Source organism: Haloterrigena sp. H1 (assembly GCF_005938085.1).
Lineage (GTDB): Archaea > Halobacteriota > Halobacteria > Halobacteriales > Natrialbaceae > Natrinema.
Genome location: NZ_SMZK01000001.1, coordinates 891,553 through 1,003,317, shown reverse-complemented (window position 1 = coordinate 1,003,317; position 111,765 = coordinate 891,553). Strand labels below are relative to the sequence as shown.

116 protein-coding genes, 1 tRNA gene and 1 other RNA gene (2 of these 118 cut by a window edge) are annotated in these 111,765 nt (G+C 63.7%); 40 read left to right on the top strand and 78 right to left on the bottom strand.

The features are described from left to right. Positions 1-119, bottom strand: the beginning of a protein-coding gene (locus tag E2L06_RS05095) for a helix-turn-helix domain-containing protein (RefSeq protein WP_138779213.1). Its footprint begins 616 nt before the window's first position; only the first 119 of its 735 coding nucleotides appear in the window; it begins with the start codon at positions 117-119; the stop codon falls past the left edge of the window. A 189-nt stretch (positions 120-308) separates the two neighbouring features. Between E2L06_RS05095 and E2L06_RS05090 the strand changes: the two genes are divergently transcribed. Continuing rightward, positions 309-1,598: an MFS transporter gene (locus tag E2L06_RS05090; RefSeq protein WP_138779211.1), complete on the top strand. Its 1,290-nt coding sequence runs from the start codon at positions 309-311 to the stop codon at positions 1,596-1,598. A gap of 77 nt (positions 1,599-1,675) precedes the next feature. Here E2L06_RS05090 and E2L06_RS05085 read toward each other — a convergent pair. Beyond that, a tRNA-Arg gene (locus tag E2L06_RS05085) sits at positions 1,676-1,750 on the bottom strand. Positions 1,751-1,898: 148 nt separating this feature from the next. Here E2L06_RS05085 and E2L06_RS05080 point away from each other — a divergent pair. From E2L06_RS05080 to E2L06_RS05060, 5 genes are all read left to right on the top strand, one after another. Next, on the top strand, positions 1,899-2,081 hold the full coding sequence (locus tag E2L06_RS05080) for a hypothetical protein (RefSeq protein ID WP_138779209.1): 183 nt from the start codon (positions 1,899-1,901) through the stop codon (positions 2,079-2,081). A gap of 250 nt (positions 2,082-2,331) precedes the next feature. Beyond that, positions 2,332-3,192 (top strand): geranylgeranylglycerol-phosphate geranylgeranyltransferase, encoded by an 861-nt coding sequence (locus tag E2L06_RS05075; RefSeq protein ID WP_138779207.1) that lies wholly within the window; start codon positions 2,332-2,334, stop codon positions 3,190-3,192. Positions 3,193-3,368: 176 nt separating this feature from the next. Continuing rightward, the gene (locus E2L06_RS05070; protein WP_138779205.1) at positions 3,369-4,001 is read left to right on the top strand and encodes a recombinase RecA; all 633 of its coding nucleotides are present in this window, start codon (positions 3,369-3,371) and stop codon (positions 3,999-4,001) included. 179 nt (positions 4,002-4,180) lie between these two features. After that, complete coding sequence (locus E2L06_RS05065; RefSeq protein ID WP_138779203.1) at positions 4,181-5,236, top strand: M20/M25/M40 family metallo-hydrolase; 1,056 nt, start codon at positions 4,181-4,183, stop codon at positions 5,234-5,236. An 83-nt stretch (positions 5,237-5,319) separates the two neighbouring features. Continuing rightward, on the top strand, positions 5,320-5,730 hold the full coding sequence (locus tag E2L06_RS05060; protein ID WP_138779201.1) for a CoA-binding protein: 411 nt from the start codon (positions 5,320-5,322) through the stop codon (positions 5,728-5,730). Positions 5,731-5,864: 134 nt separating this feature from the next. Here E2L06_RS05060 and E2L06_RS05055 read toward each other — a convergent pair whose 3' ends face one another. After that, the gene (locus E2L06_RS05055; protein WP_138779199.1) at positions 5,865-6,200 is read right to left on the bottom strand and encodes a DUF5798 family protein; all 336 of its coding nucleotides are present in this window, start codon (positions 6,198-6,200) and stop codon (positions 5,865-5,867) included. A 184-nt stretch (positions 6,201-6,384) separates the two neighbouring features. Between E2L06_RS05055 and E2L06_RS05050 the strand changes: the two genes are divergently transcribed. After that, the gene (locus tag E2L06_RS05050; RefSeq protein ID WP_138779197.1) at positions 6,385-7,677 is read left to right on the top strand and encodes a PQQ-binding-like beta-propeller repeat protein; all 1,293 of its coding nucleotides are present in this window, start codon (positions 6,385-6,387) and stop codon (positions 7,675-7,677) included. A 59-nt stretch (positions 7,678-7,736) separates the two neighbouring features. Next, positions 7,737-8,049, top strand: an RNA gene (ffs, locus tag E2L06_RS05045) — signal recognition particle sRNA. A 308-nt stretch (positions 8,050-8,357) separates the two neighbouring features. Here the strand turns inward: ffs and E2L06_RS05040 are convergent. The 3 genes from E2L06_RS05040 to E2L06_RS05030 all read right to left on the bottom strand — a co-directional run bounded on the left by E2L06_RS05040 (position 8,358) and on the right by E2L06_RS05030 (position 9,907). Then, positions 8,358-9,290: a mechanosensitive ion channel family protein gene (locus E2L06_RS05040; protein ID WP_138779195.1), complete on the bottom strand. Its 933-nt coding sequence runs from the start codon at positions 9,288-9,290 to the stop codon at positions 8,358-8,360. Next, positions 9,287-9,535 carry a YhbY family RNA-binding protein gene (locus E2L06_RS05035; RefSeq protein ID WP_138779193.1) on the bottom strand — a complete coding sequence of 83 codons (249 nt, stop codon included), beginning with the start codon at positions 9,533-9,535 and terminating at the stop codon, positions 9,287-9,289. Before E2L06_RS05035 ends, E2L06_RS05040 begins: the two co-directional genes overlap by 4 nt. Positions 9,536-9,634: 99 nt before the next feature. Further along, positions 9,635-9,907, bottom strand: coding sequence for a ribonuclease P protein component 4 (locus E2L06_RS05030; RefSeq protein WP_138782505.1), 273 nt, complete (start codon positions 9,905-9,907; stop codon positions 9,635-9,637). A 301-nt stretch (positions 9,908-10,208) separates the two neighbouring features. On the opposite strand from E2L06_RS05030, the gene E2L06_RS05025 reads away from it, so the two are divergent. From E2L06_RS05025 to E2L06_RS05015, 3 genes are all read left to right on the top strand, one after another. After that, positions 10,209-12,038 carry an ABC transporter substrate-binding protein gene (locus E2L06_RS05025; RefSeq protein WP_138779191.1) on the top strand — a complete coding sequence of 610 codons (1,830 nt, stop codon included), beginning with the start codon at positions 10,209-10,211 and terminating at the stop codon, positions 12,036-12,038. A gap of 5 nt (positions 12,039-12,043) precedes the next feature. After that, a complete protein-coding gene (locus tag E2L06_RS05020; protein WP_138779189.1) occupies positions 12,044-12,895 on the top strand; it encodes a phosphatase PAP2 family protein in 852 nt (283 codons plus the stop codon). 124 nt (positions 12,896-13,019) lie between these two features. Beyond that, positions 13,020-14,798 carry an ABC transporter substrate-binding protein gene (locus tag E2L06_RS05015; protein WP_138779187.1) on the top strand — a complete coding sequence of 593 codons (1,779 nt, stop codon included), beginning with the start codon at positions 13,020-13,022 and terminating at the stop codon, positions 14,796-14,798. Positions 14,799-14,838: 40 nt separating this feature from the next. Here E2L06_RS05015 and E2L06_RS05010 read toward each other — a convergent pair whose 3' ends face one another. Further along, entirely contained in the window at positions 14,839-15,207 is a 369-nt protein-coding gene (locus E2L06_RS05010; RefSeq protein WP_138779185.1) for a hypothetical protein, read from the bottom strand. Between the two features lie 104 nt (positions 15,208-15,311). Next, on the bottom strand, positions 15,312-16,070 hold the full coding sequence (locus E2L06_RS05005; RefSeq protein ID WP_138779183.1) for a DUF2797 domain-containing protein: 759 nt from the start codon (positions 16,068-16,070) through the stop codon (positions 15,312-15,314). 127 nt (positions 16,071-16,197) lie between these two features. Between E2L06_RS05005 and E2L06_RS05000 the strand changes: the two genes are divergently transcribed. Both E2L06_RS05000 and E2L06_RS04995 read left to right on the top strand, forming a co-directional pair. Next, a complete protein-coding gene (locus E2L06_RS05000) occupies positions 16,198-17,103 on the top strand; it encodes a CbiX/SirB N-terminal domain-containing protein (RefSeq protein ID WP_138779181.1) in 906 nt (301 codons plus the stop codon). A gap of 3 nt (positions 17,104-17,106) precedes the next feature. Next, the gene (locus tag E2L06_RS04995; protein WP_138779179.1) at positions 17,107-18,225 is read left to right on the top strand and encodes a DR2241 family protein; all 1,119 of its coding nucleotides are present in this window, start codon (positions 17,107-17,109) and stop codon (positions 18,223-18,225) included. A gap of 22 nt (positions 18,226-18,247) precedes the next feature. Here E2L06_RS04995 and E2L06_RS04990 read toward each other — a convergent pair whose 3' ends face one another. From E2L06_RS04990 to E2L06_RS04980, 3 genes are all read right to left on the bottom strand, one after another. Next, positions 18,248-18,838, bottom strand: coding sequence for a hypothetical protein (locus E2L06_RS04990; protein ID WP_138779177.1), 591 nt, complete (start codon positions 18,836-18,838; stop codon positions 18,248-18,250). Positions 18,839-18,850: 12 nt separating this feature from the next. Further along, on the bottom strand, positions 18,851-19,045 hold the full coding sequence (locus E2L06_RS04985) for a methytransferase partner Trm112 (protein ID WP_138779176.1): 195 nt from the start codon (positions 19,043-19,045) through the stop codon (positions 18,851-18,853). A 79-nt stretch (positions 19,046-19,124) separates the two neighbouring features. Next, positions 19,125-20,489: an adenylosuccinate synthase gene (locus E2L06_RS04980; RefSeq protein ID WP_138779174.1), complete on the bottom strand. Its 1,365-nt coding sequence runs from the start codon at positions 20,487-20,489 to the stop codon at positions 19,125-19,127. Between the two features lie 377 nt (positions 20,490-20,866). Between E2L06_RS04980 and E2L06_RS04975 the strand changes: the two genes are divergently transcribed. Next, positions 20,867-21,172, top strand: a complete 306-nt coding sequence (locus tag E2L06_RS04975) for a hypothetical protein (protein WP_008009576.1) — start codon at positions 20,867-20,869, stop codon at positions 21,170-21,172. Positions 21,173-21,405: 233 nt separating this feature from the next. Here E2L06_RS04975 and E2L06_RS04970 read toward each other — a convergent pair whose 3' ends face one another. From E2L06_RS04970 to E2L06_RS04955, 4 genes are all read right to left on the bottom strand, one after another. After that, on the bottom strand, positions 21,406-24,063 hold the full coding sequence (locus tag E2L06_RS04970; RefSeq protein ID WP_138779172.1) for a transcriptional regulator: 2,658 nt from the start codon (positions 24,061-24,063) through the stop codon (positions 21,406-21,408). Positions 24,064-24,111: 48 nt separating this feature from the next. After that, positions 24,112-24,390: a UPF0058 family protein gene (locus E2L06_RS04965; protein ID WP_006181940.1), complete on the bottom strand. Its 279-nt coding sequence runs from the start codon at positions 24,388-24,390 to the stop codon at positions 24,112-24,114. An 82-nt stretch (positions 24,391-24,472) separates the two neighbouring features. Beyond that, positions 24,473-25,645 carry an ABC transporter ATP-binding protein gene (locus E2L06_RS04960; RefSeq protein ID WP_138779170.1) on the bottom strand — a complete coding sequence of 391 codons (1,173 nt, stop codon included), beginning with the start codon at positions 25,643-25,645 and terminating at the stop codon, positions 24,473-24,475. A 132-nt stretch (positions 25,646-25,777) separates the two neighbouring features. Further along, positions 25,778-26,245 (bottom strand): DUF5793 family protein, encoded by a 468-nt coding sequence (locus tag E2L06_RS04955; RefSeq protein WP_138779168.1) that lies wholly within the window; start codon positions 26,243-26,245, stop codon positions 25,778-25,780. A 155-nt stretch (positions 26,246-26,400) separates the two neighbouring features. Between E2L06_RS04955 and E2L06_RS04950 the strand changes: the two genes are divergently transcribed. The 5 genes from E2L06_RS04950 (at position 26,401) to E2L06_RS04930 (ending at position 31,098) form a co-directional block, all read left to right on the top strand. Next, entirely contained in the window at positions 26,401-28,086 is a 1,686-nt protein-coding gene (locus tag E2L06_RS04950) for a type II/IV secretion system ATPase subunit (RefSeq protein WP_138779166.1), read from the top strand. Positions 28,087-28,439: 353 nt separating this feature from the next. Next, positions 28,440-28,910, top strand: coding sequence for a 30S ribosomal protein S15 (locus tag E2L06_RS04945; RefSeq protein ID WP_138782504.1), 471 nt, complete (start codon positions 28,440-28,442; stop codon positions 28,908-28,910). A 6-nt stretch (positions 28,911-28,916) separates the two neighbouring features. Further along, positions 28,917-30,158 (top strand): exonuclease, encoded by a 1,242-nt coding sequence (locus tag E2L06_RS04940; RefSeq protein ID WP_138779164.1) that lies wholly within the window; start codon positions 28,917-28,919, stop codon positions 30,156-30,158. Then, positions 30,155-30,460 carry a KEOPS complex subunit Pcc1 gene (locus E2L06_RS04935; protein ID WP_138779162.1) on the top strand — a complete coding sequence of 102 codons (306 nt, stop codon included), beginning with the start codon at positions 30,155-30,157 and terminating at the stop codon, positions 30,458-30,460. Before E2L06_RS04940 ends, E2L06_RS04935 begins: the two co-directional genes overlap by 4 nt. Continuing rightward, positions 30,457-31,098, top strand: a complete 642-nt coding sequence (locus tag E2L06_RS04930; RefSeq protein WP_138779160.1) for a 30S ribosomal protein S3ae — start codon at positions 30,457-30,459, stop codon at positions 31,096-31,098. The genes E2L06_RS04935 and E2L06_RS04930 overlap by 4 nt, the downstream gene beginning before the upstream one ends. Positions 31,099-31,213: 115 nt before the next feature. On the opposite strand, the gene E2L06_RS04925 is transcribed toward E2L06_RS04930, so the two are convergent. Further along, the gene (locus tag E2L06_RS04925) at positions 31,214-31,651 is read right to left on the bottom strand and encodes a plastocyanin/azurin family copper-binding protein (RefSeq protein WP_138779158.1); all 438 of its coding nucleotides are present in this window, start codon (positions 31,649-31,651) and stop codon (positions 31,214-31,216) included. 106 nt (positions 31,652-31,757) lie between these two features. Between E2L06_RS04925 and E2L06_RS04920 the strand changes: the two genes are divergently transcribed. The 3 genes from E2L06_RS04920 (at position 31,758) to E2L06_RS04910 (ending at position 35,777) form a co-directional block, all read left to right on the top strand. Next, positions 31,758-32,489, top strand: coding sequence for a protein sorting system archaetidylserine synthase (locus tag E2L06_RS04920; protein WP_138779156.1), 732 nt, complete (start codon positions 31,758-31,760; stop codon positions 32,487-32,489). A 66-nt stretch (positions 32,490-32,555) separates the two neighbouring features. Beyond that, positions 32,556-33,899 carry a HEAT repeat domain-containing protein gene (locus E2L06_RS04915; RefSeq protein WP_138779154.1) on the top strand — a complete coding sequence of 448 codons (1,344 nt, stop codon included), beginning with the start codon at positions 32,556-32,558 and terminating at the stop codon, positions 33,897-33,899. Positions 33,900-33,998: 99 nt separating this feature from the next. Further along, a complete protein-coding gene (locus E2L06_RS04910; RefSeq protein WP_138779153.1) occupies positions 33,999-35,777 on the top strand; it encodes a phosphatidylserine/phosphatidylglycerophosphate/cardiolipin synthase family protein in 1,779 nt (592 codons plus the stop codon). A 27-nt stretch (positions 35,778-35,804) separates the two neighbouring features. On the opposite strand, the gene E2L06_RS04905 is transcribed toward E2L06_RS04910, so the two are convergent. The 8 genes from E2L06_RS04905 to E2L06_RS21740 all read right to left on the bottom strand — a co-directional run bounded on the left by E2L06_RS04905 (position 35,805) and on the right by E2L06_RS21740 (position 43,831). Beyond that, positions 35,805-36,233 (bottom strand): metal-dependent transcriptional regulator, encoded by a 429-nt coding sequence (locus E2L06_RS04905; RefSeq protein ID WP_138779151.1) that lies wholly within the window; start codon positions 36,231-36,233, stop codon positions 35,805-35,807. Continuing rightward, on the bottom strand, positions 36,230-36,364 hold the full coding sequence (locus E2L06_RS22730) for a hypothetical protein (protein WP_283241347.1): 135 nt from the start codon (positions 36,362-36,364) through the stop codon (positions 36,230-36,232). The genes E2L06_RS04905 and E2L06_RS22730 overlap by 4 nt, the downstream gene beginning before the upstream one ends. After that, positions 36,361-36,855: a ferritin-like domain-containing protein gene (locus tag E2L06_RS04900; RefSeq protein ID WP_138779149.1), complete on the bottom strand. Its 495-nt coding sequence runs from the start codon at positions 36,853-36,855 to the stop codon at positions 36,361-36,363. Before E2L06_RS04900 ends, E2L06_RS22730 begins: the two co-directional genes overlap by 4 nt. A gap of 145 nt (positions 36,856-37,000) precedes the next feature. Continuing rightward, positions 37,001-38,221 (bottom strand): Fe-S cluster assembly protein SufD, encoded by a 1,221-nt coding sequence (sufD, locus tag E2L06_RS04895; protein WP_138779147.1) that lies wholly within the window; start codon positions 38,219-38,221, stop codon positions 37,001-37,003. A gap of 1 nt (position 38,222) precedes the next feature. Continuing rightward, complete coding sequence (gene sufB, locus E2L06_RS04890; RefSeq protein ID WP_138779145.1) at positions 38,223-39,653, bottom strand: Fe-S cluster assembly protein SufB; 1,431 nt, start codon at positions 39,651-39,653, stop codon at positions 38,223-38,225. A gap of 61 nt (positions 39,654-39,714) precedes the next feature. Beyond that, positions 39,715-40,620 (bottom strand): ABC transporter ATP-binding protein, encoded by a 906-nt coding sequence (locus tag E2L06_RS04885; protein ID WP_138779143.1) that lies wholly within the window; start codon positions 40,618-40,620, stop codon positions 39,715-39,717. 303 nt (positions 40,621-40,923) lie between these two features. Continuing rightward, on the bottom strand, positions 40,924-43,653 hold the full coding sequence (locus E2L06_RS04880; RefSeq protein ID WP_138779141.1) for a DNA-directed DNA polymerase: 2,730 nt from the start codon (positions 43,651-43,653) through the stop codon (positions 40,924-40,926). Between the two features lie 40 nt (positions 43,654-43,693). Then, positions 43,694-43,831: a hypothetical protein gene (locus tag E2L06_RS21740; RefSeq protein WP_171052314.1), complete on the bottom strand. Its 138-nt coding sequence runs from the start codon at positions 43,829-43,831 to the stop codon at positions 43,694-43,696. Positions 43,832-43,922: 91 nt separating this feature from the next. Between E2L06_RS21740 and E2L06_RS21735 the strand changes: the two genes are divergently transcribed. The 3 genes from E2L06_RS21735 to E2L06_RS04870 all read left to right on the top strand — a co-directional run bounded on the left by E2L06_RS21735 (position 43,923) and on the right by E2L06_RS04870 (position 45,159). Next, positions 43,923-44,099 carry a hypothetical protein gene (locus E2L06_RS21735; protein WP_171052313.1) on the top strand — a complete coding sequence of 59 codons (177 nt, stop codon included), beginning with the start codon at positions 43,923-43,925 and terminating at the stop codon, positions 44,097-44,099. A 125-nt stretch (positions 44,100-44,224) separates the two neighbouring features. Then, complete coding sequence (locus tag E2L06_RS04875) at positions 44,225-44,677, top strand: hypothetical protein (protein ID WP_138779138.1); 453 nt, start codon at positions 44,225-44,227, stop codon at positions 44,675-44,677. A gap of 23 nt (positions 44,678-44,700) precedes the next feature. Further along, positions 44,701-45,159, top strand: coding sequence for a hypothetical protein (locus E2L06_RS04870; RefSeq protein WP_138779136.1), 459 nt, complete (start codon positions 44,701-44,703; stop codon positions 45,157-45,159). 30 nt (positions 45,160-45,189) lie between these two features. On the opposite strand, the gene rad50 is transcribed toward E2L06_RS04870, so the two are convergent. The 4 genes from rad50 to E2L06_RS04850 all read right to left on the bottom strand — a co-directional run bounded on the left by rad50 (position 45,190) and on the right by E2L06_RS04850 (position 50,372). Further along, positions 45,190-47,874 carry a DNA double-strand break repair ATPase Rad50 gene (rad50, locus tag E2L06_RS04865; RefSeq protein ID WP_138779134.1) on the bottom strand — a complete coding sequence of 895 codons (2,685 nt, stop codon included), beginning with the start codon at positions 47,872-47,874 and terminating at the stop codon, positions 45,190-45,192. Then, positions 47,871-49,208: a DNA double-strand break repair protein Mre11 gene (mre11, locus tag E2L06_RS04860; RefSeq protein ID WP_138779132.1), complete on the bottom strand. Its 1,338-nt coding sequence runs from the start codon at positions 49,206-49,208 to the stop codon at positions 47,871-47,873. The genes rad50 and mre11 overlap by 4 nt, the downstream gene beginning before the upstream one ends. A gap of 66 nt (positions 49,209-49,274) precedes the next feature. Continuing rightward, the gene (locus tag E2L06_RS04855; RefSeq protein WP_138779131.1) at positions 49,275-49,907 is read right to left on the bottom strand and encodes a zinc ribbon domain-containing protein; all 633 of its coding nucleotides are present in this window, start codon (positions 49,905-49,907) and stop codon (positions 49,275-49,277) included. A 195-nt stretch (positions 49,908-50,102) separates the two neighbouring features. Then, positions 50,103-50,372 carry a helix-turn-helix domain-containing protein gene (locus E2L06_RS04850; RefSeq protein WP_008009614.1) on the bottom strand — a complete coding sequence of 90 codons (270 nt, stop codon included), beginning with the start codon at positions 50,370-50,372 and terminating at the stop codon, positions 50,103-50,105. Between the two features lie 126 nt (positions 50,373-50,498). Between E2L06_RS04850 and E2L06_RS04845 the strand changes: the two genes are divergently transcribed. Then, positions 50,499-51,716 (top strand): proteasome-activating nucleotidase, encoded by a 1,218-nt coding sequence (locus E2L06_RS04845; RefSeq protein ID WP_092928852.1) that lies wholly within the window; start codon positions 50,499-50,501, stop codon positions 51,714-51,716. A gap of 105 nt (positions 51,717-51,821) precedes the next feature. Here E2L06_RS04845 and E2L06_RS21730 read toward each other — a convergent pair whose 3' ends face one another. The 5 genes from E2L06_RS21730 to E2L06_RS04825 all read right to left on the bottom strand — a co-directional run bounded on the left by E2L06_RS21730 (position 51,822) and on the right by E2L06_RS04825 (position 54,689). Beyond that, a complete protein-coding gene (locus E2L06_RS21730) occupies positions 51,822-51,959 on the bottom strand; it encodes a hypothetical protein (protein WP_171052312.1) in 138 nt (45 codons plus the stop codon). An 80-nt stretch (positions 51,960-52,039) separates the two neighbouring features. After that, complete coding sequence (locus E2L06_RS22340; RefSeq protein ID WP_138779129.1) at positions 52,040-52,261, bottom strand: hypothetical protein; 222 nt, start codon at positions 52,259-52,261, stop codon at positions 52,040-52,042. Positions 52,262-52,369: 108 nt separating this feature from the next. Beyond that, positions 52,370-52,633, bottom strand: a complete 264-nt coding sequence (locus tag E2L06_RS04835; protein WP_138779127.1) for a lipoyl domain-containing protein — start codon at positions 52,631-52,633, stop codon at positions 52,370-52,372. Then, positions 52,630-53,676, bottom strand: coding sequence for an alpha-ketoacid dehydrogenase subunit beta (locus E2L06_RS04830; RefSeq protein WP_138779125.1), 1,047 nt, complete (start codon positions 53,674-53,676; stop codon positions 52,630-52,632). The genes E2L06_RS04835 and E2L06_RS04830 overlap by 4 nt, the downstream gene beginning before the upstream one ends. Next, positions 53,676-54,689, bottom strand: coding sequence for a thiamine pyrophosphate-dependent dehydrogenase E1 component subunit alpha (locus E2L06_RS04825; protein WP_138782503.1), 1,014 nt, complete (start codon positions 54,687-54,689; stop codon positions 53,676-53,678). Before E2L06_RS04825 ends, E2L06_RS04830 begins: the two co-directional genes overlap by 1 nt. 140 nt (positions 54,690-54,829) lie before the next feature. On the opposite strand from E2L06_RS04825, the gene E2L06_RS04820 reads away from it, so the two are divergent. Beyond that, positions 54,830-55,384 carry a GMP synthase subunit A gene (locus E2L06_RS04820; protein WP_138779118.1) on the top strand — a complete coding sequence of 185 codons (555 nt, stop codon included), beginning with the start codon at positions 54,830-54,832 and terminating at the stop codon, positions 55,382-55,384. Positions 55,385-55,807: 423 nt separating this feature from the next. On the opposite strand, the gene E2L06_RS04815 is transcribed toward E2L06_RS04820, so the two are convergent. Both E2L06_RS04815 and E2L06_RS04810 read right to left on the bottom strand, forming a co-directional pair. Beyond that, positions 55,808-56,773, bottom strand: a complete 966-nt coding sequence (locus E2L06_RS04815) for an alpha/beta fold hydrolase (protein WP_138779116.1) — start codon at positions 56,771-56,773, stop codon at positions 55,808-55,810. Position 56,774: 1 nt separating this feature from the next. Continuing rightward, complete coding sequence (locus E2L06_RS04810; RefSeq protein WP_138779114.1) at positions 56,775-57,203, bottom strand: hypothetical protein; 429 nt, start codon at positions 57,201-57,203, stop codon at positions 56,775-56,777. A gap of 190 nt (positions 57,204-57,393) precedes the next feature. Here E2L06_RS04810 and E2L06_RS04805 point away from each other — a divergent pair, with 190 nt between their 5' ends. Beyond that, on the top strand, positions 57,394-57,900 hold the full coding sequence (locus E2L06_RS04805; RefSeq protein WP_138779112.1) for an LUD domain-containing protein: 507 nt from the start codon (positions 57,394-57,396) through the stop codon (positions 57,898-57,900). A gap of 1 nt (position 57,901) precedes the next feature. Continuing rightward, positions 57,902-60,178, top strand: coding sequence for an LUD domain-containing protein (locus E2L06_RS04800; RefSeq protein WP_138779110.1), 2,277 nt, complete (start codon positions 57,902-57,904; stop codon positions 60,176-60,178). A 172-nt stretch (positions 60,179-60,350) separates the two neighbouring features. On the opposite strand, the gene E2L06_RS04795 is transcribed toward E2L06_RS04800, so the two are convergent. The 7 genes from E2L06_RS04795 to E2L06_RS04765 form a co-directional block, all read right to left on the bottom strand. Beyond that, a complete protein-coding gene (locus tag E2L06_RS04795; protein WP_138779108.1) occupies positions 60,351-60,605 on the bottom strand; it encodes a DUF3194 domain-containing protein in 255 nt (84 codons plus the stop codon). Then, a complete protein-coding gene (locus tag E2L06_RS04790; RefSeq protein ID WP_138779106.1) occupies positions 60,606-61,001 on the bottom strand; it encodes a prefoldin subunit beta in 396 nt (131 codons plus the stop codon). 89 nt (positions 61,002-61,090) lie between these two features. Then, entirely contained in the window at positions 61,091-61,639 is a 549-nt protein-coding gene (locus E2L06_RS04785) for a DUF2243 domain-containing protein (RefSeq protein WP_138779104.1), read from the bottom strand. Between the two features lie 67 nt (positions 61,640-61,706). Next, the gene (locus E2L06_RS04780; RefSeq protein WP_138779102.1) at positions 61,707-61,976 is read right to left on the bottom strand and encodes a KEOPS complex subunit Pcc1; all 270 of its coding nucleotides are present in this window, start codon (positions 61,974-61,976) and stop codon (positions 61,707-61,709) included. 9 nt (positions 61,977-61,985) lie between these two features. Further along, the gene (locus tag E2L06_RS04775) at positions 61,986-62,120 is read right to left on the bottom strand and encodes a DNA-directed RNA polymerase subunit P (protein ID WP_006181151.1); all 135 of its coding nucleotides are present in this window, start codon (positions 62,118-62,120) and stop codon (positions 61,986-61,988) included. A 19-nt stretch (positions 62,121-62,139) separates the two neighbouring features. Further along, positions 62,140-62,403 (bottom strand): hypothetical protein, encoded by a 264-nt coding sequence (locus E2L06_RS04770; protein WP_008009665.1) that lies wholly within the window; start codon positions 62,401-62,403, stop codon positions 62,140-62,142. Positions 62,404-62,477: 74 nt separating this feature from the next. Continuing rightward, the gene (locus E2L06_RS04765) at positions 62,478-62,684 is read right to left on the bottom strand and encodes a hypothetical protein (RefSeq protein WP_138779100.1); all 207 of its coding nucleotides are present in this window, start codon (positions 62,682-62,684) and stop codon (positions 62,478-62,480) included. A gap of 233 nt (positions 62,685-62,917) precedes the next feature. On the opposite strand from E2L06_RS04765, the gene E2L06_RS04760 reads away from it, so the two are divergent. Next, a complete protein-coding gene (locus tag E2L06_RS04760; protein ID WP_138779098.1) occupies positions 62,918-66,655 on the top strand; it encodes a CARDB domain-containing protein in 3,738 nt (1,245 codons plus the stop codon). 72 nt (positions 66,656-66,727) lie between these two features. On the opposite strand, the gene E2L06_RS04755 is transcribed toward E2L06_RS04760, so the two are convergent. From E2L06_RS04755 to E2L06_RS04725, 7 genes are all read right to left on the bottom strand, one after another. Beyond that, the gene (locus E2L06_RS04755) at positions 66,728-67,486 is read right to left on the bottom strand and encodes a DUF2103 domain-containing protein (RefSeq protein WP_138779096.1); all 759 of its coding nucleotides are present in this window, start codon (positions 67,484-67,486) and stop codon (positions 66,728-66,730) included. A 61-nt stretch (positions 67,487-67,547) separates the two neighbouring features. After that, on the bottom strand, positions 67,548-68,384 hold the full coding sequence (gene surE / locus E2L06_RS04750) for a 5'/3'-nucleotidase SurE (protein WP_138779094.1): 837 nt from the start codon (positions 68,382-68,384) through the stop codon (positions 67,548-67,550). Positions 68,385-68,446: 62 nt separating this feature from the next. After that, on the bottom strand, positions 68,447-68,878 hold the full coding sequence (locus E2L06_RS04745; RefSeq protein ID WP_138779092.1) for a zinc ribbon domain-containing protein: 432 nt from the start codon (positions 68,876-68,878) through the stop codon (positions 68,447-68,449). A gap of 69 nt (positions 68,879-68,947) precedes the next feature. After that, positions 68,948-69,244, bottom strand: coding sequence for a hypothetical protein (locus E2L06_RS04740; RefSeq protein ID WP_138779090.1), 297 nt, complete (start codon positions 69,242-69,244; stop codon positions 68,948-68,950). Positions 69,245-69,320: 76 nt separating this feature from the next. Further along, positions 69,321-70,673 (bottom strand): tRNA pseudouridine(13) synthase TruD, encoded by a 1,353-nt coding sequence (gene truD, locus E2L06_RS04735; protein ID WP_138779088.1) that lies wholly within the window; start codon positions 70,671-70,673, stop codon positions 69,321-69,323. Positions 70,674-70,731: 58 nt separating this feature from the next. Continuing rightward, a complete protein-coding gene (locus tag E2L06_RS04730) occupies positions 70,732-71,505 on the bottom strand; it encodes an ABC transporter permease (protein WP_138779086.1) in 774 nt (257 codons plus the stop codon). Continuing rightward, positions 71,502-72,482, bottom strand: coding sequence for an ABC transporter ATP-binding protein (locus E2L06_RS04725; protein WP_138779084.1), 981 nt, complete (start codon positions 72,480-72,482; stop codon positions 71,502-71,504). The genes E2L06_RS04730 and E2L06_RS04725 overlap by 4 nt, the downstream gene beginning before the upstream one ends. A 141-nt stretch (positions 72,483-72,623) precedes the next feature. On the opposite strand from E2L06_RS04725, the gene E2L06_RS04720 reads away from it, so the two are divergent. Together E2L06_RS04720 and E2L06_RS04715 are read left to right on the top strand one after the other, a co-directional pair. After that, positions 72,624-73,577, top strand: coding sequence for a TIGR03557 family F420-dependent LLM class oxidoreductase (locus E2L06_RS04720; RefSeq protein ID WP_138779082.1), 954 nt, complete (start codon positions 72,624-72,626; stop codon positions 73,575-73,577). Between the two features lie 62 nt (positions 73,578-73,639). Then, positions 73,640-75,085, top strand: coding sequence for an IS701 family transposase (locus tag E2L06_RS04715; RefSeq protein WP_138779080.1), 1,446 nt, complete (start codon positions 73,640-73,642; stop codon positions 75,083-75,085). Between the two features lie 219 nt (positions 75,086-75,304). Here the strand turns inward: E2L06_RS04715 and E2L06_RS04710 are convergent, their stop codons facing one another. Next, positions 75,305-76,933 (bottom strand): TrkA family potassium uptake protein, encoded by a 1,629-nt coding sequence (locus E2L06_RS04710; protein WP_138779078.1) that lies wholly within the window; start codon positions 76,931-76,933, stop codon positions 75,305-75,307. A 127-nt stretch (positions 76,934-77,060) separates the two neighbouring features. Here E2L06_RS04710 and E2L06_RS04705 point away from each other — a divergent pair, with 127 nt between their 5' ends. Further along, the gene (locus tag E2L06_RS04705) at positions 77,061-78,071 is read left to right on the top strand and encodes an aldo/keto reductase (RefSeq protein WP_138779076.1); all 1,011 of its coding nucleotides are present in this window, start codon (positions 77,061-77,063) and stop codon (positions 78,069-78,071) included. 127 nt (positions 78,072-78,198) lie between these two features. Here E2L06_RS04705 and E2L06_RS04700 read toward each other — a convergent pair whose 3' ends face one another. Together E2L06_RS04700 and E2L06_RS04695 are read right to left on the bottom strand one after the other, a co-directional pair. Beyond that, positions 78,199-79,599, bottom strand: a complete 1,401-nt coding sequence (locus E2L06_RS04700) for an NAD(P)/FAD-dependent oxidoreductase (protein WP_138779074.1) — start codon at positions 79,597-79,599, stop codon at positions 78,199-78,201. A 107-nt stretch (positions 79,600-79,706) separates the two neighbouring features. Then, positions 79,707-80,903, bottom strand: coding sequence for a Xaa-Pro peptidase family protein (locus E2L06_RS04695; protein WP_138779072.1), 1,197 nt, complete (start codon positions 80,901-80,903; stop codon positions 79,707-79,709). 101 nt (positions 80,904-81,004) lie between these two features. On the opposite strand from E2L06_RS04695, the gene E2L06_RS04690 reads away from it, so the two are divergent. The 4 genes from E2L06_RS04690 (at position 81,005) to E2L06_RS04675 (ending at position 83,411) form a co-directional block, all read left to right on the top strand. Next, positions 81,005-82,147 carry an outer membrane lipoprotein carrier protein LolA gene (locus E2L06_RS04690; protein WP_138779070.1) on the top strand — a complete coding sequence of 381 codons (1,143 nt, stop codon included), beginning with the start codon at positions 81,005-81,007 and terminating at the stop codon, positions 82,145-82,147. A 58-nt stretch (positions 82,148-82,205) separates the two neighbouring features. Continuing rightward, positions 82,206-82,682 carry a cupin domain-containing protein gene (locus E2L06_RS04685; protein WP_138779068.1) on the top strand — a complete coding sequence of 159 codons (477 nt, stop codon included), beginning with the start codon at positions 82,206-82,208 and terminating at the stop codon, positions 82,680-82,682. Between the two features lie 53 nt (positions 82,683-82,735). Beyond that, on the top strand, positions 82,736-83,101 hold the full coding sequence (locus E2L06_RS04680) for a cupin domain-containing protein (RefSeq protein ID WP_138779066.1): 366 nt from the start codon (positions 82,736-82,738) through the stop codon (positions 83,099-83,101). A 91-nt stretch (positions 83,102-83,192) separates the two neighbouring features. Continuing rightward, complete coding sequence (locus E2L06_RS04675; protein WP_138779064.1) at positions 83,193-83,411, top strand: hypothetical protein; 219 nt, start codon at positions 83,193-83,195, stop codon at positions 83,409-83,411. A gap of 402 nt (positions 83,412-83,813) precedes the next feature. Here the strand turns inward: E2L06_RS04675 and E2L06_RS04670 are convergent, their stop codons facing one another. From E2L06_RS04670 to E2L06_RS04630, 9 genes are all read right to left on the bottom strand, one after another. Beyond that, positions 83,814-84,275, bottom strand: a complete 462-nt coding sequence (locus E2L06_RS04670) for a universal stress protein (RefSeq protein WP_138779062.1) — start codon at positions 84,273-84,275, stop codon at positions 83,814-83,816. Between the two features lie 4 nt (positions 84,276-84,279). Continuing rightward, positions 84,280-85,965, bottom strand: a complete 1,686-nt coding sequence (locus E2L06_RS04665) for a cation acetate symporter (protein ID WP_138779060.1) — start codon at positions 85,963-85,965, stop codon at positions 84,280-84,282. After that, entirely contained in the window at positions 85,962-86,408 is a 447-nt protein-coding gene (locus tag E2L06_RS04660; RefSeq protein WP_171052311.1) for a DUF4212 domain-containing protein, read from the bottom strand. Before E2L06_RS04660 ends, E2L06_RS04665 begins: the two co-directional genes overlap by 4 nt. 54 nt (positions 86,409-86,462) lie before the next feature. Next, a complete protein-coding gene (gene acs / locus E2L06_RS04655) occupies positions 86,463-88,439 on the bottom strand; it encodes an acetate--CoA ligase (RefSeq protein ID WP_138779058.1) in 1,977 nt (658 codons plus the stop codon). Positions 88,440-88,781: 342 nt separating this feature from the next. Continuing rightward, positions 88,782-90,998 (bottom strand): bacterio-opsin activator domain-containing protein, encoded by a 2,217-nt coding sequence (locus tag E2L06_RS04650; protein WP_138779056.1) that lies wholly within the window; start codon positions 90,996-90,998, stop codon positions 88,782-88,784. 125 nt (positions 90,999-91,123) lie between these two features. Continuing rightward, positions 91,124-93,115: an acetate--CoA ligase gene (gene acs / locus E2L06_RS04645; protein ID WP_138779054.1), complete on the bottom strand. Its 1,992-nt coding sequence runs from the start codon at positions 93,113-93,115 to the stop codon at positions 91,124-91,126. A 153-nt stretch (positions 93,116-93,268) separates the two neighbouring features. Next, a complete protein-coding gene (locus E2L06_RS04640) occupies positions 93,269-93,769 on the bottom strand; it encodes a universal stress protein (protein ID WP_138779052.1) in 501 nt (166 codons plus the stop codon). A gap of 50 nt (positions 93,770-93,819) precedes the next feature. Beyond that, entirely contained in the window at positions 93,820-94,269 is a 450-nt protein-coding gene (locus E2L06_RS04635; RefSeq protein ID WP_138779050.1) for a universal stress protein, read from the bottom strand. A gap of 70 nt (positions 94,270-94,339) precedes the next feature. Then, on the bottom strand, positions 94,340-95,077 hold the full coding sequence (locus E2L06_RS04630; protein WP_138782501.1) for a LysR family transcriptional regulator: 738 nt from the start codon (positions 95,075-95,077) through the stop codon (positions 94,340-94,342). A gap of 241 nt (positions 95,078-95,318) precedes the next feature. On the opposite strand from E2L06_RS04630, the gene E2L06_RS04625 reads away from it, so the two are divergent. From E2L06_RS04625 to E2L06_RS04615, 3 genes are all read left to right on the top strand, one after another. Beyond that, the gene (locus E2L06_RS04625) at positions 95,319-96,326 is read left to right on the top strand and encodes a substrate-binding domain-containing protein (protein WP_138779048.1); all 1,008 of its coding nucleotides are present in this window, start codon (positions 95,319-95,321) and stop codon (positions 96,324-96,326) included. A 62-nt stretch (positions 96,327-96,388) separates the two neighbouring features. Then, on the top strand, positions 96,389-97,369 hold the full coding sequence (locus tag E2L06_RS04620) for an ABC transporter permease (protein WP_138779046.1): 981 nt from the start codon (positions 96,389-96,391) through the stop codon (positions 97,367-97,369). Beyond that, positions 97,369-98,331 carry an ABC transporter ATP-binding protein gene (locus E2L06_RS04615; RefSeq protein ID WP_138779044.1) on the top strand — a complete coding sequence of 321 codons (963 nt, stop codon included), beginning with the start codon at positions 97,369-97,371 and terminating at the stop codon, positions 98,329-98,331. The genes E2L06_RS04620 and E2L06_RS04615 overlap by 1 nt, the downstream gene beginning before the upstream one ends. A gap of 21 nt (positions 98,332-98,352) precedes the next feature. Here E2L06_RS04615 and E2L06_RS04610 read toward each other — a convergent pair whose 3' ends face one another. From E2L06_RS04610 to E2L06_RS04530, 17 genes are all read right to left on the bottom strand, one after another. Beyond that, positions 98,353-98,754 carry a hypothetical protein gene (locus E2L06_RS04610; protein ID WP_249361369.1) on the bottom strand — a complete coding sequence of 134 codons (402 nt, stop codon included), beginning with the start codon at positions 98,752-98,754 and terminating at the stop codon, positions 98,353-98,355. Between the two features lie 141 nt (positions 98,755-98,895). Next, complete coding sequence (locus E2L06_RS04605; RefSeq protein WP_138779042.1) at positions 98,896-99,762, bottom strand: hypothetical protein; 867 nt, start codon at positions 99,760-99,762, stop codon at positions 98,896-98,898. A 79-nt stretch (positions 99,763-99,841) separates the two neighbouring features. Next, entirely contained in the window at positions 99,842-100,717 is an 876-nt protein-coding gene (locus tag E2L06_RS04600) for a hypothetical protein (RefSeq protein ID WP_171052310.1), read from the bottom strand. Between the two features lie 53 nt (positions 100,718-100,770). Next, complete coding sequence (locus tag E2L06_RS04595; RefSeq protein ID WP_138779038.1) at positions 100,771-101,247, bottom strand: hypothetical protein; 477 nt, start codon at positions 101,245-101,247, stop codon at positions 100,771-100,773. After that, entirely contained in the window at positions 101,244-102,158 is a 915-nt protein-coding gene (locus E2L06_RS04590) for a hypothetical protein (protein WP_249361368.1), read from the bottom strand. Before E2L06_RS04590 ends, E2L06_RS04595 begins: the two co-directional genes overlap by 4 nt. 105 nt (positions 102,159-102,263) lie before the next feature. Next, positions 102,264-103,544, bottom strand: coding sequence for a PQQ-binding-like beta-propeller repeat protein (locus tag E2L06_RS04585; RefSeq protein WP_138779036.1), 1,281 nt, complete (start codon positions 103,542-103,544; stop codon positions 102,264-102,266). 3 nt (positions 103,545-103,547) lie between these two features. Then, positions 103,548-103,919 carry a DUF3209 family protein gene (locus E2L06_RS04580; RefSeq protein ID WP_138779034.1) on the bottom strand — a complete coding sequence of 124 codons (372 nt, stop codon included), beginning with the start codon at positions 103,917-103,919 and terminating at the stop codon, positions 103,548-103,550. 54 nt (positions 103,920-103,973) lie between these two features. After that, positions 103,974-105,206, bottom strand: coding sequence for a CbiX/SirB N-terminal domain-containing protein (locus E2L06_RS04575; RefSeq protein WP_138779032.1), 1,233 nt, complete (start codon positions 105,204-105,206; stop codon positions 103,974-103,976). A gap of 13 nt (positions 105,207-105,219) precedes the next feature. After that, positions 105,220-105,939, bottom strand: coding sequence for a cobalamin biosynthesis protein (locus tag E2L06_RS04570; protein ID WP_138779030.1), 720 nt, complete (start codon positions 105,937-105,939; stop codon positions 105,220-105,222). Continuing rightward, the gene (locus E2L06_RS04565) at positions 105,936-106,202 is read right to left on the bottom strand and encodes a ferredoxin (RefSeq protein ID WP_138779028.1); all 267 of its coding nucleotides are present in this window, start codon (positions 106,200-106,202) and stop codon (positions 105,936-105,938) included. The genes E2L06_RS04570 and E2L06_RS04565 overlap by 4 nt, the downstream gene beginning before the upstream one ends. Position 106,203: 1 nt before the next feature. Further along, positions 106,204-107,178 carry a precorrin-3B C(17)-methyltransferase gene (cobJ, locus tag E2L06_RS04560; RefSeq protein WP_138779027.1) on the bottom strand — a complete coding sequence of 325 codons (975 nt, stop codon included), beginning with the start codon at positions 107,176-107,178 and terminating at the stop codon, positions 106,204-106,206. Between the two features lie 6 nt (positions 107,179-107,184). Then, positions 107,185-108,057 (bottom strand): precorrin-3B C(17)-methyltransferase, encoded by an 873-nt coding sequence (locus E2L06_RS04555; RefSeq protein WP_138779025.1) that lies wholly within the window; start codon positions 108,055-108,057, stop codon positions 107,185-107,187. Beyond that, complete coding sequence (gene cbiG / locus E2L06_RS04550; protein ID WP_138779023.1) at positions 108,054-109,046, bottom strand: cobalt-precorrin 5A hydrolase; 993 nt, start codon at positions 109,044-109,046, stop codon at positions 108,054-108,056. The genes E2L06_RS04555 and cbiG overlap by 4 nt, the downstream gene beginning before the upstream one ends. Positions 109,047-109,049: 3 nt before the next feature. Further along, complete coding sequence (locus tag E2L06_RS04545; RefSeq protein WP_138779021.1) at positions 109,050-109,955, bottom strand: cobalt-precorrin-4/precorrin-4 C(11)-methyltransferase; 906 nt, start codon at positions 109,953-109,955, stop codon at positions 109,050-109,052. Further along, positions 109,948-110,688 carry a cobalt-factor II C(20)-methyltransferase gene (locus E2L06_RS04540; protein WP_138779019.1) on the bottom strand — a complete coding sequence of 247 codons (741 nt, stop codon included), beginning with the start codon at positions 110,686-110,688 and terminating at the stop codon, positions 109,948-109,950. Before E2L06_RS04540 ends, E2L06_RS04545 begins: the two co-directional genes overlap by 8 nt. After that, positions 110,685-111,263, bottom strand: coding sequence for a precorrin-6Y C5,15-methyltransferase (decarboxylating) subunit CbiT (gene cbiT, locus E2L06_RS04535; protein ID WP_138779017.1), 579 nt, complete (start codon positions 111,261-111,263; stop codon positions 110,685-110,687). The genes E2L06_RS04540 and cbiT overlap by 4 nt, the downstream gene beginning before the upstream one ends. Before the next feature lie 216 nt (positions 111,264-111,479). Further along, positions 111,480-111,765, bottom strand: partial view of a beta-ketoacyl-ACP reductase gene (locus E2L06_RS04530; protein WP_138779015.1) — the 3' end only. The gene runs 497 nt beyond the window's last position; the window shows 286 of its 783 coding nt (coding positions 498-783); its start codon lies off the right edge, out of view; the stop codon is at positions 111,480-111,482.

Genomic DNA, 111,765 nt, shown 5'->3' with positions numbered 1-111,765 from the left:
TCCAGGACCTGACAGTCGCTCAGGTACCACTCGCGGATCGTGAGATCTGGGTGGCGTTCCGAAATCTCTCGGTAAGGACACTCGTGTTTGACCCGGAACGAGGCCTCGTACAGGCTCATACCGCGGTCTTCGGTCGGCAGCCAGGTAACAGTGCCGGTCATGACCGGCAGTGTCTATATTCGATGCTAGTCCGTACGAGTGAGCACGAATGACCGACGCGAACTCGAGCGAGAGGAACCGACGACTGCGAACGAACAGGACCTACTCCGAGCGCGTTCGACGACACCTGTTGTGTGGCCGCAGAATCCATGAGTGAGACCACCGAGCCGACCCAAGGTATCCGAGAACACCTCGGACAGTTCTCGCTACACGTTCTGCTGGTGTTCGCGACCGGGTTGACGATCGGGTCGGAGCGTACCGTTGTCCCCGTCCTGGGCGAGGACGTCCTCGGCGTCGAGTCGTTTTTCGTCATCGGCTCGTTCGTCGTCTCCTTTGGCTTCGTCAAGGCGCTGCTCAACCTCTACGCCGGCAAGTGGGGCGAGGAGTACGGGCGCAAGCCGGTGCTCGTCGCCGGCTGGCTCACCGCGCTGCCGATCCCGGTGATCCTCATCTTCGCCCCCAACTGGTGGTGGATCACCGCCGGGAACGTCTTACTGGGGATCAACCAGGCGCTGACCTGGAGCATGGCGATCAACGCCAAGATCGACCTCGCCAGCCCCGACCAGCGCGGCCTCGCCGTCGGCATCGACGAGGCCTTCGGCTACACCGGCGTTGCCGTCGGTGCGTGGCTCACTGGCGTTATCGCCGGTCAGACGAGTCTCCGCCCGGAGCCGTTCTACTTCATGGCCGCCGTCGTGGTGCTCGCATTCCTGATCGCGGTGTTTCTCATCACAGAGACGGTCCAGCTCGCACACCTCGAGGGTGACGAGGACCACCACGACGCGAACCTCCCGTTCGAGGAGGTCCTGAAGCGTGCGACCTACGGTGACAAGACGCTGTTCGCGGCGGCGCAGGCCGGCCACATCGAGAATTTCGTCGATACGCTGTTCTGGATCGCCGTCCCGCTCTATCTCACGAACCAGAACCTCGCGATCGAGGCCGTCGGCGTCGTCGTCGGCGTCCACAGCGCGATGTACTTTCTCCAGATCGGGACCGGCGGCCTCGCCGACCGTATCGGTCGCCGCCCACCGGTCGTTGCGGGGATGTTCCTCGCCGGAGCGGGGGTCCTCGGAATGGTGTTCGTCGATAGCTACCTCCCCTGGGCGGTCCTGGCCGCCGTTTCCGGGCTTGGCATGGCGCTGCTGTACCCGAACCTGATGACGGTCCCGAGCGACGCGGCCCACCCAACGTGGCGGTCGGCCGGCATGGGCGTCTATCGGATGTGGCGCGACGCCGGCTACGGCGTCGGTGCGATCCTGATCGGCCTCTCGATGGAGTTCGTGAACCTCGAGGCCGCCTTCTACATGACCGCCGTCCTGATGTTCGCCTCCGGCACAATCGTGTATGTGTGGATGGAAGAGACGCATCCGGAGTTCGGGACCCACGAACCGCCGGCGCCTGCACCGGATGCGCCGACACAGATTTCGTCCGAAGACTGACGGCTCTTCGCAGTCCACATTGAACATCCTTTCTGAGGAATTGTCGTCCGATAACTGTGGATCGTTCGGAAAACGAATGGGCGCTGCAGGATTTGAACCCGCGACAGCTTGGTCCGAAGCCAAGTACTCTGTCCAGACTGAGCTAAGCGCCCTCACCGATTTGTTTCCGATGGGTGCGTATAAGTCACTCGATTTTCACTGGTTCCGACAGGGAGAGACACACGTACTATCGGTGATTTTCAGCCAATGACAATCACCGACGGGGATCTTTGGGACGAGATTCCAAGAGCGGCATAGATCATGACGGAAGCCGAGGCCCCGATACCAGGCGAAGTGCAGTCCGACACGACGCCACTCGAGTTGCTGGCCGACGAGGAGGACGTCTGGACCGCTGTCCCCGCGGACGCAAGCGGCGACGAGCGGGTGAGCAAATGGCTCGCCGTCGAGGGGGAACTGCTCTGTGATCTCGAGGAGTGGCGCTGAGACGCTGTTCCCGGAGCGGATCGGCATTCAGTTCTACTGATATGACCGGACAGAACTATTTGAAGATCGATCGTTCGGACGCGTCCATCGCCATCGGAGACGGACGGCTTTCGCGATCGACATCGCACTGACTGCTGTCCGGTAGTATGACGATCGAATAGCGGTCTGTTCTAGAGAGGCAGCCAGAGTCGGCGCTGCCGCCGCGCGGTGGATCGCACCGTTTAACCAGTGTCCATGACCATCCTCGTGTATGACAGTCGGCGAGACGGGTCGTGGGTTGCTCGAGTTGACGCGGCCGGTAAACGTCATCGCAGCGAGCGTGTTGACGTTCATCGGATCGTTCGTCGCCGGCGGCGTGTCCGAGGAGCCGATGGCGGTCGTCACTGCGGTCGCGGCGACGGGGCTTGCAGTCGGTGCGGGAAACGCGATCAACGACTACTTCGATCGGGAAATCGATCGGATCAACCAGCCCGACAGGGCGATCCCCCGCGGGGCAGTGAGCCCACGCGGTGCGCTGGCCTTTAGCGTCGCTCTCTTTGCCGGCGCGATCGTCCTCGCACTGACACTGCCGCGATTGGCGATCGGGATCGCGACCGTCAATCTCCTCGCGTTGGTCGCGTACACCGAGTTTTTCAAGGGACTGCCCGGATTGGGCAACGCACTCGTCGCCTATCTGGTCGGCAGCACGTTTCTCTTTGGTGCTGCCGCGATCGACGGCGGCGAGGTCGGCCCGGCAATCGTGTTGTTCGTGCTCGCGGCGATCGCAACGCTGACCCGGGAGATCATCAAAGACGTCGAGGATATCGAAGGGGATCGCGAGGAGGGACTGCACACCCTTCCGATCGCGATCGGAGAACGGCGCGCACTCGCCACTGCAGCCGTGTTGCTCGTAGCGGCCGTCGTCGCCAGTCCGATTCCGTATCTGCGCGCGGAGTTCGGCGTCGCATATTTGCTCGTCGTCGCACCTGCTGATGCCATCATGCTAGTCGCCGCCTACGAGAGCTTCGAGAACCCGACCGCCGGCCAATCACATCTCAAATACGGGATGTTTCTCGCTGCACTGGCGTTTATCGTCGGACGCGTCGCCCTCGAGCTTTCGTTCTCGATATAGGACACAGCAGGCGCGGGAGCGGTCGATCGGGGAATCCATTCGGACCCGTGATCGATGGGTGAGGCTTCTAATCAAAAGTTCTATAAGCCGCTTCGCATATTTCCACATAACACGCTGGCTACTAGGTGGGCTGTGGTCCCAGCTCGTCGCCACGGCGATGGATGTGAGTATCCCGTATGTATGATCTTGCAGATGGCCTTCCGGACGTTGATCTCGATCCGGGGACGAACGTGCTCGTCGCAGGCCCGCCACTGACAGGCAAACGGCGGATCGCCTTCGACATCCTTGCAAGCGGTGCGAACCGCGGTAATGGGTCTATCATCGTTACCACGAAAGACAGCGCCGACAAGGTCCTCGAGAGTTTCGACAGCCGCGTCGACGACGGCGTCGAACCCGATGTCGGCGTTGTCGACTGCGTGACGAAACAGCGCGGGATCGGGACTATCGACGACGATCCGCGGATCAAATACGCTTCGTCGCCGGTCGACATGACCGGAATCGGAATCAAACTCTCCGAATTCCTTCAGGAGTTCTACGAGACGCGAGAGCACACCGAGAACCGCGTGCTCATGCACTCCGTTTCGACGCTACTGATGTACTCAGATCTTCAGACCGTGTTTCGATTCCTCCACGTATTCACGGGCCGCATTCAAAGTGCCGACGCACTGGGCCTCTACGTAATCGACTCGACGTCACACGACGACCAAATGATGAACACGCTCAAACAGCTGTTCGATGCCGTCATCGAACTCGAGGAGTCGGCCGACGGCGACGACCCAACGATTCGGACGGCTGGTCTCTCGCCATAAGGCGCGCAGCCTCACTGATACGGTCTGCTGTCCCGACGTCCCGGCGCACCCGCAGGACGGGTGGCGGGCCCACCGGCACCCATGAAAGGAGTCGTATGTCTCTATACTTCACCAGTCGTTACTCCTAACCCCGCTGAGTGACCGGTATTTTCACACGCAGGGGCCACGAAGGGCGCCGTATGGATCAACCACGACGAGCGTTCCTCGAGACGTTGCTCACCACTGCGACGCCGTCCGGCTTCGAGGCGGCCGGCCAGCGCCACTGGATCGAGTACGTCGAGGAGTTCGCCGACGAGGTACGGACTGACGCGTACGGAAACGCCGTTGCCGTCCTCGAGGGCGGCGAACCGACCGTCGCACTCGCCGGCCACGGCGACGAAATCGGCTATATGGTTCGGGATATCGAGGACAACGGCGCGATTCGCATGACGGCGATCGGTGGCGCCGATCGGACGGTTTCGAAGGGCCAGCACGTCCGTATTCACACCGATGACGGGCCGGTTCCCGGTGTGATCGGCCAGACAGCCATTCACATGCGCGATCAGGAAGACGAATCGCTCGACGACATCGACGAACAGCACATCGACATCGGTGTGAGCGATGCGGACGAGGCCGCGGAGTTGGTCGAGCGTGGTGACCCGATCACCGTCGAGCAGACGATCAACGACTTGGAAAACGACCGTATCACAGCGCGGGGACTGGACAACCGCATTGGGGTGTGGGCTGCGGCCGAAGGGCTTCGCCGTGCCGCTGGCTCGGACCCCGACGCGACGGTCTACGCCGTCTCGACGGTGCAAGAAGAGCTCGGCCTGCAGGGTGCGAAAATGGTCGGGTTCGACCTCGAGCCCGATGTCGTCATCGCGACGGACGTCACCCACGCGACGGATGCGCCGGGCACACCCTCGGGTGAGAAAAACGGGATCGAACTGGGCGACGGGCCGGTTATCACACGCGGCAGCGCGAACCATCCGCGGGTCGTCGAGGCTGCCCGTGAGGTCGCGTCCGACGCCGCCATCGAGGTGCAGTTACAGGCCGCAGGGAGCCGGACCGGGACGGACGCCGACGCCTTCTACACCGCACGTGGCGGAATTCCGTCGCTCAACCTCGGCGTTCCTAACCGCTACATGCACACGCCCGTCGAGGTACTCGATCTCAACGATCTCGACGCGGCGGCGACCCTTCTCGGGGAGTTCGCGGCGACTGCTCACGAATTCGAGTTCGCGGTCGACATCTAGCGGTGCCGGTGTGAGCAAGCGGCCGTGGTCCCCTCGTCGCTGCAACCCCGAGACGTTTCACGGTCGCGTCCCTACGCTGTGGTATGTCAGTCGACTCCACCGACGAACTCGAGGCCGTACTCGCACACGACACGATCGCCGTCGTCGGCTGCTCGAGCACGCCCGGGAAGGCAGCCCACAACGTGCCGAAGTACATGCTCGAGCACGGTTACGATATCGTTCCGGTCAATCCGTTCGCGGACGAGATCTTCGGCCGCGAGGCCGCCGACAGCCTCGCAGACGTCGTGGAGACGATCGACGTCGTCTGTGTGTTCCGCCCCAGTGAGGAGGTCAGCGACGTCGTCGATGCCGCGCTCGAGCGCGACGACGTGAACGCGATCTGGACCCAATCGGGCATTCGCGATGACGACGCCGCAGCTCGGGCGACAGCCGACGGTCGAACCGTCGTCCAGGATCGATGTCTGAAAGTCGAGCACCGACGGCTGATTGCCTGATACTGTCAGACAGCAGTCAATACGACGTCGGTCGCGAATTCGTGGCCGTCTCCACCGGTGACGGCCACAGCAGCGCGACCGATCGTCACGTCGTTCTGTCCGGCAATATGAGACGAGCTGCTCCCGTTGTGTCCCTATTCGGCAGTCGCGTCGCCGGAGTCTGCGTCGGACGCTGCATCCGCGTTCGCCGCCGAGTCGGCGGGATCGGTGTCGGCCTCGAGTTCGGCGTCGTCGATCGCCGCCTCTGCGAGGATTTCCTCGCCGTCGAGTCCCTGCTCTTCCGCGAGCGCGAGCAAGAGCGCGCGCTGTTCGGTGAGCTGGTGGTCCATGCGTGCGACCGTCTCGTGGGTTTCCTCTGCCTTCTCCTCGAGTCCCGTAATTCGCTGCTGGAGTTTCTGGACCTGTTTGTACATCGCCTCGGCCCGATCCGAGAGAGTCTGAATCTTCTTTGCAGTGCTGCCGAGTCCCATACCAGACCGATATATCGTGGCGCTAATGGGCCTTTTCCCTCTGTTCGTTCGCAGAGTAGGTAGAATAACAAATATCACTACTAGATAGATTTCTCATGAACCGTCGACAGTCACCAAACGAACCCGAGGGTTGGCTGATTGATATCACTCACCTATATATTTCATCGGTGTAGTGACACGAACGATGACGTTCACGAGAGGGACAAGGGCCGACGGCTCCGGTCGTCGGACACTGCTTTCCGCTACCGGTGTGGCGCTCGCGACCGGGTTGGCTGGCTGTCTCGGCGTCCTCGAGTCCGACGACGACGGAGAACCGGGATCCGAGGAAACCGGCTCGAAATCGACCGACGAAACGGCGGCGCTTCGGAAGCGACTGGCCGACGCCGAACCGTACCGAATGGACCAGTACGGCCCAGGCCACGTCGGTGCGACGGCCGACGAGGGGCCGACCGACGACATCGAGGCCGTCTGGACGTTCCGCGAGGGGGAACTCGGGCCGGCCTATGATATCGGATCTCCCGCGGTCGTCGACGGAACGGTCTACGTCGCGGAGGGGCGATCCGTCGGAGAGGACGACGCGGAGACGGTCGTCTACGCCCTCGATGGCGCGACGGGAGACGTCGAGTGGGACTGGACCTACCCCGGGACGAACTCGTTCGGTTCGACCACCGTCGTCGACGGCGCCGTCGTCCACGGCATCGGCGCGTCGGTCGTCGCCCTCGAGGCCGACTCGGGGACTGAACGCTGGCGACTCGATCGGGACTTCTCCGACGAAATCACGGTCGCCGACGGGACGGTGTACGCGATCAACACGACGTACGCCGATCCGCCGACGCTCGTCGCGATCGACCTCGAGACGGGCCGCGAACGCTGGAGCGCCCCGCTCACCGATGGCCGGCTATACTGGCCGACACCGCCGACAGTCGCCGACGGGACGGTCTACCAGGGCGGGGTCGACATCGTCGCGCTGTCGGCGGCCGACGGCGGACAGCAGTGGTCTCGGGACCTCGGGGAGACGGTCACCGGATCGCCGACGATCGTCGACGACGCACTGTACGTCCCCGTCGCCGACGGCACCGTCGCGGCGTTCGATCCGGACGGCACGGAGCGATGGCGACAACCGGTCGAAAGCGGCGGGCAGTGGTCGGGGAGGGAATCCGTCACGTCGCCGGCGGTCGCCGACGGATCGCTGTACGTCGTGAGTTCGTGGCAACTGACCGCTCTCGACGCCGAGACCGAGTCGGAACGCTGGACGACCGGGATCCGTGGGAACCATCCGCCGGTGGTCGCCGACGGCGCCGTCTACGTGAGCGGGCTGAACACGATGGAAGCGTACGACGCCGCCGACGGGACGCTCCTGTGGCGATACGGGTCCGAGGCGACGAGTGGCAGCGGCGATCCGATCGCGCCGGTCGTCGGCGGGACCGTCTTCTTCCCGAGCGCGGGACTCCACGCGCTCCGAAAGATGGGCGACTGACCCCGCGCCGTCTGTCGATCGTGGAGGCGAAAGGCCCTTAAGGTCCGCCCGTCTACGGATAGACGGATAGGTCGGGCAGTTAGGCCCTGCTCACTACCCGCGCTATGGTCTTTAGCGGGGACCGAACGCCGCAGGCGTCCGGTCAGACCGACCGGGGCCTCGGGAGCCAACATGGAAGCCTCGTCCGTCGGGGACAGCGGTCTGCGATGGCCGTCCGCAGGGACGTCCCATCGTAGTTAGTCGGCGACAGCCCATCAGGCGCGGAAGCGAGCAGTGGACCGCCGAACACCTGTCGCTCGACGGGTCGCGGGGTGGAGAAGGCAACCGAGATTCCCCCGGCCGGAACGCCGGGCAAGTGCGGTCTTCCGCCATTCATACACAACGACCTTTTACACTGCACTCAGCGACGGCGACGGCAGCGTTGCTGCCGCACGCCGTCGCGTCGCTCGGTAAAATCTCGAGAGAGCGGAGCTCTCTCGGACCTCGCGGGAGCTTCGCTCCCGCTTAGGGTCGATCAAAAGCATTCCTCCTTCCGTTCGTTACACTCACATCAGTCGTCAGCCCGCTCGCTCGGCCTGCGGCCTCGCTCGCGGTTCTATCGGTAACGGCCTGCGCTCCCGGCCATCGGATTTGAGACTCGAGAGACCCGTACTGTTTCAAAAAGGAGCGGTCGGACAGCGTTATTCGGCCGGTTGCACGACGCTCTGGCCGCTGGCGCTTTCGAACTCGAGGCCGCCCTCGAGCGTACGGACGGGATAGGGGATGTCGATCCCTTCTTCGTCAAAACGCTGTTTGACGGCGGTAACGTACTCGCCGCGAATGCGGACGAAGTCGGCACGGGACGGGTCCGTGATCCAGAACCGTGACTGGAGGCCGACGTCAGACGAGCCGAGTTCGGTCAGTCGGACCGACGGGGCAGGGTCGTCCATGATGTCGGGATGGCGTTCGGCTTCCTTGACGATGATATCGGTTGCCTGCTCGATGTCGTCGTCGTAGCCGATCCCGAAGACGAATTTTAGCCGGAGCTTGTCGGCCTCGACAGGATTTTTGAGAACGCTTTCGGTGAGCGCCGAATTGGGGACCGTCAGCAGTTCGTTGTCGAACGTGCGCACCCGGGTCACGCGAAGGCTAATATCCTCGACGACGCCCGAATACGTCCCGTCGTCCCACTCGATCCAGTCGCCGATGCGGAACGGCTTGTCCGTATAGATGAAGACGCCGGACACGAAGTTCGAGATCACGTTCTGCATCGCCAGCCCGATCGCGAGCGCGCCGGCCGCCGCGATGCCGGCCATCGAAACGAGGAGGTTGCCGAAGCCGGCGAAGCTAAACGCGATTGCGAGCGCGAGGAACCCGACACCAAAGCGCGTGAGCAACAACAGCGGGTTCTTGGCGTGCTCGTCGAGGTCACGCCTATCGAGGGCCCGCTCGATCAACGGGACGACCACCAGCCGACCGAGCACCCAAATCACGGCGAGTGCGGCGACGAATTTGATCGCACCCTCGGCTAACCCGGCCTGTGCCGCGGAAAGCCCAGCCCCCTCGAGCGCCTCGCCGATCAGGCCGAGATCCGCGTCCCCACTCTGAAGCGGGACCGCGGAACCGACGCTCATCGATGCAACACCGCAGTGTGTCCGCGCGTGTCGACGAGGTCCGCGTTGACACGCTCCGCGAGGTCGGCCGCTTTCTCGTCGGTCGAACTCCCAGCCCGGGCGGCCCGCAGGAATTTGACTTTCACGAGCTCTCTGTCGGTCAACTGATCGTCGAGTTCGTCGACGACGGCATCGACACCGCTTTTTCCGACCCAGACGGTGACGTCGAGATCGTGTACACGGCGCTTGCGTTCCTGATTGTCCATATCCCTGTATAAGAGAGCGGAGCGGTTTCAATCTTCTCGATGCGGCACGGCCGACGAATATGCGATGCAGTCACGAGATCGATTACCGACAATCCGCAGTCAGTCGTAGGGATATCTCGCATGGGCACCGCACTCGCAGGTAATAACGACGTGGCCGTCTTGCAACCTGACGCGAGCGTTGTCCCCCGGCCGGAGATACGCATCACACTCGTCGCACGTAAACCGGCGAAACGTCCGCGGAAGCGGAAGGCGATTTCGCTCCGCGACCCGCCGCGCGAGGCGGACGTAGGAGCGTGCTAACTCGTCGTCGTCCGCTGCCGCCGCTCGAGCGAGTTCGTGAAGGCGCTCGATCCGTTCGGCAGCGATGTCCATATCTTCCGTTTCGTGGGTGTGCCTATTGATGTTGCGCTCGAGACTGAGACGGGCTGCTGTCCCGATGTACTGGCGCACCTGCAGGATCGGTGGCGGATGTACCGGAACTGACTGACAGGAATCTGTCTGGCACGAGACGGAGTTCTCGAGAGTCACCACGAGTAGAGTTTGTTAACATCTCACAATAAGTGGCTCGAATAGAATGAACCCCCGATTGAAAAGATTCTTTAGTGTGACACGTATTGGTTTAGAGTACGCAGTATTGTTATATATCAAATGAGAGGAGGTGTTACACAACGAGATGAATTGGGACCCCACTCCCTCTAAGACCGGCGTTGGCCGTCGTTCGTTTCTGGCTGCCGGTGCAGCGGGGGCTACACTCGCCACAAGCGGCTGTGTCGGCCACGTGCGCAACGTGGTCGGGAAAGCCGTCAGTGGGCAGTTGTCGCTGTCAATCGCTACGATACCGGCGGACGCAGACAGACAGAGCGTCCAGATCGCCCGGCGGCTCGAAGCGAACCTCCAGCAGGTCGGGATCGATGTCTCGATCGACATGCGGTCGCCGTCGGAGTTGCTGAAAGCGGTGCTGATCGAGCGCGATTTCGATCTCTACGTCGGTCACCACCCCGCCGGATACGACCCCGATTTTCTCTACGAGATGCTTCACTCGTCGTTCGCAGCCGAAGCCGGTTGGCAGAACCCGTTCGGGTTTACCAACATGGTCTTCGACACGCTACTCGAGGACCAACGGCGAGCCGAGGGAGAGCAACGGAAACGGCTCGTTCAGTCGGTTCTGACGGCACTAGCGAAGTCCAAACCCTTCGACCCGATCTGTCTGCCCGACGAGTATCGCGTCGCCAGCACAGACCGCTTCGACGGCTGGAGCGAGGCAGACCTCACGACCCGCCACGGCTATCTCGAGCCCGAGCCAGCCGACGGCGTCGACGAGTTACTCGCGCTCAAAACGGATTCCCGTCCGACGAGTAACCTCAATCCACTGTCGGCAACGATGCGAGAGCGGGACACGATAATCCCGCTGCTCTTCGATTCGGTGGCAACCGTCCACGAGGGCGAGGTACAGCAATGGCTCGCCGAGGACATCACGTGGACGAACGTCGAGCCAGCCGACAGCGAGCAAGGGCCGGTCCTGACTGCGACGGTCACCCTTCGCGAAGGGTGTCGGTTCCATGCTGACGAACGGCTGGCCAGCGAGGACGAACAACTCTCCGACGAAGACAGACGACTGACCGCAGAAGACGTCGCCTTCACCTACCGGTTCCTCGAGGATACGTCGCTTGGACGAGCGCCAACCCCCTCGCCGGCACCGCGGTATCAGAGCCACGTCAGCGCGGTCGACCGCGTCACCGTCGACAGCGAGTACGAACTGACGTTCTCGATGAACGCGAGTCGACCGGTCGCCAAACGGGCGCTTACCGTGCCGATCCTCCCGAAGCGGTTCTGGCGTGAGCTGGTCGACGAGCGGGCGGCCGACGGCGAGTTCACCGCACCACAGGGACGGTGGATCGCCGCGACGGGCGATCACGTTCCGCCGATCGGCAGTGGACCGTTCCAGTTCGAAAGCCGGACCGAAGAGGATCAGCTCGTTCTCACACGCTTCGACGATCACTTCACGCTCCGAGAGGACGTCGAACTGCCCGGCCCGCCTGTCGACGAACTCCGCTTCGAGATCGATCCCAGCAGTGCGTCGGCAGTCAGGCGAATCGGTGACGGCAACGCGGACGTAACGGCCTCGATGCTCGACGCCGATGTGCTAGATGAGATTCCCGACATGTCGGATATCGAAACGTTGAGCCATCCTTCGCGAACCTTCTACCACATCGGATTCAACGTCCGCAATGCCCCCTTCAGCAACACTCATTTCCGTCACGCTGTCACACAGTTGATCCCCAAGCAAGCGATCGTCGACGACATCTTCTATGGACACGCGACACCCACCGCGACACCAGTACTGGACGAGTGGGTCCCCGAACGCCTCGCGTGGGACGGCGAGGACCCCGTGACGCCGTTCCTGGGCTCGAGCGGCCGCCTCAACGTGGAAGCGGCGAAAGCGGCGTTCGAGACCGCCGGCTTCCGGTATGATGATAACGGTCGCTTGCTTGGGGGCTACTAGAAGCGATGCTCGACGAGGTGTTGACGCAGCTCGCTCTCGTCATCTCGATCTTGGTGCCGGTGTCGGTCGTCGTTTTTATCGGCCGAGAGCGCCTCGCTCGGACGCGGTCGGAGTGGCGAAGTCGCCTCAGAACCGCTGGCCCGGTGATTGCCGTGTTGATCGGCGTGTTACTGATAAACCGCATCGCCAGACAGACCGCACCGGAGCTGTCGCGACAGATCGGGTTCCGTCTGTCCGGGGCGTTTTACGAACTCGAGGGGGAGTTCATCCTGATCTTCCAGTCGATCCAGACGCCGGAGACGACGGCATATTTCTCGACTATTTACGTCTACGGCTACACGTTTTTGCTGATATTCCCGGTCATCGCGTACTTTACGCTCTCCGATACCCGGATCTTTCGGCGGCTGTTGACGGCCTACGCGCTCAACTACGCGATCGGTCTGGTCCTCTATATCCTCGTGATCGCGTACGGTCCACGGAACCTGATGCCCGCCGAACTCATGGAGCGGATGCTGTACGACACCAACCCACAATACCAATATCTCACGCGCGAGATCAACACGAATACCAACGTGTTTCCATCGCTTCACACCTCGCTGTCAGCGACCGTTGCAGCGTTCGCATGGAAGACGCGGTCGGAGTTTCCGAAGTGGTTCCCCATCGCGGTCGTACTGGCGGCAAGCGTTGCGATTTCGACGATGTATCTCGGAATCCACTGGGGGATCGACGTCGTTGCAGGCACGATGCTCGCGGCGGCTTGTGTCGTCCTTTCAGATCGCCTTGTCGGCCGCTGGTCGGTCGCAGAGCTATCGGAGCAACTCGTCGATCGGCTCCCCTGGCCCCAGAAACAGGAGTGACATCGACGTTCCCGGTCAGGTGTATCGGTACGACCTGTAGCAAACGTCTCGGTCTCAATCGGCATCCGACCCTACGAGCATAATACTGTTATATCGTGGTGACGAATCATGCCGAACCAACAACATGAACGAGGGGCAGACCGCTCAAGAACCAGACCATACTGCCCGTGACGGCACGCGTCTCAGTCGCCGAGCCGCGCTGGCAGCGACGGCCGGTCTGACGGCCTCGATCAGCGGCTGTGCCGGTCGACTTCGTGATCTCTTTACGCAGCGCAACATCGGACAGCTCTCGCTGACGATTACCACCCTCCCTGCCGACAGCGACAGAGGAAGCATCCGAATCACGAACGAACTCGAGCAGGCCCTCACAACGGTCGGGGTCGACGTCTCGTTCGACGTCCGCTCGGGCATCGACTTTAACCGAGCGGTGTTGTACGATCACGAGTTCGACATCTGTATCGGCCGTCATCCGGGCGGGACCGACCCCGACTTTCTCTACGAGGCGTTGCACTCGAAGTATGTCGACGAATCCGGCTGGCAGAATCCCTTCGGATACGCCAATCTAGCCGTCGATGATCTCCTCGAGAAGCAACGCCACGCCGACGGGGCAAAACGGCGTGACGCCGTCACGAATGCACTCGAGACGATCGCAACCAAACAGCCGTTCGTTCCGATCTGTGTGCCCGAAGAACACCGTGTCGTCAGAACGGATCGATTTACGGGCTGGGCCGACGGTCATCCCGCGACCCGCAGCGGCTATCTCGGGCTCGAGCCCGTGACAGACGGTGAGACGCTGCGCGCCGTCCACACGGATAGTCGACCGACGACAAACCTCAATCCGCTCGCGGCCGACTATCGCGGTCGCGGAACGATTACCCAGTTACTCTACGACTCACTGGCGACCGACGACGCAACCGGGGAGATCCAGCCGTGGCTCGCGGAGTCGTGGGAGTGGCGCGGAGCGACGCTCGACGTTCGCCTCCGAAGCGACTGTGTGTTTCACGACGGCGAGCCGGTGACCGCCGCCGACGTCGAGTTTACCTACCAGTTCCTCGCGGACATGTCCGGCAACGATGACGACCGAGTCACTCCTACACCTCGCTTTCGCGGCCAGATCGACGCCGTCGAGGCGATCGATGTTCGGAGCCGAAATCGCCTCGAGCTGACGGTCGATGCGGGGCAAGCGGTCGGCGAACGCGCCCTCCTCGTCCCGATACTGCCTGCACACATCTGGCGTGAGCGGTCAGAGAGTCCGATGAGACTGGGCGGCAGTACGCTCTCGCAGGGCACCACGACGGCGGTCACCACGAACAACATTAAACCGGTTGGGAGCGGCCCCTATCAGTTCGCGAATCGAACCGAGGGCAACCGGCTCACCCTCGAGCGGTTCGACGACCACTTTACGCTCCGGCCCGGCGTCAAGCGGCCGGCGCCGACGGTCGATACGTTTTCGATCGATATCTCACCGAACTCGGAAACGGCGATTCAGGCGGTCGAAAACGACACTGCCGATATTACGAGCACAGCCCTCGATACGAATCACGTCGGGAGCGTCGACGAAGGTGGTGGACAGCAGTTGCTCGAGTCGCCGTCGTGGACGGTTTACTTCCTTGGGTTCAACACGCGGAAGGCACCGTTCGGGTACCCCCGGTTCAGACGGGTCATCGCACAGTTGATCGACAAGGAGTGGCTGGTCGAGAACGTGTTTTACGGGCATGCAAGACCCACCGCAACACCAGTCGTCGAGCAGTGGACTCCTGATAGCCTCACATGGAACGGGCAGGACCCCGAAACGCCGTTTCTGGGGACCGACGGCGAGGTGAACGTCCCCGCGGCTCGAGCGGCGTTCGAAGACGCCGGCTTTCGGTACGACGAACGGGACCGGCTCTTGGTCAGGCAGTGACCGGCGGAACGAACGATCGGCGAAAACGGGCCTAAAACCGTTACTGGTCTTCGAGCGCGTCGGCGATGCGCTTAAGAGCGCGGGTCTGATCGCGCATTTCGTCACGAAGCTGCCGGACTTCGCGGACGAGTTCCTCGTTGCTCTCGTCTTGTCCACCACGACCACCGGGACCACCGGGACCAGCGCCGGGGCCGCCACCCATCATGCCACCCATCATCTGGGCAAAGGGGTTGCCGCCGCCCATGCCGCCGGGACCGCCACCGCCGCCGAACGGGCTTTCGGGGGCCTCGCCCTCGCCTTCGCCCTCTTCGGCGCGTTTCTCGCGGATCTCTTCGACCCGCTCGCGGAAGGACTTTTCCTCGCTGTCGTCGCCTGCGTTTTCGTCGGGGGAGTCGTTTTCGTCCGTCATACCATCGGATTCTGCTGCGGCGGGGAAAAGGATTGCCATGTCTCGAATGCCTGCGATGCCGGGTGTCGACGGGAGAGGGGTAGAGCTACCAGCTGTGAACGAGACTATCCGAACAATCCCAGCGACGACTGCAGGTCACGACCCGTGGCACCGTTCTCGAGGTCGTAACCGACGAGATCGCGCATGTCCACGGCGTAGGTCGTCCCGCCGTTTTCGAGGACTAGCAGCCGGCCTTTGACGCCGACGACGGTCCCCGAGGCGAGCGTCTCACGGACCGGACGCGTCTCGAGGTCGAGCCCATAGTCGAAGTCGAACCGCTCGATGACGTCGAACTCGGTGAGGACGGCCTCCCAGGCGTCTTCGTCGAGGTCGGCGGCGAGTGCAGCCACTTTGGGACCGGTTCGGACGCGGTCGACCAGCCGCTGCGCGATTTCGGCCTCGAGCTCGCGGGCAATGCGACCGTTCGAGACGGTGTGGACGTGGGCCGCGCGGTCGGCTCCCTGTTCGCGCAGTCGGGTCTCGAGACGCCACAGCTTGGTGACGCCGACCTTGAACGTGGCAGGGGCGAACGCGGCGATGTAGACGGCGTGGTCCTCGTAACAGTCCATCTCGTCTTTCAGACAGGTACCCGTACAGCGGGCACAGACCCACGTACTCGTGTGATATTCGCAGTAGGGGGCTGACGGCCGGTCGCAGGCGACGTGCGTGCCGGTCTCGTCGATCGTCCCGGCACAGTGGCGCTCGCCGAGCGTGTACGCGAGGTCGTCACCGGGCTCGAGCGGGCGATGATCGACCGCGCCGTTGCCGTCGCTGACCAGCAGCGCCGAGCCCCGCCCGCTCGGTTCGTAGCCCACCAGTTGCACGCACGCGAGTTGACACTGGGCGCAAATAGACGTAGCGCTCTCCGGGCTCGAGCGTGCCGAGTTGCCGGACCCGGCGACGAGGGCCGGCAGCGAAGACCCTATACCGGTACTATCCTAAGCGCCGCCCATGCAAGCGCTGGTCATCGCGGCACACGGATCGCATCTGAATCCGGACGCTTCGGATCCGACCTACGCCCACGCGGATACGATCCGCGAGACGGGCGCATTCGACGAGGTCCGCGAGGCGTTCTGGAAGGAAGAACCCCACTTCCGCGAGGTGATCCGCACGCTCGAGGCAGACGAGGTGTTCGTCGTTCCCCTCTTTATCAGCGAGGGGTATTTCACCGAGCAGGTGATCCCGCGGGAACTGCGCCTCGATGACTGGGACCCCGGGAAGTGGGATTCCGACGGCACCAGCGCCTCGCAGGCCACGCTCGAGGCCGACGACGTCGGCAAGACCATTCACTACTGCGGGCCGGTCGGAACCCACGACGCGATGACGGACGTGATCGTCCAGCGGGCCGAGACCGCAATGGAGGACCCGGACGTGGGTGAGGGGGTCGGCCTGTCGGTAGTCGGCCACGGGACCGAGCGCAACGAAAACTCCGCGAAGGCCATCGAGTACCACAGCGAGCGCATCCGCGAGCGCGACCGCTTCGACGAGGTCAAGGCGCTGTTCATGGACGAAGAACCGGAGGTCGACGACGTCACGGACTACTTCGAGAGCGACGATGTCGTCGTCGTCCCGCTGTTTATCGCCGACGGCTACCACACCCAAGAGGACATTCCCGAAGACATGGGGCTGACCGAGGACTACCGGCTGGGCTGGGACGTGCCCGCCGAGGTCGACGGCCACCGGATCTGGTACACCGGTGCCGTCGGCACCGAGGACCTCATGGCTGACGTCGTCCTCGAGCGCGCGGCCGACGCCGGGGCCGACATCGGTGACGCTCGCGAGACGGTCCGCAACCTTTCCGGATCGGTCGCCGACGCCGACCACGAACCGAGCGCGGGAACGGGCGCGGGTGACTGACACGTGACGCTCGCGACTGCCGACCTCGAGACGCTGCTCGACCGCGCACCCGCTGGCGTCGCCGTCGACGGGTTCCGGATCGACGAAACTGACGGCGGCTACGCCCTCGAGACGCCCGACGACGAGTGGCACGACCTCGACGAGGACGCGCTTCGAGAGGCCCTCGAGACCTGCGAGGAGTACGTGACCAACTGGCGCTACTGGCAGGAGAGCGTCAGCGGAGAGGGCACTGGCCGGCGTGCGTTCCTCCGGTGGTGTGAGCATGCACCGATTCCGGACGCCCACGGGAAACCGACTGAGAGTCTCGCCGTCCCGGAACGGTACGACGCGCTCCGCGATGGCATCGACCGGCAATGGGGTCAGCTGTCGATCACAGCCCGCTTCGTCGACATCGACGAGCCCGACGGTGAGCGCGTCTACGACCTGTGGCACGTCGACGACGCCGACAGCGATCTCGCCGATCTCGAGGTCTACGACGACCCGCGCGACGCCCGCGAGATCGCGACCTACGACGATGACGGCCGCTACCGGCCGCTGAAAACCGCGCCCACGCTCGTCTCCGGCTGGGCATTTACCGGGCTCTCGGGTGCGGACCTCGTCGAGACGGTCGGCTTTCTCTATCCCGCGACGATCGCCAACTGGCACCGCGAACTGCGCGGCAACCTAGACGTCGACCACTGGACCGAAACCGCCGAGCGCCAGACCGGCATCTACGACGTGATCGATGAACTCCCGCGCGAGGCCGTCGACTGGATGGCCGAGGCCTGCTGTGTCGACTCGCAGTGTCTTCGGCGACGTGAGTGGGAGTACGACGAAGACGACGAGTTAGACGTCGACGGCGGCGATGGGCCGTTCCCCTGTCGGGAACCCTGCTCGCTCGTCGTCGCAGCCGCCCGCAAGTGGGCCGTCCTCGAGTCCGAGGACGAACACACCTACGAACTCGAGCTCACGACCAGCGAACTCAACCAGCTCGAGGAGCTGATCGACGCCGTCGCCGAAGGCCGTACTGATGAGATCCGCGAGGCCGACGTCTACGACGGTGCGAATCGCTATCGGGCGCGGTACCTCCGGGCCAAGCGAATCGGCGAGGACGGTCTCGAGGCGACGCAGGTCGACGAGTAGCCCGCTCGCGAGTTCTACGATTCTACTGGAGTAACAGAAACAGCGCCACGGCGACTCCGGCGACGACGATCCCCAGGCCGGCCGTTGCGACCGGACTCGCGATCGACGCCGTCGTCAGCGTCGCAATCGCGAGCGCGACCACGCCCAGCGCCAGCACTGCGAGCGTCCCCGAATCGAGCCCGCTGCCGTTCGTCATCCGATCGACGACCTGCTCGAGTGGCGTCGGTTCGGGTTCCGTGCGGGTCGGTTCGGCGAGCGATTCGTCGACGTCGACGTCCGGCGGACCGGGGACGACCGTGACGTCGATCGCGACCGACTCGGAGCCATAGCCCGTCAGGATCTCGAGGCGACCGTCGACGGGTCGATCGATCGCATCGGTGTCGATGGCGATCGGGACGGCCGTGACACTATCCGGTTCGACGTAGTAGTTCGTGCCGCCGAGCGACGCGATCCGCTCGAGGTCGCCGTCGAGCCGACAGTGGACGTGCGCGGGTGACTCGTGGCCCGTCAGCGAGAGGCGAAACGAGCCGTCGGTCTCGAGCGCGGTGCTGGCCGGCTCGAGTGTGTTTGTGGACCCGCGGTTGACGTGGACGGTAACCTCGGCTGGTGACACGGTTTGTGTCCGTCAGGCCGGCGTTTCGTCGCGCATATCCGGCGGCAGCAGGTTCGGAATCCCGTCCTCGATCGGGTAAGACTCGCCACATTCCGTGCAGACGAGTTCGCCGCCGACGACCTCGTCGCCGTCGTACTCGGCGTTCTCGAGTTCCAGATCGTATTTATCGAGCGGACAGCAGAGAATGTCCAGCAACGACTCCTTCATACTACGTAGGCTCGTCGCCTGCAGCAAAAGGTTTCGGGAACGTCCCGACCGCATCACACGCGCCGTGTGAGTGCGATGACTACTCGTAGGGGTTCTCGACGACGACGGTCTCCTCGCGGCCGGGGCCGACGCCGACTGCGTAGATCGGCGTGTCGAGTTCGTCGCTGATGTACTCGAGGTAGGTTCGTGCGTTCTCGGGGATCGCCTCGTAGCCCTCGGCGGCGACTTCGGCCCAGTCGACCTCCGGCCAGCCGTCGAAGGACTTGAACGTGGCCTCACAGCGGCCCCACTGCTCGGTCGTCGGTGGCATGGTGAAGATTTCTTCGCCGTTGAATTCGTAGCTGTGGCCGACTTTCACTTCGTCGAGACCGGCGAGCACGTCGACGTGGTTGATCGCCAGCCCCGTAAAGCCGTTCGCGCGGGTCGCGTGGCGCAGCATGGGCATGTCGAGCCACCCGACACGACGTGGACGGCCGGTGACAGTCCCGTACTCGCCACCCTCGTCGCGGATCTGAGTTGCGAGTGCCTCTTCGTCCTCGCCAGCACCCTCGTCAGCGTCGTAGTCGGGCGTCTGGTCCTCGACGCCGCCGAGTTCGGTCGGGAGCGGCCCCGTGCCGACCCGCGAGAGATAGGCTTTGACGATGCCAATGACGTCTCCCTGTCCGATGACGGTCGGGCCGAGGCCGGTGCCGACGGTCGCGCCACCCGAACTCGGATTCGAGGAGGTGACGTAGGGGTAGACGCCGTGGTCGATGTCGAGCGACGTTCCCTGTGCACCCTCGAGCATGACGTTGTCGCCGGCGTCGATCCGTTCCTGGAGGAACGTCCCGCAGTCGACGGTCATGTCTTCCTCCTCGAGTCGCTTGCCGTACTCGCGGTAGGTCTCGTAGAGGTGGTCGATGTCGAACTCCTCGCCGGTCTCCTTCTCGAAGACTTCCTCGGCGAGGGCCTTCTTCTGGGGAACGACGTACTCGAGGCGCTCGCGGAGCACATCGGGATCGAGCAGGTCGCCGATACGGACGCCGCGGCGGCCCGCTTTGTCCTCGTAGGTCGGGCCGATGCCGCGTTTGGTCGTGCCAGCGGCGAGGTCGTCCTTTTCTTCCTCTTCGATGCCGTCGAGCGCACGGTGATAGGGGAGGATGACGTGTGCGCGCTCGGCGACGCGGACATCCGGCTCGAGGCCGCGGTCGCGGAGCGTGTCGATCTCGTCGAACAGCGTCTCGGGATTGACGACACAGCCGTTCCCGAGGACGCCGACCTTTCCTCGGACGGCCCCCGACGGCACGAGCGACAGTTTGTACTTCTCACCGTCGTAAACGACGGTATGGCCAGCGTTGTCGCCGCCTTGATAGCGGGCAACGACGTCGGCAGCGTCGCCGTAGAGGTCGACGACGCCACCCTTGCCTTCGTCGCCGAGTTGCGACCCGACGATAGTGACGGTCATAACAGCGACGGGTTCTTGCCGGGCCGATAAACAGATTACGGTATACGGGTGCCGACACGGAAGTCCACACCGTGACCCTCGACCGACTGATGGTCCCTATCGACGCTGTACCGCCAACGTTCAGCCGGCAGAGACAGCGAGACCGCCATCCGGCTGTCGGCGTCCTATCTATGTCGTTTCAGCTGACAAACGCGAGACGCGATCGGTGTCCCGTCTCGTCCTATCATATAAACCAACCTGAGAGACACGTCCCGTAACAGGAATCCGGGGACACCGGAAGCGTTAACTACTGACAGGAACCAGCATTCAGTTGACAAGGGTCGTTTCACTTCTCGAGAGTAACTTTTAAAAGGCCCAAAGACAAGTTAACAAATGCCATGATAGACCGACTTGAGAAGGAAGTCGATATGTTGGAACGACATCTGCAGGTCCTGAAGATGGTCATCGAGAACGAACCCATCGGGATCGTCAAGATGTCGAACGAGACGGGCTACCCCCACCACAAGGTCCGCTACTCGCTTCGCGTCCTCGAGGAGGAGAACCTCATCGAGCCCTCGAGCCAGGGTGCGATCAAGACCGAGCGCACCGCCGAGTTCGTCGACGAACTCGACGACAAGCTCGACGACATCGTCGACAAGCTCGACGGCATGAAGATCGAAGACGTCGCAGAGATCGAAGGCTAGTCTCTCGTCCACGTCGGACGTCGTCGCCCGTCCCCGCGACCGACGCCAGTGCGACACGAACGGAGTACATTTTTCCATCGCGTTTCGGCCAGACGTGGCCGCTCGAGCAGCGAGTCATGTCTAATACGGACTCCTGTCAGTCATGTACCGGTACAGCAGACCGTATAAGTGACACTCGTCGGAGCGACTGCTAATAGCGATCACAACGACGGAACAAAAGCGATCGCGCCCAGCTACAGTTCGGGCACGTTCATGTGGAACCCTTCCGAGCGCGACTCGACGAGACAGAGGTGGTAGCCGGATTTTCGCGAGAGGTTGACGTAACTCAGCTTCGAGCTGCGGCTGAGGAAGCCGCTACTCGTCGCCTGTTCGGCCACCTCGAGCGCGCCGGGCTCGAAGTAACTCGAGGTGACGGCGATCGCGGCCGCCAGATCCGGATAGTTCGCCTTGACGGCGGAGGCTGCTTCCTCGAGTTCTGCGAGCAGGTCTTTCGTCGCGGGCTCGCGCGCGTCGTTGAGCGTGACCAGCAGTAACGGGTTGCCCATCTTGTCGAACGCGACGATGTCGAACGTCAACTCCTCGGGGACGTCTTCGGTGTCGTCGTCTGCAAGCGAGATGGTTGCGCCGAGTTCGGCCCGATCGATTCGCGGGATCGCATCGTAGAGATCGCCCAGTCCGTCTGCGTTCCCGGTGTCGCGGATCTCGTACAGGAGCATCTCGGTGAGCCAGTCGACGAACCGATACTCCATCGTCGTCTCGAGGAACTTGTCGTAGAGCTGGCCATCGACGGCAGCATCGTTCGAGTCGAACCCGGTGTGGTGTTCCAGTCGCAGGTTCGAGGCGACTTCGCTCCGGTCGGCGTCGCCGTCGTGAGCCGTCTCGAGGGTCGGCCGGCTTTTCGAGGCGTACCTGACGAAGAGGTTCGTCTGCGAGAGTGCCTGCTGCGGTGACAGCTGTGTGCTGGCACTGATACCGGCATTCGCGCCGCCGGCATCCGCGCCGCCGGCATCGCGCGTGCGGGCCTGTTCGAGTTCCGTCTCGAGATCGTCGATCCGGGACTGGAGCCGGTCGACTGTCGCAGAGAGGTCGTCGTTTTCCGCGCGCAGCCGATCGCGTTCGGCCTCGAGTTCCTCGGCTTTCGTCGCGAGTGACGCACGCTGTTCCTGCAGCGTCTCGACTTTCTCGGTGAGTGTCGCAACTCGGTCGCTCTGGGCGTTGGTCGCGGCAGTGGCGTCTTTCTGTGTGGTGTCCTGAGCCTGCGTCCGGTCGTGGTCCGTCCGTGGCCTGGACGTGCCTGCGCCTGTGGTCGACGTCGTGGTCGTCGCGGTCCGTTCCGTAGATTGGGCGTCAGATCGAGCAGTGGGAGAAGACGAGTCAGCCGCGTTCGCGTCGGCTGTCGCTGACGGCTGGTCCATCCGCAGTTCGCGGCCACCCGAACTCGAGTCGGCACTCGACTCGCTGTTGTCCGGATCGATCGAGGGGATGCGTCGCGTTTCGCGCCACGCCGCTTCGCGTTCGAACTCCTCCTCGAGTCCTTCGTCCCCAGTGGCAGGATCGTCACTGGCCGCACCGGTCGATGGCTCGTCATCGTCATCGTCATCGACCCAGGTGATGTCGTTGCGGTCGAGTTCCTCGGCTGCCGCTTCGATGTCGGCGAGTTCGGGATTCGGAGCGGACGCGGCGTCTGCCGCTGACGACGACTTTGGCGACTCGTCGCCGGCCGGCGCTTCCGGCGTCGACTCAAACTCGGGTTCGGTCGGTTCTGTCGAGTCCGCAGCGGCCTCGTTCTGTCCGGTCGAGCCAGGTTCCGTCGTGGCGTCTTGATCCGGAGTCCGGCGTGTCTCGTCGACAGCAGACGACGTAGAAGCGGACGCCGAGCCGTCGTCACTGGACGAGGCCGATTCGGTGATCCCGGTCGATTCGGGCTCCGTCGCGGTGTCTTGCTCCGACGTCTGGCGTGGCTCGTCGACAGCAGACGGCGCGGCAGTGGACGCCGAGTCGTCGTCACTGGACGGGACTGACTCGGTGATCCCGGCCGACGGTGGTTCAGTCTCGGTTTCGCCGCTGTCGGTCGCCGTGATGCCCGACGGGTCGTCTGTGACTTCGATGTCCGATGGCAGCATCGAGTCGTCGTCGCTGGTGGCATCGTTCGACTCGGCCCCGGCCGCAGGCGTGGAGTCGACTGCGCTGGTGCTCGAGACGTCGATCGGTTCGATCGACGATCCCATCGGATCGGACGCGGAATCGTCATCGGTCGTCGTGTCGGGCGCGCCGGCACCGACCGTGGTGTCGGCGGATGCGGACTCAGTTTCTGAGTCTGTCTCCGACGCCGCGTCGGGGTCCGTATCGGCCGTTCCCGGCACGTCGACGACGTCGATGTCGACGTCGATAACCTCGTAGATGCCGACCTCATCGGCCGCTCGGTCGAACGCCTCCTCGCCGGTGAGCAGCCGCTCGGCGTTCCCGATGTACGCCGCGGCCATGCGACGACCGCCATAATAGACGGCGTAGTAGTCGCCGCTGAGAACGTTCTCGCTCAGTTCGATGTACCCGGTAAACGACCCGCTCTGGAGCGTATCGTCGACTTCTCGAAGCGGCGTCTCGTTCGTATAGTACTTCGCCCGTGTCTCGCCGCCCTGTTCTTCCATCGCACAGAGTAAGGGCAGCGACGGATGTGGGGCTTCGTAACACGTTCCCGAGGCGGTTTCGAAGTCCTCGATATCGCCGTCGATGACGCCAACGACGCGGCCGTTGAGCATACACAGCCACGTGCCAGCCGCCGATACAGCACCGGAGAAATCAGCGTGGGCGAGATCGGAGAGACCGTCGAACCCCCCGTTAAACGGGCGGGAGTCCCACTCCTCGACGCGCTCTTGCGTGCGCGGATCCATACGTCAACAAGCGGGAACCGCACCAAATACGTTTCGCCTAGACAGTCACTAGATCTTGGATTCCGCGTCTTCGGCGAGTTCTTTCATCCGCTTGCCGATTCGGCCGGCGCTCGAAAACTCGTCTTCGCTCATCGCGCTCGCGAGCGCGTTGCCGAGGACGAAGACCGCGTGTTTGTGTTCGCTTTTCGACTTGTGGACGTGCGAGGGGTCGACGTCGAGCTGGCGGTAGGGGTCGAACAGCGTTTCATCGACCTCCTCGCGCTCGGAGAAGTACTCCATGATGACGACGAGTTCTTCGTGGAGCTCGAGGAGTTCGTCCTTATGCATACGCGCTTTTAGGAAGGGTTTCGATTTAAGCGTTGTGTGGCCACGTGTCGCAAAACCGACCCCGACCGCTCAGTGACCGGAGTCAGTCGGCGCTCGTGGGAGTTCCGTCCACGTTCGCGTCGACTGCTTCGCGGTGATCCGCGGGGAACCACGCGAGTTCGTGGTCGGCAGTGACGCGGACGGCAACGCGCTCGTCTAAGTCGATATGGTCGGAGTGGTTGTGCATACACTCGATCGTTTCGCCACCGGCGAGTTCGACGCGATAGAGGACGGTCGGGCCGAGATAGCGCCGATAGACGACACGGCCATCGGCTTCCGACCCGTCTGCTGGGTAGGCCGTGACGTCGTCAGGTCGAACGAGAAGGTCGACGGTAGAGCCGTCGTATTGGTGGGCTAGCCCGTGAACGTCATCGCGGAGGACACGACCGAGTGCGGTGGCGACGCTGTCGCCGTGGACCTCTCCGGGGAGGAAACTAGCGTGGCCCAGAAAGCCGGCGACGAACCGCGATTCGGGCTGCTGGAAGACTTGCTGGGGAGTGTCGATCTGTTCGATGTCGCCGTCGTTCATCACGGCAACGCGGTCGGAAATAGACAGGGCCTCTTCCTGATCGTGCGTGACGGAGATCGCGGTGACGCCCGTCTGCTTGATGATTCGGCGGACCTCTTCGCGCATCTCGACGCGCAGATCGACGTCCAGACTCGAGAAGGGTTCGTCGAGCAACAGCATCTCGGGTTCGGGAGCCAGCGAGCGCGCGAGCGCGATGCGCTGTTGCTGGCCGCCGGAGAGTTCGCCGGGATAGTGGTCGCCGTGGGTCTCGAGGCCGACGAGTTCGAGCAGTTCGTCGACGCGGCTTGCACGCTCGCTCTCGGGTCGATCCTGCAAGCCGAAGGCGACGTTTTCGCGGGCGGTCAGGTGTGGAAACAGCGCGAAGTCCTGAAAGACGACGCCGATGTCGCGGTCTTCCGGCGGGACGAACCGGCCGTCGCCCGAGACGGTCTCACCTTCCAATCGAATTCGACCGGCGTTAGGTTCCTCGAGGCCGGCGATCAACCGAAGCGTCGTGGTCTTGCCGCAACCAGATGGGCCGAGCAGGGTCAGGATTTCACCGTCACGGACGGTAATCGAGAGGTCACCGATGACGTCCTGGTTTCCGTAGCGTTTCGCGATGCCGTCGAGTTCGAGAACCGTCTCGCTCGTCGTCGACTCGTTGGATCGGTTCTCGACCGCCGTTGTAAGCAGTTCTCCGTTGGCCATGTATCGACCCTCCGGCAGCTGCCGGCGCACATTCTCTTTAGGCGTGCCTAAATCACTTATATTTGCCGGTTCGCTTCCAGACGGCGGAAATAACGTATTACGCGGGAGAACAGCGGGCGAACCCGCTGGCGATCAGAGTTCGACGCCGCTCGGGATCAGGCTGTGTTGGCGAAGCAGACTGCCCTCGTCGTCGTAGACCAGAAACGTTCGCTTGTCGTAGCTGACGAATGGCTCGCCATCGAGCGTGATCTCGACACGATACTGGCCCTCGTCGCCGGCTGTCTCACCGTAGCGCCGTGCAGCGCGGATGAACTGCAAGACGTCGCCGGCGTCTTCGTTGAGTTCGAGGATGAACTCGCCGGTGATGCGGTTGGTCACGCTCACTACCCCCGCAGTGTCGTCCTCGAGCGGTCCCTGCAGCCGGAGGGCTGCGTCCGTTTCGCGTGCCTCGAGAACGTCGCCGTCGGGACCAGTCAGGCGCTCGCGAAGCATCGGTTCCGGGCCGGTGAAGTCGATCGATACCGAGGGCTTTTTGGGCTCGCCGTCGGCTTCGGCCCAGTCGATATTGGTGACATCTAACGTGAAGTGCTCGCGCCTCATTCCGTGCGTGTTCCTTCGGTCTCGCGCAGTATGAACGTAACGCACGGAGACCATCTCGAGTGACACCAGCGACCGGGGGTTCCGGATAGACTGTCCGCGGTCGGCCGTCTCATTTATGAGCGTCGCGTCCGGACGTGTCACGAGTTCAGCTATCGATGGATCGCCCTACATCCGACGACTCGAGCAACACATCGAACGGCCTCGAGAGCGGTGTCAGTGCCGGCTCACTGACTAACTCGGACGAGGATGCCGACGAGCGCCGCGAGTCGACGATCGATGCCGCTCGCCGCACGGTGCGACGACTCGTCGAAACGCTCCGGGGATCGACGGTCGACGTCGGCGACTACGAACCGGCAGTCCACGGCCCGCTGGTCACGCTCGACGATCCCGACGGGCTCGAGGAGGTCGACCGTTACTGGGTCGACGCACCGTTTTCGTTCGTCTCGATCGGTTACGACCACGAGGCAGACGAACACCGGTACCGGACCGTCGAGCCGTCGCTTCGCGAGGACGAGACGGTCCTGCTCGAGACGCTGCTCGAGGACGTTCGCGATCCGCTGTTATACCGGGAAGACGACAACGAGCGTCACGACGCCGAGGCGGTGTTACGGGAGACGATCCGCGAGTATCTCGAGCGCTACGGGACCGACATCGAGACGGCGACGTTCTACCGACTGTTTTACCACATCTACCGCGAGTTTCGAGGCTACGGGCCGCTCGAGCCGATCATGCACGATCCCCACGTCGAAGACATCTCGTGTGACGGCTACGACCTGCCGCTGTTCGTCTATCACGACGAGTACACCGACATCGAGACGGACGTCAGCTTCGGGCGATCGACGCTCGATCAGTTCGTCATCAAACTGGCCCAGCACTCGGGACAACACATCTCCATCGGGGATCCGGTCGTCAACACGACCCTTCCCGACGGCTCCCGGGCCGAGCTCGCGCTGGGCGAGGAAGTGACCCCGCGGGGCTCTGCGTTTACCATCCGGAAGTACGCAGACGACCCCTTCACGCCGATCGACTTGCTCGAGTACGGCACCTTCAGCGTCGAGCAACTGGCGTATCTCTGGCTCGCGATCGAGCACAACAAGAGCCTGCTGTTCGTGGGCGGCACCGCATCGGGAAAGACGACGAGCATGAACGCCATCTCGATGTTCATCCCCCCGCGGTCGAAGGTGTTGACGATCGAAGACACGCGCGAACTCCAGCTCTCACACGACAACTGGCTCTCCGCAATCACGCGCGAACGCGTTCACGAGGGCCGGGACGTGACGATGTACGATCTGTTGCGCTCTGCACTCCGCCACCGGCCCGAATACATCCTCGTCGGCGAGGTCCGCGGCGAGGAGGCGATGACGCTCTTTCAGGCGATGAACACCGGTCACACGACGTACTCGACGATGCACGCCGACTCGGTCCAGACGGCGATCAACCGCCTCGAGAACGACCCGATCAACGTCCCGCGGGCGATGGTCCAGAGTCTCGACGTGCTCTCGGTGCAGACACAGACCCGCGTCGACGGCCAGCGCGTTCGCCGGAACAAGGTCATCGCCGAAATCGAGGGCGTCGACCAGCGAACCGGCGAACTCGACTACTCGATGGCCTACACGTGGGAGGGACAGACCGACCAGTTCCGAGACGAGGGGAGCAAACTCCTCTCGGAGATCCGTGACGAGCGCGGCTGGAGCCAGCAGGAGCTGCTGGCCGAACTCAGAAACCGAAAGCGATTCCTCGAGTACCTGCAGACGACCGGCGGCAGCGACTACCGACGGTTCAGCCCTACGCGACGCTGTTCTATCACGCGACGCTCGTCCAGGGGCTGCTCTCGGGACTGATCGCCGGTCAGTTGAGTACCGGCGACCTCAGAGCGGGCGCGAAACACGCCGCCGTCATGCTCGCGCTCGCTTTGCTGGTCTTCGCGGTCGTGCTCTAGGTGACCCACCGCCGCGATCACACCGTGGCTGGCCACGTCGGCGTCGTGTAGAAACCCTTTAGTCCTCGACGCCAGTAGCGAGAGTGGGAAACGCACGGCCGCAAATCCGACTGTGTCACCCCCTTTTCCGGGTGGCTTGGGATTGCGGAAGTGCACGGCGAGAGCCGGCTGCTGTCGGCGGCCACGACGCCGCTCGAGGCGCGTGCACGCTCGACAGCGAACACGAGCGGTCAGTGCGATTCCTATCCTCAAACAATGGCACGAATGCACACCCGCCGTCGCGGCTCGTCCGGTTCGGACAAGCCGTCGGCAGACGAACCGCCGGAGTGGAGCGACGTCGACCCAGAAGACATCGAATCTCGGGTCGTCGAACTGGCAGAGCAGGGCTACGATCCCAGCCAGATCGGGATGAAGCTGCGTGACGAAGGCGTCACCGGCACGCCCGTTCCGGACGTCAAGCTGGCGACCGGGAAGAAAGTCACCGAGATCCTCGAGGAAAACGACGCCACGTCTGACATCCCTGAGGACCTCCGAAACCTGATGGAGCGTGCCGTGCGCCTGCGCGAGCACGTCCAGGAGAACCAGCAGGACCACCAGAACAAGCGCGCCCTGCAGAACACCGAAGCGAAGGTCCGTCGTCTGGTCGACTACTACCGCGGCGACGAACTCGAGCCCGACTTCACGTACTCCTACGAGGTCGCAGTCGAACTCCTCGAGAACGAATAACACCGCATGTCCACCGAGGGTCGATCCGCCGAGCCGGCGTCCGCCACGAACGCGCTCGAGAGCGCCGGCTTCGTTCGGCTGATCGCCCGCGCCGACGGCGACGCACTCGCCGCAAGCGGGCTCGTCGCGAGCGCGCTCGCGGACAGCGAGACGCCGTTTCAGGTGACCGTCGAACGCACGGTCGGGGCGCGATCCGAACGGGCTCATACATCGACGGGCGAAGACGACGTGACCGTCGTCGTCGGCACCGTTGACGCGGCCGCCGACACCGATAGCGTCATCCCGCTCGCGGCGTCTGATCGGCCAGCGACGCTCGAGGCAGTCGATCTCGTCCGTGAACTCGGTGCGACGCCGGACCCGGTCGTCGCACTCGCCGGCATCGTCGCAAGCGGCGGCGAACCCGGCGCGGGCGAAAGCGAATGGATCGAAACAGCCGCACGCGAGCAGGGGCTGCTCGAGCGCCGGCCCGGCGTAGCGATCCCGACCGCCGACCCGGTCGATGGGCTCGCCCACTCGACTCGAGTACACGCACCGTGGTCGGGCGACCAAGACGCGACCCGCGAGGCGCTCGCAGACGTCGTCGACGGTGGTCCCGCCGATATCGACGCGGATGACCACCGGACGATCGGCTCGCTGGTCGCACTCGACGTCGTCGGTGCCGACGGGGCAGCCGACGCCGCCGCGACGACGATCGGTCGGGCGTTGCGGCCGTACGCGACGCCCGAGAGCCCATTCGAGACGCTCGGCGGCTTCGCCGACGTGCTCGAGGCCACAGCCAGTACGGAACCCGGAACCGGCGTCGCGCTCGCGATGGGTCACGACGTCCGCGAGCGGGCGCTGGCAGTCTGGCGCGAGTACGGACGCCGCGCACACGCAGCGCTCGAAGCGGCCTCGACCGGTCGCTACGACGGGCTGTTCGTCGTCGGCATCGATGACGGCCCTGTCGAAGCAGTCGCACGGCTCGCGGTGGCCTACCGGTCACCGGAGCCAGCCGTCCTCGCCGTCACCGAGGGACGAGGTCCCTCGAGCAATCGGACAGAATCCGATGACGGCGACAGTGAAGCGGCCATTGCGACCCGCGAGGCCGACCACCTCGGCGCGACCGTCGAGGCAGTCGCCCGCGAACTCGCGGAGCAAGCACCCGAGGCCGACGTCGAATACGACGGCGGCCATCGGCGTGGCTCCCTGCGATTCGACCCCGACGTGGACGACGCGACGATCATCGCGGCAGTGAGGGACCTGCTATGAGCCGACACGCGACGATTCGGACGGACCACGACGACGCGACACTCGTCGCACGGGCGCTTCGCCCGGACAACACCGACGAGATGGAAACAACCGTCGACCGCGACGGTGAGACCGCAACGGTCGTCACGCACATCGAACGCGAGACGACCAGCGGCCTGCAGTCGACGGTCGACGACTACGTCGTCAACCTCGAGGTCGCGATCGACGTCGTTTCACAGGCACGAACCGAACAGCACGCAGAACCGACGGACACGGGACCTGTGTCCGACCGCGATAGCGACTCAACACACGATACACAATGAGTGAACGATCAGTTTCACGTGCGAAACAGGAGAAGCGGTGGTACACCGTCCTGGCACCCGAGCAGTTCGACCGCCAGGAACTCGGCGAAACCCCCGCTGACGAACCGGAGAAAGTCTACGGACGAACGATCGAAACGACGCTCGGCGACCTCAACAACAACGCCAGCGAGAACAACACGAAGCTGACCTTCAAGATCACCGACGTCGGCAGCGACTCGGCGTACACGGAGTTCAAGGAACACTCCCTGACCCGTGACTACCTGCGCTCGCTGGTCCGTCGCGGTGCCTCCAAGATCGAGGCCTACGTCACCGTCCTCACGACGGACGACTACCGCGTCCAGATCCAGCCCGTCGCCTTCACGACGAAAAAGGCCGACGCAAGCCAGGAAAAAGCCATCCGCGAGCAGATGGTCCAGATGATCGAAGACGCCGCCGAAGAGCGCTCCTTCGAGGAGCTCATCGACAGCGTCGTCGAAGGTCGTCTCTCCTCTGCCATCTACGGCGAGGCCAAGACGATCTACCCGCTGCGCCGCGTCGAGATCCAGAAGACCACCCTCGAGGCCCACCCCGAGGAAGTCGCCGAAGAAGAAGCGACCGCCGTCGACGTCGACGAAGACGACGTCGCTGCAGACGACTGAGACGGTCGCTATTCGATTGCTGACACTTTTTGCGCTATCTCTCGAGCCGGGAGCTGACGGCTCGAGCGTAACGGACCGTGAGAGCGTCGATACGAACTGGCTTGGCTCGCAGTCGTCACTCGGAAACGACGATCTTCCCGTTCATCTCCGCGCGTTCGTGTGGGATACAGAAGTACTCGTAGGTACCCGGAACCTCGAAGGTGTGTTCGAACGTCTCGCGCGTGCCGAGACGACCGCCGCGTTGGCCCTGCCAGGCGTGGCGTGCCGATTCCTGATCCTCGAAGCCACCGGTGGCGAAAAAGTCAGCGCCGTCCGGGATCCCGTTGTCGTAGGCGGTGATGGTGTGGTCGGCTTCGCTCGTATTTTTCCAGACGACGGTGTCGCCGACGGAGATTTCGTACACGTCGGGGAGGAACTGCGTGCGGTTCATGCCGATGTGACAGTCCTCGCCGGAACAAGGGTCGCCCGCGACGCCGCTGACCGCTGACGAACACCCTGCCAGACTAGCCGATACGGCGGTCCCGAGAGCAGCGAGGTAGACACGCCGGTGCATATGCCTTTGTTAGGACAGTTGCCGTATAACCGCCCCGGTTCAGTTCTCGAAAAGGGACCCGTGGAAACGAAAACACGTAAGGCCCCTCCCCGCCGAATCGGGCCATATGCTCCCCCGGTTCGTCGGCCGACTGGGCGTCGCCGACGCGGTGACGATCGCCAACGCCGCGCTGGGGTTCGTCGCAGTCGTCGTCGCGGCCGTCGACATCGAACTGGCCGCCCGGTTGATCCTCCTTGCGGCGATCGCGGACGGCCTCGACGGCATCCTCGCACGCCGCTACGGCGGCACCGACGCTGGCCCGTATCTCGACTCGCTCGCCGACGTCGCCTCCTTTGCCGTCGCCCCTGCCGTCCTCTCCTTTACTGTCATCTCAGATGGCTTCGAGATCGCGTTCGACGCGATCACTGCCCAGCTCCTGGTCGTGACCGGCGTCTGTGCGCTGTTCGTCGCGATGGCCGTCACCCGTCTCGGGATGTACACCGCCTACGACGTCGCTGGCAGCCACACCGAAGGCGTCCAGACGACGCTGGCCGCGACGATCCTCGGCGCAGCGATCCTCACCGGCGAAACCCAGCCCGAGCTCGTCCTGGCTATCACCGCCGCGTTCTGTTATCTGATGGTTTCACGGATCCAGTATCCCGATCTGCTGGCTCGAGACGCCGGCATCATGGGGGTCGTCCACGCGCTCGCGATCCTCGTGCCGACGTTCGCCGGAAAGACGTTTCCATACGCGCTCCTCACACTCGGGCTGGCATACATGACGCTCAGCCCCTGGTTCTACTGGGGCGAAACGGAGCGATCGTCGGAGACGGATGTCGACGTGCATGGAAACGCTTAGGACCGTGCTGACACGACCGTACGGTATGCACACTGTCACGCGTCGGCGTCGTCCCCGGGTGGTACGATGAGCGAGGACGAGGCAAACGGTGACGACGCGGCCGCCGAAGCCGAACCGGACGAGGAAGAATCGGTCGATCTCGAGGCCATCGACGAGCGACTCACGACGCTTGCCGACGATCTCGAGGACCTCGATGCAGACCTCGAGGCGGCCGAGACCGAAGCCGACCTCGACGTCGTCGAGGCTGACCTCGACTCGTTCCGCGAGGACCTCGAAGACGTCGAGATTCCGGAACCGCCCGAGACCGACGAGGACGAGGGCGAAGACGAGGAACCTGCCCCCGAAGAAGAGCTCCAAGAGAAGTACGACGAGATCGAGAGTGATCTCTCGGGTCTCGAGTCCGACCTCGAGGACCAGCGCGGTCCCTACGGCGAAGACGTCGTGGGTGAGATCAACAGTGCCAGCGGTACGATCACGAGCACCCGCTGGACCGAGGAAGGCAACGCCGAACTGATCGAGGCGATCGAGGACTTCCTCGACGAATTCAACGGCCTGCTCGACAGTTCGGTCACGCTGGTCGACGAGGGCGACGACGTGTCGGCCCAACTCGACGCGACCCTCGACGACGCCGTCGACGCCGTCGAGGCTGCGGCCCTCGATGCCGACGACGACGCGGAGACGATCGCCGGCCTGCTCGAGGCGACCGACGACCTTCAGAGCGATATCGACGACGCAACCGAGTGGGCAGACCTCGAGGTCCGCGAACAGCTCCGTCGAGAGGGCTACTACGACGTGCTTGAACACGTCAAAGACTACCCGCCGGAGTGGCACGCGCTCAAAATCCACGAGAAACGCGGTAACGTCGACATGATCCTCCTTGCACTGGACACTTTCGACTCCGATTTCATGGAGGAACACTGCATGGAGGCCTTAGAACGGATGGGACCCGAGGAGGCCATCGACCCGATGCTCCAGAAGGCAAACCGTCGCGACCAGGCCGCCATGGCCGTCCTCGGCAAAATCGGCGTCGACGACGAGGAAGTCGTCGACACGCTGCTCGATTACGTCGACTCCAACCCGAACCTCCAGCAGCCCGCGTTCCGCGCCCTCGGCGAAATCGGCACCGAAGACGCCCTCGAGCCGATCGCCCAGCAACTCGTCGCCGACGAGGCCGACGTTCGTAGCTGGGCTGCCCGTGCGCTCGGCCTGATCGGCGACACCCGCGCCATCGAACCGCTCGCGGACGTCCTCGAGACCGACGAGGCCGACCGCGTCCGGGCCAGCGCCGCATGGGCGCTCCGCCAGATCGGCACCCAGGACGCTCTCGAGGTCGTCGCCGACTACGACGACGACCGCGCCTACTTGGTGCAGGCCGAAGCCGAGCGCGTCGACCTCGAGCCTGCCGCCTGACACCGAGAGACACCCGCTTTTTCCAGCCCGCGATCGACGGCAGCGCTTGGGAGCCTCCGCTTCGAGAGTTTAAATACGGAGCCGCGCCCAAACCGGGCGATGACCTCTCGGCAAGCCACCCTCGTCGCCGTGCTCGGCTGTTGGCTGATCGCCAGCGCGACGATACTGGCCGGGTTCGCGTTCGTCACCGGAACGGTGGTGAGCGACCAACATGCCGCTCGCGCACCGTCGGGCGTGGACAGCGACAGCGCGGCCGCCTGCGCCTGTCCCGTTCGAGCGTCCACAGGCGGACCAACCACTGCGCCACCGCCGAGCCCACGAATCGTCGGGCTCTTCCCGAACCCGGCAGCCGCCGACGACGTCGGCGAGTTCGTCGTCCTCGAGACGCCGCCCGACACCCGGCTCGCGAACCTGACGCTTACGGACGGCCACACGACGGCATCGCTCCCGAACGAAACGGTTTCCGGGCGCGTCGCCCTGAGCACGGCGCCGAACGTCACCGAGACGCTGACCGACGCCCCCGTCTTCGCACTCGAGGGAGCCCTCCAGCTCGCCAACGGCGGCGATCGCCTCCGCCTTCGGAACGCGACGGCGACGATCGATACGGTGTCGTACGACCGCGCGCCGACGGCCGAGCGGTGGTATCGAACGGCGACCTCGGATACCCGCGCCACCGACGGCCAGTGGTGGCCACGAGACGCGACCTGTCTCCCCGTCTCGAGCGCCGCGGTCGACGAGGCGACGGCGTTCGTCCTTCCCGATGGCCCAGCCGTCCCACGGGAGACGATCCGAGCCGCCGACGAGCGACTGTTCCTCGCCGGCTACACCGTCACCTCCGAGGAAGTCGCCGCCGACCTCGTCGACGCGGCCGACCGCGGTGTCGAGGTCGAGGTCCTCCTCGAGGCCAGTCCCGTCGGTGGAACGCCGGCCCCGACCGCAGACGTCATCGAGACGCTCGAGACCGGCGGCGTCGAGGTGCGGGCTATCGGCGGTGAGGGCGCGCGCTACCGCTATCACCACCCCAAATACGCCGTCGTCGACGACCACGTACTGGTGACGACGGAAAACTGGAAACCTGCGGGCGTCGGTGGCGAAAGCAGCCGCGGCTGGGGGGTCCGCCTCGAGGACGAAGCCCTCGCGACCGATCTTGCGGGCGTCTTCCGGGCCGATTTCGAGGGCTGGGATACGACTGACGGCGCGGCCTATCGGGCGAACGCCTCGTTCGTCGACGACGAGAACCCGACCGTCGCCTCAGCTGACGCCGAGTTCCCGACGACGCACGAGCCCGAAACGGTGCCCGTCGAATCCGCCGAACTACTGGTCGCACCGGACAACGCCGAGCCTCGACTCCAGAAACTGATCGACGGGGCCGACGACGAACTCCTCGTCGTCCAACCGAGCATCGCCACCGATGTCTCGCTGCTCGAGTCGACGCTCGCGGCGGCTCGCCGTGGCGTCGACGTTCGCATCCTGCTGGGCTCGACGTGGTACAACGCCGACGAAAACGAACGGCTCGCCGCCGACCTCGAGCGCCTCGCTGCCAGTGATGACCTCCCGCTTGAGGTAAAACTCGTCGCGGACACCGATCGTTTCGAGAAGATCCACGCGAAGGGCATCGTGATCGACCGAGAGGTGGCGATCGTCGGCAGTGCCAACTGGAACGAAAACTCGCTCGAGAACAATCGCGAGGTGCTCGTCGCACTCTATGGCGAGGAGGTCGCGACCTACTACGCCGACGTGTTCGAGGCCGACTGGTCGGGCGACGCGTGGCGGTTCCCGATCGGTCTCGGCGCTACTGTCGTCGCCGCCCTTGTCGCTGCGGCGATCGTCGGCCGACGGTACGTGCGCTTCGGAGGGTCACCGTCCGACTGCAGCTAAAAACGAGGGGGATTCGGGCCGGCCGGATCACTCCGCACGGCCGCCGACTTCGAGCAGCTCACAGTGATCTGCCTCGGGATCGAAACAGTCGGGACACTGCTCGGGCCGGTCGATGATCGTATCCAGCCGCTCTGCGACGGTGTCGTCGATGACGCTCTCTAGGGCGCGGGCTTCGTCGCGAAACTCCTCGACCTCGAGAACGTTCGCGAGGAAGCGCTCGATGATGCAGTAGGTCTGAAGGGCGTTGTGGGCTCGCTCGAGGCCCTCGTCGGTCAGGCTCGCACCCTTGTACTTCTCGTGTTCGACGAGTTCGCGGTCCTGAAGCTTCCCGATCATCTCGTTGACGCTGGCGGGGCTGACGTCGAGCAGGTCCGCGAGCGTGCCGGTCGATGCGGGGCCGTCTTCGATTCGTTGAGCCAGATAGATCGCTTTGAGATATTGATCTGCAGTGTTCATGCCATCCCTCCGTCAGTGACGGTGGCTGCCACGGCCGTGATACGCCGGTGTAACCGCACCCGGGTTCCGATACAGGCGTCGGACGGCGTGGGTTCGGTGGAGTCCGCCGCGGGTTCCAGTCGCTTGCTCATGCTCTGTGCTCCATAATTTCGGTTACTTCCTCGACGCCCTCCTTTTCCTCCTCGCGGATCTCCGAAAGCGTCTCGAGCACCCGATCGCGATCGACTGCGAACTCGGTATCGGAGGCTTCGATCGCTGTTATCAGGTCGTCGTAAAACTTGTAAGCCGTCTCCTCGTTGGCCAACTGATCGTAGAGGACGCCGTCCGTGTCCTCTGGCGGCCCGTACTGGGCGTCGACCAGTGCATTGATCTCGTCGTATTCGACCGTTTCAGCCTCGAGATCGTCGATCAGCGCCTCGAGTCGCTCGCGATGGGCGGCCGACTCCGCAGCCGCTTCGGCGAGCAACTTCTCCACCTCCTCGTCGAAGTCCGCCCGCTCCTCCGGGGGAAGCGAGTCGATGTGGTGGGCGGCGCGTGACTCGACGACTTCCTCCAGCACGACCCCGATCTGTAGCAGTCGGGTCAACTGGTGGTCGCTCGAGACACGCTGTCCCAGACTCATGTCTCGACAAGCGGGCCGCTGTTACTTAGTCGTCTCGGAGCACGGGCGGCCATATCGCGAAAAACGCCAGTGAACCGACAGCGATCAGTCTCGCTGACGGAGCCACCGTGGGATCAGAGATCCCACGAGCCGTTCACTCGCTCGCTTACGCTCGCTCGCGAAGACGAGTGCCAATCAGTTCCTCGAGGTCCTCTCGGAGTTCGTCGACGTCGATCTCCTCGAGAACGGGCACGAAGAAGCCCTCGACGAGCATGTTGCGGGCAGCGCGTGGATCGACACCGCGGGAGGTCATGTAGAACAGGTCCTCCTGGTCGATCTGGCCGACCGTCGCGGAGTGGCTGGCCTCGGTGTCGTGGTTGTTGATGATCAGTTTCGGGGAGGCGTCGGCCTCGGACTCGTCGGAGAGCATCAGCGTGTTCTCGCGCTGGTAGGAGCTGGTGTCCCAGGCATCCTGTCCGACGTCCTGGACGCCCTCGTAGACCGAGCGGGCGACGTCGTCGGTGACGCCGCGGGTCACGAGGTCTGCGGTCGTGTGCTCGGCGCGGTGCCAGACCTTCGCGTCGAGGTCGAAGTGCTGGTCGTTGTGGCCGTAGAAGGCACCGACGATCTGCGTCTCCGAGGAGTCACCGCTGAGCGTCGTCGAGACCTCCGTCTTGGTCAGCTGCGTCCCGAGGTTGCCCTCGATCCAGTCGATCGTGGCGTAGGTGTCGGCGACGCCGCGTTTGACGGTGAAGTTGTAGGCTTCCTCCGAGAGGTTCTGGAGGCTGCCGTACTGGACGTAACTGTTCTCGCCGGCAGCGACCTCGACGACGCCGCTGTAGTACTGTTCGTCAGCCTCCTGGCCGGTGGATTGGCGCTCTAAGATCGTGACCGAGGACGACTCCTCGGTGACGACGAGCGTGTAGTTGAACAGCGAGCGGGAGTTCTGCTCGGTGCGGACGGTGACGTCCTCGGCATCGACGCCCTCAGGAACGTAGATGACCGTCCCGGTGCTGAAGAGGGCGGTCGACAGCGCCGTCAGATAGTTCTCCTGAGGGTCGACAATGGAGCCGAAGTGCTCTTTCAGGAGGTCCTCGTGGTCCTGGACTGCCTCGGCCCACGGGAGGACTTCGGCGTCCTCGGGACCGACCTGATCCTTGTCCTCGGCCGCGTTCAGCGGATCCACGAGCGACTCGAAGTCGAGTTCGTGGAGGTTCGTCCAGTCCCGGCCCGGCGTTCGGATGACATCGGGCATCTCGAGCTCGTCGAGGGCCTCGAGGGCCTCGAGACGGGTCTCCAAGAGCCACTCGGGCTCGTCTAAGTCCCCGCTGATTTCGCGTACCTGTTCCTCCGTGAGATTGGCGTGTACCTGTGTTCCTGCGCTCATATTATCCGAGGCTCCCCTCCATCTCGAGTTCGATGAGGCGGTTAAGTTCGACCGCGTACTCGATCGGCAGTTCCTCCGTGATCGGCTCGATGAAGCCGGCGACGATCATCTTCTTGGCGTCGTCGTCGTCCAGTCCACGCGACTGGAGGTAGAAGATGTCCTCGTCGCCGATCTTGCCGACGGTCGCCTCGTGGGCGACGTCGACTTTCGATTCCTCGATCTCCATGTACGGCATGGTGTCGCTGGTCGACTCGTTGTCGAACATCAGCGCGTCACACTCGACGGCGGTGCTCGAGTTCTCGGCACCGTCGGCGATGTGGACGAGACCGCGGTAGTTGGTGCGGCCGCCGTCTTTGGAGATCGACTTGGACTCGATGGTCGAACTCGTGTCGGGCGCGTTGTGGTAGACCTTCGCGCCAGTGTCGATGTCCTGACCCTCGCCGGCGAAGGCGATGGTGATGTGGGTGTCGGTCGCGCCGCGACCCTTGAGGATCGAACACGGGTAGAGCATGGTCGCTTTCGAGCCCATGCTGCCCGAGATCCACTCCATCGTCCCGTTTTCTTCGACGATGGCGCGCTTGGTGTTGAGGTTGAAGGTGTTCTTCGACCAGTTTTGCACGGTCGAGTACTGGACGTGAGCGTCCTCACCGACGAAGACCTCGACGCCGCCGGAGTGGAGGTTGTGCGTGCCGTACTTGGGTGCGGAACAGCCCTCGATGTAGTGGACCTCGGAGCCTTCCTCGGCGATGATGAGCGTGTGCTCGAACTGGCCCATCCCTTCGGAATTCATGCGGAAGTACGCCTGGACGGGCATCTCGACGGTGACGCCCTCGGGGACGTAGACGAACGAGCCGCCGGACCAGACGGCGCCGTGCAGCGCAGCGAACTTGTTGTCGCTCGGCGGCACACAGGAGGTCATGAAGTGCTCTTTGACGAGCTCGGGGTGTTCCTGGACCGCGCGGTCCATGTTCATGAAGATGACACCCTTCTCCTCCCACTGTTCTTGCATGTTCTGGTAGACGACCTCCGATTCGTACTGAGCACCGACGCCCGAGAGGGCGTTCTTCTCGGCTTCCGGAATGCCCAGCTTGTCGAAGGTGTCTTTGATCTCGTCGGGTAGCTCCGTCCAGTCGTCGACGCCTTCGCGCTTGTCGACGTCCGGGCGGATGTAGGGGACGATCTCTTCGACGTCGAGTTCGGAGAGATCGGGCATGCCGGGCCAGCCGGACGGCATCGGCATGTTCTGGTACTGCTTGAGCGCGCGCAGGCGGCGCTCGAGCATCCAGTCGGGCTCATCCTTGTCCTCGGAGATCATACGGATGACCTCCTCGGTCAGGCCCTTGTCGGATTTGACCGCGGCGTTCTGTTCTTTCTTGAACTCGAACCGGGCCTCGGTATCTGTCTCTTGTAGGTGGTCTTGATCGGAACTCATTGGTTGATCGTTATTGTGGTTACGGCTGTAGGGGTATTACGCTTGTTCTAGCTGAATCCGGTTACGCGGTGCCGTAGACGTCCTCTCGGACCCAGTCGTACCCCTTGTCCTCGAGCTTCTCGGCGAGTTCGGGTCCGCCGCTTTTGGCGATCTGGCCGTCGAGCATCACGTGGACGTGATCGGGCTCGACGTAGTCGAGGATTCGCTGGTAGTGGGTGATCTGGAGGACGCCGGTGCCCTGCTCGTCGCGCAGTGCGTTGATGCCGGCGGAAACGTCCTGTAGCCGGTCGATGTCGAGCCCGGAGTCGATCTCGTCGAGTACGGCGACCGATGGCTCGAGAATGGCGGCCTGCAGGACCTCGTTCTGTTTTTTCTCCCCGCCGGAGAAGCCGGCGTTGAGATAGCGCTGGGCGAACTTCTCGTCCATGTCCAGTTGGGCCATCTTCTCCTGGAGGATCTCCTGGAACTCGGCGACGCCGACTTCGCCCTCGTCGGCGGGGCCTTCCATCGGCGAGGTCTCGAAGCCCTCGTCCTCTTCTTCGTCGTCGCCCTCCTCGTCCTCGAAGAGCTCCTCGCGCTCTTCGATCTTGGCGTTGAGCGCCGTCCGGAGGAAGTTCGTCATCGTGACGCCCTCGATCTCGGCAGGATACTGGAAGCCGAGGAAGATACCGAGCGCGGCGCGCTCGTTGGGCTCGAGGTCGAGCAGGTCCCAGGTACGCTGGTCCTCGTCGATCTCGATGTCCGCGCCGAACTCCTCGTCCTCGAGGTGCAACAGGACTTCACCGTCGGTGACCTCGTAGGCCGGGTGGCCGGCGATGACCTTCGCGGTCGTCGATTTCCCGGACCCGTTCGGCCCCATCAGGGCGTGGATCTCGCCGGACTCGACTTCGAGATCGACGCCCTCGAGAATTTTCTCGTCGCCCTCCGCTACTTCCGCGTGCAGGTTGCGTAGTTCGAGACGTGCCATAGTATTCTGTCGTCTAAAGGGTGGGTCGTCTGACCCATAACGTTTTCGTATCCAATTGGATACAATCTCGTATTAGCAAAATAAGTTCCTTATTCGAAAATCACTGTTTCGATAGTCCGTGAACTCCCGGTATATGAACCGATCATCATGGGGCGAGTAGCAGGTCCACAGGAGATGAATACCAGCCAGTTCTGGGAGCCCGAATCGATACCGGCGATCGTTTACCATCTCCGAATGGGGATTTCTCTTTGCAGTGATCGCGGGCCCGCCTCCACGCTCACCAGTATGGGATAACTGGCCGTCTCACATGAACGAATCCAGCCCTTTCTGTTCCTGGCCGCTTTTGACTTCCTCCCAAGAGACGTCCAGCGCTTCGAGAATGCGCTCGATCGGGCCCTGGAGCGTCTTCTCGAGCATCGTATCGTAGTCGACTTCGAACTCCTCGGGGATCTGGTCGTCGTACTCGAAGCAGATCACGTCCGGATCGCGCTTGAACGCGCCGTAGAGGGGATCGGTGCGAGCGTCGAACCCCTTCTCGTCCTCAAGGCGCTCGAAAAAGGAGGGATCGACGCGCTTGAGGTAGAGTCGCTTGGGTTTGCTCCCGCGCTGGAAGTTCGTGTCCAACAGAAGGTTGGCGTACTTCGCGCCCCGAACCTGTGCCGTGTCGGTGTCGTAGTTGTCGAGTCGCTTCCCGATCCCGCCAGGGATTGCGATCTCCTCCAGCGAGACCTCACCCTCAAGGACGTCCTCGATGACGCCGTTGACGTACTCCTTTGCGCCCTCGATGTCGCCCTCGCGGACGATCATCTCGATGACGCGATGTTGGACTTCCTTGGTGATCGGGGCGATATCGGAGCGCTGGTACTCGAAGCCGACGATGTCGATATCATTGACGTCTTTACCCTCTTTCCAGGTGATGTGGCCCGCGTAGCGTTTCTTCTTGCCCGCCTGGAAGAATCGTCGGTAGAGCTTTTCGAACTCGATCTGGAACCGATGTTCCTCGGCGTTCAGATCCTCACGCGCGAAGTCGTCGTAGCGGCCGTTGATGTACTCCTCGATCTCGAAGGATTGCTCGAGCGCGTCTTCTTTGGGAACGTCGGGACCTAACTCGAGCATGACCGAGTCGGTGTCCCCATACGTAACTTGATAGTCCAGTTCGTTTGCCGCTTCGTCCGTAAACTCGATGACATCGCGGCCAGTCGCAGTAATTGCGGCTGCTGCCTCTTTGTCATAGAGGCGGAATTTATCCCATCCCGACACACCGTACAACGAGTTCATGATAACCTTGACAGCTCCTTGCTGCCGGTCGTACTGCTCGTACTCGGGCGACCCGGGTTCGTGTTCGTTCCGGAGCGCCTTCTTTTCCTCGCGCTCGTCGAGCAGTTCCGTGATCATTTCACGGTTCACGCCGTCCGGTTCCTTCCGGAAGTGTGTGCCCGTGGGCGCGACATAGGTCTCGCCGTCGTACTCGTCGGGGTCGACTTTCGTCTCCGGCGAGGCGTTGATTGTCGTCATACACATCGGATACAGCGACTTGAGGTCGAGCACGGTGACGTTCTCCTTGACGCCCGTGATCGGCTCGAACACCGCGCCGCCCTCGTACTCATCGCCAGCCTCCTGTTGTCCCTTCGAGGGCAACGCGAAACGACCGTGGGCCTCGTGGAGGACGTACATGTCGACCGCGTCACCAGGGGTCGGAGCGTCCTCGAGTTTACAGCCGACGAACGAGCGCACCTCGTCCCAGAAGGGAATGATCTCCTGCTGGCGGTCGAGTTCCACACAGAGTTCCACGTCCCGGAGGTTGTACTCGAGCAGTCGGGTCGGGTCGTCCTCCCAGAGGTCCCCGATGTCGCCGGCGTAGCGCTCTTTGCCGACGCCGAGTTCGACTTCGCCGACTGCGTCGAGCCGGTAGGAGTCGAGTTCGGAGAAGACCATCCGCTGGTAGCCATAGAGCAGGTCGAAGACGATCCGCCCCTTGATGTCGGGGCCGCCCCAGTTGCTGCGCCAGACCTCGTCGACCCGTGAGAGGCGGTCGATCGAGAGGTCGTACTCATGGTGCGGGCCGGCGAGTTCCTCGAGACGGTCGAGGAAATAGGGCGCGTCGAAGTCCTCGAAGTTCCACCCGGTCAGGATGTCGGGATCGGTTGCGTCGATATACTCGATGAAGGCCTCGAGCATCGCTTCTTCTTCCGCGAAGCTCCGGACCTCGTGATCGATCGCGCCCTCGATCGGCTCGTAGTCGTCTATTTCGCCGGGAATCGGCCCGTCGCCGATGGGTGCCTCGTAGAGCCACATGACGTACTCGTCGCGATAGGAGTCGTGGCTGGTGAGACAAACGATCGGTTCTTCACCGTCCTCGGGAAAGCCCGAGCGGTCGTCGACCTCGATGTCGAAGGTGTTGATGCGCGGGTCGGCGTCGACATCTGCAGCCTCGACCTCGTCGTGGGGGACGACCAGCGAGTCGTCGTCAGCGCGCTGTTCAGGCACCCGGATCCCGCTGCGAACGTCCTTGTCGATTAGAAACCGGTTGGGAAAGAGAATGTCGGCCTCGTAGTGGTCGAAGTCGTCACGTACTTGCCCGACGTCCCGTGGCGTCTGGCCGAAAATCTTGGTGAGTTCCTCGCCGCGGATACTTTCGTAGGGCTCGCCGTCGTGATCGTACTCCCGACTCCCCGTCAGCCGGTCGTACTGTTCTTCCGGTGGCCGCTCGAGCGTGTCCGTCGGTGCGTAGAAATACGGCTTGAAGCCGACCACCTGAACGTGCTCTAACTCGCCGTCGGGCGTGCGCCCGAAGACGTGCATGATCGGTCGTTCCTCGTCACCGTAGCCGGCGATGGTGTAATCGACCTGCATCACCGCGAGTTCGAGATCACCCTCAGGTTCGGGGAGAGTCTCCTCGAGGACGTCGATCACCTCCGTGGCGTCTGTCCCGCCGTTGCCGGCGACGGCCACAGCCTCTTCTGCCGGCCGGTCGTCACTGTTGTCGGACTCGCCGCCGAAATCCGTGAGTCCGGTCTGGCCCGCCTCAGTCATGGTACTGGGGTTGGCAGGCGGCGGCTAAAAACCCCCAGATTCACCGCTCGCCGAGACCGTCTTTGATACGGTCTGCTGTCACGATGTTCCGGGCACCCGCAGGACGGGTCGCGGGTGCGCCGGAAATGACTGACAGCAGTCCGTATGACACCGGACTCGAGACTTCCGACTCCGTCACAGCCGACGAGATGCACAACTACACACAAGCCTTGCAGAAGCAAGAAGACATTTAACGTGGTAACACATAGCATATAATCGGATACTGGAATATGTCTTCCCATCTAAACGACGACGCGGCAGATCGGAGCGAGCCGAGTAGCATTCCTGACGGGACCGCGACGATCGAATCCTACGAGACCGACGACGGCGTCGTCTTCTACGACGCGGAGAACCCCCTCGCGTGGGTAGAAACCTCCCGGACGCTCACGCTCGAGGATCTGGCCTGAGGCCGGCTGCGGTACCGGCTTCCAGCGCAACTGCGACCGGCATGCGCCGGGACGCAATTGCGACCGATTCGCCGAAACAGATCGCGAAGCGAACGCTTTTCCGCCCGCTTATCATCGACTTCGATGTGGTATTCGACCGGACCGAGAACGAGCCCGAGGAGTGGGACCCCGAGGAGGAGCTCTACGATCCCGACAGCGACGGGCTGACGATCCCGCAGGTGACGACCGAGGACGATCCGGACGAAGCGACAAGTGGGATCGACGTGCCGAGCGTTTCCACGGACGAGACGGACGTTCCAAGCGACGTCCTGCAGGCGTTCTGGGCGCTGGTGTTGGTCATCAACGCCGCCCTTTTCGTCGTCTCGCTCGGCGCCTTACTGCTAGTGTTCGAAGGCGACGTAACCCGCGGCGGTACCTTGGTCGGATCCGGAATCGTCCTGTTCGGGCTTGCTGGGCGACGCTACCGTACGTTTCGCGCCGACAGCGACGACGAGCCAGCAGACAGCAATCCCGGTGACGAGGATCGGTCCGCAGACGATGCAACCGAAACGACTTCGGGAGATGGTACCCAAGCATAGTCACCGACCCGATCCGATCGCAAATGAATACCGTAGAGGACGACACCGGCAAACGATACCTGCTTCTCAAACACTCCGACAGCGCGAGTCTCGTTCGTGATCCCGAAACCGGCAACGAGTGCTACGTCCAGAACGACCGCTTAGAGCCCGTCGACGGAGAATCTCCTCTCGAGACGGCAGCCCGCAGCGTCGGCGATCCAGTGGTAACGTTACTCACAGCCGTTCACGACGAGGAAGCGCTCGGGCTGTTGATCGAACTCGCCGACCGCGGACCGCTCGGGGTCCGTACGCTGCTCGATGCCTACGAGTTCTGTGAGAGCGATCTGCATGGCCGACTGACAGTCCTTGCGGCTGCCGGACTACTCGAGGAGACCGAGATCGCCGGCGAACGCGGCTATCAGGTTACGGACACCTGTGAGATCGCCCTCGAGTCGATTCGGCCGACGGTTGCATCGACGGGCGAGACCGACGACGCCAACTGACGCGAGGAGCCGACCGAGACCCGAGCGCCGTCAGTCCGACGCGAGTAGTTCCGCCTCCGGCGGCTCGCCGCACTCGAGTCGCGAGCGGTTCGACGTCGCGTCCTTCTCGACGCGGACAAGCGAATCGGCCGCCCCGACGAGTTCCTCGTCGTGGCTGACGACGACGATCTGCTCGACGCCGAGGTCGCGCATCGACTCGACCAGCGAGACGAGTTGCGTGACGTGGCCCGAATCGAGGAACACCGTCGGCTCGTCGAGAATGAGCGGCGGCATCGGCGCGGTTCCCTCGACCCCTTCGGCCAGCAGCCGGTAGATCGCACACCGCAGGCTGAGATTGAACAGTGCCCGCTCACCACCCGAGAGCTGTTCGGGCTCCAGGGCTTCACCGTCTTTCTGGTAGACCGTCAGCCGGTACTCGCCATCGAGGTCGATCGCCGCATAGGAGTCGTTCTGATAGACCAGATCGAACGTCTCGTTGAGCAGCCGTTCCAAGGTCTCGACGTTGCGCTGGCGCAGCTCGGCCCGCAACTCGCCGTAGGTCGTCTGGAGCGTCTCGGCTTCTCCGTACAGCGACTCGAGGTGCGCACATTGTGCGTCGACGCGCTCGAAGCGCTGACGGAGCCGCTTGAGGTCGGCGAGTTTCTCTTCGACGCCGCCAATCGCCCCCTGGACCTCGTCGCGTTCGGACTCGAGGTCGTCGAGTTTCTCCTCGACCTGCTCGATGTACTGCTCGGCGTTTCGCTTGTCCTCGCGGGCGGTTTCGACCCGCTCGTCGTCGAATTCGGACTCGAGATCGCGCTTACGCTCGCGTTTTGCTGAGAGGGTCTCGCGGCGCTCGTCGTTCATCTCCTCCCAGTCCGCGATGCGCTCGCGAAGCGTGTCGATCTCGCGTTCGAGAGTAGCCCGTTCGTCGGCGATCTCGGCGATCCGCTCGAGGCTCTGCAGCGTCGCTTTGAGCTCCCCGCGCTCGGAGTTGATCTCGCCGAGGGCGGCCCGTGCGTCGGCCACGTCGTCCTCGCGTTCGTCGGCAGCGGACCGCTTCGCGTCGGCCTCGGCCTCGTACTCGTCGGCGTCCGCTCGCAGCTGCTCGCGTTGCTCGCGTCGGTCCGCGATGGTCTCGCGTTTCTCGGCGAGTAACTGTTCGATGTTCTCGCGGTTGTCCTCGAGTCGGTCGACTTTCCGTTCGGCCTCGCACAACGTCTCTGCGCGGTCGATTCGGGCGTCTAGCTCGTCGCGTTCAGCCTCGAGTTCTTCACGTTCGGCCGTCAAGTCATCACGCTCTTCCCGACGTTCGTCCAGCACGTCAACGTGTGGCGAGTGCTCGACAGGCTGGCCACACTCCGGGCATTTGCCCTCCTCGAGCAGCCGTTCACCCTCCTCGATCGCGTTCTCTGCAGTCCGGATGTCCGCCGTGATGTCGGTGATCGCTGCAGTGATCTCCTCGCGATCGGCTTCGAGGGACTCGAGATGTGATTCGGCCGCGCCGAAGTCGACGGACGCATCTTCGAACAGCGCCCGTGCATCTGCGATCTCCGCCTCAAGCACCTCGAGTTTCGCTTCGCGCTCGACGATTGCCTCCTCGTCGGCGTCGATCCGATCCGTGAGCGCGTCGGCTTCTTCTCGCGCGGTCTCGGCCTGCGCCTCGCGGTCGTCGGCTTCCTCGCGCAGTCGCTCGATCTCGTTTGTCCCCTCCGTGATCGTCACCCGGACGTCCTCGAGATCGTCGCGGAGCTCCTCGTCGCGGGCCTCGAGTTCCTCGATTCGGGTCTGAATGGCTGTATCGTCGGGATCGGCCGTCTCGAGGGCGACCTCCGCGAGCAGTGCTGTGCGCTCGTCGGCGAGTTCCTCGCGTCGCGTCCTGCGCTCGCTGATCTCGTCGCTCGCGTCCTCGCGCTCCCGTTCGGTGGCCTCGATTTTCGATCGGAGGTCGTCGATTTCGTCCTCGAGCGTCTCGATTTCCGCGCGGGTTTCCTCGTGACGGTCGAGGACGTCTTCGGCTGTCTCGAGGGTCTTCTGGGCCTGCTCGCGCTGCGTTTCGTAGTGATCGATCTTGTCGCTGATTTCGGCGCGGCGGGACTCGAGTTCGTTGAGTTGGTCGTGGAGGTCCTGTGCTTCCTTTTCCTCGATCTGTTCCTGTAGGTCCTCGAGCACCTCGCGTTGTCCATTGAGGACCGTTTTGACGCCGAGTCGCGCATCGCTGGCGCGTTCGCGGTAGTCCTCGAGTGCCCCCAATTGGAGGAGGTCGTCGATCATGTCCTGGCGGTCGCTCGGCGAGGCATGGATGAGCTTGTTGACCTCCCCCTGGCGGACGTACGCGCAGTTGACGAACGCCTCGGCGTCCATTCGCAGAAGCTCGGTCACCTCGCGGCGGACGTCGCGGGCCCCCTCGATCGTCTCGGTCGGCGTCTCGAGGACGCATTTCGCGGTCGTCGCACGGTCACCGCGCAGTTTGAGGCGGCGCTCGACGTGGTACTCGCGGCCGTCGTGGGTAAACCACAGTTCGACCTCGCTTTCGTCTTCGCCGGTCGTGATGACGTCGTCTAACGTGCGATCATCGAGGGCTTTCGAGCCGTAGAGTGCGAAGAAGACGGCCTCGAGCAGGGTCGATTTCCCACTGCCGTTGACGCCGTGGACGACGGTGACGCCGCGCTCGAGGGAGAGGTCGGCGTCGCCGTAGCACTTGAAGTTTAGCAGGCGGACGCGGTCGACCCTCATGCGAAATCACCCAGGGAGGCGGTGTCAGCGTCAGCAGGATCTTCGGTTTCACCGGTCTCATCGGTCGTTTGCTCGGCTGGGTCGGCTGCCACCTCGGTGCGGTCGCCCGCATCGGCAGCGCTGGTGGCTGCCGAATCGACTGGGGAGTCGGATTCGTCGGCAAGGTGGTCGGCGACCGTCGTCACGTCCTCGTCGCCCGGCTCGCGGTCCGGCGCGGGCTCGAAGGCTGCTCGGTCCTCATCGAGCAACTCGCGAACCCGTCGCTCGACGGTCTCGCGGACGTTCGAGTCGGCGAGGTCGCCGTTCCGGACGGTCTCGTCGATCTCGAGGGCGGCATTGCTGAGCCCCAGTTCGCGGACGCGCTCGCGGACGGCGTCGTCCGGATTGGCGAAGCTGACCGACACCTCGTCGTCTTCGTCGGGGAGGTCGCGGCGGTCGTTGACACGAGCGACGAGCGCCCCGCGGTCGATCGCGAGTTCTTCGATCGCCGCGGGCGTGATCGGGCAGCCCTCGCCCTCGATCGTGACGATGACGACGGCATCGTCGAGGTCGTGTTGACGGACCCGCTCCTGGACGCGATCGATCCCCTCGCCATCCTCGAGGTCGACGTCGACGAAGACGAACGCGCGAGTATCGGTGAGCCCGCGGCGGCTGATCGCGACCGACTCGTCGAAGTCGACGATGTTGTAGCCACGATCTTCGCGTTCGCTGGCGCTTGCCCGTTCGGTCGAGCCACAGTAGGTGACCCACGTGTCACGCACCTCCGCAGTGTCGGGTTTGTGGTTATCCCCAAGCAGGACGGCGTCGAAGTCGACCGTCGACTGCTCGAGGACGGTCTCGGTGTCCCAGTCTGCGTGGGCGAAGGGTTCGAAGAGGCCGTGGCTCACCAGCGTGGCATGGTCGGCCCTCTCGGGGACTGGATCGAACGCGTACTCGAGGTCGTCCCGGCGCGAGCGGGGAACGAAGTCAAGACCGTAGAAGGCAGCGTCGCCGACGACGACCGGGTCGGCACCGAGTCGGGTTGCCAGCCCGAGATCCGCAAAGAGATCGAGCCACTGGGCGTCGCGTTTCGACTCGTGGTTGCCGACGACGGCGAGAAAGGGAATGTCGGCGTCGGACAGCGTCCGGAGCACGTCGATCGTTCCCTGGAGGTCGACCAGACTCGGCCGGCGGTCGTGAAAGAGGTCGCCGGCATGGACCACCGCGTCGACGTCGTCGGCGACGGCGTCCTCGACGACCGAGCGAAACGCCTCGAGGAAGTCCTGTCGTCGCTCGGGCGAGTTGTACTGCTGGTACCCGATATGGGTATCGCCCGTATGAATAACCCGCGTCATTGGCCAGTGGTTGGCGAGCCTGCACTAAAGGGATTCCGTGAGTGGAGTGAAAGTAAAGCTGGACCGTCAGCCGGAGTGAGACGTCTCGTCGCGGGTCTCGGCCGGCACGAACCGCGAGGCGATCCAGCCGATTGCGGCGGCGATACCTGCGGGAATCGCAACGAGAAGCAACAATCCAAAGAAGGCACCAACGGGTCCCCCGGACCCGCCGTCGACAGTGACGCCGGGCCCGAACGCGATTAGGGGAACTGACACCAAGACGAGAGAGACGGCGTAGCAGGTCTTCGCGATCGCCTCCTGGACGGTCCGACAGCGGACGAGATAGCCGGTCGCACCGAGCCACACGACGGGACCGAGAAAAAGGACCCAGCCGCTCTCGGTGACGATCAACAACACGAGGGTTTCGACGACGCCGACGACGAGTCCACCAGCGATGCCGACAAGAGCAGTAAGCGCGTTGTCAATGAGTCCGTCCGGATCCAGCAGTCGCTCCGAGTCGTCATCAGCGAACGCATCAGTCTCTCCGCGAGTAGCAAACGAGTCGGCATCCGTATCGGCAGCGGACCGACGCTCGGTCGCATGGTCGGCGGTCGTCGATTCCGTGGGGAGATCCGCCCAGCAGTGCATGCAGTACGTCGCCGTCTGCCCGACGGGTTCCCCACACTCCGGACAATGCGGATCGAGGGAACCCTCACTCATCGCTACGACCCGGTCGAACGAGTCTCGTGGCAGTCGCGGTCATCGGTCGATCGTTTTCGGAGACAAGACACTGCCCACTATTAACATGTTCGTGCGACAAGCGGCGGAGAAGACGCGTTCGACGCGCGAAGCGGTACCAAGAGAAACGTCGGTGATCTCCGTCAACGAGCAACAGCGACGAACTCGAGAGGCCGATCAGGCGTCGATGTCGAGACTGTAGAGACGCTTGCGGGCGTCCGAGAACGAAAAGCGCGAATCGACGACGTTCTTCTCGTCGAGTCGGTTGAGCGCGTACCGAACCGTCCGGGACGGCAGCAGCGTCTCGTCGGCGATCTGCTGTTGGGTCATCGTATCGTTATATTCGAGAACTTTCGCGACGAGTTTCGCGCTCGGCGGGAGCTCGCGAACGTCGTCCCACGTTCCCCGCTCGCTGGTCTCCTGTTGGAGGGGCTCTGAAGCACTCATCTTACTCCACCATTCCGAATACGGGGTAATAATATTTTCTATTCCACATAATGCTTATCAGTAATACAACGCAGTTGAGTGAACCTACCCGAAGCCTCTTAAGAACCAACACCCAAAGGACGGGTGATGAGCGACACTGTGGACGACGTCGACCTCCCATATGATGAGGACGAGGCGTCCCAACAGGAGAAAATCCAGGCGCTCGAGGAACGGCTGGAGATCCTCGAGGCGCAAAACGAGGAGATGCGTGACAAGCTCCTCGACGCCAACGCCGAGAACAACAAGTACCAGCAGAAACTCGAGCGGCTCACACACGAGAACAAGAAACTCAAGCAGTCCCCGCTGTTCGTCGCCACCGTCCAGGAGATCACGGACGAAGGCGTCATCATCAAACAACACGGGAACAACCAGGAGGCGCTGACCGAAGTTACCGACGAGATGCGCGCCGATCTCGAGCCTGACGCACGGGTAGCGGTCAATAACTCGCTGTCTATCGTCAAGCCGCTCTCGAGCGAGACCGACGTGCGCGCTCGCGTGATGGAAGTCACCGAGAGCCCGGACGTCAGCTACGAGGACATCGGCGGACTCGAAGAGCAGATGCAAGAGGTCCGCGAGACCGTCGAGATGCCCCTCGAGAAGCCCGAGATGTTCGACGATGTCGGGATCGACCCGCCGAGCGGCGTCTTGCTCTACGGACCGCCGGGGACCGGGAAGACGATGCTCGCCAAAGCCGTGGCCAACCAGACCGACGCTACCTTCATCAAGATGGCTGGCTCGGAACTGGTCCACAAATTCATCGGCGAGGGTGCAAAGCTCGTCCGCGACCTCTTCGACGTCGCCCGCGAGCACGAGCCCGCCGTTATCTTCATCGACGAGATCGACGCCATCGCCGCCAAACGGACGGAGTCCAAGACCTCCGGCGACGCCGAGGTCCAGCGGACGATGATGCAACTCCTCTCCGAGATGGACGGCTTCGAGGAACGTGGCGAGATCCGCATCATCGCTGCCACCAACCGCTTCGATATGCTCGACCGGGCCATCCTCCGTCCCGGCCGGTTCGACCGCCTCATCGAAGTGCCAAAGCCCAACCAGGAGGGCCGCGAGATCATCTTCGAGATCCACACGCGCGGGATGAACGTCGCCGACGATGTCGACTTCGCCGAACTGGCCGAAGAGGCCGAGGAAGCCTCCGGTGCCGACATCAAGGCCGTCTGTACCGAAGCCGGTATGTTCGCCATCCGCGACGACCGCACCGAGATCCGGATGGAAGACTTCCGTAGCGCCTGGGACAAGGTGCAAGCCGAATCCGAGGACACCGAGGACGTCTCGAAAACCTTCGCCTGAATACGCTCTCGAGGTCGACGGCGATCTTTCTCTTCGCTTTTGGTTCGCTCGAGTCACCGCTCTCGTCGACAGGGCTGCCGTCAGAAATGGAGACCGGGGCCGTCGTTACAGTGCGGCGAAAACGAGCCACGGCACGATGAACATAGCCAGCGTCAGCACTGCGAGGATCAACACGTATCCGATACCCGTTCCTGCTGCGGCCAGCCACGCCGGATGCTCGAATTCACTGCGATCGACTGCCATATCAACGCTATCCGGTGACGATCGCATAAGCGTACCGGAACACCGACTCGAGCATCGTCGTTCTCTGCGGGTCTAGTCCGCTAGCGGTAGACGTTCTGATACCGATCACGATACTCCCTGAGGGCGAGTCGCGCTCTGCGCCGCGAAGTGAATCCGAAGCCGACGGCATCGCAGTGCTTGTCGTCACATTCCCAGCGAAACGTATCGGAATCGGGATCGCGCGTCACCGACGCGTCCGTCTCGCACCGCGGACAGGTCCACCCCCACCGGATATCGCCTGCGTCCACACTCGGACGGTCCATCTGGATCTACGCCGGAGTTGTAGTAGGCACGGAAAAGCCTCCGCCTCGACAGATTGCGACTTTAAGTGGGGGCGGACCAGCACCCACACTCGGTCGGACGCGCAACGGCTATGCCGGCCGAATCCAGGCGAGCTGCTCGCCCTGCTCGAACTCCTCGTCTTCCCCGATCGCAACCTCCTCGAGCGTGCCGGTCACCGGTGCCGGCACGTCGGCGCTTACCTTCTCGACCTGAAACTCACAGATCGCGTTACCCTCCTCGACACGACTGCCCTCGGCTGCGAACCAGTTGACGACGACACCGACGTCCTCGTCCGCGTCGTCGGGCCAGTGATCGGCCGTCTCGACGGCGATGCGGTCATCGGTCCCGCTCATTCGTCCCCTCGAACGGCACGAACGGCAGTCGCGATATCGTCCGTCCCCGGAACGACCTCGTCTTCCATCGGTCGCGCGTACGGGATCGGCACGTCCGGAAGGGCGACCCGCTCGACGGCCTCGAGATCGTCGAGTCCGGCCTCGGCCACGCTCGCGATGATCTCGCCGGTGACGCCGTACGAGCGGTAGTCCTCGTCGACGACGACCAGATGACCGGTCTTGGCGACGGAGTCGCGGATGGTCTCGGTGTCGAGGGGCACGAGCGTCCGGAGGTCGACGACCTCGACATCGATTCCGTCGTCGGCGAGGTCTGCAGCGGCCTCGAGCGCGCGGTGGACGTGCAATCCGAGGGTGACGACGGTTACGTCCGCGCCCTCGCGTTTGACGTCAGCATTGCCGAATGGAATCGTGTAGTCGTCCTCGGGAACCCCGGTCTTCGGGCCGTCCGGTGCCGGCAGCCAGCCGATCCCCATCAGCCGCTTGTGGAACATGTAGACGACCGGGTCGTCGTCGCGGATGGCGTTGTGCATCAACCCCTTCGCGTCGTAGGCGGTCGAGGGCACGACGACTTTCATCCCCGGGAGATGTGCGAACGTCCCGTAGAGGGTCTGGGAGTGCTGGGCGGCGTCGTTGTACGTCCCACCTACGGCGGCGGTAAGCACCATCGGGACGTTCACCGAGCCGCCGCTCATGTAGGTGTTTTTGGCCATCTGGTTGTAGATCTGATCCATCGCGACGCCGAAGAAGTCGACGAACATCAGCTCGGCAATTGGGCGCATCCCCTCCTGAGCTGCACCGACGGCGGCGCCGAGGTATGCGGTCTCGCTGATCGGCACGTCCATGATGCGGTCGCGGCCGAATTCATCCAACAGCCCCTCGGTGCTGTCGAAGATACCGCCGTAGTCCGCGACGTCTTCGCCCATGTAGAAGACCTCGTCGTCCTCGCGCATCTCGTGGGCGATCGCCTCGACCATCGCTCGGCTCATCGTCAACGACCGGTCTGCCTGCTGTCCGCTCGCGTCGTCTTCCTCTTGTTGTGCCATCAGTCGTCACCTCCCGTGTCCGCAGCCGACGGCTCGCTGTCTGTCACGCCCGAGGGTGGATTCACGAACACGTCCTCGTAGGCGTCGTCCGGATCTGGTTCGGGCTGGTCTTTCGCCCACTCGATCGCCTCCTCGACGCGGTCGTGAGCTCGCGAGCGCAGATCGTCGATCGTCTCGTCGTCGACGCCGTGGGCCCGAAGGCCCGCCTCAAGTCGCTCGATCGAATCCCGTTGCTCGGCGGCGTCTTTGTCCTCGTCGGGGCGATACGCTTCGGGATCGCCCATGAAGTGACCCATGCGCCGATGCACCTGTACCTCGAGCAGCGTCGGCCCGTTTCCGTCGCGAGCGCGTCCGACGGCTTCTCTGGCGGCGTCGTAGACGGCGACGGCGTCGTCAGCGTCCACGCGGGCGCCGTGAAGGCCGAACCCGTCGGCGCGCTGGGCACCGTTCTCGACGTCGGTGACGCGCGCTTTAGGCATACTGATGGCCCAGTCGTTGTCCTCGACGACGAAGACGACGGGGAGATTCTGGACGCTTGCGAGGTTGAGCGACTCCAAGAACGCGCCCTGATCGATCGCGCCCTCGCCGAGGAACGCGACCGCGACGCTGTCGGTGTTCCGTTGCTTTGCGGCTAAACCGGCACCGACCGCCGGCGGACAGCCTTCGGCGATGATGCCGCTACACGCGAACTTGACGTCGGGATCGAACAGGTGCATATGCCCTCCCTTTCCGCCACTCAGCCCGCTTTCGCGACCGAAGATCTCGGCGGTCATCCGCTTCAAGTCGACGCCCTTCGCAATAGCGATGTGGTGTGGCCGGTGCGGTGCCGTGACCGTATCGTCATCTCGGAGATGTTGGCAGACCCCCGCGCCGGAGGCTTCATGACCTGCGGCGAGGTGCAACTCTCCCGGGATTGGCCCGGCGGAGATGTCGAACGCGGGCTGTTTGCCCGCCATGTACTCCTTCTGGAGTCGTTCCTCGTACTGGCGCGCCGTTACCATGTTCTCGTACATCTCTTGTAACTCGTTAACAGCCACCATGATTCCTGTAGACGTAACGGAACGGATCAACAAATAGCTATGCCGAGTGGGAGGAGTCATCGAAAGCGCACGTTTCGGACCGTTTTTACCGGGTGACCCGCTACGGACACCCAATGACGAAAATCGTCGTGGTGGACAATCACGGACAGTTCACCCACCTCGAGCGCCGGGCGCTTCGCGACCTCGGCGTCGACACGGAACTGATCGACAACGACACGCCTCCAGAAGAGGTCGATGCCGACGGCGTCGTCCTCTCCGGTGGTCCCGACATGGATCGGATCGGAAAGTCGACCGAGTATCTCGAGGCGGACATGCCGGTGCTTGGCATCTGTCTGGGGATGCAACTAATCGCCGAGGAACTCGGCGGGCAGGTCGGGAGCGGCGAGTACGGCGGCTATGCCGACGTGTCGGTCGACATCGTCGACGAAAACGATCCCCTGACCGGATCGCTGCATCCCGAAACCCGTGTCTGGGCGAGCCACGCCGACGAGGTCACAGAACTGCCCGATGGGTTCGAACTGACGGCGAAAAGCGACGTCTGTGACGTCGAGGCAATGAGCGACACCGATCGGGATATCTATGGCGTCCAGTGGCACCCGGAAGTCGCTCACACCGAGGAAGGTGACGAAATCTTCGAGAACTTCCTGTCGATCTGCGAATCCCAGTAATCTCGCGGCTACTCTCGCGCTGTGGAATACATCTCGGACGAAAACTGCGTTCGTATCGCGATCCGATCGTCTTTGAACGGTCAGTAAGAGCGCATCAGGTCTGCCAAGCGAGCGAGAGTGTCGTATCGGATTCGATCCAGGCCGCATCGTTTGTTGTGTCGAAGATACGAACAGTACCATCGTTCGTCTCTTTTGCGGCACATCGGGCGGGTTCGGACGGTGCTTCCGACATAGTAGGTTGGCGTCGGATGAGAACTAGCCACACACCATATAGGTCTTGTGTCTTGCCGACGGTCCACAAGCGGAACACGATGGTCGACGAGCGAAACCTGAAACCGGATGAAAACCGAGCGAAATCGTGTCGGGACTCGGCCGAGAGTCGCTCAACCGGCAACCCGCGACGACTCGGCGACGATCCAGCGACTATTCGGCCGGTTTCTCGCGCGCGGGACCCCGTTGGTGGAGTTCGATTCCGACATCGTCCGGCTCGAGGACGTCTGGCAGTTCCTCGTCTCGGTCACCGGTGATATCGGCGAGGATCTCCCGAATGTAGGCGTTGAACAATTCCGGATGCTCGCTCATCGGGAAGTGACCGATTTCGGCGAGTTCGATCGCTGTTGCTCCCTCACCAACTCCCTCGGCAGTCTGGCGGCCGTCCTCTGGCGTGGTCAGGTAGTCGTACTCGCCGTTGGCGATATAGAGGGGACACTCATCGGCGTTGACCTGATCGAGCTTGTCGCGGTAGTCGTGATCGACGGAGTAGTAGTAGAGATCGCCCTTGAATACTCCCGTTGCACCCTGTTCGTAGAGGTACATCGTCTCGCGGCAGGTCTGTTCGGGACTCTGAGGTGCCATCAGCCCCCAACACGAGTAGGCATTGACTTCGGTCGTGTTCACCTCAGGATGGTCGAGCCAGTCGATGTAGAACCCCGGGCTATGCGCACCACATTCGAGGCCGATCAGCGCTCGGAATCGCTCGGGATACCAGTCGGCTAACTCGAGCGCGATGTTGCCGCCCATGCTCGAGCCCATATAGATAGGGTCCTCGAGTTCGAGGGCGTCGGCAAGGTTGACGAGCGTCTCGGTAAACTTCTCGGCGGTCATCGTGTAATCGTCGGTCCACCACTTCTGGGTCGTCGGCGGCACCGACTTTCCGTGATAGGGCAGGTCGTGGGCGATGACGCGGAACTCCTCGGTGATTTGCTCGTCAGTCAGGAGATGGCGCCATTCCTGACAGTTGTTGCCGGCCGTATGCTGACAGAGGAGCGGAATGCCGTCCTCAGGACCGTTCTCCTCGAAATAGATCCGATGGTTGACGCCCTCGACCTCCGTGTGGACGTACGACCCACTGATCGGTTCGACATCACCTGGCTGGTAGGTCGTCGACATGTTAGCTCCCTCCGTCGTTGTGTGCGACCCGCATCAGATCGAGCGTTCGCTGGAACGCGCGGAGATGCTGGAAGATCTTCTTGTTGTTACCGGTCAACTGGAGGTGGCCGTCCTCGTTGCGAACCGCGGTCCGATAGTGCGACGCGATGATTTCGTGGTTGAACGCGGGTGGTGTCTCCTGGACGAACTCCTCCCAGGCTTCGCGGTCGCCCTCGACGCCGAACGACCACTGGTTGTTCATCGTCGGATTCGGCACGAGTTGGGCGATCTCGCCGCCGTCCATCTCGAGAAGGACGCGCTCGTCACCGATTCCGACGTAGAAATTCTCGGAAAATTTGTTGTGTCCACGTACCTTCATCTCCGGATCGTTGTTGACGGTCTCTTTATACGACTCCCACCACTCGTGGGTGCCGAGTTCTGTATCGTTCATCGAAACCACACGGCACGTTCGCCGAACGACCGGAAGTAGCTCACACAATAGTACCCGATAGCTCGAGCGTGAATACAACGTCAAATATCAATAGACGACTCGTTGGACTCTATCACACGGCTATGTCAGTCGCGGCCAGCGGCCCAATCGACCGTCAGTGTCTTCAGCGTCCGCTTGGATATGAGTACTGATGACAGTCGACACTGTCGGCCGCTTCGAACGCGCACTCGAGGGACTCGAGGTGGGGTTCGAGCGCGTTCTGGCCGCCGATGCGAGCAAGCGGATCGAAACGATCGTCGAGGAGCCAGCCGTCGGCGCGCCGCTGCCGTTCGAAGGCGTCACGCTCCCCGAATCGGTAACGACAGAGCCGACGAGTGCCGACCTCGAGGCCGCCCCGACGGGCGTGACGCCGGTCGGCTTCGCGATCGCGGAGTATGGTACCGTCGCCGTCGAGTCGACGGTCGATGGCGTGGAACCGATCAGTCTCTATTCGGATCGCCACGTCGCGGTCGTCGCAGAAAGCGATGTGGTCCCGGATCTGAGTGCCGGATTCGACCGTCTCGAATCGACGTTCGAGCGGGGGCGGGACAGCGTCGTCTTCGCGACCGGCCGGAGCGCGACCGCCGATATGGGCGATCTCGTCCACGGCGTCCACGGCCCCGGTGACGTCGACGTGATCGTCCTGGAGGACCGCTAAGATGGCCCAGCGAACCCGATCGCAGCAGGCCGACCACATCCGTCACCTGCTCGAGACCGAAGGCGATGCCGTCCACGCGAAAGCCAGTTCGTTCGACGACCAACGGGGTGACGCGTACGCTGCGGCTGACAACCTCGAAGCGCTGCGAACCGAAGCGCGGGCGATCAAGGAAGATGCTATCGATCAGCTTCCCGATTTGATCGACACCGTCAGGGACGCGGTCGAGGCCAACGGCGGCACTGTCTACGTTGCCGACGATGCAGCGGACGCGAACGCGTACGTCGCCGATGTCGTCGACGCCCAGACCGAGGAACACGGGATCGCCGGCGACGGGGACACGCCGTCGGTCGTCAAATCGAAGTCCATGACGACCGAGGAGATCGACCTCAACGACGCGCTCGCGGCCGCGGGAATCGAGGTTACCGAGACCGACCTCGGCGAGTGGGTCCTCCAAGTTGCCGACGACACGCCCTCGCATATCGTCGGCCCGGCGATGCACCTCGAGCGGTCGGAGATCGCCGAACTGTTCAACGAGCGGTTCGATCCCGACGAGCCGTTCGAGACCGCCGAAGAGTTGACACGGTTCGCCCGCGACTATCTCGCCGACCACATTCAGGAGGCCGATGTGGGGATCACCGGCGCAAACTTCGTCGTCGCCGACAGCGGGACGATCACCCTCGTCACGAACGAGGGCAACGCGCGCAAGTGTGCGGTCACGCCCGACACCCACGTCGCGATCGCGGGCGTCGAAAAGCTGATCCCGACGCTTGTAGACCTCGAGCCGTTCGTCGATCTCATCGCCAAGAGCGCGACGGGCCAGTCGATCGCACAGTACGTGACGATGCTCTCGCCGCCGACCGACTCGCCGACGCTGGACTTCGACGACCCCGAGGAGCCGATTACGGCCGGCGACGCAGGGAAGGCAGACCGGGACTTCCACCTCGTCTTGCTGGACAACGGCCGGATGGACATGCGCGAGGACGACCAACTCCGAGAAACGCTGTACTGTATTCGGTGTGGGGCCTGCTCGAACTCGTGTGCGAACTTCCAGTCCGTCGGCGGCCACGGCTTCGGTGGCGAGACTTACTCGGGCGGGATCGCAACCGGCTGGGAGACCGGCGTCCATGGCCAGGAGTCGGCCGCCGAGTTCAACGACCTCTGTACCGGCTGCTCGCGCTGTGTCGACGCCTGTCCGGTCAAGATCGATATCCCGTGGATCAACACCGTCGTCCGGGACCGGATCAACCGCAGCGAGGAGCCGGCAGCCACCGACTTCCTCGTCGACGGCCTCACGCCGGATATGGAGGAGGGTGGCCTCGACCTCGGCAAGCGCTTCTTCGGCAACATCGGCACGGTCGCGAAAGCCGCCAGCGCTACGGCACCCGTTTCGAACTGGCTCGCAGACGCCGACTCCGTCCGCGGGCTGCTCGAGCGCACCCTCGGAATCGACCGCCGCCGTGACCTGCCCGCGTTCCAGCGCGAATCGCTCGTCGACTGGTTCGAGAAGCGAGGTGGGGAAGCCGCCTCGAGTCGACGGGCGTCTCGAGCCAATCAAGCAGATATCGACCGCGAGGTCGTCCTCTATCCCGACGTCTACACGAACTACGTCGACGTCGACCGCGGGAAAGCCGCGGTCCGAACACTCGAGGCGTTGGGCATCCCGGTGCAAGTCCCGGACTTGCCCGAGAGCGGACGCGCGGCGCTTTCCCAGGGGATGGTCGCGACCGCAGACCGGCAGGCAAGCCGGCTCTTTGCTTCGCTAGCGGAGGACCTCGACGCCGGCCGGGATGTCGTCGTCGTCGAGCCCTCCGATCTGGCGGCCATGCACCGCGAGTACGAACGGCTACTGCCTGAACGATCGTTCGAGCGCTTACGCGACAGGAGCTACGAGATCTGTGAGTACGTCTACGGACTGCTCGAGAACGGGGCCGACCCGTCGGCGCTGTCGACCGGCGATGGCGCAGAGCCGATTGCCTATCACTCCCACTGCCAGCAGCGCACGCTCGATCTCGAGGCACCGACGGTCGCCGTCCTCGAGCGGTGTGGCTACGCGCCCGAGACGACGAGCGCCGAGTGTTGTGGGATGGCCGGCTCCTTCGGCTACAAACACGAGTACTACGAGTTGAGTGTCGACGTTGGTCAGCGGCTCGCCGAGCAAATCGACGGCACAAAAACGGTCGTCGCGTCGGGCACCTCGTGTGGCGATCAACTCGAGGGACTGCTCGAGCGCGACGTGCCACATCCGATCGAGTTGCTGGCACCGGGGTATCGGGTGTAGCGGTCGTCGGCACATCCGTTCGAGTGATTCGTGGTACTCACCGGTTCGTCGCTTCGTACCGGCGTTCACCGGAACACAGCCACGCCGCTCACACGTCGATCACCGGCGTAGCACCGGCTAGTCACTCTCAAAGAGACCGAAAGAAGCTGTTCGGAACGCGAGATCGCGTCCGTTATGCCTCGAACAGTTCGTCGACCGCTTGCCGAGCCGCGAGCGCGGCATCGTCGGCAACCTGTTCGGGGTCGGCCTCGGCGTCGCCCTCGGGCACGTTGAGGTAGACGTCGACCTTGAGGACGCCGTCTTCGAACGTCACGGTGACGTCGAGATCGCGAACGGCCGACTGTTTGTACTGCGAGAAGACGTAGCCTTCCGCAGCGTCCGACGCCGTCTGGACGACGTCGTCGGCCGTCGGCTCGTCAGTCGGCATTTATGCGCCGCCAGCGCCGGGACCGCCTGCCGGGCTCGGACCGCCGCCCATGCCGCCACCGAGCAGTTCTTCGAGCTCGTCCTGCAGGCCCTCGAACTGGTCCTGGACGCGCTCTTCTTGCTTCTCGAGGGTCTCGACGCGGAGTTCGAGCGAGTCGACCTTCTCCTCGAGGTCTTCTTCTGCCTGGTCGTAGTCGGTCTCGACGAGCAGCTCGCCGACGCTGCGGTACATGGTCGTCTCCTCGTCGATGTTCTCGAGTTCGTCGAGGGCGTTCTGGGCCTCGGTGAGACCGGTTTCAGCTTCCTGCTTCTGGACAGCCACTTGCTGTGCCGTCTCCTGCAGGTCCTGTAGCTGTTCGATTTTCTCCTGTGCTTCCGGCGGCAGGTTTCCTTGCATACCTCGACCGTCGCCCTCCGGACTGATAAAGCCAAGCTTTGTGGTTCGTCCGGGTCGGCATCCGACCGGCTTTCGACTCCCGACCGGACTCATTCCGATCCGCTGCCGTCCGTCGCAACCGCGTCCGTTCCGCCCGCCGGCGTCGCAGCGCTATCGGTTCGGATCGTGAGGTAGCCACCGACGAGGAACACCGTTCCCCAGAGCAGGAAGGCGACATCCCAAAGGACGATCGGGCCGGGGCCGGCGGGCCAGACGTGGTGAATCTCGAGCAGGTGATGGTTCACGACTCCCTCGACGAGGTTGAACACGCCCCAACCCATGATCACCGCGCCGAACAGCGTCCGGCCGGATTTCGGCACCGGTCGAAATCGCCACGCACGCGAGAACAGGACGAGCCCGATGATCGTGAAGGTGTACGTGCCGAGGTGAAAGAGCCCGTCAGCTACCACGTTCAATCGCAGGTTCGTCGCGACGCTCGCATCCGGATGGGACGATAGCATGTGATGGAACTGGAGGAGCTGGTGGAACACGATCCCGTCGAAGAACCCGCCGATCCCCACTCCGAGCGCGAAACCGGCGACCACGAGGGGCTTGGCGTCGGCGTCGAGGCCGAGCCATGTCGCAGGCTGTTCCGTCATATGGGTGGTTCGAAAGCGAGGATAAAGACCGCGCGGCCTGCCGGCACAGGTCTCCAACGGGCCGTCCCTACTGGTCGGACTCGAGGATGCCCACACCGGCGTCGGCAGTCCGCTCGGCGACGTCGATCAGCGAGAACCAGGTATTGAGTGCGGCCCGCAGAGCGATCACGTCGTCGGCGTCGATCTCGATGTAAACGCGAGGGCCGTCCCGTTCGATGGTCGTCCGCGAGCGATCGTCGTCGATTTCGCCGATCTCGCGGGCGACGCTGTCGACGACGAGTTCGGCACGCGCGGCGCTCTCGTAGTCGAACTCGAGGGTCGCGTCGTGAGAAGACACGCTGACGCGTTACTGGACGTCGACTTCCTTGACGTCGCGGCTGCGTTCTTTCAGGAGCACGCGGTGGCCGCAGTAGGGACAGCGGACGCCGCCGTACTCGTCGAGCTGGACGTCGCGTTTACAGCGAGAGCATTTGTAACTCATACTGGACCTGAAGAGGGTGTTATTCGTCGTCCTCGGCGAGCGCAGCGCGGATGGAGCGCTGGACGGTGCGGCCGGCGGGGGTCTCCGGGCGGTAGGCACCGCCGGTGAAGACTTCGCCGGTCTCTTCGTTCTTCCAGATGCCAGTGCCGACGCGGGTGACGTCGTCGCCGTCGACTTCGGCGTTCTGCATGTCGTCTTCGATCTCGCTGACGCGACGTCGTGCGACGCGGCCGTAGCGGGCACCGAAGCGGCCAGCGCTACCGACCTGTCCTTTCTTGGCCATAGTAGTGCTCTCTATCGCCAGCGGATTCTTAAACCTGTTGAGTCGCGTCGGTTCGTGGATGCGATCGGCTCCGATCACGACCCACTGAGCCGCTCGGCGACTGGCCACGCCAGCAGTTCCAGGAAGACAACCGCGAGTGCAGCGAGATAGCCGGCGACCGCAAGCGGCGTGGTGAACAGTCCCGATCCGATACCCGGTACCGCAAGTACTGTGCGAACGGCGAGGCCACTGACCGCCACCAGCGGGATGAGTGTGAGGACAGCGTCCGGTCGCTCGAGCATGGCTAATTATATCTAATTACAGCCATCCCGTTAAGGCTCGGACAACCAGCAGTAACTGACACTTCCATCGGGTACTGACAGTATTCGCGCTTACCGATACTGTGCATGACACAGCTCTTCGAGATTCGCTGGCGGCACCTATCCACCTGTTTCAGCGTCTAGTTACCGATGAAGAATGACGATCAAGCAAACGGTGACAACGTATTATGCGTTCGGTCGTGGACAGCGTACCCATGCGGCGACGACGCTATCTCGCCGCCGGGGGCGGTCTGGCGGCGACGCTTACGGGGAGTGTGGAAGCGATCGAACGAGAGGTCGCGAGGCGGAGGCGTGCCGTTCAGGACGACGGCGTCACCGAGATTCGAATCGTCGAGACGAACGCGCCCGTCGAGGGTGGATCGCTGCTCGAGGTGAGCGTGGCAGTCGAAAATACAGGCACGACGGCAGTGCGGGCAACAATCGAGAGTTTTTACGAAGACGAACAGCGATCGACCGTTGAAACGACGGTTGGTCCCGGTGAAACGGAGACGATCGACTACTTCAGTTATCGCACCTATCCAGTCAGCCAGGACGAGACAGTCACGGTCCGGTTTGAGACCGACGACGATACGGCCGAACGCACCGTCGACGTCCTCGCCGTCGAGGAATTGGACACCGCACAGCAATCACCGGACCCGGAGCTGACGGTACAGCCAGGGACGGCGGTGCTCTTCGAGGTCGAATCCGACGCGCTCGGGGAGTACGGTGGACGAACACAGTGGTTCGTCGATGGCGAGTATGTCGGTTGGTCGATGGGACCCTGGTTTAGCACGTACTACGGCCATCGGGGAGCCGACTACTGGCAGACGACGTTCGACTCGGCAGGCACCTACGAGGTCGCTGCTGCCGTCGGCGACGACGAGCCCCGCCGAGCGACGTGGACGATCACCGTGGCGGAAACCGGGACCGCCGCGCCGACCATCGAGGGCAAGCGGCCGGCCGACGAGTCACTCGCGGTGACCACCGACGAATCGATCGAGCTCGAGCTGGATGTCGCACACCCCGACGGCGCGCTCGACCGCGTCGTCTGGTGGCTCGGCCACGCGGACGTCGTCCTCGATGAGACAGCGGTGAGCGGGAGCGAAGACACCGCGACGCTCACGCTCGAGAGCGGCTGCCATGGGTGTCCGATCATCGCCTGGGTGATCAGTGAGAACGGAACGATCACGTCCGAACGGCCGTGGGTGATCGCCGACGTCGGCGAAACCGATGCAGACCTGGCCGTGTCGATCCTCGAGACGAACGATCCCGTCGACGCCGGCGAGGTGCTCGAGGTCACGGTGACGGTCGAGAACACGACCGACACCGAAATAACACAGGACGTCGATCTGATCGTCGGCCACGATCCCGAACTCGTCGACAGCCAGTCGGTGACCGTCGGCGGGGGCGAGTCCGAAACGATCGGTCTTGAGTTCGAAACGGCAGTCGTCAGGCGAACCCAGACGTTCCCCGCGCGGGTCGAAACCGAAGACAGCGCCGATGAACGGACGGTCGAGGTGATCGGCACCGAGGATATCGGACTGGACGTGACGATCGTAGAGACCAATGCACCGGTCCAGACGGGCGAGTTTCTCGAGGTGACCGCCGAGTTCGAGAACAGCCACACCACGGGACTTACGCGAGAGGTGCAGTTGATCGTCGGTCACGATCCGACGGTGGTCGATACGGCAGTGGTCTCGCTCGAGTCTGGCGAATCCGAGACGGTCACGATGGGGTACGAGACCGCAGTCATCAGGAATGCTCAAGAGTTCCCGGCCCGGATCGAAACCGAGAGTGATTCGGACGAGGTTCCTGTCTTCGTCTACGTCGACGAGCCGCCGCTGGCAGTGACGAACATCGAGACGAACGATCCGGTCACGACCGGCGATGTCCTCGAGGTGACCGCAACACTCGAGAACACTGCCGAGTCGGAGACGACCCAGGAAATCGAACTGATCGTCGGTCACGATCCCGAACTCGTCGATTCCCAGTCGGTGACGGTCGCCGGCGGCGAGACCGAGACGGTCGGTCTCGAATTCGAAACGGCGCTCGTCCGGCGAACTCAGACGTTTCCCGTACGGGTCGAAAGCGACGACGACGCGGCCGTCCGCGACGTCGAGGTGATCGGCACAGACGATGTCGATGTAACCGTGACGATCACCAGGACGAACGATCCCGTCGACGCTGGCGACGTACTCGAGGTGACCGCCGAAGTCGAGAACGCGAGCGAGGTCACCGTGACGCAGGATCTCGAGTTCGTTGTCGGTCACGATCCAACCGTCGTGGATAGCACGTCGAGACGGCTCGAACCGGGTGCCCGCGAGAGGGTCACGATGGCGTTCGAAACGGCACTCGTGGAAAACGACCAGGAGTTCCCGGTTCGTGTCGAGAGCGCCGTTGCCTCGGACGAACGGACGGTCCTCGTCTACGGCACCGACGACAGGGACATCGAGATCGAGTTCGTCGACTGCACGCAGGCAACCGTCTCCGGAACGTTCGAAGACGGCGACGACCTGACTGTCGAGACGCTCTTCGTCGACCCGGCGGGCGTCGGCAACGCCCATCCGGGGATCACGATCGGCGACGCGATCGATGCCCCGTTTTCCGGGACGATTCGGCTCCAGATCAGCGATAACGAGGGGGTCCTCGAGCGGACCGACGACGAGGTCGTCGTCGGACTCAGAGACGACGGCTTCGGCTCGACTATCGGGACCGTCTTCGTCAATTGGTTCGAATCGGATGAGCGCCGCGAAAGCAACCCAAACGACTGCATCGACGAACGCCGGCCCGAGCGGCCGACGATCGCACTCGAGGACGTCACGCCCGCGGAAGACGACAGCTACACAGTCACGTTCGGCTACGAGAACCCGAACGATCTCGAACTCTTTGGCGGCGCGTTCGTCGCGGGAACAACTGGGGACGAACCGCCCGCACTCGAACCCGGAACCCACACGTTCACCGTCGAGTGGACGCCCGAAACCGACGACGAGCGACTCGTCTGGGAGACCGACCTCGAGCACTACCTCTACGACGAGACGCTCCGGGCCGAGACGGAGCCAGCCGGTGAGTATCGAGATCCGGCGCCCGCGTTTTCGGTCGCCATCCTCGAGACGACAGAGCCCGTAGTGGCCGGTGAGACACTTGAAGTGACGGTCGAGGTCGAAAACGTCGGAGACGCCACTGGTTCTCAGGAACTCGCGCTCGCGGTCGACGAGCAGGTCGTCGACACCGCGCAGGTCAATCTCGAGGAAGGTGCGCTCGAAACGGTGACGCTGTCGTATCAGACTCGACCCGAGGACGTCGGCGAACTCGCGGTCACCGTTCGCAGCGAGGACGACGAGGCGACGGCGCAGGTGACCGTCGAGGAACCAGCCGAGCCAGCGACGTTCGAAGTGACAACTGTGAATTCGACCGATCCGGTCGAAGTCGGAGCCATACTCGAGGTGACCGCCGAAGTGACGAACGTCGGCACCGAAGCTGGCGAGACTGACGTGTACCTGGATATCGACCAGCAACAGGGCGTCGACACCCAACCTGTGTCACTCGCTGCCGACGAGACGGGATCAGTCACGCTGACGCATGCGACGACCCAGACGGATGTCGGCGACCGAACCGCAACCGTGCGCACCGACGATGACGCTGCGTCGATCCAGTTCACGGTGACTGAACCCGAAACGGCTGGCGAATCGCCCGACAGCACTCCCGACGAGCAACCGGAAGAGTCTGACTCGCCCGAGGAACCAGAACCACCGGAAGAGCCAGACAGTCCCCAGGAACCAGGACCACCGGAAGAGCCAGCCACTCCCGAAGAATCAGAGCCACCGGAGGAACCTGTCCCCTCCGAGGAACCGGAATCGCCCGACTCATCCGGAGACGAACAGACAGAAGACTCCCCGGCGGAGCCGGTTGACGAGCAGCCGGATGATCAACCAGTCGAACCGGTTGACGACTAGCTACCGCCGCGATCGGCGGCGCTCGAGCGGCCGGCTCACCGACGGCGACCAGCCGCACGCCCATTGTTAGCGCTACTGAAACTCCGCTTCAGCGAGCACGTCGTTCAAATCCGCCCGAATTCGCTCGCCCATCTCACGATCTCGAGCGGTCGTCACGACGCGGTTTTCTTGGACGCTCGAGCCGTCCCGAAGCAACATTCGAACGTTGCCGCCGTCGTCGGCGCGAGTGACCTTCGCGCGCATACCCGACTGAGAGCCCTTGCCGCCGGCGTCGATGGGGCCCGGAATGACCTTCTTGACGTGGGGGTGGCCCGCGACGGCGTGGATCGCCTCCATACCCGTCCGGCCGCCGATAAGCGTCGTGTGGCTGCCGCCGATCTTCTCGGCCGGCGGCGTCTCGACGACGTCGAGTGCGCGATTGCCGCGGCGCTCGAGGACGGCCTGCACTGGATCGTCGTCGTCGACGCGGTAGAACGGATGGTGGAGGTCCTCGCGCACGGCACGAATTACCGTCCGCGTGCCGCCGGCGTAGACTTCCTCGGGGCGCTTCCGACGGATCTCGTCGCCGATCAGTCCAGCGAAGTTTCGGAGTTCGATCGGCTCGTTCTCGCCGTCTTCCGGCGTCGTCGTGATCGTCGTCTCGCCGAGGACTTGCTCGTCGAGATCTGCCGACCCGTCGCGCTCGCGCGGCTCGTCCTCACCCGCGAGCATCGTGATGGTCGCTCTGTCGCGTGCCGCCTCGAGGACGATCGCCTCGGTGTTGGCGTCCCGGCAGACCAGACAGTAGTCGCCAGGTTTCTCGAGCGGCGATGCACAGTGGCGACACTCCATAATGGCGTCTTGACACTCCCCGTGTAAAACAGCCGTGTTTTTTCGGCCGGCTACCGTGGTGCTAGAACAGGTGCTCTATGATGGTCCGAACGGCCTCGGTATCAACGACCTCGTAGGGGATGCGAAGCGGCGAGATCGAAATCTGATCGGCGAGCACGGCGTGGCGGTCGGTGTCCTCGGGATCGGGGATGTCCCGGTTTGCCATTTGTTGCCAGAGTTTGTTCGTGAGCTGGAAGCCGCCGTCCTCGACTGTCGCATCCATCTCGTAGATTTGAGTCGGTCGCGTAATCGCATAGCCGTTCGGCTCGCGATCCGGCCGGGGAACGTTGACGTTCAGGTAGTCGACGCGGTCGAACAGGCCGGTTCCGGGCGCACCGCCGACGATCGTGGCGGTGATTTCGGCCGCCCGGTCGAAGGCCGCCGGCTCGAGCTCCCCGTCGTAGCCGAGCGTATCCATCGAGACGGCGATCGACGGCGTCTCGAGAAAAGCCGCCTCCATCGCGGCGCTGACCGTCCCCGACCGGGAAAGGACGTAGGCACCCAGGTTCGCCCCCGAGTTGCAGCCCGAGACGACGATGTCGGGTTCGGGATCTAAGGCGTTGACGCCGACGATGGCACAATCACAGGGGGTGCCGTCGACCGCGTAGCCGAGTTCGTGGTCGGTGTGGGGCACCGGTGAGGTAAAGGAATCCGCTTCCAGATCCAGCGAAAGATCGTCGGGCGACGAGCGCGTCCGGCCATACGAGAGCGAGCGACCGACGGCACTACGGTTCCGGTCGGGCGCGACGACGGTGACCGTGCCGACCGCCTGGAGGGCGTCGTACAGCGCCCGGATCCCGGGTGCGTCGATCCCGTCGTCGTTCGTCAGGAGAATGTGGGGGGCAGAATCCAGCTCCATTGCCGTATACACCGTCTAGCGGTCGACGTACCTATCAGTTTGGTTCGTCGGTGCGGCGTCCGCTACGAGGCCATATCGTCCGTATCCGCAAGTTTCGCCCCGCAGGCCGGGCAGTACCGCGAGCCGTCGGTGACGACTGCCTCACAGTCGGGACAGGAGATCGTGCTGGTCGGGTCGGGGCTGCTCTCGAGGGCCTCACCACAGGATTGGCAGTAGTCGTCGGTCGCCGACACAGCGGCCCCACAGGACGGACAGGCGTCGCCGTCCTCCCAGAGCACACGACGCCGTGAGTTCGAAACGTAGTTGTACGCGGCCCAGACGACGTTTCCAACCCCCAAAGAGAACCAGAACGTCAGCAGCGCGACGACGATGTGCGAGCCGACCGAGCCGAATTCACGGTCGACCATCACGACGCGGTCGGGCGTCTCCTCTTCGATTCGCCAGCCCTGCGCGACGAGGTCGTCGATCTCCTGTTGGACGCGTTTGCTACGCATGGGTGTCCGTTGGACACGAACGAGCAAAAGGCTGTCAGCGGCCCTATACGCGCTCGACGACAGTCGATCTTACCATGGCAGGTATCGCCGGAGACGAGCCAGCGTCGACGGCTCGTGGCGGACGCGTAGCGTGGTCCCGTCGGCCTCGCAGGCTGCCTCCGTCGCGGGAATTCGCTCGCCGTCCGGCAGCAGAAACGACTGCTCGCCGGCCGGTACCGTCCCGCCGCTGCTCGCGCCAAAGAGCGGCTTCGATCGCCCCGTCGGCTCCGGAACCGGCTCGCTGTACTCGATTTCGTACACCGGTTGCCCGTCTACGGTCGTCTTCTGCCAATCGACGATCTCGCGGGTCTCGTCCGTGCCGATCATGTGCGAGCCTACTCGTGCCACCGTCTAAACGCTTCGGCGACCGTCTCGAGATGTGTCGCTGCCGGGTACAACAGCGTTAGCCGAGGTGGACCGGATCGACTTTCAAGTACTCCCGGGAGACGACCGTCGCGTACGACCCCTTCGGGAGCGCAAACGAGAGGGTCAGCAGGTCGGTCTCGAGCGACAGGTCCGTCCGCAGGAGGATCGCCCGCCGGGTGCCGGTCGAGTGGAACTCACCGGGGAGGTCGAAGTCCGCCGGCTCGAGGTCCAATTCGTCGAGGACAGCGCGTTCGATCTCACCCTGTTCGCCGTCGGCCAACTCCGTCTCGGTGCCGACCAGCGGCGCGGTGACGAACGCGCGGCCGCGCTCGCAGTGGCGCGTCACCGAGTCGACGCGGCGCTCGTCGACGCGCTGGAGCCGGTCGGGGTCGGGCAACTCGAGGCCCTCGGGCGCGTCGGTGTCAGAAAAGCAGACAACGTCACCGTCGATAGGGCGATCGAACGGCAGGCCGCGCTCGAGCCGCTTGGAGAGCATCAGGTTGAACGCGTATGACTGGGCTGCGTGGACGAACAGCCGCTGGAGGTTCGAGGGCACGCGCTCGAGAGCGGCTCGGAACTCGTCGGGACCGGGCTCGCCGTCGTGTTCTGCGAGCGCGTGGATCATCGAGCGTTCGTATCGGAGGCGGTTGGGAACGCGCTCGAGTGCTTCCTGCCAGTCGCGCGTTTCCTCGACGAAGGCTCTGGCTTCCTGGGTCGACTCCGGTTCTGCGTCCGTCGGGTTCCCGAGATAGGCCATCACCGCACCTTCCCAGTCGCCACGGGCGATCGCGAGGCCGACCTCGTGGGTAACCGGCCGGCGGCTGCCAAAGCGCTGCTGACCGAAGAAATTCGGGACGCCGATCGAAGTCGCGTCGTCGTTTTCTTGACCCTCGAGCCCACCGAATTCGTGCAGTTCGTCGGTGATCGCCACGGCGTTGTCGGGGCGGTCGGGGTCGCTGACGACGAGTTCGAAGGCGTTGCCCGCGAGGTCGCCGAACTCGAGGTTCCGTCCCGCACGGCCCAGCACTTCGATGTCCGCGCCGTCGATCTCGGGGACGTCTTCGGGGTCAGCCCCGTAGACCGAGAACAGCTGTGTCGTCACGGCGTACTTGTCTTTCGTTCCGGCCCAGTTGACGCGTTCACGGGAAACCCCGAGCGCGTCAGAGAGTCGCGACGCGAAGTCGTTGGTATCCCAGCCCTGCAGCGTCGCCCGGAAGACGAGATGCGGGTAGGCGTCCATTGAGGCGTCGACGGGTTCGGTGTCGAAGCGCTCGAGTTCGCGCACCCGGAAATGTTCGTCGTCCTCGCGAAGGCGGCCGCCGACGCCGTCAGTTTCAGAGACGTAGTGTTCCATACCGACGGCCTGCTCGATGGGGTGGGCTGGGCGCATGCTGGTTGCCGGGGCTTGGCGTGCGGAGCCTAAATCGGTTCGTTCTCGCGGCCGGCGGCTAGTCCGTCCGTGGGATCGATCGCGCACCGAGCGCGAAGGCGACGACGGCGAGCGCGGTGAGGATTCCGAGGTTCGCGAGTGCCGGGTCGACGCCGGCGACCGCGGGCACCTCTGCGCCCGCGTACGTCGCGGACCGCACGCCGCGTGCGAAGTAGGTCAGCGGCGAGAGGTTGACGAGCGGACCGAACCAGCCGGGCAGTTGCGACAGCGAGATGAACGTCTCCGAGAGGAAGAGCAGTGGCAGCCCGATCGCGTTGCTGGCGGCGACTGCGCCGTCTTGAGAGTCGGTGTAGCTGCCGAGCATCGCGCCGACACCACAGAAACAGATCACGCCGATCAGGATGTACGGAATCAAAAACGGCGAGAACGCGATCTGGGCACCCGTCAGCAGGACCACCAGTCCGAGGATGAGCAGGCTCGCCAGCCCGATGATCGCGGCGTTGACCGCAGTCTGGGCGAGCAGCCACTCAGCGCGGGTCAGCGGCGTCGTCGCGAGTTTTTCGAAGCGGCTCCCCTCGCGGTGGCGTGCGACCTCGCTGCCCATCCGCGACAGCGGCGTAAAGAGGACGACGACGGCGAGATAGCCTGGCACGTAGTAAGCCGCCGGTTCCGTGAACAGCCCCTCGCCCGTCGGATCGGTCCGGATCAGCGCGCCGAAGATAACGATCAGGATGACCGGGAAGAAGAACGTGAAGAACACGGCCGTCCGTCGGCGAACGAACGACCGCCAGCCGGCGCTCGTCTCGGCACCGACGCGTCCCATTCGGCTCATGCCGTTTCACCCGCCTGTGCGAGGTCTGCGTCTCCGCTTTCGCTCTCGAGGCGATCCGTTCGCTCCCGCTCGGTCGCGTCGGCCAGCGCGAGATAGACGTCCTCGAGATCCGGTTCGGCCCACGAGAGCTCGGTGTAGGCGATGTCGTGCGTCTCGAGGTAGTCGACGACCGTCCCGATCGCGGCGGGATCGATGTCGCGTACGACGACCGCGCCGTCCGGCGTTCGGCCCCGACCGCGTTCCGGTCGGTCGACCGGATACGCGAGGTCGTCGAAGGCATCGGGATCGGCTGCCGTTTCGACGGTGAGCCGGCTCGAGCCGCCGTGGTCCTGGACGAGGTCAGTTGGTGTGCCCTGTGCGACGAGCGAGCCGTCGGCGAGCAGACCGACACGATCGGCGAGTCGTTCGGCCTCGGCCATGTCGTGCGTCGTGAGGACGACGGTCGTCCCGGCGTCGGCGAGGTCTTCGATCAGTCGCCAGACGGTGCGGCGGCCGGCGGGGTCGATGCCGGTCGTTGGCTCGTCGAGAAAGAGCAGATCGGGGTCGTTGACCAGCGCAGATCCGACGCAGGCCCGGCGCTGTTGGCCGCCCGAGAGGTCCTCGTACCAGGTGTCGCCGGCGTCGACGAGGCCGACGTCCGCGAGGACGTCCTCGGGATCGCGCGCGTCGTCGTAGAGGCCGGCGTAGTACGCGAGCAGTTCGCGAGCGCTGAGCCGGCCCGGTGGCGAGAACTCCTGTGGCAACACGCCGAGTCGGTCGCGATCGACGGCCGCCGGCTCTGCGCCGAGAATTCGTGCACTGCCGCCGTCGGGTTCGGTCGTCCCCGTCAGCGCGCGGACGAGCGTCGTCTTCCCGGCCCCGTTCGGCCCGATCAGTGCAAAGACCTCGCCGCGTGCGACCGACAGCGAGGCCTGCGACAGGGCGACGGTCTCGCCGTAGGTCTTCTCGAGATCCGTTGCTTCGACTACGGCTTCCATAGGGGTCGGTTCCCACGCATCGCGGGTAAGGGGTTCGATTCGGCCGGCCCCGGGGTTCGGCTCGAGCGACGCGAGTACGAACCGCGCTCTTGCCGTCGCAGGCTCAACCGTTACCGGCCGGACTGTGGTACTGCCTCGAGAATGCCCCAGCTCGGATACACCCTCTCGAGCGAGGAGTTCGGCCCGACGGAACTGGTCGACATCGCCCGCCGCGCCGAGGACGCCGGCTTCGATTTCGTCTCGATCTCGGATCACTTCCACCCGTGGGTCTCCGCACAGGGGGAGTCGCCGTTCGTCTGGTCGACGCTCGGCGCGATCGCGACGGCGACCGACGAGATCGAGGTCGGGGTGGGCGTCACCTGTCCGACGACCCGCATTCATCCGGTCAACGTCGCCCACGCCGTCGCCACTGTCGACGAGATGCTCGGTGACCGCTTTACGTTCGGCGTCGGCACCGGGGAGAACCTGAACGAACACGTCACCGGCGAGCGCTGGCCCGAGCACGACGTCCGCCTCGCGAAACTCGACGAAGCGATGGACGTCATGCGCAACCTCTGGACCGGCGAGACGACGAGCCATCACGGCACTCACTACACGGTCGAGAACGCGCGCCTCTATACAGTCCCCGACGACCAGCCGACGGTGATCGGGAGCGCGTTCGGGCCACAGACGGCCCAGTGGGTCGCCGACAGCACGGACGGGCTCTGGTGTTCCGGCCCAAAATCGGAGCCGGTCGAGGCCTACGAAGATGCGGGCGGCGAGGGACCGAAATACACCCAGCTACACGGCTGCTATGCCGATAGCGAAGACGAGGCGATCGACACCATCCACGAGCAGTGGCCCAACGGATCGCTCCCGGGCGAGCTGGGCCAAGAGCTGTCAACGCCGGCCCACTTCGAGCAGGCAGCGCAGCTGGTCGAGCGAGAGGACATCGCCGAAAGCGGGACAACGACCGAACCGGACCCGCAGGCCCATATCGACAGTATCGAGCAGGCGATCGATGCTGGCTACGACCACGTGTACTACCACCAGATCGGTCCGGAGCAAGAGACGGCGCTCGAGTTCTACGAGACTGAGGTGTTGCCGTCGTTCTAGCTGTACTTCCGAGGTTTAGCTTCGGCAGTTGATTTTCGGCCAGGGAACGCCTCAGCAGAGGTATGACGAACAATGTGACACGCAGTCAGGCCGAAGGACTACAGTTTCTCAGTAGCTACCGTTCAGCATTCACGACTCGGGTAGATGGATCAACATGGCCGAAAAACGAACGGACATGGCTGAACGCAGGCCGGTACTTCCGGGGCCTGCTGCGCCCCGGAAGTCCCAACACCATCACTGACATCGCCGAGAAAATGCACATCGATCAGGAACGGCTCGAACGGTTTGTCCGTGAGAGTCCATGGGAACACGAACGCGTCGAGGCTGAGCTTCGGGAACGCGTTCCCGAAGCGATCCAGGGGCACGAAGCTGCACTGATCGTCGATGGTATGGGCATCCCGAAGACGGGACAGGACAGTGTCGGTGTCGCTCGTCAGTGGTGTGGCGTGACTGGAAAACTTGACAACTGCCAGGTGACGGTCAACTGCACGCTCGCCAGACCTGGCGAGCGGCAGAATGCTGACCAACTTACCTGGCCACTGGGGATGCGGTTGTTCCTGTCCGAAAAATGGACTGACGGTGATGATGCAGACTACGAGAGCCAGCAAGAACGAGAACGCTACGCCCAGCGGCGGAAAAATACAGCTGTCCCTGCCGACACTGAACACCAATCGAAGCCTGAATTAGCCCTGGAACTCGTCGAACAGGCAGTCTCAACCGAGATCAATCATGGCTGTGTCGTTGCCGACAGATTCTTCGGCGAAGCCCGGAGTTTCAGACGGAAACTCCGGGCGATTTCTGAGCCATATGTCCTAGAAGTGTCGCCGACGGAGTTCCGGACCGTTCCTGAGGACACCGACCTTATTCATCCAGACGCACATCCCAATCGGAAGCACGCTGCTCATCCTGAAGACGTAACGTCAGAGACACCAGCGGAAGTCGCCGAGACACTCGGCGACGACGCTTGGACTGAAATTACGTGGAATGAAGGGACCAAAGAATCCCTCTCCAGTGAATTCTATCGAACACGAGTTCGAGAGGTGAAACGCCGGGATACAGGGTGGGTGAGTGATGAAACAGGCTGGTTGCTCTTGAAGAACGAGAAGAACGATGACGAAGACGAAGAAAACAGGGCACTCAGAGCATGGATATGCTGGGGTGTTGACGAGGCATCTCTGGAAGAGTTAGTGTCCTGGGCACAACTCCGCTGGTGCGTAGAGCAGTTCCACAGAGATATCAAGCAAAACCTCGGTGCTGACGAGTACCAAGGGCGAACCTGGAAGGGCGTTCATCACCACCTCGCGGTGGTGATGTTAGCCCATGCATTCGTAGTACGGCGACGGCTTGAGACCGGTGCGAATCACTCGGACTTCTCCTCATTCGAGGACGTGATCGGCCAGATCGTTCGAGAATCAGCGATTCAAGGGCTGATGGAAGACAAGGGGTGTGATCGAGACCGAGCAGAGGAGTTAGCGGAGTATATGCTTCAGAGCTACTCTCCGTGGTAGCTACTCCCTCGACGAGAGCGCCTGCCGCTGGAGCGGCAGCGCTCTCTTGGTTTCTCTATACCGACAGAACTCTGTCACATAGTACACGCGTATGCGCGACCGCAGCTCTGGGTGCCGCTTCCATTCACCACTGATCCCGCCGTTCTTTTTCTCAATCAGTTCAACCTGTAGAATCTGGTCGCTCACCGTAAACTGTGGCGTTAAACCACGGAAGTACAGCTAGGTTGCGACCGTAACGAACTGGTTGATCGCCTCGTCGCTGCCCGCGACGATCAGCGTATCGTCTTCGCGGACGACGAACGACGGCCCGAGATCGGTCAGCAATTCATCGCCGCGTTCGGCCGCGACGACGGTACATCCCGTCCGCGCCCGCAGATCGACGTCTCCGAGGCTTCGACCGACGAGCGCCGGCGCGGCTGTCCGGACGAGTTCGAACTGGGTCTCCGGCGTGAGGACCTCTTCATCTTCGATCAGCACAGATGCGAGCATCCGGCCGGTCACCGTCGACAGCGAGAGGACGTACTCCGCCCCGGCCCGGTAGAACTTCGGAATGTTCTCCGTTTCGTTCGCGCGGACGATTATCTCGACGCTGGGTGCGATCTGTTTGATGACCAGCGTGGCATAGATCGAGGCTGCATCGTCGTCGAGGGTCAGCACGACAGATCGCCCATCGGTGACGCCCGCGGTCTCGAGGACTGATTCATCGGTGACGCTGCCGACGATATCGACGCCTTCCGTATTGACGGTGTCGATAGTGAACGTGGTGACACCGTCAGATGCCAGCGTTTCCACCGCCGTTTGACCGACGACGCCGTAGCCGCCGACCACCACGCGCTCCGGGCGGCGCTGGAGGGACGACACCGTTCGCGATTTCAGCTCTGTGAGATCGTCACGACGGCCCGCAACGAGCAGGATCGTGTTGCCGTCGATCACGTTTTCGGGGCCGGGAACGGGGACGAACTCGCCGTTAAACCACGCGCCGATGACGGTAATCCCCATGCGATCTCTGATCCCCGACTCGGGGACCGTCTGGCCGACGAGGTCGCTGTGTTCCTGGACGAGCAGTTCGGTCACGGTAAAGTCCTCGCTGAGCTCGATCGTGTCCCGAAGTTCGGCCGAGACCGCCGTTGTCGCCTTCGTCGCGAGGCTCTGGCCGAGCACGCGCCGTGGACGAACGATTTCGTCAGCCCCGGCATAGCGGTGATAGCTTGCGACAGTCGCGTCCTCGACGACGCTGACGATCGTCAACTCGTTCGAGAACTCCCGAGCCGTGAGGATCACCATCGCGTTGGTCTCGTCGTCGATGTCGGTGACGAGCGCGCGGGCATCGGTGGCGTTTGCCGCGCGAAGCGTCTCCGCCTGATCGAGTTCGCCGTAGATGGCGTTGGTACCGTCGCGGTCGAGTTCGACGACGAGTTCGGGATCGTCGTCGATGAAGACGTAGGGCACGTTTGCCGCCTCGAGTTCCTCGGCGAGCACGTCCGATCGCGGCGTGTACGAACAGATGACGACGTGATCGGTGAGGCTAGTGGACTCTGGCGGCCGGTCTTCGAGCGCCTGCTGGAACAGTGGGACGACGATCAGCGGGAGTGCAAGGAAGACGAGCAGGACGCCGGTGAGGTTCATTGCGATCACCATCAGGTTCGTCGGGAGACTCCGCCACTTGTCCGCATCACCGCCGAAGCCGGCGGTCGTCAGCACCTCGATCACGATCCGAAGCGCCTCAGAGTACGTTCTGGTCTCCCCTTCGAAGGCCGCCATTCCCATCTGATAGAGACGAGCATAGACAAACACGAGGGCGAAAACGGCGACCAGTGAGAGAGCGATCCGACGCCACCAGTGATTCATCATCGATAGGTGTCCGTCGAGCGGTTTGTAGCTTCGGAAACACTGCTTCGAGCGTCTGCGGACGGACCTACCGACGCGCGATCACCGCTTCCAAACCCGTTTTGACGGTCGCCGCCGAACCCCAGCTATGGAGTACACCACACTCGGAAACACGGGCACGACCGTCTCGAAACTCTGTTTTGGCACCTGGCGCTTCGGTCGCGAGACCGGCGGCATCGTCGAAACGGAACGTGAAGAAGCCCACGAGCTTCTCGACGCCGCTTGGGACCAGGGAATCAACTTCATCGACACGGCCAACGTCTACGGCGACCCCGACGGCACCAGCGAGGAGTGGATCGGCGAGTGGCTCGCAGACCACGACCGCGAGGACTTCGTCATCGCCTCGAAGGTCTACTTCCCCTTCGATGGCTGGGGCGAACCCGGACCGAACGACTCCGGACTCGGACGCAAGCACATCCGCGCCCAGATCGAGGGCACGTTAGAGCGATTGGGCACCGACTATCTCGATCTGTACTATATCCACCGCTGGGACGAAAACACGCCGATCCGAGAGACGCTCCGGACGCTCACGGAACTCGTCCGCGAGGGGAAAGTCAACTATCTGGGAGCCTCGAGCATGGCCGCCTGGAAGCTCACCAAGGCCCTGTGGACGAGCGACGTGGAGGGGCTCGAGCGATTCGACGTGACTCAGCCGATGTTCAACGCTGCCAAGACGGACGACGTCGGCGACTACCTCGACGTCTGTGCGGACCAGGACATCGCGGTCTGTCCGTACTCGCCGCTGGCCGGCGGGTTTTTGACCGGAAAATACGAGCGCGAGGCGGACGGCACCGTCGTCGCGCCGGACGGCTCGCGGGGCAGTCTCACCGATCTGTTCGAGGATCGCTATACGAGCGCGACGGCCTGGGAGGTCCTCGAGGCCGTCGAATCCGTCGCGGACGAACTCGATGCCACGCCCGCACAGGTCTCACTGCGATGGCTGATGGCACAGGACCGCTTTACCTGCGTGCCGATCGTCGGCGCACGCACGCCAGACCAACTCGCGGAGAACGTCGGCGCGGTCGACCTCGAGTTGAGCGACGAGCAGTTCGACCGGATCGACGATGCTCGCGGCGCGGACGACGGCGGCTATCGCTGAGTTCGTCAAGCGTCGCGACCCGTCACACGAGATTCGGTTCTAAACGCGAATACGAGGTGCGTCAACGGCATACGAATCCCGTCGGCCGGTGTCGAATCGACGATCTGTCGACGGATAGGTTCCGGTGTCAGTACCCCATCAAATACGATGTGGATCCGTTCTCGGACGAGTTCGTCGCCGATCCGAATCGCGGGCGGAACACGCGCCAGACAACGCTCGGATGGAGGAGGCTGCTCGCCGACCGCTCCAGTCGGAACACGCGGAAGAACGCCTCGGTTAGGTTGCCGTCGTCGTGGGCGCGCCGGAAGAGGCGAGCGACGTACTTATTGAACAGATCGGTCCCGAACGGCTTCGGTCCCGTTGTCTCATCGAACACGAAATCCTTTCCGACGGCGATCTTCCACGCCTCGTCGATGATTTCGTCCGTCCGGCGGAAGAATCGCGGCCCAAGACCCTCGAGCCCGGCTTCGAGTTCGTGATGCAACGCGAGCGCGTCCAGCGCTGCGACCGACATCCCCTGTCCGTAGATGGGATTGAAGCTGGCGATCGCATCGCCAGTGACGATCAACCTCTTCGGGAACCGGTCGAGAGAGCTGTAGTGTCGCCGAACGCTCGCGGGAAACGGATAGCGCGTACTCTCCGATACCCACTCCTGTTCGCGTAGTCGACGGCCGATTTCGTCCCGCGGTAACGACTCGGCCCACTCGAGGAACGTCCCGCGGTCGGCCGGAGCGTGTTCGCCGTGGAGCCCCTGAAGCAGTACCTCCCACTGGTCGTTCTCGATGGGAAGCATCGCCGCGCCGCGTGGCCGCTGGGGCTCCGGTGCGACGAGCACGCCACCCCGAACGTTCGGCGGCCGCTCGATACGGACGGTACTGTAGGTGACGTCGACCTCGACCTCGTCGACCTCGGGAACCGGATACCCGTGCGTCTCGAGCCACGTCGGGGTTCGACTCTGCCGGCCAGTCGCGTCGACCACGAGCGTTGCATCGAGTGTTGTCTCTTGTTCGTCCTCGTCGCGGAACCGCACCCCAGTCACCCGCTCCGTCTCGGCGTCGTGCTCGTAGCCAAGAACGTGACACCCCCCGCGTAACTGTACCTCGCTGAACTCCCGGACTTGCTCGCGGATGACGTGTTCGAAGAGAGGCCGGCTCGCATAGAGGGCGGGCAGTTCGGCAGCCGCCTCCGTGACGGCCCCTCCCTGGTCGTACCACACGAAATCATGGGTCATATCGAGCTTCAGCCCACCGGCGGACTGAACCGCGTTCTCGAATCCTGGAAAGAGGTCCTCGAGCGTCGTCCGCCCGGCTTCGAGCATCGCGTGTGGCTGGCTCGTCTGTGGCGCCCCCTCGCGAGCCGCCGGCGTGCTGGGGAACGTATCGCGTTCGAGTACCACGACCTCAGCAAACGAATCGCAGAGGACTCGCGCCGCACAGAGCCCCGCCACGCTCCCGCCGACGACGACTGCCCGCTGGCCGAGAGATGGGGCTCGTCGCTCGTCGTATCGGGCGATGTTCGCCAGTGTCATTCGATCGTACTGGCAGTGATGACTGATGCCGGATAGTAGCTCTGGAACGGTCGCCGTCGATCGGAGACGATTAGAACCGTTCCGGAATCAGGGTTCGTTGATCCCATCTACCGTGGATCGCCGGCCGTCGGCTCGAGCCCCACGCGATACTCGGTCAGGTTCTCGTAGCCGTCTTCGGTGACGACGACGAGATCCTCGATGCGGACGCCGCCGACGGCGGGATCGTAGAGGCCGGGCTCGATCGAGATCACGTGACCCGGCTGCAGTTCGCCCCCGGCCGGTGAGACGCTGGGCTGTTCGTGAACGTCGAGGCCGACGCCGTGGCCGGTGCTGTGGATGAAGCCCGTCTCCGTGTTCGGATCGCTCCGTAGCGTCGCGTAGCCCGCGTCTTCGATCACGTCGCAGGCCGCGGCGTGGACGTCCGCACCGGTGACGCCAGCTTCGACGGCCTCGAGGGCGGCCTCGTAAGCCTCACTGGTCACCTCGTAGCGCCGACGGGCTTCCGTGCCCGGATCGCCGCGAACGAACGTCCGGGTCATGTCGGCGTGATAGCCCGTCTCCTTGTCCCGTGGGAAGATGTCGATCACGATCAGTTCGTCGGCTGCGAGCGGCCCGCTGCCCCGGTCGTGGGGATCCGCGGCGTCGGCCCCGCAGGCGACGATCGTGTCGTCTAGCGCACAGCCGTGGCGCAACAGCGTGATCTCGATCTCCTCCGTGACGCGTTCGCTGGTGAGTGGATCGCCGTCGTGGACGAGGGTCCCGTCCTCGATTTCGGCAGTAGCGAGCAACGCCTCGGCGCGGGCCATCGCGGCCTCGTTGGCCCGCTGGCTCGCCCGGATCTGCTCGAGCTCCCAGTCGGTTTTCGTCGCGCGGATGTCCGTTACGAGCCCGTCGGGCTCGACCGTTACTGCGAGGCCGCGCTCACGGAGCCCGTCGGCAGTTCCGGTCGGAAACGTCCGTGGCACGGCGACCGCGTCAACGTCGTGGTCCGCGAGAAAGGCCGCGATCGTCCTGATCTGTCCCTCGTACCGGCCGTGTTCGGCCACCAGTTGCTGGTAGTCGTAGGCGGCCCGTCGAGTGACCGAGTCCGCGTTCGCCTCGGCGCTCGCGCGGCCGTACTCGAGTCCGGAGACGAGCAAGTGGACCCCATCGTCCGTGACGAGCGTCTGGTAGGGATCCGGTGCAGTAAACCCCGAGACGTACCGCTGGTCGGCGTCCGAGGCGTCGTCGTCGATCAGGTAGCCATCCAGCCCGTTGGCTGCGAGAAACTCGCGAAGTGCGGCGAGATCGGCATCGACGTTCATGACTGAACGTGTGCGAGCCGCGCACAAAACACCGGGGGTCGCGATCATCGTCGACCGATCGAACCCACACACTTATCATTAGAGATGGTAATCTCCCGCGTATGAATCGTCGGCGGCTTCTCGCTGCAGGAGTCACGGCCGCACTCGCCGGCTGTGTGAGCTATCCGAGTCGCAACGATCCTCCCTCGAGCGAGGACCTCGTCCGCGACGCCATCGAGACGCGCCGCCACATGACCGACCTGCAGGCCCGTCGGACCATGACGGTCGAAACGCCTGACGAGACCGTCGAACGAGTCGCGCACATTGCACATCAACCGCCGGCCAAACAGCGCATCGACGTCCTCGAGTCGAGCGATCCCGACGTCCCGGACGGCGCTGTGACCGTGACCAACCGGGCCACGACGTGGGAGTACGATCCATCCGAGGACGTCGTTGACAAACAGTACCATCCGAACAAAGTCGACACCGATCGGACGCGACTCGTCCTCGAGAGCCTCCTCGAAGAGTCCCGGCTGGGTTATGACGGCGTCGAGACCGTCGACGGCCGCGCGGCACACGTCGTCGAGACGGCACCGCCGGTCGAGGACATCGGTCCGACGATCGATCTCGTCGTCGGGGAGACGACGTTCGTCGTCCCACTCCGGGTGACCGGCGATCCCGACGCAATGGACGTCTCCCGGGAGGTCTGGATCGACGACGAGTACCGGTATCCGATCAAGGAGCGAAACACGGTCAGTATCGACGGCGAGGTCCGCCACAGGCTGACCGTCACGTACGAGGATCTCGTGATCGACAAAGGGCTCGAGCCGGGAACGTTCACGTACGAGCCACCGAAAGACGCGACTGTCGTCCCCGATGGGTCCAAGCCAAAGGGTGTCTTCGAGTCACGAGCGGCTGCCACAGAACTCACTCCGTACGACCTGCCGGAGCCGGACGTGCCAGCGTCGTACACCCTCGATCGAGTCACCGTCGTCGAGAAAGCCGAGCGGTTCGGGACGACGACGACGTTGTGGTACAACGATCCGAACGTCGTCGCACGCGAACTCTACGTGGCCGTCCGGGAGGTCCAGCGGTTCAACCCCGACGTACTCGAGGCGATCGAGATCGATGGCCACACGGCCTACCGTCGTGACGGCGGGATTCAAAGCGTATTCTGGACCTGTGACGACCTGAACTACGAGGTCTCGAGTCTCACCGACGACACGCCGTTGCTCGAGATCGCGTCGTCGATCGGCTGTCCCTGATGCTGGGGCGAAACCCGGCCCGCACCAATATGTGGCTGAGGATACAACTGGTCGTGGTATGGAGAAGACGAACGAAGCGACCGTCGACTGGAAGACGTACGACCCCGACGAGACGACGTTCCGCCGGAAAGAACTCTCGAGCGCCGTCGACGCCTCGGACCTCGGCTGTAGCCTCTATGAACTCCCGCCGGGGATGCGCTCGTGGCCCTATCACTACCACACGGCCAACGAGGAGGCACTCTACGTGCTGGCGGGCGAGGGCAAACTCAAGGCCGAAACGGGCCTCGTAGAGCTGACAGCCGGCGACTACGTGACGCTCCCAGCGAACGAACGCGGTGGCCATCGAGTCGTCAACGACAGCGAAGAGCCCCTTCTGTATCTCGCGATGTCGACGATGAACGAGCCGGACGTCACCGTCTACCCCGAGATGGACAAGTTCGGCGTCTTCGTCGGCTCGCCGCCGGGCGGCCGCGGAGAACGGACGCTCGAGGGATACTACCACATCGACGACGAGACCGACTACTGGGACGCGTGACGATGATGTCGGTTCTCCAAAGAATTATATTCCACACATGACTTTGTGTTTTCATGAGAGTAGTGAACAAATCTGATGCACCGGCACTCACTCGAGACGATGGCCTGGTCTCACACATCCTCCACTCACAGCACGAGGTTTCGGAGACCGAGCTGACGATTACCTGGGTCGATGTCGAACCGGGAGCATGCCAAGTGACCCACGAACACGACCCGGAACAGGTCTACGTCATCCTTTCGGGAACCGGCGTCATGACCGTCGGCGATGAGGAACGGGCCGTCGCGGCCGGCGATCTCGTACACATTCCGGCGAACACCGAACACGGTCTCGAGAACACCGGCGATCGAACGCTCGAGTACGTTTCCGCTGCAACGCCGGCGTTTCCGGCGGCCGAAGTCGACGAGTTCTACGACCAGTAGCCGGCAGGGTCGTGAGACGTCGATAGGCTTTTTCGGGGGCCCTGCGAAACGGTCTCACAATGGACGACATTACGAGCCGGGTGATGGGTCGATGACAGGCGTTCGAGAGTGGCTCCAGACTGCCCGCGAGGAGCGGTGGGGCATGTTGACTGATCTCGTGTTTGCGGTCCTCTGGGTGACAGGGGTTGATCTCATCGTTCGTCTCCTCGATGGGCCGGACTGGGCCCGCTATATGTTCATGGCCGCGGGGATCGCCGCGTACTTCGGCCTCATCTGGAGTGTCGAAGTCGCGAAAGAAAAACAAAAGTAGTGACCGCCGCTGGTTGCAGTCGGGAGCGACACCAAACGGAGTTTTGCCAGCGGCCAGTTCCGCTAAATACGGTTTTCCGGTCTGCCACAGTAGCCACTGAAAATCAATTCATACGGACTCCTGCCAGTCAGTGCCGGTGGGACCGCCACCCGCCCTGCGGTCCAACCGGTACATCGGTACAGCAGACCGTATCACACCCGATCGCACAATAAGAGCGCAGTTCGGAGCGAGAACCGCGGACGATGTGATCGGTGTGTAACTTGTTTCATACGGACACCTCCCAGTGGTTCCGGCGCACTCGCGACCCGTCATGCGGGTGCGCCGATAACCAGTGGTAGCAGATCGTATCAGTTGTTACTATAGGTGTATTGCGTTCGAATAAAACCAGGAAAAACGCTGCGTCTATGCCGAGTCGCGGCTGTCGACGACCAGCACCGGTTCCGTCACGGTACGGAGCGTTCGTTCAGCAACGCTGCCGAGCAGTGCGCGCTTGATACCGGAACGGCCGTGCGTTCCCATGACGACGAGATCGATATCGTTGTGCTCGACGTAGTCCTCGATCAGCGAGTGGGGTTTCCCCGCCGAGACGTGCTCGACGGTCTCGAGGCCGTGCTCTTTCGCGCGGTCGGCGACGAAGCCGGTGGCGCTGTCGGCACGGTCTTTGACCTCGGTCATCTCGCCGAAGTGACCCTGTTCGATGCGATCGAGTTGTTCAGGGCCGAGGCTGAGACTCATCGAGTCGGTGTCGACCACGTACAGGGCGTGTACTTCGGCCCCGTATTTCGCTGCGATGTCGACTGCGTGCTCAACCGCTGCCTCGGACGTTTCGCTGCCGTCTGTCGGAACGAGTATTTTCTCGTACATTGTCTTAGTCGTCGAGGGGTTCGCCGCCGTCGGTCACGACGTCTTCTGCAGACTGCTGCTGGCCCATCGGTTCGGGGCTGTGACACTGTCGGACCATCTTCTTGGTCTTGAGCGACGGTTCATCGGTCATCACGGAGACGATGATGGTGACGGCGAACACGACTGGAACGCCGACGAGTGCCGAGCCGATTGCCGGCAGCCACTGTGCGAGTGCGGCGACGTATGGCTCACCGTTGCTGATGTACGTGGGCAAGACCTCGTTGATCATCGGGATGAACCAAATGGTCAGGCCAGTGAGCATCCCGGCGAGTGCGCCCTGACGGTTCGTGTTCTCCCACCAGAGACCGAGGAAGAACATCGGGAACAGCACCGAGCCGGCCAGCGAGAACGCGTAGGACACCAGTGCGCCGATCGGTGCCGCGGGGTCGAGTGCAGCCAGCGTGGTCAGGACGCCCAGGGCAACGATGCCCAGCCGACCGACGAGAATCTGCTGGCGCTGCGTCGCGTCTTCGTTGATGAGGTTGACGTAGATGTCGTGGGAGACCGCCGAGGAGCCAGTAATGAACAGCCCGGCAGTCGTTGCGATCGCGGCGGCGATCCCGCCGGCAGCCACGAAGCCGACGAACCACTGTGGGAGGTTCGCGAACTGGGCGGCGACCACGACGAGAACGTCGGCAGTTGCTGCGGACATGCCGCCCTCTGCGGCGTACGTCGTGGCGGTGTTGGGGTTCACGTCGAACATCCGCACACCGAACGCCGTGTACGCCGGCGCACCGAGGTACAGCAGGAGGATGAAGAACAGCCCGGTCACGGTCGACCAGCGGGCAGTTCGTTCGTTTTCAACCGTGTAGAAGCGAACCAGGACGTGAGGGAGCCCGCAGGTCCCGACGACCAGCGAGAAACACGTCGCGATCCAGAGGTACGGGCTGGCGGTTGCGAACGGTTCGCTGAACTCGGAGCCGAGTTCACTGATCAGCATCCCGTATTCGATCTGCGGGAGCACCGTCGAGTAGCCCTGCGTCCAGCCGACCACGTACATGCCGGCCAGGAAGGCACCGATGAGGATGACGTACTGGACGGCCATGTTCTTGGTCGCACCCATCATGCCCGAGAGGGTGAGGTAGAGGACCGTAATGGCCATCATGACGATGACCATCGCCTGGTAGCCGCTGAGCCCGGCGAAGCCGATGTCGCCGAAGATGTACAGGCCGACAAGGGCCATCCCGCGGGCCTGACCGATCGCGTAGACGAAGGCGATCAGGAACGCCGTGACTGCTGCGATGCCACGTGCAGTGTCAGAGTTGAATCGGTCGCCGACGAAGTCCGGTGCGGTGTACTTTCCGAACCGGCGCATCTGTGCGGCCATGAAGATGAGCAGGATGAAGTATCCCGTCGTCCAGCCGACGACGAAGGCCAGTCCGTAAAAGCCCGAGAGGGCGATCAGCGCTGCCATCCCGAGGTAGGACGCGGCCGACATCCAGTTGGCGCCGATCGCCATCCCGTTCTCGATGTTCCCGATCGAACGACCCGCGACCCACATGTCTTCCGTGTCGGCCACGCGGAACACGAAGCCGATCAGGAGGAAGATCGCAAGCATCCCCAGAACGAGGATAGCCGGCGCGAGCTTGAACGAGACGTCCATTCCCTGCGGCAGCAGGTCAGACTGCAGGAGGATTCCTGCGCCCGTCATTGGTCGACACCTCCGTCAGTAGCCGTGGCGTCTTCGGCGCTGCCGGCCGTTCCCGTCGGCTCCGAGTGGTCGATTCCGTACTTCGCGTCCAACTGATCGCGCTTGCGGGCGTACCACGCCGAGAGGACAAGCGCACCGGATGGGGCACAGAAGGCCACCAGGAAGTAGTGCAGCGGGAACTCGATGACCGGCATCTCCGAGGTCATCACGTCCGGTGCCACGATCGTCGCGAGCACAGGGCCGAACACGAGGACCAACCAGGCCATAAAGCCGGTCCAGATCACACGCAGGTGATCACGCATGAACGGCGTACTGGGGTTCAGCAGGTTGATTTCCGCACTGAGGTAGTCGGTGTCTCGGTGGGCCTGGCCGGGCTGTCCGGCCACCCCACCGTCCGTTTCGATCTGTTTGTCGGTCGAATTGTGGCTGTTATTATCTGGCATATTATGACGAATCGTGTTATTGACTTGTTTGTTACCTTAAAAAGATATGGGTGGTTAGTCGGTTGAAACCTGCTCCGCGATGTCGTCGACGACATCGGGGTTACGCAGCGTCGAGGTGTTCCCGAGCTCGTTGCCGCTCGCGATGTCCTCGAGCAGGCGGCGCATGATCTTGCCCGAGCGCGTCTTGGGCAGTTCGTGCGTGAAGGCGATCTCTTCGGGCTTGGCGATCGGGCCGATGGAGTCGAGGATGGCCTCGGCGGCACGCTCCTCGAGTTCCTCGTCGCCCTCGTAGCCGTCTTCGGGGATGGCGTAGACGTAGACGGCCTCGCCTTTGACCTCGTGGTCGCCGCCGACGACGGCGGCTTCGGCGACGCCTTCGACGCCGACGACGGCCGACTCGATCTCCATCGTGCCGAGTCGGTGTCCGGAGACGTTGATCACGTCGTCGACCCGGCCGAGGATGGTGATGTAGTCATCGTCGTCGATCTTCGCGCCGTCTTCGGGGAAGTAGACCCACTCGTCGGCGTCCGGATCGGAGTACTCCTGCCAGTACTCCTCGATGAATCGCTCGTCGTTGTTGTACAGCGTCCGGAGCATGCCGGGCCACGGGTTGTTGACCGTGACGTAGCCGGCCTTTCCGGCGTCGACTTCCTCGCCGTTGGCGTCGACGACCTGTGCGTCGATGCCCGGCAGCGGCGGCCCGGCGGAACCGGGTTTCATCTCGCCGACGCCCGGCAGCGTCGTGATCATCATGCCACCGGTTTCGGTCTGCCACCAGGTGTCGACGATCGGACACTCCTCGCCGCCGATGTGCTTGTAGTACCACTTCCACGCACGCGGGTTGATCGGCTCCCCGACGGTCCCGAGCAGCCGCAGGCTCGAGAGGTCGTGCTGTTCGGGGTACTCCGTGCCCCACTTCATGAACGCGCGGATCGCGGTCGGCGCGGTGTAGAAGATGTCGACGTCGTTCTTCTCGACGATCTCCCACATGCGGTCTTTGTCGGGGTAGTCCGGCGTGCCCTCGTACATGACGCTGGTGGTACCCAGCGCGAGCGGCCCGTAGACGATGTAGGAGTGACCCGTGATCCAGCCGATGTCGGCCGAACACCAGTAGGTGTCGTCGGCCTCGATGTCGAGGACGGCGTGGCTCGTCCAGGCACTATAGGCGAGATAGCCGCCGGTGGTGTGTTTGACACCCTTCGGCTGGCCGGTCGTGCCCGAGGTGTACATCAGGAACAGCATGTCCTCGGAATCGCGGGGAACCGGCTCGACCGTCGATCCCTCGTACTCGGCGACGAGGTCGTCGTAGTCGTGCTGGTTGTCCGCGAGCTCGTGGTCGAGATCGTCGCCCAGTCGGTCGACGACCACGACGTCGGAGACCTCGTGCTCGACGCCCTCGAGGCCCTCGTTGGTCTTCGAGATGTGGTCGAGTGCGTCCCCGCGGCGGTAGTAGCCGTCACAGGTGATGAGATACTCGCTGTCTGCCGAGTTCATTCGCGTCGCGAGCGCGTCAGCCGAGAAGCCGGCGAAGACGACGCTGTGAGGTGCGCCGATCCGGGCACACGCCAGCATCGCGATCGGCAGCTCCGGAATCATCGGCATGTACAGCGTGACGATGTCGTCCTCGCCGACGCCGAGGTCGCGCAGCATCGCGGCGGTGTCTTCGACTTCGTCCAGCAGTTCCTCGTAGGTGTAGGTGCGCGTCTCACCGAGTTCGCCTTCCCACTCGATCGCGACGTTGTCGCCGGCACCGTCCTCTACGTGCCGGTCGAGACAGTTGTACGAGGCGTTGATCTCGCCGTTGGTAAACCACTCGTAGAACGGCGCGTCGCTGTCGTCGAGGACAGCGTCGTACTCGTCATCCCACGAGAGGAGGTCGGCCGCACGCTCCCAGCAGCCGGGCCAGTTCTCCTCGAACTCCTCATAGATTCCAGGGTCAGTGATGTTTGCCTGCTCGACGAACGACTCGGGAGGCTCGAACGTATCTTGCTCCGCGAGTCGTGCCTCGAGATCGGCATTGTCCTGTGACATGGTACATCCACTCAATTATCGACTACCATAGTAAAGGCGGCCTCTAGTTGTGCAAAATCAGCCCGGGACACCCGGGGAGACATAGGGTATATTGACTATATTAGGGCCTGATATGCAGCTGTCGCGGACGAAAAACGGAGGAAATCGGTGGCTCGACGAGTCGATCACCGTCGAGACGCGGTCCTGTCCGTGCCAGTGGTCGCTCGATCGAACGCTGCTGGTGCGAGATCGGTCCCTGCATCTAGAGACTTAGTCACGGATCGATCAGTAAGCGCCGACTCGTCATACTCTCGTCTCCAGTCGCGCGGTCCCGAACTGCCGACAGTATCCGGTGACCGACACCTACCCGTCCGGATCGTCGAGGAACGTCCGAAGCAACTCGTGTTGGCCCTTTCGCAAGTGATTGTGCAGCGTCGGTGAGGAGACACCCATCGCGTCCGCGACCTCCTCGGCCGTGCTCTCCCGGGGCCAGTCGTAGTAGCCGCCGAAATACGCCGCCCGAAGCGCTGCCTCTTGGCGATCCGTCAGGCGATCTTCGAGCCCTTCTCGGAACTCGCGGGCGGTCTGGACGGTTCGCTCGGTCTCGCGTTTCCCGACCAGTTCGGAGTTCGGGAACGCGGATCGAAGGCCGTCGACGATGGTCCGAATGTCCGCGTCGACTGCACAGTCGCCGGTGATCGTCCCCGTGCCGTCCTCGAAAACCGCCTCGCGAACGGTGACGCCGTACTCCGTCAGCGTGACGATCGGACAGGAGCCGTCGATGACGAACTCGACGCGCCAGCCGTCCTCGTCGGTCTCGACCAGTCGACAGTCCTCGATACCGGGGTCGTCCTCGGCACGTTCGAAGACGTCGGCCGGTGACGCCTCCTCGAGACGGACGTAGTAGAGTTGAGTCGACTCGTCGATCGGAACCAGCGAGTCGAGTTCGAAACGACAATCGAGCTGGTGTGATGCGTCGACGAAAAACGAGTGCTCGTCGCAACAGGCGACCTCGAGTTCCGTCACGCGGTCGGACAACAGGAGGTTTCGCCGGCGGATGGCGGCGATCGCGTAGCCGACCTGCCGGCCGACCGTCGAGAGCCAGGCCCGCTCGTCGTCGTCGAACGCCCCCGGGCGCTCGGTCGCGACCGAGAGCAGTCCGTAGACGGTATCGCCGTAGGCAAGCGGCACGCGCGCGACGGCCCCCTCGAACGTGTCGTCCTCGAGCGATGCCGTCACGTCGGTTGCGACGAGGACCGTTCGATCCCCAGCGTGGGGTCCCGTCTCCGAATCCGCGTGCTCGAACTCGGCGGTCGGCTCGTTGTCCCATTCTTCGGGGAGAACGCGCTCGACCGCGTCGGGTTCGATCCCGCTGGAGGCACGCCACTCACGGCGGTGATTCGACATCGTCGCGCGATCGATCCACGCGAACTCGTAGGCTGTGCCGTCGGTAAGGGCGGCACACGTCGACGTTTCGATCTCCTCGTGATCTGTTGAATCTAGTAACGCGTGCGTAACGTCACGATGACGGCGGGCGACCGCGTACAGCCGCTCGAGTTCGTCCCGCTTTTCGCGGGCGGTCGCCAGTTCCTCGTGGGCGACCGTGACATCGCGGACGAAGACGGCGAATCCACGATGGCGGCCCTGATCGTCCCGCAGCGGCGAGATAACCTCGGTCGCGCGAAACTGGGATCCGTCCTTGTGGACGCGCCACCCCTCGGTCTCGGTGCCCGATTCTTCGATGGCCGTCGACAGTGCCCGTTCGGGTGCGCCGTCCTCGACGGCGTCGTCGGGGTAGAACGTCGAGACGTGTGTGCCGACGATCTCGCCGGCTCGATAGCCGAACATGGCTGCCGCGCTGCGATTCCAGCGTTCGACGTAGCCGTCCGAATCGAGCCGGAGCAACGCGTACCGATCGCTCGCCGCCAGCAAGAGGCGGATAACGCTGTCGTCACCCACAATCGGCCCTGACTGGCCGCTGGCAGGGTCGTGACCGGGGCCCGAGGGCCGCTCGACGGCGTCGAAGGCCTCGACGATTTCGGTATCGGTCGGCTCGGGAAGATACGACTCGAGGGCTTCGAAACTGCGCCAGCCGCCGGCAGTCTTGACGACGCGGGGGTTGACGTCGTGTTCGACCAAGGCGGTGTGGGCGAAGTACTGCCGGAGATCGCTCGTGGAGAGGTCGGCGAGGCCGGGGTCGTTAAACAGCTCGCTTGCCCGCTCGGCGACGTCGGAGACCAACATCTGGAGTCGGCGAGGCGTCACCGAGAAAATCCGATCGTCGGTCGAGAGCCCGTTGCTTCGGGCGTACCGCCGGAGTTCGCGCTCGACGCGAGTCGGCAGATACGCGGTTCGATCCCGCCCACCATCCTCAGCCGGAACCCGGACGAGGTACCGTGGTGGGTCGATCCGAACCTGCTCGATGTCGTCGATCGTGAGCCGCGTGAGTTCCGCCGGCCCGAGGCCGACGTCGGCACAGAGGCGAATCACCAGCGCCTCGCGGTAGGTCTCGGCAGCGTCGAGAAGCGACTCGTACTCCTGGCGCCTGAGCACCGCCCCCATCCCCTGCTCGAGGCTCATGGTTCGCTGCTTTTGGTTTCGCGAACATAATTGTATCGCCTCTTCCCGGTGTTCGTGAGGAGTAATCAGGATCAGTCGGAAGCTACAACCCGAACTGATTTCGGACTATCTGAGTTTGCGAAACGTCACTGGCCGGCGTGACCGCCGTCCCCGACTTCGGCCTGAATCTCACCGACGATCTCGGGATTCCGGAGCGCGCTCGTATCCCCGAGTTCCTCACCGTTGGCGACGTCTTCGAGCAGGCGGCGCATGATCTTGCCCGAGCGGGTTTTTGGCAGTTCCGGCGTGAAAATCACTTCTGCAGGGCGGGCGATCGGTCCGATCGCCGACTCGATGCTCTCGAGGATGGCGGTGCGGACGGTTTCGTCGGGTTCGCGTTCGCGTTCGGTGCTAACGTACGCGTAGATCTCGGTGTCGCCGGTTTCGTTCGAGCGGCCGACGACGGCAGCTTCGGCGACGCCATCGACGTCGGCGATTGCGCCCTCGATCTCCATCGTCCCAAGGCGGTGACCGGAGACGTTGATGACGTCGTCGACCCGGCCGAGGACGGTGATGTAGCCGTCCTCGTCGATCCGGGCCGTGTCACCGCTGAAGTAGCGCCACTCGTCGGCATCAGGGTCCGAAAAGCGCCGCCAGTACTCGGTGACGAATCGCTCGTCGCCGTCGTACAGCGTCCGGGCCATCCCCGGCCACGGGCGAGCGAGGGTGAGATAGCCGGCCTCGCCGGGTTCAACTTCGTCGCCGTGGGAGTCGATCACGCGAGCATCGATGCCCGGCAGCGGTGGGCCGGCCGAGCCGGGCTTCATTTCGTCGACGCCCGGTAGCGTCGAAACCGTCACGGCGCCGGTTTCGGTCTGCCACCACGTATCGACGACCGGACAGTCGCCACCGCCGATCTGTTCGCGATACCAGTTCCAGGGACGAGGACTGATCGGCTCGCCGACGGTGCCAAGCAGCCGGAGTGAGGAAAGATCGTGTCGATTCGGATAGTCAGACCCCCATTTCATGAACGCGCGAATCGCCGTCGGTGCAGTGTAGAAGACATCGACGGCGTTGCGATCGACGATCTCCCAGAGCCGGTCCCGGTCGGGGTAGTCGGGCGTCCCTTCGTACATGACCGTCGTCGTCCCAAGCGCAAGCGGGCCATAGACGATATAGGAGTGACCCGTGATCCAGCCGATATCCGCCGCACACCAGTAGGTGTCCTCCGGTTTGATATCGAGGACCGCATGGCTCGTCCACGCGACGTGGGCGAGATAGCCGCCGGTCGAGTGGACGACGCCTTTCGGCTCGCCGGTCGTCCCCGAGGTATACATCAGGAACAGCATGTCTTCGGCATCACGTGAGACTGGCTCGACCGTCTCGCCCGCGAACTCGGCACACAACTCGTGGTAGTCCCACTCGTCGTCGCCTAAGATGTGTGGCATATCGTCGCCGAGTCGGTCGACGACGACCGTCCGGATGTCCTGCTCGAGGCCGATGCGAGCGTTGTCCGCTTTGCTCTTCTGGTTGAAGGCGTCGCCACGTCGGTAGTAACCGTCGCAGGTGACCAGAAACTCGCTGTTTGCGGCGTCCATCCGCGTCGCGAGCGCGTCCGCAGAGAGCCCGGCGAAGACGACGCTGTGGGGAGCGCCGATCCGGGCACACGCCAGCATCGCGATCGGCAGTTCGGGAATCATCGGCAGATAGATCGTCACGACGTCGTCCTCTTCGACGCCCAGGTCGCGCAGCGCCGCCGCGAACTCGTTGACTTCGACGTAGAGATCCTGATAGGTGTAGGTCCGGCGCTCGCCCTGTTTGCCCTCCCAGCGGATCGCGGCGTGATTTTTCCGACCCGACTCGAGATGGCGATCAAGACAGTTGTAGGCGGCATTTAATTGTCCGTCCGAGAACCATCGGTAGAAGGGGGCGTCGTCGTCATCGAGGACGGTATCGTAGGGGTCGTCCCACGAGAGGAGGTCCGCCGCATGCGTCCAGCAATCCGGCCAGTTCGTCTCGAAGCGCTCGTGAATCGCCGGATCCGAGACGTTCGCCTGCTCGACGAACGCGTCGAGTGGACTGTGGGTGGCGCCTGACGATGGTGTCGTCTCTTGGCCCCGCCCATTTCGTTCGACCATGTATCGTTCGAAACGTGGTCGGTCAGCGGAATAAACGTTCCTCTGGACTCGCGGACAGTGAAACGCCCGTCGTCTAGTGGCTGGGTTGCCGTCTATCGACCACGTCGTCTAACAGCAAGAATGGTGTCGCTCGAGTGCCGGTACGGGCCGCGATTAGAGTGCGTCCTGCGTGGAATCGACATCCGAGAAGTCCGCGGAATCGGCTTCCTCACCGGGTTCGCGAACGACGTAGACGTCGTACCGCTGGTCGTTTGCGACCGGGCTGCCGACGCTCGACTGGGGTGCGATGACCGAGCCCGCGTTCTCGGAACCGATGAAGACGACCGACGCCTCGAGGTCGCCGGCGACCCGTCGGATCTCGCGGACGACGTTGGTCGTCGACGTCGCAGTTGGCTCGTCCGAACTTACCCGCTCGGATCGGACGGTCGCTTCCGGCGCGACCTCTTTGGCGCGGGTCTCCATGCCCGCGGCGATCGTCTCCGGCTCGAACGGTTCCCCTTGCGTGATCCAGCCCCGATCCCGTGCGTAGTCCTCGTCGTCAGGAATGACCGTCAGCGCAACGACTTCCTCGTCGAGCAGCTCGCCGAACGTGGCGGCGCGCTCGAGTGCGTTCATGGCCAACTCCGACCCGTCGAAGGGAACGAGCAATGACATAGGGGTATGTCATACGACAGCGGACGTAAATGTTCGCCCTCCGGCGGTACTCATCCCGTCCGGTTGTCGTCGGCATCGTCCCCGACGACCAGGACCGTCCGGTCGGCGACCCTGACGACCCTGTCGATGGTGCTGCCGAGCAGGGCACCCTTGAGCGATGAGCGACCCCGAGCACCGACGACGATCACGTCGATATCGTTCTCGTCCGCGCACGCGAGGATCTCCTCGTGGGGGACGCCGGTCCGTACCGTCGTCTCGACGGCCACGCCGGCGTCGGCTGCCTTCGATTCGACCGTCTCGAGCCAGCCTGCAGCACGCTCTCGAAGGTGTTGCATTGCCTCGTCGGGATCGACGATCCCCGTATCGTAGTCGGTCCGGTCGTCAGCGACGGCGATGCCGTATAGCGACGCGTCGAACCGCGCTGCGAGTTCGACCGCGTGGTCGACCGCGGTCGTCGCCGTCTCGCTGCCGTCGGTCGCGACCAGGATCGAGTCGTACATACATAGTGATAGGTGCCGCCACGAGAAAGGCCTGTGGCTCTCTCGCAGTCGTGTCGACGGCCGAGGTTGGTTATGGCTGTGACTCCCCGTACCGATCGTCCCGTTCGATCCCACGCGCTGCCGTCGCCTTCACCGAGGCGACGATCGACCGGCCGGGCTCGAGGCCCAGCGTCTCGACGCTTTGGCGGGTAACGAGCGCCACGAGTTCGGGCGGTTCGTCTCCATCACCGCTCGAGTCATGCTCGGCCTCGAGGTCGATTCCAACGCGCGCGACGGCATCACCAGTATCGAGCCACGCGACGGCCCCGGAAAACCGGTTTCGGACGCTGGTTCCCTCGGCCCGTGGCACGTCACTCGGCGTGTGCAGGCTGACCGCGTCGGAACGGATCGTCACGGCTGCGCTCGCAGCGTCGGTTGGCACGACCGCCAGCACGTCGCCGACGGGCGTCTCGACGGTCGCGAGTTCGCCGTCGCGGTCGACGACCGGTCCCGACAGCACTGTTTCGTCAACGCGCGCAACGCCCTCGTAGGCTGCGACCAGCCGATCGAACCGTGCTAGCAGCTCTCGCGCCGTCTCCGTCAGGGAACTCCCGCCACCGTCGGCACCCCCACGGGTGCGCTCGACCAGCGGGCCGATCGCCTCCTCGAGCGCGACAACCCGCTGTTGCAGGTGGGGATAGGAGCGCCCGAGGGCGTCGGCCGCACCCGATAACGAGCCACAGTCGTCGATCGCGCGCAACATCTCGACGTCGCTTCGGTCGACGGCCGCGTCATCGATCCGCAAGTAGGGGTCGAACTCCTTTTCGATGGTCATCCGTAGATCACGCGATAGCTCCAGTCGAATCAACGCCGGAGCCACTCGGGTCGCTGTTCGTGATCGGACGAGAAATCGGTTTGCATCGGACAGTCGATCGCGCGCCTGAACAGGACGAAATTTCCGGTTCGCGTTCACTTCGTACGTTGCACCCGGATTCGGTCGGTCTGGTTCCGCTGCGCACGAACGACCGGGGAAACGATTATACCCGTACCGATGCAACGGCGATGTATCGATGTCAGAACAACGCACGCGGCGAGCGTTTTTGGCGGGGAGCGGAACCGCTGTGGCGCTCGGGTTGGCCGGCTGTACCGGGGTAGGAAACAGCGGTGAAAGCGGGAACTCGATGATGATCTTCCACGCGGGATCGCTCGCGCCACCGTTCAGCGAGGCGCAACCGCAGTTCGAGGACGAATACGATGCCGACGTCACGCGCGAGGCGAAGGGGTCGGTCGACTCCAAAAACAAGATCACCCAGCAGGGACGGAACGCTGACGTACTCGGCGTCTCCGACTTCCGGCTCATCCGCGACGACGTGGTTCCCGACTACGGAGACTGGTACGTCGTCTTCACCACGAACTCGATGTCGATCCAGTACCGGGACGACTCACCGGGTGCGGACGAAATCTCGAAGGACAACTGGTGGGAGGTGCTCAGCCGTGACGACATTACGATCGGCCACTCGGATCCGGCAGTCGACCCCGGTGGCTACCGTGCGGTGATGACCCAACAACTCGGGAAAGAGGAGTTCAACGGCGAGCGCCTTTACGACGAAGCTACCTATCAGGCACTCCGCGACAACTCGGTGGTTCCAACTGGGACTGAGACGAACCTCGAGGGCCAACTCGAGTCGGGCGAACTGGACTACGTGTTTTACTACCAGTCGATCTCCAGTACCGCCGAGAAACCGTTTATCGACCTTCAGCCGGAGGTCGACCTCTCGAAGGCCAACAGCGAGTACGCGGACCACTACGCGAAAGCGGAGGTCGAAACCGAGTCGGGGACGTACACCGGTGCGCCCATCGCTTACGGAATGACTGTCCCGAGTGTCGCGCAGTCGCCCGAACTCGGCGCACAGTGGGTCGAATATTTCGGAACTGATCCGGGCCGCCAGATCCTCGAGGACCAGGGGCTGACGCCGGTCGAACCCATCGTCGTGCCACAGAGCACTGAGGATGCAGTTCCCGACCGCGTGATGGAAGTCGCAAGCGCGAAGTCCAACCTTGGACCGCTGGAGCTATAACGGCTCCCCGGTGGGATTCGTGACGGAACCAGCAGGCAGTTACCAACCGATACGCAGCGATCATGGCAATAAAAACTGAAACGCGATTCGGGGACGGAACCGTCGGACAAGCGTCGCTGGTGACAGCGTTCATCGCCATCCAACTGCTGGCGTTTGCGACCGCGTTCATACTCGACAGGCCAACCTGGTACGCGTACTTCATGATCGGCAGCACAGCCGTCACCGCTTACGCGCTCGATGGCTCACCGTTTACCGTCATGACCGCGACCGTCGGGAGCCTCCTCATGGTCGCGCTGGGACTACCGCTGTTCCTGTTCGTCGCACGACAGTCCCCTTCGCTCGTCCTCGAGAAGGCGCTCGATCCCACCGTCCATCGTGTGCTCTATCTCGGCGTGTACGGCCCACTGCTAGCGGCCGTGCTCAGCCTCCTTCTTGGCGTCCCGCTCGCACATCTGCTCGCGGAGGGGTTCGCCGGCCAGCAGTTCGTCGAGAGTCTCGTCGACCTTCCGCTGGTCGTTCCTCACTCGGTTGCGGGTATTATCATCCTCTTTGGCTTCGGACAAGATGGGGCGTTCCCACAGCTATCGGTGCTGGGAACGATGGTCGGAATGGTGCTGGCGATGACGTTTGTCGCCGCACCCTACGCCGTCAACACGACCCGCGAGGCGTTCGAGACGATCGACGACCGGCTGACGTACGCCTCTCGTATTCACGGCGCGAACCGCTTAGAGACGTTCCGCCGGGTGACTGGCCCGCTCGCTATCCGAGGCATGATTACCGGGGGCGTCCTCGCGTGGGCTCGAGCCGTCTCCGAGTTCGGTGCCGTCGCCGTCGTCGCCTACAGCGTCTCGTTCTTCTATCCGGTCGAGGGCAGCGTGGTTCGGGCCCAGCACGCCCCGGTCTTCGTCTACAACACGTACCTCGGGGGCGGGCTCGACGAGAGCGGGGCAGTCGCATTCCTGTTGCTCGCGGTGTCGGCGTTCGTCTTCCTCGTCGTCCGGTATCTCACTGACAGTGATACGATCAAGGGAGGGATGCCCTGATGGGGCTGTACGCAGACGTCCGAGCGACGTTCACCGCGCAGGGTGCCGAGGAGTTTACTATCGATGCCGAGTTCGACGTCGAACGTGGCGAGAGCCTCGTCATCCTCGGACCGAGCGGAAGCGGCAAGACGCTGCTGCTCGAGGCCGTTGCCGGCTTTCACGACCACGGCGGAACCGTGACCCTCGACGGACGGCGGCTCAGCGACCGCCCGCCGGAGCAACGCGGCTTCGGATTCGTCTTTCAGGACTACGCCCTGTTTCCCCACATGTCCGTCCGCGCGAACGTCGAATACGGCGATCGGTATCACGACGAGATGCGGGACGTCGACGAGCTGCTAGCCGAACTCGGCGTTGGCGACCTCACCGACCGCTATCCGCCGACGCTCTCCGGTGGGGAGAAACAGCGAGTGGCACTCGCCCGGGCACTCGCCGTTCAGCCCGACGTAATGTTGCTCGATGAGCCGCTGGCGGCGCTCGATGTCCCGACCCGGCAGACGCTTCGGGACGACCTGGCTGACGCCCTCACAGACGTCACCGCCGTATACGTGACGCACAACCGCACGACGGCGCGCGCCCTCGCGGACCGAATCGTCGTGATGCAAGACGGGCGTATCATTCAGAACGGAACCGTCGAAGACGTCTTCGAGCGGCCCGCCTCGCCCGCCGTGGCGAACTTCACCGGAGCGAACGCGATTCCGCTGTCGGCTGCACCGTCGCTTGCAGGCTCGATCGACGGCAGTCCGGCCGCTGGACACGTGGCGATTCGGCCCGAAGCGGTCATGATTGGCGAGTCCGACAGTGACGTCTCGGCGATCGTCGAGCGAGTCGTCCGCGAGGACGCGACTAATCGGGTGACGGTGTCGTTCGACGAGATCACCGTCGATGCGTACACGGATGACCCGCCCGCCGTCGGAGACGAGGTCGGAGTAACGTTTCCGCGAGCCGCGCTCCACCGCTGTTAACTCTCCCGGCGTTCGGTTGGCTCACTCGGCCTGTGCGACCGCCACGACGGCGTTCTGGACGTACCGCATGCTCGTCGCGATCGTCATAATCCCGTCCATCAGCGCCTGCTGGCACGCACCGTCGGGATAGATCCGATACTCAACCTGGACCGTCTCGGCCGTCCGCAACTGGCAGGACGTGCCGTCTTCATCGAGAAACGTATAGAACGCTGGCGTCGCCGCCAGCATCGGCTCGACGTACTCGAGCAACTCGCCGCGTCGCCGATCGCCGCGAAGCAGCGCTCTGGCTCGCTCGGTGTCGAACCCGTTGTGGCCGACGATCCGAATCGGGCCGAACCCGGTCTCCTTGATGACGTGGTCCGGGAGCGGCGAGAGTTCGACCTGGAAGTTGAACTCGGTGTCTTCCTCCGAGTAACGGGTCACGTCTCGGATGGCTCTCGTCCAGCCAGTTGCGAACCTAGGTCTCGCTGATCTGTCTCGTCATACGCAGGCCGTCCACGAGGGAAGAAATAAGGGCTCCGCGGGAGACCGCCTGTCCTCGATCCGTCCGCGTTCGAATCCGCGCTACCCGTGTTTGTTCGGCATCGTCGAGTGGCGCACGAGCCCGCGCATGTCCGCCCGCTGGGACGGCGGCGGTGCCATCGTCGAGTGGCGACTCGGGCCACCCGACGCCGTTCCGCGGTCTCTGTCGCCACCGAGCCCCGACCCGAGGAGCCCCTCGTCCTCATCGTCCTCGCCTGTTTCTGTGTCGGCCGCAGCCTTGTCGCTCTCGTCGTCCCCGTTCGCTGTTTCGCTTCTGGCAGTACCATCACTCGCCGCCTCGAGCCGCTTTTTCAGCTGAGCGACGTTGTCGCCGAACTCCTCAAACGAGGACTGCATCGACGACCGGAGGCGGTCCCCGAGGTCACCGGTCGACTCGTCTTCGGCTTCGTCCTCGGATGCGGCCACGTCGTCGCCCGCCGAGACCGCAGTGTCATCACGCTCGGCCGTCTCTCCTTTGCCCTCGTCCGCCGTCGACTCAGCGTCCGATTGATTCCCTGCGCCGGCCGCGGCGGCGGATTCGGCCCGCTCGCCGATCGTCTTCCGAAGGTCGCCGACGGCCCCCTCGAGACTCCCATCGTCGGCCCGGTCGGCCAGTTTCGCGAGGTGGAGCAGCCGCTGGAGGGCCGCCACGTTCTCTTGCTCACCCCGGGCGATGGCCTCGGGAATCGACTCCGGTTCGGTTCCGTCCGCGAGCGTGTCCAAGCCGACTGCGGCAAGCAACTCGTCGGGGTCGGCCGACTCGAGTAGGTCGCTCGCCTCGGTCGCGGTCTCGAGCAGGTCCGTCTCGGCCGCCTCGTCGTCGCCATCGCCGGCGACGAGCGAGCCACTCGACGTGTTGGCCTCGGTCAGTACCTCGTGCACACGGTCGTGTAGTTGCGAATCGCTCATGGGTGGCCCTCCGATATCACCGCCCGCCGGTCGTGCCGCTCGTCTCCCGTTCGAAGCTAGGGCGGTGCATGTCAGTCGATCACTCGGCTTCCGCTTCCGTTTCGGCTTCCTCCCTCGAGTCTGAATCCGGCTCATCCTCCGTCACCGCCTTGATGATCTCGTCGGTCATCTCCTCACGGCTGAGGTTCGCTTTCACGCCGACGTCTTTCGCGACCGACTGCAGGTCGTCGTAGGACATCACGCCGAGGAAGTCCTCGAGCGTGTCCTTCCGAAGGTCCTCGAGGTCCTCCATGGACGACTCGTCCCCGCCATCGGCGGGCGCTTCGGCTTCGTCGGCTGCCTCCTCGGATTCGCCGGCAACTCCTTCGACTGTCTCTTTCGCTTTGCCCGCAGCGTCTTTGACTGACTCCCCTGCTTTGCCCGCAGCTTCCTCGGCTGACCCTCCTGCTTTGCCCGCAGCGTCTTTGACTGCCTCTTTGGCGCCCGTTTCGTCGCTCTCTGCACCGTCGTCTTCCTGTTCTTTTGCTTCGTCAGCCGGTTCCTCGTCCTGTTGAGTCTGCTCCTCGGTCTCGTCGCTGCCGATGCCGTCCAGGAGCCCCTCGACGCTGCTTCCGTCGGTGACGCCTTTGGCCACCGACTCGAGCGAATCGCGGCCCTCGATCTCCGAGAACGAATCCCGGAGGGCGTCTCGAATCGCTGTCGAGAGGTCTGTCTGGATCTCGCCGAGTTCCTTTCCTTCGTCGACGCCCGAAGCGATCGTCTCGTGGACGTTCCGACCCACCGACTCGCCGACATTACGTCCGAACTGCTCGCCGAACTGGCGACCGACCGCTGCGCCGACCTCGCCGCCGTCGATGCTGTCCTCGATACTCCCATCACCGAGCATGTCGGCGACATCGAGTTGGTTGCTGACCTCATCGGCTACCATTCCCTTCAGTCCGGATGCCTCACTCATGATAACCACCTCGATCGGGTCCGTGGAGCGCGTGATTTTCCCGGGTCACGGTGTTACTCTTCGGCTTCGGTCGATTGATCCGATTCTTCGTCTGCCGATTCATCGCCCTCCGTGTCCGACTCGGAGTCACCTTCTGCCTCGGTGTCGTCCTCGGATTTATCGCCGTCGCTTTCGTCTGCTTCCTCGGCCTCGGTTTCTTCGTCGCCTTCCTCGGCGGACTCTTCACCGGTTTCGTCCTCCTCATCGATTTCCCCGCCTTCCTCAGCGGGTTCCTCAGCCATGTCCGCTTCGGCTTCCTCTTCGCCGGAACTGAGTAGTTCGTCAACGACCATGTCCCCGATCGTCCGTCCGAGGGATTCGCCGATCGCTCGCCCGAGGATCGCGCCGATCTGCCCGCCCAGCGCTTCGCCGAGCGGCTTGTCCCCGTCGATTTCGTCCTCCCACTGGGTTCCTTCGACCAGTTCGTCGACGTCGACGTTGTCGCTAATCTTCTCGGTATCGATCCGCTGGGTCAGTGTGCTATCGCTCATGCTGTTGCCTCCGCCTGTGACGGCTCCCTCTGTTCGCTGGTCTCTTCGGGTCGTTCGGGCTCGAGTCGTTCGACTAGCTGTTCGATCACTTCGCTGACGATCGCGGCCACGACCTCCTCGGTGGGGAAACTGGGCACGAGCGCGGCCACCTTCTCTTTGAGCCAGCCGATCGCTCTCGAGATGCGGCCGGGGGAGTCGTCACCCTCGCCCGATTCTGCGTCCTCGCCTTCCGTCTCACCGTCCGCACCATCCCCGAACAGAGCGTCGAGGAGTTCACCTGGCTTGCTCAGTAGCGACTCCGCCTTCTCGAGCATGGCACTCGACCCGTCGAAGAGCCCCGAGACCGCTGCGAGGAGGTTCCCGAACAGGTTGTTCTCACCCGGGCGCGCCGAGACGTCGAGCGTGACCGGATTCAGGTTCACCTCGAGGCCGAGCAAATCGAGGAACAGGCCGTCGAGGTCGAGATGGAGGACGCCCGCAACCTCCTCGTCCTGATAGACGTCGTCGGCGTCTTCGACGTGGTATTCGTCTTCCTCTACTTCTTCCTCTGCCTCCGCTTCTGCTTCCGCTTCCTCTGCTTCTTCCTCTGCCTCCGCTTCTGCTTCCGCTTCCTCTGCCTCTTCCTCTGTCTCCTCTTCTGCTTGCGATTGCTCTACTTCCGGCTCTTCTCTCTCTTCCTCGCCTTCGCCCTCGGTGTCTTCGCTTTCGGGTGCTTCTTCAGCTTCTCCCTCGGCATCACTGTCGGCCGTTTCGTCTTCTGATTTTTCCATCTCCGCCTGTCCGCCATCAGTCAATACTCGGCGTGGCGGCCCTGCTGCATGCACGGCACCGTCAGGACGGCTCGAGGAATGCTCGCCCCGCTCTGAATACGAGCATTCCTCGAGTCCGTTATGTGCGAACTCATCGGTCATTATACAGAAAAGCAGAGGGCCCTAAGCGTTGTGGCGGTTGGCCTTGCGTATGCGACTAGTCGGCACAGCGTGGCAGAAACATCGCTCTCGAAACCTCGGTCGAGACTACTCGAGTGAGTGCGAGCCGACACGGAGCGCGTACCTGCCGCGCGTCTCGCCCTCGTCGTGATACGCGACGGGTTCCTCGATCGCAGCGACGGTGTCGTCGGCGACGGCAGCCGCCGTGGCGATTCCATCGATGCGCTCACAGCCGTCCGCGCCGGACTCGAGGTCGAACCAGCGGACGGCGTGGGTGTCGGGATCGCGAACCCGGAAGTTCTGGGCACAGGGCGTAACGAGCCGATCGCCGTCGGTAGCCAGCCCGTGGACGAACCCGCGAACCGTGTCGTCCCACACGAGGTCGCCGTCGGCGTCGAACGTGGCAACCCGGTGTTCGTTCGGATGGCGGCTCTCCGTTTCGCGACTCTCCGCCGCGTAGGTGTTGCCCGTCACGAACGCCACCCGCCCGTCGTTCGCGTAGGCGTGGTTCGGATAGGCATACAGCGTTTCGCCGTCGATCTCGGTCTCGACAGCGAGGTCGACGTGCCACCGTTCGGCACCGCCGGGGCCGAGCAGATAGCCGCGTTTGTCACCGTGGCTCGAGACCGCGATCGCCTCGCCGTCGAAGGAGACATCACCGACGCGGCGGTCGCCACCGGTGCCGGGGTCCCAGGTCCACGCGAGCTCACCCGACTCGGCCTCGAGGACGACGAGCCCAGTGTCGTGATCGCCCATACAGCGGTTGTAGCCCACCGCGAGGCGCTCGCCGTCGGCGTCGAGATCGAGCGCGATCGGTGAGGCGTCGGTCTCGTAGGTCCAGCAGATCTCGCCGTCGGTGTCGAACGCGTAGACCGTGCTGTGCCACTGTCGCGTCTCACCGTCGCGCTCGTAGCGTCGCGCAGCAGCATAGAGCCGCTCGTTTCCGTCGGCGTCCGTGCCAGTCTCGAGCGCGACGACGTAGGGCAGATAGAAGACGGTGTCTTTGACCGCCTCGCCGACGTCGTCGACGGTGTCGTAGCGCCAGCGCTGCTCGCCTGTCTCGGCGTCGTAGGCCGCGATCGTTCCGGTGTCGCCGCGGCCGGTGACGACGATCGTCTCGTCGTTCTCGAGCGACGCGATGCCGACCGCGTGGTCGGGATGGTCGACTGTCCAGCGGGTCTTGAGTGAATCGATGTCGCGGGCAGTGACGGTGCCGTCCCACTCGCCGGTGACGGCAAGGTCGCCCGACTCGGCGACGCCGACCGCGGATCGGGTCCACATGTGCCGGCTCCGCGCCGGCTCGATCTCGCCGAGCGGTACCCGTCGGAAATCGATCCCGCTGTCGTGGTCGGGTGCAGGTTCAGCCATCGTTCACTCCTCGACCGGGAACGTCTCGTGGAGGGTGTCGTGGGCATCGCCGAGCCCCTCGACGATGCTCTCGCCCTGCGTGGCCAGCCGCCCGACCGCTCGCTCGGCGTCACGAACCGCCAGCAGTCGCCCTCGCGTGTAATCGTATTCCGGGTCGGCGCTGTCCATCGTGGCGACCTCCTCCTCTAAGTCGACCAGCGCCGCGTCGAGGTGGCGCTGCAGTTCGGTGAGGCTGTCGGCCTCCACGAGGCCCTGAATCGGGCCCTCGAGGTGGCCCTCGAGTTCTTTCTCCGCGTGCTCGCGGGCGCTGTCGTCCCCGACGCCGAGGACGTTCATCAGTCCGAGTCGTAGTGCTTCGATTTCGTGGCAGCTCATGGTTGAATAGTAGTGTTGGAATCGTGTATCGTCTCGTTAGTCGGTGCAGCTTTGCTACAGCGTCTGATCGACGAGGTCGCTGACGATGCGATCCCGGTCGAGGTGGTCGGCGACGATCCGTTCGGCGTCGCCGGATTCGACGCCGCCGTACCAGATCCCGTCGGGGTAGACCGCGACCATCGGCCCGTCGCCACACCGTCCCAGACAGGACGACCGCGTGATGCGGGCGTCGCAATGTTCGGAGTCGCGTACCTCCTGACGGAGGCGCTCGAGGACTGCCGGCGAGCCCATCTTCGCGCAGGTCTGGTTGGTACAGACCGCGACGTGTTTCTCGGGTGCGTCGTGACTGTGAGGTTCGTCGTCGATATCCTCGCGGTCGGCGTGGGCCTCCTGGTGGGCCAGCGCACGCAACATGGCGCGTGCGCCGCCGACGTCTTCCTCGTAGCCCTCGAGGTCGACCTTGTACTTGCACGTGTCACAGGACATCTCGACGCTGCCCGATCGGGCCTCCTGCCAGCGATCGGCGAAAACGTCCAAGAGGCGCGAGTCCGTCCCGAGCGGGTCGCCGGCCAGTGCGTCGACGTAGGGGTAGTCATCGTCGAACTCCGCGGTCCAGTCGCGCACCCGCTGGGTGAGGACGCCGTCGCCGAGCATGTACGGCAGGACGACGACCGCGTCGGGCCGGTGTTTCGAGAGCCCGTGAAGGGTGTCCTCGAGCGTCGGCTCCGTGATGCCGATGAAAGTGGCCTCCACGCGGTCGAAGTCCCGCCCCTCGAACAGCAAGCGGGCGAGTTTGTGCACGTCGCCGTTGGCGTCGGGATCGCTCGAGCCCCGCCCACAGAGGACGACAGCGACGTCGTCCTCGGTGCGGTCGACGCCCAGTTCGCGTTCGACGGTGGCGGCGCGATCGTCCAGCAGATCTAAAATCGCGGGATGGACTCCCAGATGCGCGCCGTTGTTGATCGCTATATCGTGTTCGGCACGTGCCCCCTCGATCGCCAGCGGCACGTCGTTTTTCACGTGGCTCGCGGCAAAGAGCGAACAGTGGACGACCGTCACCCGATCGGCGACGGGTGCGAGCCCGGCGAAGGCCTCGTCGATCGACGGCTCCGCGAGTTCGAGAAACGCGGCGTCGACCGGAATCCCGAGCCGTGACTCGAGGTCGGCAGCCAGTTCGCGGACCTGTTCGTTCGACTTCTCGCGGCGGGAGCCGTGGCCGATCAGGAGGACGGCCTCGTCGTCGAAGCCGGCTATCGACGCGGGCGTGGAGTCGTCAGGTGCGCTCATCGATCTCAGTAGACTACGGCTGGTCGCCGTCGTACGCCGACGCTTGCTCGATGCTCCGCTCGAGTTTGCGGTGGCGACTCGGCGCGAACAGTCCAGTTTCCTCGCAGTGCTCGTAGAGCCAGGTGCCGAACTCGGGCACCGCGTCGTCGTCGACGCCGAACCAGTAGCCACCCGACGAGGTCGCCGAAAGGTCGCCCGTGGGGGCGTCGACCGGACACGCCGCGATCAGTTTCTGGACGAACTCGAGCAACGCTTCGTCGTCGTGGACGAAGGAGATGCCGACGGTGCCACTCGAGGACTTGAAGCAGATCGTGCCACAGCCCTCGAGCAGGCCCCGAAGGAGCTCTCGATCGTGACTCGAGAACGCGCCGAAGCGGTAGTTTCCGCGGCCGTCGACCGGCAGGCTGAGAGCGCTGTTGCGACCCAGCAGTCCCGCTTCATCGTCACTCTCGCCGATCGACAGCGTGTACTCGTCTTCGGTGCGCGTGATCGAGGTGTCGTGGGCGTACTCGCGGGTCGTCGTCTCGTGCTCGAGGTTCCCGCCCGCAATCGCGGCGAGCACTTGCGCAGACTCCTCGTCGTTGGTGACGACTTCGATACGGTCGTCGGTCACGTCACCGCTGCCGGCGACGTGGCCCCAGAAGTACGCCGTCGCTGGGTGGCCCGCGAGGGGATCCGACGGAATCGCGATCTCTAAGGCGTCGCCGTCAGCCGTCGGGTCGGCGTCGCTCATTCGCCCACCTCCTCGACGATGATCGCGTCCGTCGGGCAGGCAGCAGCGGCCTGCTGGGCTTCCTCGATGCGGTCGTCGTCGAACGTCGCGACGACCCGTTCGGCAGTATCGGTGACCTCGCCTTCGCAGTCGTAGACCGGATCGGCGTCCGGATCGACCGTCGCGAGGCCGTCGTCGCCTTCGACGAACCGCGGGTCGCGGGTCAGGCAGGCGAAGATGCCGTCACAAGCGTCTTTCTCGATGGTGACTTCGTATCGCGGCATGTCAGTAGTCGTATTTCGTCTCGTAGCCACGCGGCGTGACCATCCGGTCGTCCCAGACGTAGGTGTCCTCGGTACCGACGACGATCGTCGTCGTCATGTCGATGATCTCGCTTTCACCCAGGTCCTCGAGTTCGCCGAGTTCGGTGATCATCACCTGCTCGTCCTCGCGGCCAGCGCCGTGGACGATACCGACCGGCGTGTCTTCGTCGCGGTGAGTCAGCAGGATCTCGCAGGCCTTCTCGAAGTTCTCCCGGCGCTTGCGGCTCCAGGGGTTGTAGATCGTGATCGTGAAGTTCTCGCTGGCGACCGAGTGCAGCCGCGACTCGATCTCGGGCATCGGGACGAGGTGGTCCGACAGCGAGACCGAGACGGTGTCGTTGACGAGGGGGGCACCCAGCCGGGCCGCACAGGACTGGGCCGCCGGGACGCCGGGCACGACCTCGAAGTCGACCATCGAGGCCGTTGCGCCCTTCGACTCGAGGATCTCGAGTGCCAGCCCCGCGAGCGCGTAGACGTTGGGGTCGCCGCTGCCGACGATCGCCACGTCGTTGCCCGCGAGCGCGCGGTCGATCGACTCCTCGGTGCGGGAGACTTCGCCGCACATCGGCGTGTCGTAGATGTCGTCGGCCTGTTCAGTGATCTCGTCGGGAATTAGCTCGATGTAGGTCGTGTAGCCGACGATGTGCTCGGCCTCGAGTAAGGCCTCTTTCGCGCGCTCGGTCATCCCCTCCGGGTGACCGGGGCCGAGGCCGACGGCGATCAGCTGGCCGGGTTCGGCGTCGAAGTCGTCGACCGTCGCGCCGACTTCCTGCTCGTTGGAGTCGTCGTCGGAACTGGAAGCGCCGCACTTGCTCGAGGACGAGGAGGAACTCGAGGAGCCGCCGCATTTAGAACTCGAGTCGTCGGTGCTGCTACTCGATGCGCCACACTTGGAAGTCGATTCGTCGTCAGCGTCCGCGTTGGTGTCCGTGCTCATGGGTGATTAGAAATCGTCGACGTCACGCCCGCCGCGCGGGGTGACGAGGTACGTTCGGTCGTCGTTGCGCCAGGTTTCGGTCTCGTGGTTGCCGATGATCAGCGAGGTGCCCATCCCGGAGACCTTGTCGTCGTGGTCGGCGGCCTCGCCGAGAGTCGTAATGAAGTGGCTCTCGCCGTTGCGGCCGGCGTCTTCCCGGCCGGCGTCGTTGACGATCGCCACGTAGGCGTCGTCGGTCCGCTCCTCGCGGACGATCTCGACAGCCTTCTCGTAGTTGCGCCAGCAGTTGTAGAGGACGATCACAAAGTCCGAGATAGCTGCTGCCCGCAGTTTCTCCTCGATCTCGTCCCAGCCGCGCCACTTGTCCGACAGCGAGATCGTACAGAAGTCGTTACACAGCGGCGCGCCGACGTTTGCCGAGCCGCCGAGTGCCGCCGTCAGCCCGGGGACGATTTCGATCGGCACGTCCGTCGCGTCGTCCTCCTCTGCCATCTTGAAGATGAGGTCGGACTTGCCGTAGACGGACGGGTCGCCGCCGGAGACGTGGGCCACGTCCTTTCCTTCTCGGACGTGGTCGAACGCCGCGCGAGCGAGTTCGATCTGTCGTCCCATCGTCGACCGGACGATCTCCTGCTCGAATCCGTCCTCGCGGGTCGCAATGCCGTCGTCGTCGACCGCCTCTTCCGGCGGGAGCGTCCCGTCGTCGCGCAGGAACTCCTGATAGAGGCTCGAGGCGATGACCACGTCCGCCGATTCGATGACTTCCTTGGCCCGGAGAGTCATATGCTCGGGCAGCCCGGGGCCGATGCCGACGACGGAGAGGGTCCCGTGGTCGTCGGGGGTGCCATCGGCGGGTGTGGAGTCAGCATCGGAACTCATCGGCCGATCGCCACCGTAACCTCGTTTTCGTAGCCGATTTTCTCGAGGACGAGTTCCTGTTCAGCACCACCCGCAATCGCAGAGGCCTCCGAGACGCCGGGCCAGCCGATCAACTCCTTCGATTTCGAGGGGGTCGGCCCCTCGTGGTCGAGTAGCGTCTCCTTGTCGAAAGCAACCACGCCGAGATCGAGTTCCTGGGCCGCTGCGAGCAGCCCCTCCTCGTCTTCTTTCCGGGTCGCGGTGCCGACGAACTCGACGTCGTCGAAGTCGTAGTCGGTCTGTTCGAGGGCTTGCTCCCACGCGGCGAGGAACGACTCCTTGCTCGCGCCGGAGACGCTGCCGGTGCCGATGACGACGCCGTCGTCCTTGTTGCGTTTGAGGACGGTGACGTCGTCGCCGACGAGGACGGCCTTCGGGCCCTCGAGTCGGGCCACGGGGCCGAGGTTGTCGTCGAGAACGGCGAGGTTCGTCTTGACCGTCGAGTCGCCGTTGACGACGTGGGCGTCCATCGCCTTCGCCTTCGACTCGACGCCCTGCTTGCCGGCGGCCTCACTCGCGGTGGTCATGGCCGGGACGGCACCCATCGTCGCGAGATCCTGTGCGACCTGATTCGCGCCGTGGTGGCCACCCGTGATCGGGATGGCCCACGTCAGTTCCTCGTCGACGACACAGATCGCAGGGTCCTCCCACTTATCGTCTAACAGGTGGGCCGTCTTGCGCATCGCGATGCCCGAGGCCATCAGACCAATAAAACAGTCGTACTCGCCCCAGTGCTCCTCGAAGACGTCGCCGTGGTACTCGATGATGTCGATCGTCTCGTAGCGATCGCCGATCTCGGCTTTGATCTCCTCGGCGGTGTCCATCTTCCGGCCGAAGGAGATGATCGCGATCTCCTCGGCGACTTCGCCGTCTGAATCCGGCGTCGAACAGTGGCCGCCGGAATCCGATCCAGCATCGTCGGTCGCGTCGTCAGCGTTGTCCGTACTCATAGGTTAGTCGTCTCCTGCCTGTGTTTCCGATTCGGTCGTCTCGCTCGAGTCTGCACCGCGATTCGCCCAGTCACCGTAGAGGAAGGATCGCTCGTAGCCCGCGCCGGTCACGGCGTCGCCGATGACGACCAGTGCAGAGGCGCGATAGCCCGCCTCCTCGACCTTGTCGGCGATCGTTCCAATATCGCCGATAATCACGTCCTCGTCCGGCCAGGAGGCGTGGTAGATCACCGCGACTGGCGTTTCGGGGTCGTGGTCGTCCTCGAGCAACCGATCCATCGTGTCGCGAACCGCGTGGGTCCCCAGATAGATGCAGGTCGTCACGTCGCCCATCTCCACGAACTCGGAGATGTGGTCTTCCTCCTCGGTCAGGGTCTTGCCCTGTGGCCGGGTGAAGGCGACGTGATTCGAGACCTCGTTGAGCGTCAGTTGGGTTCGCAGCGTCGCGCTGGCCGCGAAGGCCGACGTGACGCCCGGCACGAAGTAGGTCGGTACGCCCTCGTGTTCGAGCGCGTCCATCTGCTCGAGTGCGGCCCCGTAGATCGCGGGATCGCCGCTGTGGAGCCGAACGACGTTGTCGCCGTCCTCGTAGGCGTCCCGCATCAGCGGGATGAGTTCCTCGAGGTCTTTCCCGACCGAGTTCACCAGCTCGGCGTGGGCACAGTACTCGTCGAGAAGTTCGCTGTTGACCAGCGAGCCGGCGTGGACGACGAGGTCGGCTTCCTCGAGCAGTTCCTTGCCCGCGACGGTCAGCAGTCGCGGGTTGCCGGGGCCGGCCCCGACGAAGGGGACGCCCTCCTGGTCGTCGCCGGCGCTGTGCTCGAAGATCCGGTCGTCCAGCTCCTCACGGCGGCGGTCGCTCTGTGAGTCGATCGCGTCCTGTGGGTCGTTGGGTGTGTCGTCAGTCATCGGTTTCCTCCGCGGCTGTCGCAGACCGGCCGCCGGCGTCGCTCGCCTCGGTCTCGAAGGCAGCGGTCGCCTGTTCGACCTCGAGATCCTCCTTTTCGGCGTAGGCGAGTGTGTAGTAGTCGCGTTCGTCGATTTCCTCAGGGTCGTCGGTGATCATGGTCTCGCCCTGTTCCATAAACAGCCGGCGGCCGTAGGTCACGTCGTAGCCGGCCTCGACGAGTCCCTCGTGGGTCGCGGGCGCGTCGGTGACTTTGAACAGGATCATCCGATCCGGACCCGTCGGGCTCGAACCGGCGGCGGCCTCTCGCAGCGAGAGCCCCGCGCCGGCTTCGATTTCGACTCCCATCGCGGTCGCGAACGCGGTGACGGCGCTGACGCCGGGGACGATCTCGAGGTCCACGTCGGGGTGGAACGCGTCGATCGTCCGGCGCAGGTGACCAAAGGTCGAGTAGACGTTCGGATCGCCGAGCGTCACGAACGCGACGTCGCCGTCGCGTGCGTTCGGGGCGATCTCCGCTGCAGCCTCCTTCCATGCCCGGCGCAGTTTCTCCTCGTCTTTCGTCATCGGGAAGTCCAGATCCCCGATCTTCGACTCGTCGACGTGGTTCAGGGCAACCGTCCGCGACAGGCGGCCCGGCGAGTAGACCACGTCGGCCGACTCGAGGACTTCTTTCCCGTGAACCGTGACGAGGTCGGCTTCGCCGGGGCCGAGTCCGACGCCGTACAGCGTCATCGGCTCACCTCGTCGCTTTTCTCGTCCGGGGTTGCGCTCCCGACCAGCATGTAGACCGGGTTGTCCGAATTAAAGCTCGTCGCGCCGGCGAGTTCGTAGCCGTGGCTCACCTGGAACTGGACGACCTCCTCGAGCAAATCACGCTCGCGGAAGGCCTCGGTCGCTCTCCCGGCGACCTCGAGCCGCGAGACGTTCATGACCACGCGGTCGACCTCGGTGTCGACGGCGTGGTCGAGCACCGCTTCGAAGTTGCGGCTGCCGCCCAGAAAGAGCGCGTCGGCGTCGTCGGGTAGTCCCTCGGGCGCTTCCGCGTTGCGCAGGTCGATATCCGCTCGAATCGCGTCCTCGTTGGCGGCGATGTTCTGCTCCGTCGTCTCGAGTCGCTCGGGTTTGCGCTCGATAGCGGTCACCCGCCCGGCTCGCTGTGCGGCTTCGATCGTGATGGCTCCGGTACAGGAGCCGACTTCCGCGAAGTGGTCGTCGGGCTCGAGCGCGAGCTTCGAGCCGACGACGGCGCGGACCTCCGGCTTGGTGGGTCCGGCCTTCGCGTCGTGTGGAAGCGCGATGGGTGGCATCATCCGTGGGAAGTGAGTCCGACACTAAAACAATTTTGTTTGTAGTAGACCAACTGCGGTTGCTCAGCTGTGATTGAACTACCACAATTCCCGTTGTTAAAGGCGAGCTGACAGTCAGTCTCACGAGAACGGTCGCCAGAGACACCGTCGTCGCGAACTCGCAAAACGAGACTCGAGTCAGTTCCAGCGACCCAAGCGAACGCGACCGCCGCGCGATTACCACTCCATGCCGCCGTTGATTCCGAGCACCTGCCCGGTCATGTACTGCGCCTGATCGCCGGCGAGGAAGCGAACCATGCCGACGATGTCTTCGGGTTCGGCGAACCGATCGAGCGGAATGTCTTCGCGGATCTTTTCTTGGACGCGTTCTGGGACTTTCTCGAGCATATCGGTCTCCGTAAAGCCGGGTGCGACGCAGTTGGCCGTCGAATCGTGCGCGGCGAGTTCTAACGCCAGCGTCCGGGTAAACGCAAAGAGACCGCCTTTCGAGGTCGCGTAGTTG

Coding starts and splice junctions, on each gene's coding strand:
- E2L06_RS21730 (WP_171052312.1), bottom strand. CDS start 51,959: ATGGCAGTCGATCGCAGTGAATTCGAGCATCCGGCGTGGCTGGCCGCA.
- E2L06_RS04915 (WP_138779154.1), top strand. CDS start 32,556: ATGAGCGAGGACGAGGCAAACGGTGACGACGCGGCCGCCGAAGCCGAA.
- E2L06_RS04590 (WP_249361368.1), bottom strand. CDS start 102,158: ATGACCGATGAGTTCGCACATAACGGACTCGAGGAATGCTCGTATTCA.
- E2L06_RS04605 (WP_138779042.1), bottom strand. CDS start 99,762: ATGAGCGATTCGCAACTACACGACCGTGTGCACGAGGTACTGACCGAG.
- E2L06_RS22340 (WP_138779129.1), bottom strand. CDS start 52,261: ATGGACCGTCCGAGTGTGGACGCAGGCGATATCCGGTGGGGGTGGACC.
- rad50 (WP_138779134.1), bottom strand. CDS start 47,874: ATGAGGGTCGACCGCGTCCGCCTGCTAAACTTCAAGTGCTACGGCGAC.
- E2L06_RS05090 (WP_138779211.1), top strand. CDS start 309: ATGAGTGAGACCACCGAGCCGACCCAAGGTATCCGAGAACACCTCGGA.
- cbiG (WP_138779023.1), bottom strand. CDS start 109,046: ATGAGTACGGACAACGCTGACGACGCGACCGACGATGCTGGATCGGAT.
- E2L06_RS04920 (WP_138779156.1), top strand. CDS start 31,758: ATGCTCCCCCGGTTCGTCGGCCGACTGGGCGTCGCCGACGCGGTGACG.
- E2L06_RS05015 (WP_138779187.1), top strand. CDS start 13,020: ATGAACGAGGGGCAGACCGCTCAAGAACCAGACCATACTGCCCGTGAC.
- E2L06_RS05010 (WP_138779185.1), bottom strand. CDS start 15,207: ATGACGGACGAAAACGACTCCCCCGACGAAAACGCAGGCGACGACAGC.
- E2L06_RS05035 (WP_138779193.1), bottom strand. CDS start 9,535: ATGGACAATCAGGAACGCAAGCGCCGTGTACACGATCTCGACGTCACC.
- E2L06_RS04680 (WP_138779066.1), top strand. CDS start 82,736: ATGAGAGTAGTGAACAAATCTGATGCACCGGCACTCACTCGAGACGAT.
- E2L06_RS04755 (WP_138779096.1), bottom strand. CDS start 67,486: ATGGAGTGTCGCCACTGTGCATCGCCGCTCGAGAAACCTGGCGACTAC.
- E2L06_RS05065 (WP_138779203.1), top strand. CDS start 4,181: ATGGATCAACCACGACGAGCGTTCCTCGAGACGTTGCTCACCACTGCG.
- E2L06_RS04870 (WP_138779136.1), top strand. CDS start 44,701: ATGAATACCGTAGAGGACGACACCGGCAAACGATACCTGCTTCTCAAA.
- E2L06_RS05040 (WP_138779195.1), bottom strand. CDS start 9,290: ATGAGCGTCGGTTCCGCGGTCCCGCTTCAGAGTGGGGACGCGGATCTC.
- E2L06_RS22730 (WP_283241347.1), bottom strand. CDS start 36,364: ATGAGCAAGCGACTGGAACCCGCGGCGGACTCCACCGAACCCACGCCG.
- E2L06_RS04940 (WP_138779164.1), top strand. CDS start 28,917: ATGTCCACCGAGGGTCGATCCGCCGAGCCGGCGTCCGCCACGAACGCG.
- E2L06_RS05060 (WP_138779201.1), top strand. CDS start 5,320: ATGTCAGTCGACTCCACCGACGAACTCGAGGCCGTACTCGCACACGAC.
- E2L06_RS04830 (WP_138779125.1), bottom strand. CDS start 53,676: ATGGCACAACAAGAGGAAGACGACGCGAGCGGACAGCAGGCAGACCGG.
- E2L06_RS04805 (WP_138779112.1), top strand. CDS start 57,394: ATGACAGTCGACACTGTCGGCCGCTTCGAACGCGCACTCGAGGGACTC.
- E2L06_RS04930 (WP_138779160.1), top strand. CDS start 30,457: ATGAGTGAACGATCAGTTTCACGTGCGAAACAGGAGAAGCGGTGGTAC.
- E2L06_RS04965 (WP_006181940.1), bottom strand. CDS start 24,390: ATGCATAAGGACGAACTCCTCGAGCTCCACGAAGAACTCGTCGTCATC.
- sufB (WP_138779145.1), bottom strand. CDS start 39,653: ATGAGTTCCGATCAAGACCACCTACAAGAGACAGATACCGAGGCCCGG.
- E2L06_RS04740 (WP_138779090.1), bottom strand. CDS start 69,244: ATGATCGGCACGGACGAGACCCGCGAGATCGTCGATTGGCAGAAGACG.
- E2L06_RS04955 (WP_138779168.1), bottom strand. CDS start 26,245: ATGAGGCGCGAGCACTTCACGTTAGATGTCACCAATATCGACTGGGCC.
- E2L06_RS04845 (WP_092928852.1), top strand. CDS start 50,499: ATGAGCGACACTGTGGACGACGTCGACCTCCCATATGATGAGGACGAG.
- E2L06_RS04675 (WP_138779064.1), top strand. CDS start 83,193: ATGACAGGCGTTCGAGAGTGGCTCCAGACTGCCCGCGAGGAGCGGTGG.
- E2L06_RS04880 (WP_138779141.1), bottom strand. CDS start 43,653: ATGACTGAGGCGGGCCAGACCGGACTCACGGATTTCGGCGGCGAGTCC.
- E2L06_RS04555 (WP_138779025.1), bottom strand. CDS start 108,057: ATGAGTTCCGATGCTGACTCCACACCCGCCGATGGCACCCCCGACGAC.
- cbiT (WP_138779017.1), bottom strand. CDS start 111,263: ATGCCACCCATCGCGCTTCCACACGACGCGAAGGCCGGACCCACCAAG.
- E2L06_RS05070 (WP_138779205.1), top strand. CDS start 3,369: ATGTATGATCTTGCAGATGGCCTTCCGGACGTTGATCTCGATCCGGGG.
- E2L06_RS04650 (WP_138779056.1), bottom strand. CDS start 90,998: ATGAGCCTCGAGCAGGGGATGGGGGCGGTGCTCAGGCGCCAGGAGTAC.
- E2L06_RS04935 (WP_138779162.1), top strand. CDS start 30,155: ATGAGCCGACACGCGACGATTCGGACGGACCACGACGACGCGACACTC.
- truD (WP_138779088.1), bottom strand. CDS start 70,673: ATGCGCCCAGCCCACCCCATCGAGCAGGCCGTCGGTATGGAACACTAC.
- E2L06_RS04925 (WP_138779158.1), bottom strand. CDS start 31,651: ATGCACCGGCGTGTCTACCTCGCTGCTCTCGGGACCGCCGTATCGGCT.
- E2L06_RS04900 (WP_138779149.1), bottom strand. CDS start 36,855: ATGAGTCTGGGACAGCGTGTCTCGAGCGACCACCAGTTGACCCGACTG.
- E2L06_RS04775 (WP_006181151.1), bottom strand. CDS start 62,120: ATGAGTTACAAATGCTCTCGCTGTAAACGCGACGTCCAGCTCGACGAG.
- E2L06_RS04665 (WP_138779060.1), bottom strand. CDS start 85,965: ATGACGGGCGCAGGAATCCTCCTGCAGTCTGACCTGCTGCCGCAGGGA.
- E2L06_RS05075 (WP_138779207.1), top strand. CDS start 2,332: ATGACAGTCGGCGAGACGGGTCGTGGGTTGCTCGAGTTGACGCGGCCG.
- E2L06_RS04700 (WP_138779074.1), bottom strand. CDS start 79,599: ATGACACTGGCGAACATCGCCCGATACGACGAGCGACGAGCCCCATCT.
- E2L06_RS04770 (WP_008009665.1), bottom strand. CDS start 62,403: ATGGCCAAGAAAGGACAGGTCGGTAGCGCTGGCCGCTTCGGTGCCCGC.
- E2L06_RS04690 (WP_138779070.1), top strand. CDS start 81,005: ATGAATCGTCGGCGGCTTCTCGCTGCAGGAGTCACGGCCGCACTCGCC.
- E2L06_RS04725 (WP_138779084.1), bottom strand. CDS start 72,482: ATGGAAGCCGTAGTCGAAGCAACGGATCTCGAGAAGACCTACGGCGAG.
- E2L06_RS04945 (WP_138782504.1), top strand. CDS start 28,440: ATGGCACGAATGCACACCCGCCGTCGCGGCTCGTCCGGTTCGGACAAG.
- E2L06_RS04715 (WP_138779080.1), top strand. CDS start 73,640: ATGACGAACAATGTGACACGCAGTCAGGCCGAAGGACTACAGTTTCTC.
- E2L06_RS05000 (WP_138779181.1), top strand. CDS start 16,198: ATGCAAGCGCTGGTCATCGCGGCACACGGATCGCATCTGAATCCGGAC.
- E2L06_RS05025 (WP_138779191.1), top strand. CDS start 10,209: ATGAATTGGGACCCCACTCCCTCTAAGACCGGCGTTGGCCGTCGTTCG.
- E2L06_RS04850 (WP_008009614.1), bottom strand. CDS start 50,372: ATGAGTGCTTCAGAGCCCCTCCAACAGGAGACCAGCGAGCGGGGAACG.
- E2L06_RS04980 (WP_138779174.1), bottom strand. CDS start 20,489: ATGACCGTCACTATCGTCGGGTCGCAACTCGGCGACGAAGGCAAGGGT.
- cobJ (WP_138779027.1), bottom strand. CDS start 107,178: ATGAGCACGGACACCAACGCGGACGCTGACGACGAATCGACTTCCAAG.
- E2L06_RS04695 (WP_138779072.1), bottom strand. CDS start 80,903: ATGAACGTCGATGCCGATCTCGCCGCACTTCGCGAGTTTCTCGCAGCC.
- E2L06_RS04885 (WP_138779143.1), bottom strand. CDS start 40,620: ATGGCACGTCTCGAACTACGCAACCTGCACGCGGAAGTAGCGGAGGGC.
- E2L06_RS04710 (WP_138779078.1), bottom strand. CDS start 76,933: ATGAATCACTGGTGGCGTCGGATCGCTCTCTCACTGGTCGCCGTTTTC.
- E2L06_RS04810 (WP_138779114.1), bottom strand. CDS start 57,203: ATGAACGATACAGAACTCGGCACCCACGAGTGGTGGGAGTCGTATAAA.
- E2L06_RS04765 (WP_138779100.1), bottom strand. CDS start 62,684: ATGCTCGAGCGACCGGACGCTGTCCTCACACTCATCCCGCTGGTGGCG.
- E2L06_RS04670 (WP_138779062.1), bottom strand. CDS start 84,275: ATGTACGAGAAAATACTCGTTCCGACAGACGGCAGCGAAACGTCCGAG.
- E2L06_RS05020 (WP_138779189.1), top strand. CDS start 12,044: ATGCTCGACGAGGTGTTGACGCAGCTCGCTCTCGTCATCTCGATCTTG.
- E2L06_RS04540 (WP_138779019.1), bottom strand. CDS start 110,688: ATGACGCTGTACGGCGTCGGACTCGGCCCCGGCGAAGCCGACCTCGTC.
- E2L06_RS04835 (WP_138779127.1), bottom strand. CDS start 52,633: ATGAGCGGGACCGATGACCGCATCGCCGTCGAGACGGCCGATCACTGG.
- sufD (WP_138779147.1), bottom strand. CDS start 38,221: ATGAGCGCAGGAACACAGGTACACGCCAATCTCACGGAGGAACAGGTA.
- E2L06_RS04640 (WP_138779052.1), bottom strand. CDS start 93,769: ATGTCATTGCTCGTTCCCTTCGACGGGTCGGAGTTGGCCATGAACGCA.
- acs (WP_138779054.1), bottom strand. CDS start 93,115: ATGGTCGAACGAAATGGGCGGGGCCAAGAGACGACACCATCGTCAGGC.
- E2L06_RS04905 (WP_138779151.1), bottom strand. CDS start 36,233: ATGAACACTGCAGATCAATATCTCAAAGCGATCTATCTGGCTCAACGA.
- E2L06_RS04855 (WP_138779131.1), bottom strand. CDS start 49,907: ATGAGTGAGGGTTCCCTCGATCCGCATTGTCCGGAGTGTGGGGAACCC.
- E2L06_RS04625 (WP_138779048.1), top strand. CDS start 95,319: ATGTCAGAACAACGCACGCGGCGAGCGTTTTTGGCGGGGAGCGGAACC.
- E2L06_RS04570 (WP_138779030.1), bottom strand. CDS start 105,939: ATGAGCGACGCCGACCCGACGGCTGACGGCGACGCCTTAGAGATCGCG.
- E2L06_RS04825 (WP_138782503.1), bottom strand. CDS start 54,689: ATGTACGAGAACATGGTAACGGCGCGCCAGTACGAGGAACGACTCCAG.
- mre11 (WP_138779132.1), bottom strand. CDS start 49,208: ATGACGCGGGTTATTCATACGGGCGATACCCATATCGGGTACCAGCAG.
- E2L06_RS05080 (WP_138779209.1), top strand. CDS start 1,899: ATGACGGAAGCCGAGGCCCCGATACCAGGCGAAGTGCAGTCCGACACG.
- E2L06_RS04635 (WP_138779050.1), bottom strand. CDS start 94,269: ATGTACGACTCGATCCTGGTCGCGACCGACGGCAGCGAGACGGCGACG.
- E2L06_RS04730 (WP_138779086.1), bottom strand. CDS start 71,505: ATGAGCCGAATGGGACGCGTCGGTGCCGAGACGAGCGCCGGCTGGCGG.
- E2L06_RS04820 (WP_138779118.1), top strand. CDS start 54,830: ATGACGAAAATCGTCGTGGTGGACAATCACGGACAGTTCACCCACCTC.
- surE (WP_138779094.1), bottom strand. CDS start 68,384: ATGGAGCTGGATTCTGCCCCCCACATTCTCCTGACGAACGACGACGGG.
- acs (WP_138779058.1), bottom strand. CDS start 88,439: ATGTCACAGGACAATGCCGATCTCGAGGCACGACTCGCGGAGCAAGAT.
- E2L06_RS04745 (WP_138779092.1), bottom strand. CDS start 68,878: ATGCGTAGCAAACGCGTCCAACAGGAGATCGACGACCTCGTCGCGCAG.
- E2L06_RS04565 (WP_138779028.1), bottom strand. CDS start 106,202: ATGCCGCGATACGAAGTCACCATCGAGAAAGACGCTTGTGACGGCATC.
- E2L06_RS04760 (WP_138779098.1), top strand. CDS start 62,918: ATGCGGCGACGACGCTATCTCGCCGCCGGGGGCGGTCTGGCGGCGACG.
- E2L06_RS21735 (WP_171052313.1), top strand. CDS start 43,923: ATGTCTTCCCATCTAAACGACGACGCGGCAGATCGGAGCGAGCCGAGT.
- E2L06_RS04585 (WP_138779036.1), bottom strand. CDS start 103,544: ATGGCTGAACCTGCACCCGACCACGACAGCGGGATCGATTTCCGACGG.
- E2L06_RS04705 (WP_138779076.1), top strand. CDS start 77,061: ATGGAGTACACCACACTCGGAAACACGGGCACGACCGTCTCGAAACTC.
- E2L06_RS04785 (WP_138779104.1), bottom strand. CDS start 61,639: ATGACGGAACAGCCTGCGACATGGCTCGGCCTCGACGCCGACGCCAAG.
- E2L06_RS04795 (WP_138779108.1), bottom strand. CDS start 60,605: ATGCCGACTGACGAGCCGACGGCCGACGACGTCGTCCAGACGGCGTCG.
- E2L06_RS05055 (WP_138779199.1), bottom strand. CDS start 6,200: ATGGGACTCGGCAGCACTGCAAAGAAGATTCAGACTCTCTCGGATCGG.
- E2L06_RS04970 (WP_138779172.1), bottom strand. CDS start 24,063: ATGGATCCGCGCACGCAAGAGCGCGTCGAGGAGTGGGACTCCCGCCCG.
- E2L06_RS04950 (WP_138779166.1), top strand. CDS start 26,401: ATGGATCGCCCTACATCCGACGACTCGAGCAACACATCGAACGGCCTC.
- E2L06_RS04615 (WP_138779044.1), top strand. CDS start 97,369: ATGGGGCTGTACGCAGACGTCCGAGCGACGTTCACCGCGCAGGGTGCC.
- E2L06_RS04985 (WP_138779176.1), bottom strand. CDS start 19,045: ATGAAGGAGTCGTTGCTGGACATTCTCTGCTGTCCGCTCGATAAATAC.
- E2L06_RS04660 (WP_171052311.1), bottom strand. CDS start 86,408: ATGCCAGATAATAACAGCCACAATTCGACCGACAAACAGATCGAAACG.
- E2L06_RS04620 (WP_138779046.1), top strand. CDS start 96,389: ATGGCAATAAAAACTGAAACGCGATTCGGGGACGGAACCGTCGGACAA.
- E2L06_RS04595 (WP_138779038.1), bottom strand. CDS start 101,247: ATGAGCGATAGCACACTGACCCAGCGGATCGATACCGAGAAGATTAGC.
- E2L06_RS04800 (WP_138779110.1), top strand. CDS start 57,902: ATGGCCCAGCGAACCCGATCGCAGCAGGCCGACCACATCCGTCACCTG.
- E2L06_RS04575 (WP_138779032.1), bottom strand. CDS start 105,206: ATGAGCGCACCTGACGACTCCACGCCCGCGTCGATAGCCGGCTTCGAC.
- E2L06_RS04685 (WP_138779068.1), top strand. CDS start 82,206: ATGGAGAAGACGAACGAAGCGACCGTCGACTGGAAGACGTACGACCCC.
- E2L06_RS04580 (WP_138779034.1), bottom strand. CDS start 103,919: ATGAGCTGCCACGAAATCGAAGCACTACGACTCGGACTGATGAACGTC.
- E2L06_RS04600 (WP_171052310.1), bottom strand. CDS start 100,717: ATGAGTGAGGCATCCGGACTGAAGGGAATGGTAGCCGATGAGGTCAGC.
- E2L06_RS04720 (WP_138779082.1), top strand. CDS start 72,624: ATGCCCCAGCTCGGATACACCCTCTCGAGCGAGGAGTTCGGCCCGACG.
- E2L06_RS04975 (WP_008009576.1), top strand. CDS start 20,867: ATGATAGACCGACTTGAGAAGGAAGTCGATATGTTGGAACGACATCTG.
- E2L06_RS05050 (WP_138779197.1), top strand. CDS start 6,385: ATGACGTTCACGAGAGGGACAAGGGCCGACGGCTCCGGTCGTCGGACA.
- E2L06_RS04910 (WP_138779153.1), top strand. CDS start 33,999: ATGACCTCTCGGCAAGCCACCCTCGTCGCCGTGCTCGGCTGTTGGCTG.
- E2L06_RS04545 (WP_138779021.1), bottom strand. CDS start 109,955: ATGACTGACGACACACCCAACGACCCACAGGACGCGATCGACTCACAG.
- E2L06_RS04815 (WP_138779116.1), bottom strand. CDS start 56,773: ATGTCGACGACCTACCAGCCAGGTGATGTCGAACCGATCAGTGGGTCG.
- E2L06_RS04960 (WP_138779170.1), bottom strand. CDS start 25,645: ATGGCCAACGGAGAACTGCTTACAACGGCGGTCGAGAACCGATCCAAC.
- E2L06_RS05030 (WP_138782505.1), bottom strand. CDS start 9,907: ATGGACATCGCTGCCGAACGGATCGAGCGCCTTCACGAACTCGCTCGA.
- E2L06_RS04790 (WP_138779106.1), bottom strand. CDS start 61,001: ATGCAAGGAAACCTGCCGCCGGAAGCACAGGAGAAAATCGAACAGCTA.